The following is a 115,343-nucleotide window of genomic DNA, read 5'->3' on the forward strand; positions in this document are numbered from 1 at the left end:
TTCCTCAAGGCTATGCCATAACCATAAATTACGAATGGTTTGATCAGTCATGAGTTCGTTGACATCTTTCATCATTTCTACCACAAGTACAGCGGTATAATGTTCTAAGCCCACTGTAACCAATAAATTCCATTTTTTGGGAAAGGTTCGTTCAATCGCTTTCAGGATAATCCCTGTGGTTTTTTCTAATGATTCAGGATCTAAACCATACTGCTGTGCACTACGATGAAATGCATGATGTTCTTTGGAATGCATGGCTTCCTGACCAATGAATGCTCCAATATCACGATCTAACTGTTCATTATTTTTGATTCGATCTCGTAAGGCACGAACTGATCGCACAAAATAAGACTCTCCTTCTGGAAACAGTGTAGACAAGCCCGTGAAATAATGGGTAAACGCTGGCTCATTATTACACCAATACTTCGGCATATCCTGAAACTCATAATCCATACGACGTACTGGGAATGATGCAGTTATTTTTTGCTTTGATTTTTCTTTCAACACTGACATAGACATAACTCACCTCAAGAATTCATCTTAAAATAGTAAGTTCTAAAAAGGAACTTATGCAAACAAAATAACTATGCTAAAATAGCTTGTCAATAAAGCAGATGTGATGGTGGCTAAAGTTGTCCTAAAATGACAGCTTACTTCCTCTAAAGACAAACCGATGGTGTAAGCAATGAAATGGCATGAACTCGGCGAAATGAACTGTCCAATTGCAAGGACATTATCCATTTTTGGTGATCGTTGGACCTTGTTAATTATTCGTAATGCATTTATGGCAACACGACGTTTTGATGACTTCCAAAAACAGTTAGGTATCACGCGCCACTTGCTTACTGAGCGTATTAACCGCTTGGTTGAAAACAAGATTTTTGAAAAAGTGCTTTATCACGAAGCTCCCAAACGCTATGAATACAAACTGACAGAAAAAGGGTTAGCACTTTATCCCATCATTGTCTCGATGAGTGTTTGGGGGAATTTATGGCAAAATGAAGATAAACAGTTTCCAGAACTTCGCTACTTACACAAAAGCTGTGGCAATATCATTCAACCAACGCTGAGCTGTAATTGTTGCGGTCAAAAATTAGATGCACGTTTGATGTCACCTGTTTATTTCACTGAAAATATTTCATAGTCTATATTCAAGTTTTAGCTGTTTATTTAAGTGTCCATACTGCTTAATTTAAAAGCTCTCAATCCAATACGATTAAAAAGAATTGCAGTATTCACAAGAACTTTACAACAGAAAAACTATATTTAAATTTTTAAGCGTGAAAGCTTATGCGCTACGGTTTAATTTTAGGTGATCAACTCTCGGAAGAGATCGCCACATTAAAAACACTTGATAAACATGAAGATGTGATTTTAATGGCAGAACTGGTTGAAGAAACAACCTACGTAAAACATCATCCTCAGAAAATTGCACTTATTTTTAGTGCAATGCGGCATTTTGCCAAATATCTTAAACAACAAGGATGGACTGTTCGTTATCAAGTTTTTGACCGTTCAAAAATAACAAATAATTTTCTTCAATTTCTTAAATCTCAATTAGATAAACAAGATGCAAAAGGTTTAGTCATAACCGAATGTGGAGAATACCGCTTACAATATCAAATCGAAAATAGTTGGGAAAAAGAACTTAACATCCCCATACAAATCCTTATAGACGATCGTTTTTTCTCTTCGATCCAAGCTTTTAAACAATGGAGTTCAACTGCCAAAGTCCTACGGATGGAGTTTTTCTACCGAAAGTTAAGACAGCAAACAGGCTATTTGATGCAGGCGGATAAACCAATTGAAGGAAAATGGAATTTTGACAGTGATAATCGTCAAAGGTGGAATGGAAGCCCCTCTATCCCTCCTGCTTTAGATTTTACTCGTGACCAGATTGATTTAGATGTGATCGCTTTAGTTAAAGTAGATTTTCAAGATCATATTGGTCAAATTGATCATTTCAACTGGGCAACTACACGTCAACAGGCTCTTCAAGCCCTTGACCATTTTATCCAACATCAACTAGTCCATTTTGGTCAATATCAAGATGCTATGGTCAACCAACAAGATTATATGTTCCATAGCCTCCTTTCTCCCTACCTAAACTGTGGATTGCTGTCACCCAAAGAAGTTTGTGATGCTGCGGAATCAGCTTATTACAATAACCAAATTCCGTTGAACGCTGCTGAGGGTTTTATTCGACAAATACTAGGTTGGCGTGAATTTATTCGCGGCGTTTATTGGCTGTGCATGCCGAATTATCGTGATCTCAATAAATTAAATGCTAAAAGAGACTTGCCCAGCTATTTTTGGACTGCTGAAACAAAAATGCAATGTATGCATGAATCTTTAAGAAACTCTTTGGAAAATGCTTATGCTCACCATATTCAACGCTTAATGGTGATTGGTAATTTCACATTACTGAATGGCATTTCACCCAAGCAAGTCAATGAATGGTATTTAAGTATTTATGCTGATGCATTTGAATGGGTACAACTTCCGAATACTCATGGAATGGTTTTATTTGCAGATGCTGGTCTTGTTGCAAGTAAACCTTATGCAGCATCAGGTAATTACATTCATAAAATGTCTAATTACTGTCAATACTGCCATTACAATGTAAAAACCAAAACTGAGCCTGACAGTTGCCCATTCAACAGTTTATATTGGGACTTTCTACATCGAAATCGAGTCTTTTTTAGTTCAAATCCGCGGATGACAATGATGTATAAGCAATGGGATAAACTAGAATTATCTGAACAAAACCGTATTTTAAAACGTGCCTCCCATCTTCAAAATCAGATCGAAGAACTCTAAGAATGCATAAAAAAATACATTTACCCGAGAAAGTTTGTCTAAATTGCCACCTCACATTTTCTTGGCGTAAAAAATGGGAACGATGTTGGAATGAAGTTCAATATTGCTCTAAAAAATGTAAGTCACAAGCTAAAACTAATAGTAAAAATCAGGCATCCAACTGAGATACCTGATTAAATGTCAAAAGCCTATGGTGTCCGATGAGGAGTTTTGATGAGCTTAGATAAGTCGTAACCTTGTTGTTTAGCTGTTTCAAGATATGAATTATAGGTAGCGTCATCAATTGTTGGTGTCTTAGAAAGAAGCCATAAATATTTCGTCGATGGCCCGCCTACCAATGCAACTTTATATTCAGGGTCTACTCGTAAAACCCAATAATCGCCTTTCGTAAATGGCAGCCAACGTAAACCTTTAGGTAAGAAACTAACTTTCAATTTACTATTCCCACTATTAGCAGGATAAGCCACACCTTCTGAACTATCCATTTGCCCTGTTTTAGTTCTACAGCTATTTAAGACCCCAATGGTTTTATCAGGATTAAGCGCATACACAGCAGTCGTATCACTTAGACAGTGTCGTTGAAAGTACATTGGCAAATGAGCGATCTCATACCATTTTCCAGCATATTGATTCACATCAATTTTATCGAGAGCAGAGGGTTTTTCAGCATTTGCTTGCATTGGTATTACAACAGCAGTCATTGCAGCAGACAATATTGTCATGCCAAATAAAGTTTTAGCTTTCATTTTATCCTCTTGATTTTATCAAAATTAACTAAACAATTTATAAAGATAAAATCGTGAATAAAATGTGAGATTTACTCTTTATTACATTTAAAAACAATTATTTAACAACATCAATATTCAGTAAAAATACAGATATTTAACTGTCTAATATGCATCGATTGCGCTGAGATAAAAATTCATATTATTTCATTTAAACAGTCTGAGACATTTCTTGGTAGGTTTTTGGTAGGTAGGAAAAATTTTTAAGCCTTGCATACTGAGCCTACAGTGATGAGATCACTGAATAACAAACAATGGAATATGGAAGAAGGAATCGCTCCATGGCTTTTAAAAATATTGCAGATCAAACTAACGGTTTTTACATCCCTTGTGTATCTCTCTTCGGACCAGGCTGTGCAAAAGAAATTGGCACAAAGGCACAAAATCTCGGTGCAAAAAAAGCGCTGATTGTAACTGACCAAGGCTTATTCAAATTTGGCGTTGCAGACACCATTGCACAATATTTAAAAGATGCAGGCGTTGAAAGCCACATCTTCCCTGGTGCGGAACCAAACCCAACTGACATCAATGTACATAACGGCGTACAAGCCTACAATGACAATGACTGTGACTTTATTGTCTCTTTAGGTGGTGGCTCATCACACGATTGCGCAAAAGGGATTGGACTCGTCACGGCTGGCGGTGGTCATATCCGTGACTATGAAGGTATTGATAAAAGTACAGTACCAATGACCCCACTTATTGCGATTAATACGACTGCGGGTACTGCATCAGAAATGACCCGTTTCTGTATTATTACCAATACCGATACCCACGTAAAAATGGCAATTGTTGACTGGCGCTGCACACCATTGATTGCAATCGATGACCCTAAACTCATGGTTGCAAAACCAGCAGGTTTAACCGCTGCAACGGGAATGGATGCACTTACACATGCTGTTGAAGCTTATGTATCGACTGCAGCAAACCCAATCACCGATGCCTGTGCAGAAAAAGCCATTACCATGATTAGCCAATGGTTACGCCCTGCGGTTGCAAATGGTGAAAATATTGAAGCACGTGATGCAATGAGCTATGCACAATACCTCGCAGGTATGGCATTCAATAATGCATCTCTAGGATATGTCCATGCCATGGCTCATCAATTAGGCGGATTCTATAATCTCCCTCATGGTGTATGTAATGCGGTATTGCTCCCTCATGTATGTGAGTTCAATCTAATTTCTTGCCAAGACCGTTATGCAAAAATTGCTGAACTTATGGGTGTAAATACTGAAGGGCTTACAGAAACTGAAGCTGCTTACGCCGCAATTGATGCAATTCGTGAACTGTCATCGTCTATCGATATTCCATCAGGTTTAACTGAACTTGGCGTAAAAAAAGAAGATCTTGCAATCATGGCTGAAAATGCTCAAAAAGATGCTTGTATGCTGACTAACCCTCGTAAAGCAACGCATGCCCAAGTTGTTGAAATTTTTAAAGCAGCATTGTAATCGACGCTTTTCCCGAGAAGTAAGCTGAATCTCTCCGACCGTTAGCTTACTTAATTTTAGGAATACCCCTCAAAAGGTATTCCCTTTTTTTATTTTATTCAGCTTCTCAATATCCATAATCGAAGCAAATTTCAGCGATCTTGTGAATCATTTTTTTCTAAATTAACCGCGTCTTTGATAAGGTCAAACGCTGCTATATATTTAAAAGATATGAACTAAATTAAGTCAACCTTATTGTTTTTCAATTTGATTAAATGATATGCCTTTAGACAAATTTTTCTAATGCCAGCTAAGTGACATCCCAAAAGATATCATCCATTGTTATTGAATAATAAAACAAAATTTTATTTTTTAGATCCGCTGTAGTTATGACATATCTCTGAATTTGCTCAGCGATTGATGTGCAGGATGATCTAAGGGTAATAATTCAATTAATCTTTCAACGGCATCAATTGCTTCAGGAAAATGAGCAACATGCTTCAGTAATACATCAATTTCTTTGGTTTTAAAAATCATATCGCTGAGACGTGATTCAAGACAATCTCGCCATGCGCATAGAAAAGGACTTTCTGTTTTTGATAAGAAGATACCCTTATACAATTGTAATGCTGAGGCGATATAACCCGAATCAAGTGCTTGTTCCACATACAAAAAATCAGCTTCTACATTTGCAAGTAAGCGATAAGGTCTTGAGCCTAACATTCCGCCCAAAATATCACGTAACTGTGACATCTCAGCCTTTAACGTTCCAACACTGACTTTACGCTCACCATAAAGCGCTTGATGTAAATTTTCTAAATTTAAACCATTCGGGCAGAGCGCTAAAATTGCCAAAATTTCAATTTGACGTGGCGTTAAAACCAAAGATTTATTATTAAACATTACTTGCGGTGAAGCAAAAGCACGGATATATAAACGCTGACGTTGCTGTTCAATGAGAGCAGTTTGAATAATAGATGCACAACGCTCAGCAGCCAATACACCTAGTGTATTGTGATTTTTCCAAGTTGTAGATAAATCCACGACACCTAATACTTGTTTGGAGTAGGGATCAATCACTGGCGCTGCATAACAAACCCAGTCATGCACTGACTCCATATAATGCTCATTTGAAAACACGCAACTAGATTGTTGAGTCTTTAAAGACAGCGCTAAGGCATTCGTGCCGACCTCTTCTTCTGCCCACTGACCGCCTGCAATAAAATGTACCTTTTCAGCCGCGCTTTGCATCTGCGTGCTCGATGCAGTCCAAATAATTGTACTCCCAACATCTCCAACGGCGATGACCATAGATGACTGTGCTGCAATATGACTGAGATCATTTGAGCACGCTTCTAATGCTAAATCTAAAGTCGTTTTTGCTTTCTTATGCTGTGCCAATAAAGGTGCAGCCAAGCGCTCTTTTGGAATAGCAGAAGATGCTGAGCGTTGCCAAGAACTGGCAATACTTTGTCCTAGCATTTCGGCACTTTGCGGCGACAAACTATTGTGTCGTTTAAGTTGATCAATTGATGTTCGTTGTTGTAATAGGTCTCGTTTTGTAAACATTTGTGTATCCCTTACTAATGACCACGGTTTCCAACCTTTCTCCAACCTTCCCAGCTATATCCTAATCAAATAGCGTACAAAAGTACCTTATACCAAAGCTGTAGATGCTTAATAGATCAATTATAAGCAAAGGAATATATATATGCGTTATGTCGATCCTAATCAACCTGATTCAAAGGTTCAATTCAAAGCTCAATACGAGAACTTTATTGGCGGTCAATGGGTAGCACCTATTAAAGGAGAATACTTCGATAATGTCTCACCTGTCGATGGCAAAGTATTTACAAAAATACCGCGTTCGTCAGCTGAAGATATTGAACTCGCATTAGATGCAGCACACAAAGCCAAAGCTGAGTGGAACAAAAGCTCTCCGACAGTGCGTTCAAATATTTTACTTAAAATCGCCGATAGACTAGAACAAAATCTAGAATATCTTGCCATTGCAGAAACTTGGGATAATGGTAAGCCTGTTCGAGAAACACTTGCTGCCGATATTCCATTAGCAATTGACCACTTCCGCTATTTTGCTGGTTGTATCCGTGCACAAGAAGGTGGTATTTCAGAAATCGATGAAGATACGATTGCTTACCATTTCCACGAACCTTTAGGTGTCGTTGGACAAATTATTCCATGGAACTTCCCAATTCTCATGGCTGCATGGAAACTTGCTCCTGCACTAGCAGCAGGTAACTGTGTCGTATTAAAACCAGCAGAACAAACACCTGTAGGCATTCTACTCGTTTTAGAGTTGATCCAAGATATTCTACCTGCTGGTGTATTAAACGTAGTGAATGGCTATGGTGCCGAAGTAGGTCGTCCACTTGCCACTAGTCCTCGTATTGCCAAAATTGCATTTACAGGTTCAACCCAAGTTGGACAGTTGATCATGCAATATGCAACTGAGAATATTATTCCAGTCACTTTAGAACTCGGTGGAAAATCTCCAAATATCTTCTTTGAAGATGTTATGGATCAAGAAGATGATTTTCTTGATAAAGCACTTGAAGGCTTTGCAATGTTCGCACTCAATCAAGGCGAAGTTTGTACTTGTCCCTCTCGCGCATTAGTTCAAGAAAGTATTGCAGATAAGTTCTTAGAAAAAGCCATTGAGCGTGTGAAACGTATTAAAGTAGGTCACCCACTTGATACTGAAACAATGGTTGGTGCTCAAGCTTCACTAGAACAACAGGAAAAAATCTTACGTTGTATTAACACTGGTCGAGAAGAAGGTGCTGAACTTCTTACGGGTGGTGGTGCTAGACAAGAAGTGGGTGAAGGTTTCTATATCGAACCAACTGTCTTCAAAGGACACAATGCCATGCAGATCTTCCAAGAAGAAATTTTTGGGCCAGTTCTATCTGTAACAACGTTCAAAGATTTTGATGAAGCCATCAAAATCGCAAATGACACCATCTATGGTTTAGGTGCTGGCGTTTGGGCTCGTTCTGCACATACTTCATACCGCGCTGGTCGAGCAGTTGAAGCAGGACGTGTTTGGACAAACTGTTACCACATCTATCCTGCTCATGCTGCTTTTGGTGGTTATAAAAAATCAGGCGTTGGCCGTGAAAATCACAGAATGATGTTAGATCACTATCAACAAACCAAGAATTTATTGGTGAGTTATTCAACTAAACCTGCTGGTTTCTTCTAAAACATGAAGAGCAATATTGACCTATAAGTCAATATCCAAAATCAAATGAAAAGAGCAAGTGCTACGGTACTTGCTCTTTTTTTTTTACCATCTCTATTTGAAGTTTTTTTTAAATTATATAAACAGCCAAATGATCATTTCCTAAAATAAAAAAGACGAATCGCAACTCAAAAATTCTGAGTATAGATTCGTCTTTATGAAAGATTAGCTTATACAGTTAAGCTTTGTTTTTATAAAAGATATTGTAGCTTGCATAGCATGCGATGATAAATAGAACACAGCAGACAAAACCAACTTGCATTGAAGGATCTGCCACCATACTAATACAGGTAATGACACAGAATGCCCCACCTAAAATTGGTGTCAACGGAAACAACGGTGCAGCAAATTTAAGATCTTTTACCGTTTTTCCAGACTTGATCCATTGTCTACGGAAATTAAATTGGCTCACACAAATTGAGATCCAAACCACAACCATGGTAAAAGCGGCAACACCCAATAAATTTTTGAAAATAGTTTCAGGCGCAAATTGTTCAGATAATAAACCAGGAATTGCACCAAACATGGTGACAATAATGGCAATAATTGGCGTGCCTGAACGTGTCAATTTAGCAAAAACTTTAGGGAGTTGATTCTGCGTTGACAATGACCACATCATTCGAGAAGCAGCAAATAAACCAGAGTTGGCAGCCGATAATAGTGCAGTGATAATCACGAAACGAATAATATCTTCCGCATATGGAATACCGATGTAATTAAATACAGTTACAAACGGACTATTACTTACGCCACTCGCGTTAAGTCCAGCCATTTCATAAGGTAAAAGTGCACAAATCACCACGATCGTACCCACAAAGAAAATCAACAACCGCCAAATCGCAGCATTGATTGCTTTCGGTACCGTTTTCGCAGGTTCTTCAGCTTCACCAGCGGCAACCCCAATCAATTCTGTACCAGAGAATGCAAAATTCACAATCAACATAGTCGCAAAAATTGGGTAAATACCATTTGGAAACCAACCATGTTCGGTCAATTTACTAAACAGCGGTGCTGATTCATGTCCATGGTAAGGAATGAAACCGAAAATTGCAGCTAAACCCAATGCAATAAAACAGATAATGGTGAGCACTTTAACCAAAGACAGCCAAAATTCCGACTCAGCAAATAACCGAGTGGAACTCACATTCAGCGTAAAGACCAGTGCCGCAAACAATAAAGTCCATGTCCACATGGATATGGAAGGAAACCACTCCTGCATGAGTAAAGCTGCAGCTGTGAATTCAGTACCTAATGTTGCTGTCCAGGTCAACCAATACAACCAAGTGATCATATAGCCTGTACCTGGTCCAATATAGGTTCGGGCATATTCACCAAATGAACCTGAAACAGGCATCTGTACTGCTAGTTCGCCTAAACACAGCATCACCATGTAGGCAATCACACCGCCTAAAAAATAAGAGAGAATTGCACCTATGGGGCCTGCCTGAGAAATGACATCACCTGAGCCTAAAAATAGCCCCGTACCAATTGCACCGCCCAATGAAATCATCACCAAATGACGTTTCGTCATAGCACGTTTCAAGGGCTTACCCACTTCTCCTGATAATGACATACTTGATTGGCTGGATGTGTCTTGCTGGGGCACATATTGCTCACTCAGGCATTCCCCGGATAGAAATGACTTTTCATTATTGTTACTCATACACGATCACTCCAACTATCTTTTTATGACAATCTGTCCTTGCTTTCCACTTCATAAAAATGAATATCCAATGGATATTTTTTCCGATCTTTTGTTTTCTACTGAACATCCATATTCAAACTCCGTTTCAGTTCATTCCTTGTTTACATCTCATATAACCGTTCGATGTATCCTATTTAATTTCCTTTAAAATCAATCCTGCCCGAAGTCCTGTTTTTACATTGGGGTTCGGAAATAAGATCCAGACTTGCTGATCCTTTGCAACATAATTGCTCACTTGCTGAGTTGCGATCACTTCACCTTTCTGAAAAGTAGAGAAATTCGGTGCATCGGCATTGAGTTGCAGTTGAAAATCATCACTCTGTTTTAATATTGAATCGATGACCTTAAATTGGCGAATCGCGTGCTTCGCTCGAACAGGCAATATCTGTTCTGCAAGAACCGCACGCAACATTTGGTCTGTACTCGCAAATTCAGATAAATCATTTTGACCAAAAGGCTTAGCTTTGCCTAACTCCAAGGTACTACTCGCCGCCTGAAAACGTTCAGCAGTAAAATGAGTAAAGGTTTTTCCAACCGCATTGTGATAGACCAAAGCATCGAGATCCGCAGCATTTAAGCTTTGAATCAGGAAGTCATCATAGGGTTGTGTTTGATAGGGAAATAATGCAAATACAGGCAGTAATGATGCACGAATTGCAGTATGCAGATCATAATGATAGCGCTGTGCTTCCGGCTGACTTTGCTGAAAAAACTCTGAAGTATACTGTTCTAATTGTGCTGCTCGATGCGTTTCATCATCTTGTGCTAACTGCTGATATGCACCACAAAACATTCGGTTCATATCATTTTCGAGATAACGAACACCTTGTCGAATTGCCTTAGGATTACCTAAAACAAAGAGTACACGCACCGCTAATTTTAAATGCTCAGCAAATAGGTCATTAATGATGTGAGACAATAATTCAATCGGTGCTGTTTCATTGCCATGAATTCCAGCAGAAAGCACCATGGTTTTTCTATACGCTGTTTTAGGTGTACATTGCAGTAACCCTTCACCTAGCCATTGCCATGTAAACTCAACTGTTTCACCCTGCATTTGCTCGGGTGTCTGTTGCGCTAAAGTCAACGCGAGTAGATCAACCATGTACTTTCATCCTTAAAAGCCGTTCTTTGCTGTTTTATCTTTGGAAGTGATAAACCGAGCCTAAATTTAAAATCTTAGTGAGTTCATCTAGCGCAGTACGGCTCTCAATCAATAAACTTGGATCAGCCAAATCATCCTGCGTTAACTCATCACGGTAATGCTGATCCACCCACTGATTCAGTGTTTTGAACAAAGCATCATTCATGAACAAGTTTGGATTGACTGCATTTAGCTCAGCTTCATTTACAGCAACACGTAATCTTAAACACGCAGGTCCGCCGCCATTCCGCATACTTTCACGCAGATCAAATACTTTAATGTCGTCAATTGGTGTTCCCATTTGAATCATGTCATTCAAGTAACTCCAAATGGCTGAGTTCTGACGAGATTCTTCTGGTACAACAATGCTCATGCCACCATCAGCACGGGTCAAAATTTGACTGTTGAATAAATAAGTTGAAACAGCATCTTCAACCTTCACTCGACTTTCAGGCACTTCGATCGAAATAAAATCTTGCTCAATTTCGGCCATCTTGTGACGAATTTCATCTAAAGCTTTAGATTGATTTAAAAATGCATGTTGGTGATGGAATAACACCTGTTGGTTACTGACGGCGATCACATCATTATGAAATACGCCTTGATCAATCACGTCAGGATTTTGCTGAATAAATACAGTACGCTTTGCATCTAAACGATGTAAACGCGCAATCGCTTCACTCGCCTCACGTGTTTGACGTGCAGGGAATTTTTGCGGTGCAACTGTACCACCAAGTTGTTGTTGACCGTAAACAAAAACTTGCACGCCAGCCTGATCATAAGCACCGCCTAGACGATTATGATTGGCTGCACCTTCATCGCCAAATAAAGCAGCTTCTGGCAATGCTTCATGATGCGCGAAATATACATCATTCTTGAACATCGCTTGAAGAATACGAGTCGTTGTATGATGCTCAATTGATCGATGGAACTTATTATTTAGGTTTGCAGCAGTAAAATGCATTCGCCCATCAGCACTGTCAGCTGATGGTGATACCGTGCACGAGTTCGCGGTCCACATCGATGACGCTGAACTCAATGATGATAATAAAGCAGGTGCAGTACGCATGGCTTGAGCAATTACATCAATATCACTACCCGTAAAGCCTAAACGACGCAATGTTGGTACATGCGGACGCTCTTGTGGTGCAAACACGCCTTGTTTGAGTCCTAAGTCTGCAAGGGCTTTCATTTTCTTCAAGCCTTGTTTTGCCGCAAGCTTAGGATTTGATGCGTTATTACGGTTTTTAGTTGAAGCCACATTACCAAATGATAAGCCTGCATAATGATGCGTAGGACCAACTAAACCATCAAAATTGATTTCATAACCAGACATTTTATTCTCCATGTGTCCCGATGCGATCCGTCTTAGAGCACAATGCCCGGTGATAATTTTGCAGGAAGCGTCACGTTATCACTTTCCAATGATGCCATTGGCCAAGCACTATAATCTGCTGCATAAAAGGCACTCGCTCGGTGATTACCAGAAGCACCTACTCCACCAAACGGTGCCGCACTTGAAGCACCAGTCAATGGTTTATTCCAATTCACAATACCCGCACGTGCTTCAATCAACACACGATCAAATAAATCTCGGTCAGGTGAAACCAAACCAACTGCCAAACCAAATCGAGTGTTATTGGCGATGCTTAATGCTTCATCAAATGTGTTGTAGCGATAAATCGTCGTCAATGGACCGAAGTATTCATCATCAGGAATACCATCGACCTGTGTTAAATCTAAAATACCTGCGGTCAACAATGAACTGTCTGCTTGTGGACGTGTCATTTCTAATAATGGTTTTGCGCCTAAAGTAATCAGTTTAGTTTGTGCTACTAACATTTGTTCAGCCGCACGAAAAGAAATCACGCCACCCATAAATGGTTGTGGTTCAGCATTCCACTCACCAACAACTAGATTCTTCGCGACTTCCACAAAACGTTGAATGAAGGTATCACCATTTGCACCCTGCTTAACAATGATTCGGCGTGCACAAGTACAACGTTGTCCTGCCGAAACAAAAGCCGATTGAATAGCTAAATTCACGACAGCATCAATATCAGTTGCTTCGTCAATGATGAGAGCATTATTGCCACCCATTTCTAAAGCAAGGATTTTTTCAGGCGCGCCCGCCATTTGCTTATGCAAGTGATAGCCTGTATTGGCACTGCCTGTAAACAACAAACCGTCAATTTGTTCAGCCGCAGCAAGTGCCTCACCTGTACTACGCCCACCTTGTACGATATTCAATACGCCATTCGGCAAACCAGCTTGCTGCCATAACTTTGCCGTTTCTTCCGCAGTCCAAGGGGTGAGTTCACTTGGTTTAAACACTACGGTATTGCCTGCAATCAATGCAGGAACAATATGACCATTTGGCAAATGACCTGGGAAGTTATATGGACCAAATACAGCCAAAACACCATGTGGACGATGACGTAGTGAAGCAATACCATCTGGCATTCTAGTTTCACTGAAACCCGTACGTTGATCATAAGCACGAATTGAAATCGCGACTTTGCCAACCATTGATTGCACTTCAGTCAATGTTTCCCAAAGTGGTTTACTGGTTTCTTGGCTAATCACTTGAGCCAATTCATTTTTATTCTGCTCAAGTAGACCTGCAAAACGTTCAATAATTGCAATACGATCTTCTAACGGCATACGTGCCCAAGCAGGAAATGCCTGACGAGCAGCAAGACATGCCTGCTCAACATCAGCTTGGCTGGCTTCATGACCTGCCCAAATTTGCTGATTGTTAACAGGGTTGGTTTTACTGAATGCAGTTCCTTGTCCTTGGATCCAAGCACCATCAATTAATAATGCACCTTGTGACATTAGTTCTTCTCCATTTTTTCTAATGCTAAAACACGTACTTGATCGTGTTCAGCAATATTCAGTGCTTGTGCTTGTGCTGCTGTCATCTGCAAAGTGTCACTTTCAGTGATTTTGTTATTGATCAACAACACGCAATAATCTTGGTATTGGTCATTCGCAACCAAAAAATGAGTTTCTGTCGTTTCAACTTGCTCAGTGATTTTAACGTTGAGCAAACGACTCTCTTTGACTGCACGTAGTTCAGCGGTATTGGCTTCCAGTGTTGGCCCTGCATCAAAAATATCCACATAACCCTGATATTTAAGCCCTTCTGACATCAGCACTTTTGCCGCAGGCAATGTGTGTGGATGTACTTCAGCAATCACAGCACGTGCTTCTGAGGTCAGCAAATCAACGTAGACTGGAAATCTCGGCATAAGTTCTGCGATAAACGCTTTTTGTCCTACACCACTTAAATAATCCGCAGCTGCAAAATCCATATTGAAAAATAGATAACCGAGCGAATCCCAAAATGGCGAATGTCCATTTTGATCTGAAAAACCACGCATCTCAGCAATCAATCTTTCTTCAAAGAAAGAACGAAACGCTGCAATAAACAGAAAACGTACTTTTGATAAAAACTTACCGTTTTGGTTTTTGCGGTATTCAGGATCAAGGAACAAAGTGCAAAGTTCACTGCAACCAGTATGATCATTACTTAAAAAAAGAGTATCTAAAGTCTTATACACATTTAAGGCTTTAGAGGCATGCACCTGTTTTGCTACACGGAAGTTGTAAAATGGTTCTTTTAACCCCACTGCAACTTCAATCGCACTCACACCCACAATTTTGTGAATACTGGTATCTTCTAAAACAAACAAATAACTTGCCTCACACTTTTCGGTTAAGCCCGCTAAAGTGTGAGTCGTACGTGTAATACGTTCAGCTAAGATTTCTTTGTTTTCTGGTAAGGAGGTCAAACCAATGCCTGACTCTCCTGCTCTTTGCGCTAAACGATAAATATCATCTAAGTCCCGATGCGCTGCATGTCTAACAATCATCATGGTTAGATGCTCACAACAAGATTTAGAGGCGTGCTAAGGCACGAGCAAAACGATTTAAACCTTCGTCAATATCTTCCATTGGAATAATTAGTGAAGGGGTAAAACGTACGACATCAGTACCCGCAACCAACGCCAACAAGCCTTCTTCACCCGCTAAAGTCACGATATTTTTTGCTTTGCCTGCATATTCATCTTTCAGTACGCAACCAATTAATAGACCTTGACCGCGGATTTCTTTGAATAAACTATATTCAGCATTGATTTTATTCAAAGCATCGATGAAATATTGATGACGTTCTTTAACGCCGTCTAAAACTTCTGGTGTATTAATAAATTCAAACACCGCACCAGCCACTGCACAAGCCAATGGGTTACCACCATAAGTCGTACCATGATCACCCACCGCATACATGTTGGCATAATGATCTGTAGTAATCATTGCACCAATTGGGAAACCACCACCTAAGGCTTTTGCTGTCGTTAAAATATCTGGAGTTACGCCAGTATTCATATAGGCATAAAGTGAACCTGTACGGCCAACGCCTGTTTGTACTTCATCAAAAATCAGCACAGCGCCTTTTTCATCGCACAACGCACGTAAGCCTTTCAAAAATTCGATGTCGGCTGGTAACACACCACCTTCGCCTTGGATCGGTTCTACGATCACCGCACAGGTATTTTCAGTAATAATAGCTTTAGCAGCATCTAAATCATTAAATGCCGTATGCTCAATTCCACCAGGTAAAGGTGCAAAATCTTGAGAATATTTAGGTTGCCCACCTGCTGTTACGGTAAACAAAGTTCGACCGTGGAATGCATTTTTAAATGCAACAATATGATTTTTATTTGGATTGCCACTGAGTAAACCGACTTTACGTGCCAGTTTTAATGCTGCTTCGTTCGCTTCTGCACCAGAGTTACAGAAAAATACTTTGTCAGCGAATGTACTTTCAACCAATTGTTTTGCAAGGCGTAATACTGGCTCATTGGTATAACCATTACCAATATGCCAAAGTTTTTGAGCTTGTTCTGTTAAAGCATTTACCGCAACTGGATGGGCATGACCTAAAGCATTAACCGCAATACCACCTGCAAAATCGATATATTCTTTATCGTTTTGATCCCAAATACGAGAACCTTCGCCACGAACCAAAATGAAATTTGCTGGAGCAAAAACAGGCACCATCCAATCATTAAAATTGCTACGTGTAATTGCGACTTCGCTCATTTTATTTACTCACTTCCTGTTTTGATATGCAGGCTCATTGAATATTCAATGAGCCGTTTGCTTTAACTTTATGGATGGTTTATCCCGGGAAAATACCGCGTTCTTTACGAGCTTTGAGGATACGTTCACATGCTAAAATATAAGCTGCTGTACGCAAGCTACATTCCTTTTGTGCTGCGGTATTCCACACATCACTCATGGCCTGAATCATCAGCTTGTCGAGACGTTCATTAATTTCGTCTTCGCTCCAGAAATAACTCGCCATATCTTGAACCCATTCAAAATAACTAACGGTTACACCACCCGCATTACAAATTACGTCAGGGACTACAGTAATGTTACGGCTAACGAATACATCATCTGCTTCTGGATAAGTTGGTCCGTTTGCACCTTCAAGCACAATTTTCGCTTTGAGTTTTTGTGCACGTTCAACCGTAATCTGACCTTCCAATGCTGCTGGAATCAGAATATCCATATCGACATCCCAGAACTCTTCATCCGAGATCACAGTAGCTTCAGCAAAACCTTTCACGCCACCCTGTTCAGCAACATGCTTTTGTAATGCTTTTACGTTAAAACCTTCAGCATTAAAAATTGTGCCTGTGTGATCTTGCACAGCAACAATTTTTGCACCTGCATGACTAAACAAATAAGCAGCTTCATTACCAACGTTACCAAAGCCTTGAACCGCAACTTTGCTGCCTTCGATAGGTAATTTGATACGCTCTGCAACTTGCATACCTGTAACAAATACGCCACGACCTGTTGCACGAACACGGCCGAGTGAACCACCTAAATGCACAGGTTTTCCAGTCACAACACCCGTAACCGTATGACCTTTAATACTTGAATAAGTATCCATCATCCAACCCATGATATTGGCATTAGTACCAACATCAGGTGCAGGAATATCAATTTGTGGGCCGATAATTGGGCTAATTTCACTGGTAAAACGACGAGTTAAACGCTCTAATTCACGTGTTGAAAGTTCTTTAGGGTTAACACGAATACCACCTTTTGCGCCGCCAAATGGGAGATTAAGCACCGCAGTTTTAATGGTCATCCATGCTGATAACGCCATGACCTCATTCAATTCAACATCTTGGTGATAACGAATACCACCTTTACCAGGACCACGAGAGAGATTGTGCTGTACACGATAGCCTTCAAAATGACGAATTGTGCCGTCATCCATCACGATTGGCACATCAACAATTAGCGTACGTTTTGGTGTTTTCAGTGTGTTGACAAAGTTGCTGAGGTCGGCATCCAAATAAGGTGCTACACGATCTACTTGAGTGAGAAAGGTTTGCCAAGCACTACCATTTTGAGCCGCATATGATAAAGACATCATCTTTTCCTTAATTAATCAATTGTCCCTGTTATCTACAGATTCCCTTACTGCAAAGGTTTCCGCTTACCCCATCGTTCCGTGTCAACATAGATCTCTTGATTCATTCGAAAAAAATGTTTGGGGCTTCGTATATTGATTATTATTAAGAATCAAATTGATTCACAAAATTCTTTATAATGATTAAAATGAATTAATTTTTATCAATTTGCTAATAGTAAGTATCAAAATGAACAATATTGATCATATTATCTTAGGTTTACTCAAAGATAATGCCCGGATCTCAATTACAGATCTGGCCGCAAAAACACGTGTATCAAGAGCAACGGTACAAAAGCGAATTGAATATATGGAATCGACGGGCATCATCACAGGATATACTGTACGCTTCCGCCCAAATGTAGAGAAAAATATTATTCGTGCTTGGATGAATATCATGGTGGAAGGAACCAAAGCGCAAGCGGTTATTCGTGAATTACGCCTAGAATCAGCCGTTGAACGCCTGCATACTACAAACGGGAAATGGGATATTTTGGTTGAATTACAGTCCGATAGTTTAGAAAACTTTGACAAAGCACTCGAACGAATTCGAAATATTTCAGGTATTTATAATAGTGAAACTAGCATTTTACTTTCTACATATAAAACATAACGATAGACGATGATTCACATTAAAATGAATCCACTAGGATGCTCACACAAATTAAATGAGCATCCTTAGATTGAAGAATATTTTAACTTTTTTTCAAAGTTTTTTTGGTTAAAAAATCTAATGCTTGAGAATAATGAGTTGGTGTAATCCGCTGAATCAAATCTAAAATTTTGGCATCATTCCCAATCAATACCCGAGCTTTGTCATGTTTGACCGCCTCTAAAATGATTTTTGCAGCTTCTTCTGGTGGGGTTTTCAGGACTTTATTAAATGATCGACTAGCCTTTGCTGGATTCATACCCAAAGAACGGATACTGTCACTCATACGAGCACTATTAGCGATATTGGTTCGTATACCACCTGGATGTACACAAGTCGCACTGACACCATTATTTTGCATATTTAATTCTTGACGTAATGATTCGGTAAAACCACGCACAGCAAACTTTGTTGCGTTATAAGCACTTTGAGAAGGTTGAGCAGTGAGTCCAAATAAACTAGAAATATTAATGATATGCCCTTCACCACTTTGCTTTAAATAAGGCAAAAACTCTTTTGTGCCGTAGACAACACCCCAAAAATTAATATTAAAAATCCATTCCATTTCTTCATAGCTCATACCTTCTACGGTGCTTGCTAATGCAACGCCGGCATTGTTAAAAATCAAATTGATTTTGCCGTGATCTTTGAAACTATTTTCCGCCCATTCACGTACAGCTTGCTGATGAGAAACATCTAGTTTGGTTAAAGTGACTTTCACAGGATATTGTTTTACTAGAGATAATGTTTCAGCTAAACCTCGATCATTCACATCGCTCAAAGCTAAATCAGCCCCTTGCTGTGCTAATAAAATTGCAAGCTGTTGACCGATTCCAGAACCTGCACCCGTAATTGCAGCAACTTTTTGATTAAAACTTTTCATATGATGACTCTAATTTAATTGATAAAAATTGGCAGCGTTTTGTCTAAAAATGGAATACATCGCTTGATCACCATAAGGTGTGATCATTTCAATATAAGCTTGGATCAAATCGCTTAGCGTTGCATTTGCTTTATCCATAGGAAAATTTGAAGCAAAAATGATTCGATCTGGACCAAATACCTGTATTGCATGTTGAATCAATGGTGTTAATAAATTCACCATTTCATATACGGTTGCAGTACGGTATTGTTGATAAAATCGGTGTCCTAACACTGGCATCATCAGTCCAGAAATCTTGGCATAGACATTTTTCTGCTCAGCCAAAACTGCCAAATCGTGCTGCCATTGCTGGAAAATGGCAGCACGTTGTGACGGTGTTTGACCCGTTTTTTTGCCAATAGGGCCAAAAAGTCCTGCGGGTGTTGCCAAATGATCAACGACTGTAGGTGTTTGAGGAAATTGTTTCGCTAATTTTGTAATTTCTGAAATTTGTGTTGAATAAGCCCACGCATCAAAAGATAAATCCATTTTGGCAAGTTGTTCAAAGCCTTTAAGGAATTTTTTAGACTGATATAAATGTGCTTGATCACACCAACGATAAATACCAGAATCCTCATGCCAAGAAGCCATTTTACGAATACCTCTAAATAGAGGGCTGGCATCTTGATGCGCTTTTAAAATCTGTTTAAATTTTCGATCTCGCGGGTCGGCAGTGGCAATAATTGCACCTAGCTTTAAATTTTGGTCTTTAAAATTTAATTGTTGAATCCATTTGGTTTCTTCGACAACACCAAAGCCTTTATGATGATGCCAATTTGCTTCGACATGTACTACGCTTTCAATCGTATGATGTCCTATATCTTCATGATAATTATGAGGGAGATAAGGGCTCAACGCATATTTAGTTAATCCTAGTGTGTCTAAAAGTGGTTTCGGTTTAACGAATCGCACAACTTTATCCATCACACGGGGATAATTACCCAAAGCTTTAACCAACAAGGCAGCAGAATGTGGAGTATGGTATGGATCCCATTGATGGATATGCGGATCTATAATTGCAAAATCGAGTTTTTTCATTCCGACACTCTTTATTATTTCAAAAGATGAAGATGTGATGATCATCGTCCCAAATCATCATTTATTTAATTTTTAAAATACGGCTTATTTTTAGAGTACAGAACAAAAATCTATGAATAAAATGATTTATTCTAATGAAGAGCTATGAATATTATTCATTATTTTGAATGGCTGGATGAATATAACCCAAGCAGCATCCAGTAGATGTTGATCATTGTAGCGAAACAGATTCGCAAGCTTAAATTTGCTGTATTAAATCAATAGCTGAACAGTCCTATAAATCAGGCTTGAAGCTGATTTTAAAGAAAATATTCCCAAATAATATAGCCTAAACCAAAACCGATAAAAGCATAGAGTGTGATAATAAAAAACACAAAACTCGCATTATTTTTCTTTTTTAAAAAACTCATATTTAGCCCATTCATATCAACTTCGTTATACTTTGAATGAATACAGATGATAAAGGTAGATACAGATTTTATAAAAAAAATATAACAGATAGTTTTATGAGAATAATAAGCTAAAAACCTGAAAGATCATTCAAGATCAGTCAGGTTTTGTTCTGTTCTAGATTACTGAATTACATTTCATCAATCAGACTAGATCTGGCTCAATTAAAAAGTAACTCGGCGATAATTTCGATATTCAGGTGTCCAAAAATTATCTTCAATCACATTTTTCAGCACATCATTGCTCATGGGTACTGCTAATCCATCTGCCATAGCAGCTTTTGCAACTTTAAAAGCAATGAATTTGGAGACTTGATGAATGTCATTAATATTTGGCAATAGATCTGCAGCTGGATTTTTTAAACGCGGTGAGCAATCTGCCAATGCTGTGCTTGCAGCCATCAACATTGCATCACTAATATGATTTGCACCACATGCAATCACACCCAAGCCTATTCCTGGGAAAATATAAGAATTATTACACTGAGCAATCGTATAAGTTTTACCTTGGAAATATACTGGTGCAAAAGGACTACCTGTCGCAACGATTGCAGCACCTTGCGTCCATTCAATAATATCTTTTGGCTGAGCTTCTACTTGAGAAGTCGGGTTAGATAATGGCAAAACAATCGGATGCTTATAATATTTAGCCAAAGTTTTAATCACTTCTTCACTAAATAAACCTGCTTGCCCTGATACACCAATCAGAATACTTGGTTTAGCATTTTTTACGACATCAAGTAGCGCAATCTCTTGTCCTGCATATTCCCATTCTGAAATTGCATTCACAGGTGTTGCGAGTTTTTGTTGAAAGTCGAGTAAATTGGGCTGTTGATCAGTCATTAAACCGAAGCGATCAACCATGAAAATACGTGAACGGGCTTCATGATCGCTCAACCCTTCATCCATCATTTGTCTAACGATATGCTCAGCAATACCACATCCTGCTGAACCAGCACCAACAAAAGTAATGGTTTGATCTTTAAGTTGTTTACCAAGTGCTCTAGATGCAGCAATTAAACTAGCAACTGTAACTGCTGCAGTTCCTTGAATATCATCATTAAAGCAGCAAATTTTATCTCGATATTGAGTCAACAATGGCATCGCATTAATTTGGGCAAAATCTTCAAACTGTATCAACACATTAGGCCAACGTTCACGCACAGCAGAAATAATCTGTTCGACAAATTGGTAATATTGCTCCCCTCTGATTCGAGGTTGCTTCAATCCCATGTAAATTGGATCGTTGAGTAATTCTTGATTATTCGTACCAACATCTATTGTAATCGGTAACGTATAAGCAGGACTGATACCTCCACATGCGGTATATAGAGATAATTTCCCAATTGGAATTCCCATACCACCAATACCCTGATCACCTAAACCAAGGATGCGCTCACCATCGGTAATGACAATCACTTTGACATTTTTCTTATTCACATTATGAATAATTTGATCGATGTATTGACGTTCAGCGTATGAGATGAAAATCCCACGATGACGACGATAAATATCAGAAAAACGCTGGCAAGCTTCGCCGACAGTTGGTGTATAAATGATGGGTAGCATTTCATCTAAATGCTGACTCAATAAATTATAAAAAAGTGTTTCATTTGTGTCTTGAATATTTCTTAAATAAATATGCTTATTCAAGTTATTGTCAAATGACAAGTACTGCTGATAAGAGCGTTGCGTTTGTTCTTCGATGTTTTCGATATTGTTAGGTATCAGTCCATGCAAGTTAAACTGCTCACGCTCTTCAGTCGAAAAAGCTGAACCTTTATTCAAGAGTGGAAGTTCTAAAAGAGCGTTCCCAGCATAGGGAATATATAAAGGTTTTTGGGTTTTACTAGGATTTTCGGGCATACCTTACTCTTTCGATGATCTATCAAATATCAAATTTTCTTTGCTCAAGATGGAATTAAAATCACCTTAAACGAAGTGCATAATTTACACCAATAGACACCTAAAGCTGCATATATCTCAGTATATAAAAGGTGATTGGTTATTTAGAAAATAAATACTCTGTTTAAATTATATCCATCCTGACCGAAACAATCGTAACAATTGGTATGTCACTTTAAGAGCGAAGAGCCAAAATGAAATCACTTAAGCAAACATTACCAACATGCTGTGTAATGTTTGCTCAATCGTTTAATTAGTGATTTTCTTTTTCATATTCCTGAATCGCTTCTTTAGCAATTCGGAAACTATCTACGGCTGCCGGTACACCACAATAAATTGCGACTTGTAGCAGCACCTCACGAATTTTTTCTTTAGGTACACCATTACGCAAAGCACCTTTGACATGAAGCTTCAACTCATGTGGACGATTCAGCGCAGAAATCATGGCAAGATTGATTAAGCTTCGCTCAGGTTTGCTCAGTTCCTCTCGCCCCCAAACTGCACCCCAGCAATACTCTGTAACTAACTCTTGTAAAGGTAAGTTAAAATCATCAGCATTGTTGATCGAATTATTGACATAAGCTTCACCCAACACTTGTTTACGAATGGCTAAGCCTTTTTCAAATTTTTCATTACTCATGCATTCAATCCCCCAAATAAGGTGTATTTGATTTCAAGATAATCTTCGATCCCGTATTTTGAACCTTCACGACCTAAGCCCGACTGTTTGATTCCACCAAATGGTGCAACTTCATTGGAAATTAAGCCCTTGTTGATTCCAACCATACCGTATTCAAGCTGCTCACTCATCCGCCAAGCGCGTCCTAAATCTTTGGTATAACAATAGGCCGCTAAGCCAAATTCCGTCGCATTTGCCATTTCAATGGCTTGTTGTTCAGTTTCAAACTTGAATACAGCAGCCAATGGACCAAATGTTTCTTGAGTCGCCACATCCATCTCAGCGGTGACATCAGCAATAATGGTAGGTTCATAGAATAACTCACCTGCACTATGACGTTTACCACCAGCAACCAAACGACCTGCTTTAGCTAAGGCATCAGCGACGTGAGCTTCAACCTTTTTCACTGCATTAGCATTAATTAATGGACCAATTTCACTCCCAATATCCAAACCATTGCCAATTGCAAAAGCATTGACCTTTTCACTTAATGCAGCAATGAATTTTTCGTAAATTCCTTCTTGAACAAGAAAGCGATTCACACAAACACAGGTTTGCCCTGCATTGCGATATTTAGCAATTAATGCCCCTTCGATTGCAGCATCCAAATCTGCATCATCAAAGACAATAAAAGGTGCATTACCGCCCAATTCTAATGAAACTTTTTTCAGCGTTTGTGCTGAACGTTGATACAGTAATTTTCCAACGGGTGTTGAACCTGTAAAGGTAAATTTCCGTACATCATCACTTTCAAAGATTGCATCCCCAATCGTGACTGCATCACCTGTAATGACACTGAAAATCTCAGCAGGTACACCCGCTTTAATCGCTAAATCGACCAAAGCCAATGCCGTAAATGGGGTTTCTGGCGCTGGTTTAACGATACAAGGACAACCCGCAGCCAAAGCAGGTGCAACTTTACGAGTAATCATTGCTGCAGGGAAATTCCACGGCGTGATTGCTGCAACAACACCAATCGATTGCTTGCTCACGATAATCCGTGCATCTGGATAAGGGCTGGGAACAATATCACCATAAACACGTTTTGCTTCTTCAGCAAACCATTCAACAAAGCTAGCAGCATATAAAATTTCACCTCTCGCTTCTGCTAAAGGTTTTCCTTGTTCACTCGTCAAAATAAATGCAAGTTGATCTGCATTTTCAACCATCAAATCGAACCATTTTTTTAAAATCGTTGAACGATCTTTGGCTGTTTTATTTTTCCATGCAGCCCAACCTGCAACTGCTACATGAATTGCGCGTTCGGCTTCTGCCTTGCCCATATTCGGTACAGTACCAATCACTTCTTGTGTTGCAGGATTATAAATATCAGAAGTTTGTTGATTATCGGCATCACACCATTGTCCAGCAACAAAAGCTTGTTGATGAAATAATGGCAATTGATTAAGTTGCATACTGATTATCCTATTTAGACTTCGGCATTAATACACAGAACATTTTACAAAACAGTATCAATGTTCTGGTATTAACTAAACCTGTATTATGGCATACCAAATAAATCTTGAAAAAATTTTCGGTTGCCCGAATGTTATAGCTGATTTTAGAAGTAATAGAATAGCGTTAAGTTGAGTAACTTATTCCATTTACCATCATCCCCAACCGCCAGTGATTTTTCAGTACCACCAATGAAGGGATCATTTTGACTCATAATGTATTCTGCGACCAAAGAAATCTGTTTATGGTCGATTGAAACACCAAGGATATTACGGATTGAATCTTGAGAACCAGTCAAATCCTTATTATATCGACTGTGCATAAAATACGGCGTGATATTGCCAATTTGCTTAACATCTTTAAAAGTGTAGCCAAGATCAGCTGTATAGTAAGTCGCTTTGTTTGCAACATAATATTCGCTGTCATATGAACCCATCAAAGATGAAGTTGCATCAACGACGTCTTTATTACTGACATCATTTTTACCGCCTGTTAAGGTCAGACCTAGATTGCCATAATTGATTTTGCTAAATAATGCCCACGCATTACGTCGACCCGTTTGAGATGTGGTTTTATTGTCAATCTCTGAAGTCCAATATGAAGCACCGACCTGTGTAGTTAAACCTTTTACACCCAGATTAATATCTTGGGTAATACGTCCAACCCACATGTTTTTCTCTTCGATATCACTTTTGGTAATGTCATCAGAACTTACATAGTTCGCACTATAGCGACCAGAGTCCTTGGTAGTACCTTCATAGTGACCCGCATCTGCCGCAAAATAACCGACATCAAATTTGGTCGCACTTGGCAATTCAAAATGATAGTTCAAACCTAAATTATGAACATCTTCTAAACCTGCTGTAGTATTGATACTACCGTACAAACTATTGCCCCAGAAACGTCCTGGTCCAAATGGAATAGCTTGCATTCCTGCCACAACCTGATCAGTTTCATTTAAATGATAACCTGCATACGCATCGATCAAGGTTGAGAAATCACACAGCGTATCGTATTGATAACAACGATATTCAGCATGTCCAAATAGTTTGCCGCGTTCATAATCAAGTTTTAGTTGTGCAGCATCAAAACGGATCTTATGTTCTGAAGCAGGTTCACCGTAATCTTTGTCTTGATAATTGGCACGTACATAACCAGAAACCGTTAACTTGCCTGAGTTGGCATTGCTGGCGCCGAAACTAATTCCTGCATAACTTGGTGCAATCATACTGGTTAATGCAGTTGCCAATGTGAGTTGTAAATAACTTTTCTTCATGTTATCGATTCCATTCTAAGCATGTTTAATGTTGTGCTTTTACATTGAGTGCTGGGCTGCTGCATTTAATCTTTTCGAGATTAAAGACGTAGTACACAACGAAACTCACCACCAATCCGATTACCCAAGAAATATCCACATCCTGAATGACGTTTGCGAATGGACCTGTAAAAAATGCATTGGTAAGAAAAGGGATTTGAACCACAATTCCAATGAAATATGCAGTTAAAGCTTTGCCATTAAATTTGCCGTAGATGCCACCATCTTGTGCGAAGATCGACTGAATATCATAAGATTTCTTATTGATCACATAGAAATCCAATAGGTTAATCGATACCCAAGGCACTAAAATAAATAGTAAGGCAAAAATGACGTTCAGAAAGAAGCTAATAAAGTTGCTTGATGCCCAAAGTGCTGTAAACGTAGCGAGGATTAAGACCATAATCGACAAAATAATACGGACATTCTTACTTGGCATCCATTGACCTGCAAAGGTTTGGATCGAAGTAATACACGATAAAACCGCACCATATAAATTCATAGCATTGTGACCGATGATATTACAAAGGAATAAAATCATCAGAATCGAGCCGAAAATACCTGTACCCGATTTCACCGCTTCCATCGCATCGGTACCAGAACCAATACTCACCGCCACTGTACCAAATGCCATCGCAAAGATTGTTCCAAGCGAAGCGCCTAAGTAAGTGAAGATAAATGGTTTAAAAATCCCAATCGACTTCGGTAAATAACGTGAATAGTCTGAGGTATAAGGTGAAAAACTAATTTGCCAGACTGCACATAGACCAAACATTGCAAACCAACCTTTTAGGTTAAATGAGCCTTTGGCAAGTACTTCAGCATTAATTTGTGGCAACATAATCAACAAGCCGATCAGCAATGAGCCGCCCATTAACCATGTCCCAATTTTATTAAAATTATGAATTAAATGATAACCTACCACCCCAATGGTGGTTGCTGCAATTGCACCAATCACCGTCGCAGTTGGAACAGGGATTGTGGGAACGACGGTATGTAAGGTTTTACCTGACAAAATAATGTTGGAAATAAAGAAACCGAGATAAATCAGTGTTGTAAATAATACGACTAATAATGCACCATAACGCCCAAACTGTGCTCGGCTTTGAATCATCTGGGGAATGCCGACTTGAGGTCCTTGAGCAGAAGTTAAAGCTAAAATTGCTGCACCAAAGAAATGACCACAACAAATCGCCACTAGCGCACTGATCAAACTCAGGTTAAACGTTAGCATCGACATTGCACCAGTAATTACAGCTAAGGGTGCAATATTGGTACAAAACCAGAGCGTGAATAGATCACGTACTTTTCCGTGACGTTGAGATGGATCAACATAATCAATTGAATTGCTTTCAATGGCGAAAGCACTATTTTCATTTTGGCTCATATCCTTAATCTCTCTTTGAGGACTTCATTTTCCTCAATATCAAATATTTGTGAGAGTAAACTTAGGTTTCACAACCTGCCTGATCAGCGCCATATCCAGATGACCTGACCTTTATTTCTCTTGTTTTACAGACGAATCACATCAACTTTGGTTAAAGAAATGGCAAAAAAAGATAAAGGAAACCTTGTTGAGGCTCTTGAAGCTCAACGAATATTATCTTACGTATGCCTTGATCAGATTTATGTGATTTTGAAATTCAACTGCGTCATCTTTTCATCCCTGAAATTTAAATCCTAATGACTGTTGTGATGTATTAACGCATCACAAAAGGGTCATCAATCGGTTGATCTGAGGTACGCAACCACACAGTTTTAGTGGTGGTATAGTCCAACACCGCATCTGAGCCAGCTTCACGACCATGTCCTGATAGACCATGCCCACCAAAAGGTGCAAGTGGAGAAACAGCACGATAGGTATTCAGCCAAACAATCCCTGAACGAATTGCTTTGGTCATACGATGCGCACGGCTTAAATTGTTGGTAAACACACCAGCTGCCAATCCATAAGGCGTACTGTTGGCTTTTTGAATCGCATCTGCTTCAGTGTTAAAACTTACTACAGACAAGACAGGACCAAATAACTCGGTCATGACGCAATCGGCTTGTGGTACATCACTACAGTCTAAAATTGTGGGTGGATAGTAATAACCTGCTCTTTCAAGCGTTTTCCCACCTGCCAATAATTTCGCCCCTTGCTGAATAGAGCGAGCAACGACTTGCTCAATTTTTTCACGTTGGCGCAAGGTGCACAGAGGGCCATATTCCGTTGCCATATCATCAGGCAAACCAATCTTGATACTTTGCACACGCTCAACCAAACGTTGAACAAATTCATCTTTGATACTGTCTTCAACCAGCAACCGTGAACCAGCAACACAGCTTTGCCCTGTTGCTGCAAAAATCGCTGCGACTTGTGCATTCACAGCACTTTGTAAATCAGCATCTGCAAATACAATAAAAGGAGATTTTCCACCTAACTCTAACGATACTTTGGCAAGGTTCTCAGCAGAGTTGCGCACAATATGGCGTGCTGTTTCTGGACCACCAGTAAATGCCACATGAGCAACATCTGGATGACTACTTAAAACTGCACCACATTCAGGGCCAAAACCTGTAATAACATTCACCACACCTGCTGGAAATCCTGCTTCATGCACCAAACGCGCGAAAGCAAGTAAAGGCGCTGGCCCCTCTTCAGAGGCTTTCAGAACAATACTGCAACCTGCCGCCAATGCTGGACCAACTTTAACCGCAGACAAAAATAATTGGCTATTCCACGGAACAATTGCAGCAATGACACCCACAGGCTCACGAATGGTCCATGCTTGCATATCTGGTTTATCAATCGGTAAATAGCTACCTTCGAGCTTGTCTGCAATTCCTGCATAGTAACGATAATATTCAGCTACATAAGCAATTTGGCTCGACGTCTCACGAATGATCTTGCCTGTATCACTGGTTTCATATTGAGCCAGTTGCGGTGCAGCTTTTTCGATTAAATCAGCAAGTTTATATAACAATTTTCCACGCTGTGAGGCAGTTAAACCTGCCCAAGCCGCATCTTGCAGAGCCTGAGATGCCGCAGCAACTGCACGATTGACTTCATCTGTACGTGCTTCAGGCATTTTCGCCCAAACTTGCCCTGTCGCTGGATTGATACTGTCAAATTGTGCAGCACCATCCTCAAATTGACCATTGATATACAACTGGAATTGAGAAGTCATGTCTTCTCTCCTATGCAAATGCAGGCATCACTTCGTTGATCATACGTTGTAACGATGCTTTTTTACGCTCAAAGCTCATTCCTGTATCAATCCAGAATGAATATTCGTTATAACCCATTGCTTCATAAGCTTTTAAGCGATCAATCACTTCTTGCGCCTGACCAATCACATTATTTTTACGCATGGCTTCTGGCGTATAAAATGGATGAGCTGCAATTTCTTCATCACTCAATGGTGCGATTAGACCTTGCGTAATTTCACGCTCATTTTTAAACCATGCGCCAAAATAGTTATAGAATGTGTTGATTTCATCAGCTGCTAACTGAGCATCTTCTTCACTATCAGCGACATAGGTATGACGCAATAACATAATTTCAGGGCGAGGAATGTCAGTGAACTTTTCACATGCGGTATTGAAATGTCCCATGAGCTTTTCAACTTCATCATCACCAAAATGTAATGGTGTGACTTGTACATTGCAGCCGTTTTGCACCGCAAATTCGTGGCTATTTGGATCACGTGCCGCTACCCAAATCGGTGGATACGGTTGTTGTAACGGTTGGGGTGCAGAAGTGGTTTTTGGGAACTGCCAAAACTCACCATTATGCTCATAATCACCTTTCCACAGGTTTTTAATCGCGGGGATCATTTCACGTAAACGCTGACCTGCACTCCAGGCATCCATACCAGGTACCATACGCTCATATTCAAATGAGTAAGCACCACGCGCAATCCCAATATCTAAACGACCATTGGTGATAATATCCGTCATAGCAGCTTCACCTGCCAATTTAATTGGATGCCAAAATGGCGCAACCACTGTACCCGTGCCCAAACGTACATTTTGGGTTTTATTCGCAATATCAACTAAGTTAATGAATGGATTAGGTGCAATCGTAAAATTCATTGCATGATGTTCACCTGTCCAAATCGCATGCATACCACCTTGATCGGCAATCTGGCAAAGTTCAATCATCTCATCATAGAGCTGCTTCTGCGTTTGTTGATCAGAAACACGTTCCATGTGTACAAATAATGAAAAACGCATAGTTAAACTTCCTCTTTAACAATTTGACGAACCGTACCGCTAATTTGATTACCGTAATAAACACCATAGGTTTTAAGGTGGTTTTCTTTACGATAACGCATCAACATACTTTCTAAAGCGCTATCCACAAAAGTCAGTTGTTCTAAATCATTTAAATCAACAAATTGACCTTTGGTTGCATGTGCGATCGGGGTATTACATAAAAATGCAATATATTGCTGCTGGGTGGTCACATCATCATAGACAGAATAGATAAAGCTTGGTGAGGCTTCTGGCTGATAAGCTGCAAAGATTTTTTCCAGTGCTTTTTCTGCACCATCTTTTTCAACCATCAAATGTGGCAATGTCCACTTTTGATCCTGTGTCTGTTCAAGCAAGATCTGATTTTCATGTCCAATCAATGCCATCATCATGACTTTCATACTCGAAATCACATCCGTAGATGATTTGGCAGGTGTGAAATAAGCTCCACGGTAATACCCTAAACCAGCAAAGCCTGCTGAGCCAAAATCTTCAACTTTACCAATTAAAATCGCATGATCACCTGCATCTACAACTTGATACGTCGTGCAATCAAACCAAGCACTGACTTGATCTATGACAGGGTTATGAGATGCGCTCTTTGTCCATGCTAAATTTGCAAATCGATCATCACTTGGGCGAGCAAAAGTATTCGAAATATCCTTTTGTTCTTCTGCCAAAATATTAATTGCAAAATGTGAAGCATTGGCAAAGTTATTATAATTGCTTGATGTCTTGGCAATGCTGACCAGCAGCAAAGCTGGGTCCAAAGACACCGAAGCAAAAGAGTTCGCAGTAAAGCCTAATGGTGTTCCATCATCTTTACAGGTGGTTACGACGGTTACGCCAGTCATAAAAGAGCCAAAGGCATCACGTAGTTCGCGTATTTTATTAACACTATCCATTTCACTCATTGTCATATTCCTTCATCAATGTGTGGCAATTTAGACTTGGGTTTCTAACCACGCCTGCATTGCAATATTTACTTGGTCTGGTGCAGTCAAATTCACCATATGACGCTCATTTTCAATCACAATAGCGGTGCCATTTCTCGCTTGGCTTGCCATTTGTACTGCCATTTCTGCTGTTGAATTTGGATCATCAGTTCCAGTTAAAACCAGTGCAGGACACTGAATTTTGCTCCAGTCATCTGCGTAAATTTGATCGCCATGTGCAAATGCCTCATACGCTGTGGTATATCCAGACAAGTCCACATTTTCCAACCAAGACTTGACTTTTCCAGCAGCAATTTGTTCTGCTTCACTGTTACCAAACCAGCGTTGCAATGGTGTTTCAACATCAATATGACCTGTTTTTAACTCTTCTGCACGATTCACAACAGCATCACGAGCTTGGCTTGTCCGCTTGTATACACCGTTCAACACCGCCATTCGTTTGACTAAATCAGGACGAGTTGCGCTTACTCCTGTCGTAATCAATGAACCCATCGAATGACCTGCCAAATTCACCGCACCTAAATTCAATGCTGTAATAAATTCGATTGCCCAATCAACAAATGCTTTTAAAGGTGCACCATCCGCAAGTTTTGTACTTTTCCCATGACCCGGCATATCCACCGAAATCACACGATAATGTTTCGAGAAATATTCGATTTGTGGATACCAAGCGGCTGCTTGCATACCTACACCATGGATGAGAACCAAAGGCTCTCCTTCTCCTTGCTCAAAATAATGAGCAATCCGATTATTTGACAGCTGCAGGGTTTTTGAGATCATGACCTAACTCTTCCAAATCTTGATAACGATCGCCAATACGATGATGTGGACGTCCACCTGTCGCTGCACCAATTACAATCACAATTTCATCGGCAGCAGGTGCATCTGGAATTGCAAATTGAAGAGTCAAATAATGAGAACGGCGGCCTTCATCATTTTTATCCATCATTGGAACAAGAATCGAAGCATTCGCTGGACCACGCGTGTTATTAAAAGCGAGATAAGACTTAGCCCCGACCGCATTACGATATGTATTTCCAAAATGTAAGGTATGAATGAGGGCTGATGCATGCTCTAGCTCGCCATTCAAACCTACGACCGCACTTTTACCAAATGCTTCTACCGCTTCACCTGAACCGACTTCATCAAGAATCAGTTGAGTTAAATGCTCACTTAGAATCGGAGCAATACGGCGAATCTCAGGTGTTAAGTTTTCGACATAACCCTGACCAGCCCATGGATTTTTGATCACAGCAGCAGCAGCCACCATTTTTAACGGTTTTGTTGCTTCTTTATCGCCATCGACATAAGTCGTTTCAACATGAAGAACTGTCTTACGGATTAGATTCATGGCATTTCCTTGCGAGTGAATTTATTTTTGCATTCGTATTATGGTATACCATAATACATAATGAAAAAAAAGCAAGAGTTTGGTATGCTAATTTTCAGCTAGAAACATGTAACAAAATTTTGACTTATTAAAATCAGGAAAGATTAATCATCTATGAATCTTAAAATTGAAAACCCACCTGTGACTTTACGTGAGCTTTGTTTGAATAAAGTACGTAACGCGATCATTACAGGCTATTTCCCTTCTGGAAAAAGATTAGTCGAAAGAAGCTTGTGCGAAGAATTAGGAGTAAGTCGCTCTGTTGTCCGTGAAGTCATTCGTTATTTAGAAGCAGAAGGTTTAGTTGAAATTCTGCCAAATAAAGGTCCAATTGTTTCATTATTGGATTGGGAAATTGCATCGCAAATTTATGAAATTCGACTATTACTCGAACAAAGTGCCGTTGCAGATTGCACCCAAAACCTAACTGCTCAAACAACAGAAACGCTGAAAGTATTATTGATTGAACTTGAGCAAGCCTTTGCAGCAGATGATATTAATTTAATTATTTCTACCTCTTCAAAACTTTACGAAACTATTTTTACAACCGCAAAACATCATATTGCTTGGGAAGTGGTACAACGTTTGAATGGTCGGATTAGTCGTCTTCGTGCAATGACCATGAAATCGACGAAGCGAGAAATTTCTGGCTATCAACGTATTAAAAATATGTGCGAAGCAATTTATCTGCACCAAGATCCTGAAAAAGCAAAACAAGCCGTGGCTGAACATATTGCTGAAGCTGCTGCGGTTGCAAAAAATATTTTGAATGCTTAATGCCTCAATCTGTAACTAAAATGGTTTTTTTTAATTTAGAAATAAAAGGATAAGGAAATGTCTGCTTACTGGATTGCACATGTCACCATTCACGATATGGAACAGTACAAAGAATATATGGCATTAGCTCCCTTAGCATTTGAAAAATATGGTGCTAAATTCCTTGCTAGAGGGGGAAAATCAATCTGTATGGAAGGTATACAGTTTCAACGCCATGTGATTATTGAATTCTCTGATTTGGCAACTGCACAAGCTTGTTATGATTCTGAAGAATATACTAAAGCAAGGCTCGCACGTGAAAATTGTGCTGAAGTCATGATTAGTATTGTTGAAAGTCTAGATTGATCAAAGAAGAGAGATCGCCTCTCTTCTTTTTCTTATTCAATGATACATTTTAAATAATGAATTTATTGAAATAAAAACTATTGCATCACCGTAAAAATCAGGTTTATTTCTGTTTTCTACCATTGTAAGTGCACGATCAATCCACCTGTTTCATGGTTATTTAGAACTAAGCGCATACCATGTAATTGAGCAATTTTAGATACTATTGCCAATCCTAATCCTGAAACTCCAACATCACTTCCACCAACTTGCGTAAACCGATTGGTAACCTCACCTAAAAACTTTGGATCAATCCCCGTTCCAGCATCAACCACTTCAAAAATTATCATTTGAGCTTGCTTAAATAACTTTACTGAAATGACAGCATTATTTGGCGAATGCCTTAGGGCATTATCAAATAAATTACGTAGCAATGAGAGTAAAAGCGCCGAATCTCCATTGATAGTCACCTCCTCAACATCTAAGTGAAATTCAATATTTCTCTTAAATGCCAATGGCATGAGTTGAGCAATTGCCTCTCGAATTAAAGCTGAAAAAATAACAGTTGTGGTATGTACAGACATTTGCCCCGCTTCTAAACGGGCCAACAAAAGCATTTGTTCGACCACTTGCTGATTACGCTCTACACTTTCAGATAAACGCTGTAAAATCGTTTCTCTTGCATCAGGTTGGATAAGTGCTTGCTCAACTTGCAATTTAATCACAGTAAGTGGCGTTCTTAGTTCGTGCGCTGCATCAGCTAAAAAACGTTTTTCTCTTTCTAATGAAGAATCTACTCGATGGAATAGATCATTTAACTCCGTTATCACAGGTTTCAACTCGTCAGGCGAATGAGGTAAATGTAACGCACTTAAATCATTAAAATCGCGTTGAGAAATTTTCTCACCTAATTCTACTAATGGTGCAAATGCTTTTTTAAGTTGAAGTTTTAATAAACATAAGGCTAAAAAAAGTGCAAAAATCAAACTGAGTAATAAACTGGCTTCGATATTGGTTGATAGCTCCTTTCGAATATCTAATCGCTCTGCAACAGCAAGCCAGCTGTTTTTGTTAGGCAGCCAAACGGTATAAACCATCCAATCATATTCCCCACCTTGAAATTGTGTTAATCCCTCTTTTAATGGTGCTAAAGCATGATTTGGGGCACTGGCCGAACGAAGGACTAAATCGCCCTCTTTACTCCAAACCTGAATTGCGATCTTCTTTTCATACGCATGACCATTGAAGCGTTGATCGCCTGAACTGATATGTTCAAGTAATGTTTCATCAAGGCTTTTTTGCAAATCTATCCAATTTTGATGGGTCTGTTCTGAATCAATTAAACCCTTAATAATTCTGGTATTATCAATTAGAGTTGCGTCAAACAACTCATTTACTTCATGTTTTGTCGCAAGATAGCCTAAAATACTACTCAACACTAATGCGAGAATAAGCGCATATAAACTTGTTCTAACCACTTGTTGTTTTATCGATAATATTTTCTGCATTACAGTTCTACTTGAACTAAATATCCAACACCGCGAATGGTTCGAATAAACTCAGGAAATAGCTTTTTACGTAAATGATGGATATGCACCTCTAGCGCATTACTTTCTAATTCATCTTTATCTAATAATGCCGTTTCTAAACGATCACGGGTGATCACCTGTCCAATATGCTCCATCAGCAACTTCAGCAATCGATACTCTTGACGCGATAAGCTAATTTTTTGATTTAAATAAAAAACTTGATGTGAACTTGGATCTAAACAAACCTCACCAATTTTAATTTTGGTCTGCGCACGGCCACAACGTCGTCTTATTAAAACACGAACTCTTGCCAGTAATTCAGATAAGTCAAAAGGTTTTAAAACATAGTCATCTGCACCAAGATCAAGACCATATACACGATCTTGAATCATATCTCGTGCCGATAAAATCAGAACAGGCAAGTCTTGTTGCATTTCTCGTAATTGGGCAAGTAATTCAAAACCTGAAATTTTAGGTAAACCAATATCCAAAATCATCAAGTCATAGCTTGACGTTTGCAAGCAACCCATAACCCGTTCAGCATTCTTATGCCAATTTACCTCTGCACCTTGAGCTTGCAAGATTTCGGACAAAGACTCACCTAGCATAAGATCATCTTCAACTAAAAAAATACGTTGTCCACTTAGTCGATAATCCATGCTTGCCCCTCTGATTGTTCTGCTAAGAACTGTTTTGCACCTGCACCTTCCAACATCGCTAAGGTCGCTAACATGCCAGCTTGAATACAGGTTTGAGCATAAACAGTAATTGAACGCGGTGCATCTTTTACAGATGACCCAGTTAATGGGTTTAATATATGACTATAACGAACACCATCTTTGAACAAATACCTTTTGCTATCACCACTGGTCGCCATAGCCCCTGTATTTAAATCAAAATAGGCTTGCGCTTGATTGTTTTGTTCAGGTGTCTCTAAACCGATTCGCCATGCCAAACCTGATTTTCTTGGCCCTCTCGCTCTGAGATCCCCACCAAAATTGACTAAATAAGCTTGCTGACCTAATTGTTCAATAATGTCTGCACAACGATCCACTGCGTATTCTTTACCAATTCCACCAAAATCGAGCGACATTCCTTGAGGTAAGTAAATTTTTTTCTGAGATTGATTCCATTTTACTTTGTCCCAACCAATATGAGGCAAAAGCTGATTAATTTGCTCAATAGTTGGAACTTGCTCTGAACCATCAAAATGCCAAATTTTTCCAAGTACACCAGAGCTAATATCAAATTTCTTTTCGGACAATTGATATAAAATTTCAGAAAAATCAAATAATTTTGCTGTTTCCTCATCCACATCAAACCAACAATCGGTATTGCGATGCAAGGCAGCTAAAAAACTATCATTACGATAGCGGCTATATTTCTGTTCAATGCGTAAACATTCTGCATAAACAGCTTGTGCGATATGTGCTGCACTCGTCCAATCGGTGTGATCTAATAAAATTTGGCAAGAGCTTGCCATCGCAGTAAAGCTAATTTGATGAAGCGCATCATTTTCTTGTATTAATTCTAATCTATGAGACATCATACTCAGGCTTAATTTAAATCAGTATAAATTATGAAACCTACCACTCGAAAGTAATAGGTTTTAACAGCTTAGGTTAAATTATTACCATTTAAAACTATAACCAAGTTGAACAAAGGTTGCCGATAAATCTGGTTGCAAAATTTGTCCTGCTAAATTCCCGCCAATCGGTTTTAAATCTTTGGCTTTCTGATCATATTGTTCGACGCGGAAACTCAGCTCACGGTCATTTGCAAGATTCATCCCAACCTTAACGCCGTAGGTCGTTGCATCAAACGCACCCAAGCGGCTATCCGCCGATGCATATTGTACGGTCGGTACAGGTTCACCTTGAGCATCAAGTTCAATACCATCACCCACTTTTAAGTAGCTATGATAGAAATCAGCAGCTGTTTGGGTATAGTAACGAACATGGGGTTCTACAAAATATTTCTCATTAACCGCATAACGATATTTTGCATCCAATGTGTGTGATTTAACGCCCCAGTCATCTGTGGTAAAACGATATGAGACATCGGCAACATCACCACGATCAAACCCATATTTGTATTCACCAAAGAAGCTATGACGTGTTCTTTTGTCTGGACGATTTTCAAACAGGTAGAAATTACTGCCTGCCGCAAAGTCCTGATCAGCAATTAAATTGCCGTTAGCATCGACTAGCGTCAAAATTTTATATGGGTCGTTTTGGTACCCATTACTCATCGATAATGAATAGTTGAGTTGTACCAATGAGTGACGATCAATTACTTGCGTTAAACCAAGTAAAACATCAGAAACATTCTTGCTCTTTGTACCTTGTTGTTTCTGTCCATCCAATTGTGGCGTTAAAGGTACAGGCGCACCACCAACCGCATCAATACTGTCATACTCAAATGCGCCACCCAATGACACAGTGGTATTTTTGTCATTAAAGTCTTTCGCAATGCTCGCATTTGCTCCGATTGATCTGAAATCGTATTCATTTGAGACATTTCCACCCACATTCAGCTTCATATCAGGTGCAATCGGTTGTTGCCAATTTGCGGATGCTGCAACACGGGTATCATGAAATTCATCATCTAATGGTAATTGGTTTGCTGGCGTTGGTTTCGCAGCATTACCTGATGGGCCTGTAAAAGTTTGTGGCACATTGGCTGATGTCGCACCGTTCGGTGAAGCACCTGTGAGTGAATCAACAACAACCTTTCCAGATAAAATATGTTGGTCGCCAAAGTCTTTTTCAAAACGAACACTCGGTTCGATAGCTTGAACACGACTATCCGCCTCTTTATACATCAGCACTGCAGTATCAACTTTCCAACCTGGCTCTACGATTTTAGATAAACTAAAAGGTGAAGTTGTGCTTTCTTTGCTAGATGTCGTTGTCGTTTCAGCATGTGCAACGTGACTACTTAATAAAACTGTTGAAGCCTGAGTCAAAGCAAGCGCAATATGGCGTGCCGATTTTTTTGTTAATTGCATCCGCAACCTCCACCACCAAAACCACGACCGCCACTGGCTGCTTCTTTACTAAAATAAATATGTTCATCATAAGCTGCATCTAATGGTGCAGCATCTAATTGCATCGCTGGACGAGCCAAAATATCACGCTCCCAAGGCTTAACCCCTAAAGTTTGCATCTTCGTTGGCATATGACTACATGCTGATAACAACAGACTAGGCAATAAGATGCCTATACTGATTAATATCTTTAAACTAAGTTTCAAATTTCACCTCTGCTTATGTATTTTTATTGGAGAGTAAGCGCACAATCTCAGCCTCATACTCGGCTTCTTTGGCCTTGAAAAAACCTTGATGTTTTGCTGCTGGCTGACCATCTCGCCCAAGAATGAATGTGGAAGGCATTCCTGGTACCTTAAATTGGCTGGCTAACTTTCCTTGTTGGTCTGATCTAATTTCAAAATTAGGCTGATATTGCTGAATAAACTTGAGCGCTAATGCAGGATCTTTATCTACATTGATTCCTACGAAGACCAATCCATCTTTTCCGTACTTGGCTTGCATTTGTTTCATCCACGGAAAAGATTCTCGACAAGGGCCACACCAACTGGCCCAGAAGTCAATCACAACCACCTTCCCTGCATATTTCGACCAATTAATATCGCTCGCTGGCAACATTTTATTGTTCACAGAAACTGCTGATGGTTCTGCTGCCTGAGTTGTGCTGACACTCAAAGCACCACCACAACTCAGTAATGCTAAAACTGCAATTCGCCATTTTATTTTTGCTAACGTTTGTTTTTCCCAAGCCATCGACTGACTCCACATTTTCCTCAGCTCATAGACTAATGAAATGCAATCGGTCAAACATTAACACTTGCTTAAGACAATCCAGCAATGGCTTAAGCAAGTGTTAAGGCAAGTTGTGATTAACTTCAGTACGCTTCATCCATCAAAAAATGTACGTCCGTATAAATGAAATTAGGGGATGTCTGGATGAGAGCGTTCTTCAATCCGATTCAAGATGTTTATAGATCTACACTGCATATTTTTATTGTTTTAATTTTAGGTTTTTTATCGCTGCAAATCGTGAATGCAGCTACACCTGATTTCTCGAAAGTTGTGGATACAACTCAAGATAGCTTTTTGCCTGTAGAACAAGCATTTTCATTAAAAGTACAACCAGATCAAAATCAAGCTGCACTAAATTTGAAATGGACGATTGCACCCAATTACAGTTTGTATCGAGATCGAATCCATGTAGAAGTCTTCACACCAAAAGATGTGACGATAGATACAAGCGAACTTGCTGGTCATATGGTATGGAAACAAGATCCTAATTTTGGACGTGTGGCTGTATTTCATGATGCTGCAACAATGAAAGTTGGTATTACCCATTTAGGTAGTAGCCAACCAGAAACAGTCCAAATCAAATTGCGTTACCAAGGTTGTGCTGATAGTGGCTTATGCTTTCCACCTGTAGATGAAGTGCTCACCATTCATCCCAAAGGATTAAAATTGGTTTCAGCGACAGGTATTAAAAAGCCCAATACCTCTCTAGAAACCATAAGTCCTGTAAAAAATAAAGATGAGAATTACGATCTGAATAACGCCTCGAGTCTTGCTGCATTTTTAAATCATGCGAGTGTGCCACTCATTTTATTAACACTTTTAGTCTTAGGTGCAGGTCTTGCATTTACACCTTGTGTATTTCCGATGATGCCAATTCTTTCAGGTTTGATTGCAGGTGAAAAAAGTGAGCGATTGACAGGATGGAGGGGTTTTAAACTGTCCCTTGCTTATGTACTGGGTATGGCCGTGTGTTATGCCATCATGGGAACGCTCATGGGGTATTTCGGTGCGAAAGCAAATCTTCAGCTATGGCTACAATCACCAGCGGTACTTATCAGCTTTGCCATTTTGTTTATTGTTTTAGCTTTCGGCATGTTTGGTGTGTACACCTTACAACTCCCGCATTTTGTTCAAAACAAATTAGATCGCTTTTCTCAACAACAAAAAGGGGGGCGCATTGGTTCGGTTGCACTGATGGGCGCACTTTCAGCACTTGTTGTTTCACCCTGTGTTTCTGCGCCTTTAGCGGGTGTATTGGTCTATATCAGTGCCACTGGTGATGCTTTACTTGGTGGAATGGCATTATTTAGTTTAGGACTAGGTATGGGAATTCCATTGATTATTCTAGGTACGACAAGTGCTAAATTATTGCCACGCTCTGGAAGCTGGATGGAGCAAATCAAGAGTATTTTTGGTGTTGGATTAATCGCTGTCGCAATTTGGCTACTATCTCGCGTTTGGACAGGAAGTGTAACGCTATGGATGTGGGGTGCCTTACTTGGAGGCTATGGGGTTTGGTTAGGTGCTTTTGAACAAGCAAAAAACCATAAAGATCTCTTAGTCAAAGCATTTGGTCTTGGGCTTAGCGTATTGGCGCTATTTTTATGGATCGGCGCTGCAACAGGCCAAGATGATCCATTACACCCACTTGCTGCTTTAAGCCATACGGCAGTATCCCCCGATACCACTAAACCTGTGAATGTCGTCTTTGAAACAGTGAGTCAACCACAAGCTTTACAAGCCTTATTAGATCAAGCCAAACAAAATAAACAGACTGTTGTAATCGATGTATCTGCTGATTGGTGTGCTGCTTGCCAAGTCATGGAACGTTCAACGTTTCGCGATAGCCGTGTGATTGAAGCATTTTCGAAATATAAAAGAATTCGTTTTGATATGAGCGAAAGTAGTCAAGTACAAAAAGAATGGCTACAAGCCATGCATTTGTATGGCCCACCTGCACTCATTTTTATCGACAATAATGGCAATGAATTAAAAAGTTTACGCGTTCAAGGGGAAATAGAAGCTGATAAACTGATTGCACATCTTAAATAAATCATCCAAATCTAGGCATCTTGAATATCATTTATTCTAGATGCCTTTGCATTTTCAATTCCTCACTATATTGGATCAATATGAGTGACCACATCAATGACATTATGATTTTTAAGGACTTCATTTCTCGCCTCTACTGCAATTCTATGTCCTTCTTTGACACTTTGTTCGCCACTGACTTCCAAATGAACATCGACAATAATCATGTCACCCATTTTACGTGTTCTGAGTTGATGCAGACCCAATATCCCATCTTTCTTCAACAAAGTTGCTTTGATCGCAGCGATTTCATCTTCGTTTGCTGACTTATCCATTAAATCATGTAAGCCCGTCCAGCTAAACTCAAACCCCATTTTGGCAATCATTAAACCGACAATTAAGGCTGCGATTGGGTCAAGAATTGGATATCCAACGAGATTACCTAAAATCCCTAAGGCAACAACAAAAGAAGATGCCGCATCTGAACGTGCATGCCAAGCATTTGCAATCAATAAACTTGATTTTACTTTTTTGGCAATAGCAAGCATATAGCGGAACAAAAGTTCTTTACAGATCAAGGCTGTTATCGCAACCCAAAGCGCCATACTATGTACTTTAGGAATTTGTTCAGGATGAAGAGTATTATGCATCGCCGTCCATAACATGCCGATACCAACAATGAATAAGATCAGACCAAGTATAAAAGATGCTGCATTTTCAAAACGAAGATAACCATATGGATGTGCATCGTCAGGTGCTTTTTGGCTATGACGGTTCGCCATCAATACAATAAAATCCGCAACTAAATCACTTAAAGTATGAATACCATCTGCAACTAGACCTTGTGATTTTGAAAAAATACCAATCAATATCTGTCCAATCGACAAAAAGATATTAACAACAACACTTATCCATGTTGATTTGGAAGCAGCTTTTGCTCTCGCCTCAAGATCAATATTTGATTCAATCATAATCTTTTAAGCTCTTGGTTCATTTTTTAAAATAAAGCAAACTTTTCAGAACATTATCTTTAAATACATAATGATGAATTAAGGCAGCTAATGCATGTAAACCTATAAGCACCATGAAAAAATTTCCAAGAAATTCATGCGTTTCACCAATTATTTCAACGTCCCATGAGTTACTTATTAAAGGTAAATTTATTCCAAACAACTGATAACTTTCGGTTAATCCAGATAAAGTAAACCAACCTAATACAGGAATTAAAAATAACAATGAATAAAGCGTATGTTTCACCATTAAAAATAAAGTTTTCTGATATTTACTCATCGGCTTATTGTGTGGGAGATCTTTTCTATAAATAGAAATCATTATAATTCTGATAAAAAATAAGAGAAATACAGAGACTCCAGCAAAAACATGCAGTTCCCCACTTTTTATATGCACTGTTGGATCCCCACCAGTGATATAAGCAAGTACGACAAGAAGAAGCGTTAACCAATGCACTACCATTACAGGAAAAGGATATTTATTTTTCATACCAGCCCGAGATTAAAATTCATATTTCAAAATATATAAAAACATTCTATTACATTATAAAATTGATCTTAAATTTAAATTAATTTTTAAAAAATAGTTTAAATATCAAAAACTAAAAATAAATATCATTTAATACTAAATAAAAGCAATCATTCTCAATTTCATTCATTATAAATTCATGAGAAAATACAACTCTAATTATTTCCATGTTTAATCGAAAAGTATTTTATGTAAAAAATCAGCATAAAATACTTGAATATCTGAATTATAAAATTGGCTCAATCCACCCAAATAATGCTATTAAATGAATCAATACAAGATTACAACCATTCACTCGTATCATCGGCGACTGCTGTACCATGAATGATATGCATGATCATGGCATAGGCGATGCTGCCTTTAAATGGGATTTCTGGAAGTTGATCAAATTTAAAAAATTGAGCATCACTAAGCTCATCTTGCTGTAATTCAATTTCACCCGCGTGATAATCTGCTTTAAATGCAACCATCAAATTGCTTGGAAATGGCCAAGGCTGACTTGCCAAATATTTTATATTTTTAATGTGTAGGCCTACTTCCTCAAGTGTCTCACGTCGAACGGCATCTTCTAATGTTTCCCCTACCTCAACAAAACCCGCGATCAAACTATACATTTTCGTTTTATTTCGTGCATTTTTTGCGAGTAGAATTTCATCATCACCACGTGTAATAATCGTAATGACACATGGATTCACTTTTGGATATTGTGTATAGCCACAACTTGAGCAAACCATCGCAAACTGCTCAATGCTCTGGATAGTTTTAGTTCCGCATCGACCACAAAACTGATGATTACGTCGCCATTCAAGTAATTGAACAGCTCGACTTGCTTGCTCAAATTGCGTCTTATTCCAAAACTGTACTAATTGACGAATCGGTACAAAATCGAATCCTTCAGGAATGGTTTCATTTTCACATAAATCTCGAGCAATCACTTTATGATCACTTGATAACGCCAGATCGTTATGCAATCTTTCGACTTGAGGAAGTTGGAAATCTTGATCCACTAAAAGCTGCTGTTGTTGAAAAATATAAGCAATTGATAAATTAGACATTACTTTACCTTAGTGATATACAATTGATCTATATAAATAAAATCTATGCCGTAGAATTGGTTATGAATGAAAGCTTATAATTTGTCACTGAACTTATTCAATGATGTTTATATTGGCGTGAGCAGTAACCACGAGACACTTCAGGCGAACGCAATTGCAAATGTTTTGTCTTCCTTCCACTTACTCTCTTCCGCCAAAGCTTAAAGCTATTGGTTTGTAAATGAAGCCGCATAAGTCGGATTACAGCTGATTCATTCAAACCATATTCACAAGAGATCGCTTCAAATGGGGTTCTGTCTTCCCAAGCCATTTCAATAATTCTAGATATATCACCATCAAGATATTGAGCTGTCTGAATCACTAAATCATCCTTACTTTTAGAATTAAACTCAAAAATTCATGCAATAGATGACTATCAATCATCTGTTATTAGAATTTAAATATTTGGATGATATTAAAATGTTATAGATGAAAAATTTGTGATTTTTTAAGATGAAGTAGTATAAGCAAATGATCTAAAAAAGGGAGAAGTTAGATCTCCCTTATAACGATAAGTAATTGACCTACAACTTATATAATTCGTTTTACACAGCGATGGTCTTTTTATGATGTAGTCTTGCCTCAGCAACATCTAAATCCGGTACTTCAACAGATGGTAGTATGGAGTCTTGTTCAACTTGTTTATTGATACTTAAATCTTGATTGGCCTTTTCTGATTTCTCCTTAACCTTTTGCTCACGTAAACCTTTAGCTGGTGCCCATTGCAAAATTGGTAAAGCTCGAGCAACAGCAAGCAAGATACGGTCATTCAATGCTTCACTTTTGACTGTATATTCAGGAGTAAAGTCTCGATCTGTTGCATAAACACCTATAGGTAAAGTCTGTGCTTGGAAAAAGCTGAACAAAGGACGAAGTTGATGCTCAAGTACCAAAGCGTGGCGATCACTCCCACCAGATGCAGCAAGTAATACTGGAACATCCACTAAAGCGGTCTGCTCAACAAAATCAAATAAGTGTTTAAACAACCCCGTAAAAGAAGCACGATAAACTGGCGTACCAACAATCAAGGCATCAGCCGCTTCAATAGCAGCCAAATCATCTTGTACTTGTTTGGGTAACTGACTCCGATAAATTGCACCACCCAATAAAGGACCAATCTCACTGAGTTTTACAAATCTCACATTTATTTTTATTGCTTGCGCTAATTCATCCAAGATAGTTTGAATCAAACTTTCAGTTTTTGATGGGCTATTAAGACCACCTGAAACTGCGACAATATTGAGTGGTTTATCATTTGAATATGACATGACTTGGCCTTTAGAAAAATTAATACTTTGACTTATATGGAAAAACCAAGACTTCTAGTTAAAGTCTTGGTTGAATAGGATTGAGAACGATTCTAGGCAATACGATACTTTGATTCTTCTGGTATACGCTGTAATTCCTGACGTTGTTTTTTAAAATGTGGCAGAACATGTTCACCTAAACGATAAGCTTCTTCTAAATGCGGATAACCGGCAAGGAAGAACAAGTCGATTCCAATACTGTTATATTCCCTAATGCGTTCAACAATTTGTTGGTAGCTACCCACCAAAGCAACACCTGGAGGGATGCCAATGTAGCCAAAGCCAGACCAAACATTGGGATGAATGAAGAAATCATTCACATTTTTGCTGCCATCTTTATCCGCATATTCTTTTTCAAAACTGAGTACTCGCGCTGATCTGAGTCCTGCATGAGCAGCTGAAGCATGCAAACGTTGCTTCTCTGCTGCTTCATCTAAATAACGTTGCGCCTCTGCCAAAGCTTCCTGTTCTGTACGGCGAGCAATTGTATCAATGGATAAACCAAACTTAATATTGTCACGACCATACTTCGCAGCACGTTTACGTACATCTGCAATCAATGCAGCAATCTCAATTGGTTTTTCAGCACGCATTAAATAATAATCTGCGTGCTTTGCGCCAAACTCACGTGCGGCTTCAGAAGAGCCAGCTGTACAAATGATGGGTAACTCAGCTTTATTGAGTGGATACTTTAATCCGCCTCCCTCAGCAGAATAATATTTGCCTTGGTAATGGAATGATTCGTTATACCAATAACCTTTTACAACATCGAGAAACTCAGTTGCGCGAATATAACGGTCATCATGAGGCGTGGCATCTCCAACCTGACGTTGAATCACCTCGGATCCACCATTAATAATATTCCACACCAAGCGATTGCCTGTTGCACGTTGGTAGGTTGCAGCACTTTGTACCGCATTGTATGGACTAAAGTGATAAGGCTGGAATGCCGTCACAAAATTCAGTCGCTTGGTTTCTCTGGCTAATAGGGAACAAACCGTCCAAGGTTCCTCTCCTGTTGGTGCATTGACCATCAAAGCACCTGCGAAGCCATTGATTTCAGCTGCACGCGCCACCTGTGCTAAATAGTCGATATACGTAAAGTCATCCCCCACTTGATAGTTGGATGTTGCTCCCGTATTTTCTACGCCAGATACGCGCGCCCAATCACCACGATTACGAGGATCGCCTGCTAAAAATTCAGCTTCACCATGCAAAGGTAAACGAGTAAAAAATTCAATTCCCATGATGTTCTCCGTATAACAGTTAGAATTTGGCTGTGAGAGAAACACCAACTTGGCGTGGGTTTCCGTAGGTTAAAACATATTGTCCTGCTGGGCCATTTGGACGACCATGTACTTGATATTCTTCATTCAGCAAATTCTTAACATAGGTATTGACCTGATATTTATTATTTGCGCTGTGATAACCAATATTGGCATTCCACAAGGTATAAGATTTTTGGCTTAAGATTGGATCAACCGAATAGTCTTGACGATTCACCAAGAAATATTCACGATCACGATAGCTTGCGTCAGTACCCAAAACGATACGAGCGCCATCATTTAAATTGAAGGTATATTCACCACCAACACCGATGGTATATTTGGGTGAGCGGACTAAACTGTTCCCGGTATTGTCGGCATTGACAACATTGGTTACTGGATTCTTGTCAACGAAATCAGTATATTCACTATCTAAATAAGCCCCTGCAAAACGTAACCGTAGATTTTCAGTGGCTAAATAATCCAACTCTAACTCTGCACCTTTTACTTCTGCTTTTGGCCCATTGGCTAAAACTGAAGTAACACCACCCCCTTGCCCCTCTGTTGCAACTAATAAATTGGTCTGGATATCTTTATAGTCATAATAGAAAATATTGGCATTTGCGACTAAATCCCCACCCAGTAAGCTAGATTTCAAACCGAGCTCGTAACTGTTCAAATATTCAGGGTTAACATCCGCAAGTTGGGTTAGACTACTGGATAAACCTGTATTAAAACCACCAGAACGAAATCCACGTGCAAATCTAAAATAAGTATTTAGATCAGGGGTAATTTCATATTCTGGTGTAATGTCATAGGTCAACTCATTCCATGTTTTCTTACGGCTTGTTGAACCGTTCGCATTTGCAGTTGGGTTATAGACAGCATTGCTATACCCATATTTTTTCCACCAACTCCCTTTGGTGTAGTCGCCTGTTGTAATCTGAGTCAGGTCGAGATCAATATCTTTTTCTTCACTGGTCCAGCGTAATCCACCCGTCACCTTAAATTTATCTGTAAACTTATAAGTACTATTTCCAAATACGGCAAAACTTTGTGTGGCTTGATTATAAGTAATGTCTCTAAATGCAGGAGTAGATGCCGTCTGTGCAGGCGCACCATTTGGCAAAGTTTTCTTGACCCGTGCACTCACACCCGTAGAATCTAATTCTTCGTTAAAATAATGTAATCCTGCAATCCAGCTTAAACGTTTGTTTGCATCGGATGAAACTCGAAACTCTTGGCTATATTGACGCCATTCATTATCGCTATAACTTCGCGCAACGTCATAAGGGGTGTAATCACCATCTGAAATCGACTTCTGTGTGGTCTTGTCAAAAGCCGTGATTGAAGTAAAGCTATGGCCTCCTCCTAAATCTCCATTTAAAGTCAGTGAAGCACCATCATGCTGAATTTTATTCTTTTCATCTAAATCTAAATTGGTATTACGTCCCTCTGGTCTTTCATAGACCCCCCAATATTTGCCTATACTTAAGGAACCATTATTTCCTAAGCCATTGTAGGTCTGGCTATGTAAATTAACTAGTGCATTCCATTGGTCATTCACTTTACCTAAAATCTGGAAACGGAAAGATTTCTTATCAACATCACCATAATCTTCGCCATTCGCTAAATTTTTTGCATAACCATCACGATCTTCAGAATAAAAAGCGCCCCGTACCGCAATATTGTCTGAAACTTTTCCATTCGCTGTACCTTCAAAGGTACGTAGGTTATGATCACCGACACCTATTGTTGCATAGCCATTTGGTTTTTCTGAGAAAGTTGGTCTTTTGGAAATATAATTGACTGCACCTGCTGTGGTATTTTTACCATAAAGCGTTCCCTGTGGACCACGTAGAACCTCGATCCGCTCCAGATCAAATAAATCTCCTGCACCTGCAACGGGTGCATTCAAATACACACCATCAGCATAAATGCCCACTGGAAATACAGTTGATGCCGCAACATCGCCCGTGCCTAGACCACGAATATACCAGCGCGGTCGACTATCTCCATCTGGGTTTTCCGCAGCAGCATTCGGGGTATAGGTTAAAACATCACCAATAAAGGTTGAGCCCTTGGCAGCCAAATCTTTACCAGAAACAGCGGTAATCGCGGTTGGAACTTTTTGAATATTTTGTGCTCGATATTGTGCTGTTACAATCACATCACTTAACTTTTTGACATCTTTTGCATTGACCACCTGCGCCTGTTGCTCAGCTGTGATGCCTGTATCGATCTCTTCATTTGCCAAAGCCAATGTCGAAACACTCGCTGTTACTCCCCACATAGCAGTTAAAATACTCTGCCTAATTTTTGTGACCTTAAACATGGTGACTCCATTTAAATAAATCTATTATTATATTGGCAACTTCTATGCCATCATTTTTATTTAAATATTTTCAATAACTTAAAATAAAATACTAAAATAAATTCCTGCAAATCTGCTGATCGTTAGACATTTCCACCCCTAATATTGTTGTTATTCCAACATTAGGCATTTCACCCTTTATTAATGAAAAAATATAAATAAAAAAGCCATACAACAGTATGGCTTTAGATGGTTAATGTTCTTGCTTATTTAAAACTTATAACTAAATTGACCCTGCACCGTGAGTGGACGCATTGGTTGTAAAAACTCGCTATTTGAACCTGCTAAACCATTGACGAAATTACGTTCATTCGTCAAATTCAGAATATTCAAACCCACAGTCCATTGCGGTTGTCGATAGTAAACTCCCAAATCCAGATTATAGTTATTCGGTACTTTAACCGTCTGGCTTAAATTGGTATACCAGTCACTTGTCCACCACCCTGAGAGATTTACACCAAAACCTGACTGATGTTGATAATCCACATAAGCACTTGCAGAATATTTCGGAATGCCCGCCGCATCATAACGACCTGCTTTACGCTGGTTTAATCCATTACTATCTCCCCAAACGGTTGCATTGTCTGCATGGAAACCAAATGGTGAAAAGCCTGCTGGAATAATTGAGCTAAATTCAGCATTTAAATAGGTTAAGTTCCCTCCTAAAGCAAGGTTGTTTTGTAGCTGCCAACGTAGTGAAGATTCAAGGCCTTTTACTTCAAAACGCGCCATATTGCCATTGGTATCAGGCGATAAATCACGTTTTTGCTCAAATCCACTCAAGGTCAGGAAAAGTTGATCAGTGATCGGTTCATATTTCACCCCCACTTCTTTTAATTCACTTTGACTATCAAAAGCGAGTGGATTGAGCTGGTTACCTGCGCCCCAAATTAAAAATGGTCCAAATACACCAGTATTCAGCGAGGTACTTTTGTCATAGGTGAAATACAGGGTACTTTTTTCTGTCGGCTTGATAAATGTACTGGCTTGATAACTCAACAAACTATATTTATTAGTGTCGGAACGGACATCAGTTGGGACGAGAACCAGTGGATTTTCAAGTTTGGCTTTGATGGAACTGTGATTAATCCCAAGATTAATGCCAAAGACATTATTAAAGGTGAAATTTTGCTGAGTGAATACACTCCATGTATCCCAGAAACCTTTTCCTGTATAGACAGCACCACCACCATTGGGAGGGAAACCGCCTTTTTCAGCGTATAATCCATCATTTGCAGGGTACATTCTTGGCAGATTTAAATAACCAAAGTACTGAGAATATTGAGGAACACCAGCCTGTCCAATCCAACCTCCTGTTGAACTGCTATTATTGACCAAGCCTAGTAAATCCCCAGGATTTTTTTGAGAAGGATCATTGGTCAGATCATAAGGGTTAATATTAAAACTATTATTTGCCGCTAAAGAAGTAAATTCCTCACGGCGAAATGCTCCTCCAGTACTGCCTTTATTATTCACCTTAAGCCCAAACAACTCGAAATCATAATCTGCGAGGAATTCTAGGCGATTATCAAATAACTCATGTTCCAGATCAGTAAAGAAACTTCCAACCGAATCACCTAAATCCTTGCTGTTTTGATAAAGCGTACTATTAGAAACAGACCAATGCGTATTCAAATCTTTAACTAATTTTAATTGGGTGCTAAATCGTTTGGCACTATTTTTATCTTCACTTCGACCAGAAATATTATCGTCTAATTTGACCAATCCATTCCCGGGTATAGATGGATCATAGACCCAACCTCGAATCGTTCCAGCCTGATTTGCTGTTGCATTCGGTAATGGTGTTGTTTGAATTGGGCCTACAGCAATATATTGGTTTTTGTCATTCTTTTGTCGATTCTGCCAACCAATCACTTTGGAATTTGCAGCTCCAGATTCAAATACTGGCGACCAAAAGGTCGTACCATTTTGAATAATTGGCGTTGCCCTGCCTTTATAATACTGACGGTTATCAACAGATTGTTGTGTTGCCCTATTCCAACCATGTGTCACGTTAAAATCATAATAATCGTCATAACTTATATTCCAGTCGACACGTAGACTATCATCTGGACGCCAAGCCAATGCACCATAGAATGCATTAAAATTATTTTTCACATTGTCATAATAATCATCAGTTTTTTGAGCTGTTGCACTGACACGAAATGCAAGTTCTTTAGAGATCGGGGCGGTATGATCAATACTGACAGAAAAATTAGGTTCTGTACCTTTTCCTGCATAAATTGAACCAACTGAACCAGAAATCGTTGTTTCTGCTTTATTAAAATTAGGTTTTTTAGTGAGATAATTAATATATCCACCTGAACCCGAAGTAGGCGCAAAAATTACTCCCGTCGGCCCTGCAACAATATCAGCCGCTTCATAGGCATTTAAATTGGTCGGATGACGGGTACTATAAATTCGTTGGCTATCTTGAAAGACTTCTGAATTTTGCCCCCGTATCTGTGGTGCAAAATTGGCATTTTGTCCACCGCCTCGGGTAATACTCGGCGCATATTTAACAAGATCATCTGCACTACGAATCACATCTTCACGAAATTGTTGTTCCGATACTTGGGACACCACACGAGGTGTGTCTAATACAGAGCTATCCGTTCCATAGATTGAAGTCACTTTACGTTTGGGAACAACAGTTTGTTTTTTATTTGCACCAGTCACCACGACATCTGCCAAAGTAATCACATCACTTTCAGTATTTGCCGATGTATTTTGGGTTTCTTCGGCAAACACATGTATGGGTAAAGATGCCCCCGAAAAGGCTAAGGCAATCACTAAAGGTTTTAATTGAAAAGGCTGCTTCATATCATACTCAGTAAAGTAAATTTACAGTACGTTACGCAAGGCCTATGCCAATCATTAAACAGCCTCAAAATGACACCCAAGATATTGATTTAATAGTTTTTAATTTTTATATATTTAGATATCAGCTTTATAAATGTTTATTTTTTCAACAGATTTGTTGAAATAAAGACAGTAAACAAAAACCACAATTAAATAAAATACTGATAAATATAAATAAATTATTGGCATTTATTCTGCAAGTCCATAAAGATGACTATCCAATATGAGTATTTATAATGACAAGTCGATCAATTCTATTGTCACGTCGAAAGTTTTTAGCACAAAGTCTTAGCGCAGTAGGTGGCGTTTCTTTAATGTGGAGCTTGTCTGGCTGCGATCAATCACCACAAACGGGTACTGAAGTACAGAGCCCATCTTCACTCACTCCCAAACATGGTGGAACGATTCGATTGGGTCTAATTGGTGGACAACAGGCAGGCAGTTTAGATCCACATCTGTCTACTTCCAGCGCAGGAATTACCCGAGGTTTTGCCATATATAACAAGCTATGGGAATGGGATGAAAATATGCTGCCACGTCTTGCCTTGGCTGAATTTTCTGAACCCAATCATAATGCGAGTGAATGGACCATTCGTCTACGTAAAGGTCTAGAATTTCATCACGGTAAAACAATTACTGCTGATGATGTGATTTTCTCAGTAAAGCGTTTAACTGACCCAAAGCTTGCGTCACCGTTTCGAAGTCTGGTGCAATGGATTGATCGGGATCGCATTCAAAAATTAGATGAATATACCGTTCGTATTCCTTTTATCAATTCAATTTCTGGTTTCGTTGCACTACCTGAAACTTGGGTGAATTTTGGTGGAATCGTACCTACCGACTTTGATCCAATCCACAATCCAGTCGGTGCTGGGCCTTATAAAGTCAAACAGTTTATCCCTGGTCAACGTTCTGTCTTCACCCGTTTTGAAAACTATTTTAAAGCGGATCAACCTTATGCAGACAGTTTTGAGGTGATTGATTTTAAAGATCAAGTCTCGCGTTTAAATGCCTTATTAGCAGGACAAATTGATATCGCCAATGCCATTTCACCTGAATACATTAAAATTCTGGAGCAGGCGAAACATATTCAAACCATTCGTTCTGAAACGAATACCCATAATGGTTTTGACTTTAATACGCAACAAGCCCCTTTTAATGATCCTAAAGTCCGTCAGGCATTTCGTTTAATTGCCAATCGAGAGGAGCTTGTACAACGTGGGTTAAATGGTCAGGGACGTATTGCCAATGATCTCTACTCACCACAGGACCCTGCTTTTCTTAACCTCCCCCAACGTCAGCAAAATATAGAGGAAGCAAAAAAATTATTGGCACAAGCTGGTTTTAAAGATGGTTTAAATGTTGAACTTGTTGCGCCTGCTGGCAGCGCCCAACCTGCACTGATCTTTGCAGAACAAGCAAAACTTGCCAATGTGAATATACGAGTCAAACAAGTCGATGCCGCAACATTTAATGGACCAGACCGTAATAAATGGCAATTGTCGAGTAACTCAACCAATGTCGGTACACCCTATTTATCTACTGCTGTTGTCAATGATGCACCGATTTCAACAACCAATAAAATCAATTTTAAAGATCCTGAATATAGTGAGTTGTTTTATAAGGCGCTTGCCGAACCAGATTTAGCAAAGCGAAAAGTGTATTTGACCCAAGCACAGAAAATTCAACATGAACGTGGTGGAATGCTGATCTGGGGATTTAGCCATACCATTGATGCAGCCACAAAAAATATTGGAGGCTTAGCCCCAGAACATACTATTTTTCCAACGTGGCGTTTTGAGAAATTATGGAAGGCTTAAGCACATCCGTTTATCTTTGCTTCCCCTCTTGATGAGGGGATTTTTATTCTGCTGACAGAATAAATTAAAAAAGCTGCCGAAGCAGCTATTTAAGATGTGGCTGGGATTATTGAGGAACAGTGATCACCGATAATTTATCTACGCCAACTCGTTCAATACTTGCCAATAATTTTGCCACTGTCCCATAAGGAACTGTTTCATCCGCATTCAGGTTCAAAGCCAGCTTCGGGTTGCTATTCTTGCGTGACTGAATTTCTTGTTCAAAACTTGCAAGAGACACTTTGTCCTTATCCAAAAATATCTCACCCTGTGGATTAACACTAATCACGACAGCTTTATTCTGATCAGTGGATTGAGTCGGTGCGGCCTTAGGTAAATTGACTTTCACCGTATTGGTCAGCAAAGGTGCTGTGACGATAAAGACAATCAGCAAAACCAACATCACATCCACCAGCGGTGTAATGTTGATTTCACTCACCACATCATCGTCTTGAGAGGTAGAAATTGCCATTATGCGAATACTCCTTTCTCTTTCACTTCTTTTGTTGAAGCATCATTCAGAATCGTACTCTCTGCTGTATTTTTGGTTTTAGCAGTCGGCAATTGAAAACCGGCCTTTTGATTTAAACTGACAAAATCTGTTGCAAAATCATCTAAGTCTGCACCAATCGCTTTAACTTTACGTACAAAGTAGTTATAGGCAAGCACAGCAGGTACAGCAACAGCGATACCAATTCCTGTTGCAATCAATGCCTCTCCAATCGGTCCAGCAACGACATCCATACTTGCATTACCAGAATGGGCAATAGCCTGTAATGCATGAATGATTCCGAATACAGTGCCAAACAAACCAATAAAGGGTGCATTGTTACCAATAGACGCCAATAGCGCTGAACCTTTCTCCAATTGACGACGTTCAGTTAGAATTTGTTTGCGTAAGTGACGTTCCAATAGGTCCTGACGGCTCCAACTGTTTTGCAAGTCATGGTGTGTTTTTTCATCTGCTTCTATCAGTGTTTTAAACCCTGCATTTGCAACACGTGCTGCTGGTCCTTGACCCGATTCAGATTTAGTCACGGCCTCAGATAAATTTTTTGCTTTCCAAAACTCCTCTACGAAACGTTTATCTTGTTTTGATGCTCTTTGGGTCTGAACGATTTTGATTACAACCAGTGCCCAAGTCACAATAGAGAAAGCAACCAATAACCAGATAGTGCCGTCATGGATCAATGAATTAATGTCAGTCATGTGAATATCCTCTTAATCTATAAAATTAAATTTATTTCGGTAATTGATAATGAATTGGAACATCGACCCAACCTTCTACAGGTGTTTTACCTTTTAAAGCGGGTGAAAATTTCCATTGCTTTACTGTTCTTACAGCAGCGCTATCTAAAAGTTTTTTGCCACTACTTTGCTTGACACTGACCGTATCAGGGCTACCATTTGCTAATACTTTGACCCTTAAAATTACAGAACCCTCCCAACCGCGTTCGAGTGCCTGTTCTGGATATTCGGGTGCAGGATTACTCAGATAGCCGGCATATCCTTTCGCTTCCGTCACAGGTAAGTTGTCATCGACCGACTTCACAGGTTCAACCACTTTCTGAACAGGTGCAGGAGCCACCTCTTTAGTCACGACAGCCTCTTCAACTTTTTGTGGCGTAGGCTGAGTGACTGCTTTAGGTTGCTCTACCGCTTTCTGTACAGGTTTGGGTTGTTCAACCTGTTTAACTATTGGTTTTGGCTTTTCCACAACCGGTGGAATTTTCGGTTTCTCTGTTACAGGAGGAATTTTAGGTTCAATAACTTTCGGTGGTTCTTCAGGTTTTACAATTTCAATCACCACGGGTTCTGGCTTATGAATGTCCAAAGTAGGTGTAGGCAAGTGTTTTGCGATATACCAAATTCCTAAATGCGCAGAAGCAACTGCAATAATCGCAATCAACACTTTATTCAAGCGTGGTGGAGATGGTTGCGTAAGCTCCAAGGAATGCCGTGTAAACGGATCTGCTATGTTGTTTGAACTAGCTTCAGGTGCATATTGTTCAAATAGCAACGCCCGTTTATGCGAGTTAAATAGTAGTTCACTCATAGGGTTTTAAACGAAAAATTAAATATTGAATAAAAAATTGCACAAGTCATGCCAAAAGAACAAATATTTGATTTTTATACTTTTAATAAGTATTTTTTAATTAATCGATATTCCATATGTTGGTTTTCAGACAGTGTTATGCTGTTCAAACAACAAGATCCCTTTGATATCTCAAAGGGATCTAAATTTATTATTTTAATTTATATCCAACCAGTGGTAAGACCTCTTCTGCTACCCGATAGGCTTCTTCCAAATGAGGGTTACTGGCTAAAATGAAATGACCAACACCAATATCAATATATTCTTGCAAACGCTCTGCAACCTGTTCATAGCTACCCACTAAAATACAGTTAGGTCCGCCACGTACATTAGACATACCCGCCCAAACGTTCGGACTTACAAATAAGTCTTCGAAACGATTGCCCTGCGCCAAAGCCTGCTGACGTTTTGCACCAACCGACTCAGTATCTTTTCGTTCAAATGCATGACCATCAACAGCAATGGTTTCATACATCTGTTTAAGCTCCTGAAAAGCTTGCTCTTGTGTAGGCCGTGCCAATATATCAATACGCATACCAAATTTGACTTTGCGATCAGGCGAGTTTTGTTCAAAAAACGCTCGCGCCTGTTCAATGACTTTTTTCTGCTGCTGAACAGGTTCACCCCAAGTTAAGTGAATATCAGCATGGCGTCCTGCGACTTGTAAGGCAGCATCACTCGCACCAGCCAACCATAACCGAGGTACATCATATTGATTCATTGGGTATCTCAACCCACCCTGCTCAACATGAAAAAACTTGCCATCATAGTCAAATGGAGCACGATGTGAATAACCTTTTACAAACTCCAAAAACTCATTGGTCCGTGCATATCGCTGGTCATGTTCAATAAAATCACCGTAAGCACGTTGCTGCGCACCGCCTCCACCTGAAATGACATTCCACTCAACTCGCCCCTGACTTAAACGCTGTAAACTGGCAGCCATTTGACTGGCATAGGCTGGATGAATAAACCACGGCTGAATCGCAATCAACAGTCGAAGTCGTTTAGTTTCCCTTGCCAATGCTGAAGCCAATACCCAAGGCTCTTCAGTATGAGGAAAAGCGGGAATCAATGCGCCATGGAAGCCAACAATATCAGCCGCTTTTGCCACTTGTTGTACATAATCATAGTAGGAAAATAAATCATCTTCATGTCGCGGAGCCACGCGTTGTGGAGATCGAATTGCTGGATTTAACTGATTCCATTCACCACGGGTATGTAACTGATGTGCTCGACGACCATCCCCATGAACAGGAATTCTCCATAAAAACTCAACTGACATAATACTTCTCAATAAATTAAACGTTTGACGACATCTCGTTCGTTAGCTATGTCATGAGCAGAAATCATGCCGCTTTTTATCCAAAGAATTTATAAGCTATGTTATTGTTTTAATTAAACCTTACAAAAACAGGAAAAAACACAGTGTTGAAATTTCAACACTTCCATAACTCCAAATGTCTGTTTCACAGCATACTTTCTTGCTTCAATCGCAACCGTGATTACAAAAACAATTAATCCATTGATTTATATATAGTAATTATTTTGGCTTGGTTCTTGCTCTATTCCTCTATATTTTTTAATTCTTATGATGATATGCGTATTCTTCCTAGCTTATTTTTAAGTTTTAGTCTTTTAGGACTCGTCGCTTGCGATGCAAAACAAAACGAACAAGCATCTGAGAGTAAACCATCTCAGCAACAGTTGCGTATTGCTGTCGTAGCAAATGGAACATCAGGTAGTCTGGACTTTATTGGCGTACCACAACTCATCTCTCAAGACCCTATTTTTCTCAAGGCCTTAAAGCAACAACATATTGAGTTGAAATGGGAGCCAGTAACAACTGCTGCTGTAGCGACTTTAGTGAATGAAAGTTTCCTGAACAATAAAATTGATTTTGCTTTTTATGGCAACCTACCAGCTGTCGTACTAAATGCAACTGGGGTAAAAACACAAATTGTTGTGCCTGGGGGGGTTGGTAATAATGTCTATCTGATTGTGCCACCTGATTCACAGGTAAAAAGTATTGAGGACTTAAAAGGTAAAAAAATTGCTTTACATCGTGGCCGTCCTTGGGAAATCAATTTTGGTCAACTTATACAAAGCAAAGGTTTAAACCTCAAAGACTTTCAAATTATTAACCTCAACCCTCAAGCAGGTGCAGCAGCTTTATCTGCCAAAAGTGTGGATGCATTTTTTACTTTAAGTGATGCGCTGACTTTACAAGACCGCCATCTGGGTAAAATTATATGGTCATCTCAATCCTTGCCTGCTGATTGGAAAATGCGTGCGGAATTATGGGGACGTAAAAACTATATTGAACAATATCCAGAGACCACTCAGTTACTTGCTGACGCAACAGTTAGGGCAATGAACTGGATATCCCAACACCAAAATGAATTTCAGCAGAGTCAAACCAAGTTTGGACAACCTTTGTCTGTGATTCAACGTGAAAGCCAAAATAGTGCAAGTACATGGCAACAGGATTGGTCACCTGAATACAAAGTTGATTTCTTTAAACAACACTATGCCAAAGTCATTGATCATGCTGTGAAAAACCAGTTGATTCAAACGCCTTTAAAAGCAGATGAGCTGTTAAATCCAAAATTTGCCGAGCAAGCAATTCAAAATTTACATGTAAACGATCAGCAGAAGAAACAGGGAGACTAAGCGATGAAAACGCTCGTAAATCCTCCCCTTGAAAAGAATATCGTTGTGGTTAGACCTCCGCTATGGAGGAGGATTTCTGCTGAGCAGTTGTATGGGCTGCTCTCGCTGATTTCCCCTATATTGGCTTTACTTACTTGGCAATTTATTTGCTCTTTACAAATTTTTCCAACTCAAATTCTGGTGCCACCCGCAACGGTCTGGAATACATTTATTAGTTTATTGCAAAGTGGTGAACTACAACTGCACTTAAAGGATAGTCTTGCTCGATTATTTTTTGGATTTTCTATTGCAGCACTCAGTGCCATTGCTTTTGGAATTGCCTATGGTTCAATCACCACATTCCGTAATTACACTTATATCTTATTTAATCTGCTTTACCAGATTCCGATCTTTGTTCTTATTCCTATTTTTATTCTCGTTTTTGGGATTGGCGAACTGTTTAAAATTTTACTCATTATCAAAGCCTGTTTTTTCCCAATTGCTTTGGCAACAGCAGATGCAGTGAAAAATATTCCTAAACAATACATTGAACTCGGTCAAATCTACAAACTTAAAACGCGAGCGTGGCTGAGGTACATCGTCATCCCCTCAACATTACCACCCTTGATCAGTGGACTGCGAATTGCATTAGGCCGAGCATGGTTGATTTTAGTTGCAGTTGAATTACTTGCAGCTGGTACTGGCATTGGTCAGATGATGGAGCTTGGACGGCAAATGCTTCGTCTAGATGTGGTGATGGTCGGGGTATTTATCACAGGTATGATTGGTTTTAGCCTCGATAAAGTTTTACGTTTGGTCGAACAACGCTTTATATCACCTGCTCTCAGTTCAAGGGGGAAATAATGTCGTCACTATCACTTACTTTGAAAGGTGCATTACAACAGCCTGTGGTCCTATTACAAGGCCTCGTACTTCCAGCAATATTACTAGCATTATGGCAATACAACTCAGGACTAGGTTCTAGTCATGCCTATGCCTTTGTCCCTTTACAGAATATTTATTCTGCTGCTCTTCAACTACTAGAAACAGGTGAGTTGTGGGTAAATACATGGGGTAGTCTGAAGAAAGCGGGATTAGGCTTTTTATTTGGTTCAACGGCTGGATTAATTTTAGGCGCATTACTCGCCTATTCGAAAATCTTAAATGCCTTGGTATCTCCGCTGTTTAACAGTATTCGACAAGTTCCACTCCTCGGTTTAACCCCATTAATTGCCTTATGGTTTGGCAATGGTGAAGAAGCCAAGATCTTTATTATTGCACTGGCTTCTTTTTTCCCCTTGGTCATTAATACCTTTCAAGGACTTAGCCACTATGATGAAAAATACAGTGAAGTCGCACGAATGTATCAGTTTTCATTTTGGCGTGAACTTAAAAGAATCCGCTTGCCACAAGCCTTGCCACATATTTTAACGGGGTTAAATTTAGCAGTCCCTTTTACTTGGATCACCACCACAGCAAGTGAGTTGCTATTCAATGCAGGCGCAGGCTTGGGCAATCTCATGATGAAAGCTGAAATTAATGCCGAAATGGACATCCTCTTGGTGTGCGCAATGACCGTTACGATGAGCGGTATTTTGATGACCACATCTATCCACTTCATTTCAAAACGTCTGCTGCAATGGCGAGCTTAGTAGCCTCTAATTTAAAAATACAATCAGGATTTCTATATGTCTTTTCCTTTACTCTCGATTAAAAAACTCAATAAATCATTTCAACGTGATCAGAACAACTTAACGGTCTTAGACGGTATTCATCTCGACATTGAGCAAGGTGAATTTATCTCCATTGTCGGCAGCAGTGGTTGTGGAAAATCGACACTACTTCGTCTAATTGCAGGACTAGACCCAGACTATCAAGGTGAAATTTTACTCAATAAAATTCCTATCCAAGGGACAGATTTAAAACGAGGCTTAATTTTTCAGGAGCATCGCTTACTGCCTTGGCTCACCGTTTCCGAAAACATCCATTTGGCGCTGGAAGAAACGGGGTTAAGCCGTTCAGAAAAAAATGCACGTGTGAAAGAGCATATCGAAATTGTTGGACTTACTGGATTCGAGAATGCCTACCCTCATGAATTGTCTGGCGGTATGGCGCAGCGGGTTGCCATTGCACGTGGGTTGGTCAATAAACCTGATATTTTACTTTTAGATGAACCGTTTGGCGCTTTGGATGCCATGACCCGTAGTCATTTACAGGCTGAACTGCAACGTATCTGGCAACATGAAAAAATCACCATGATTCTTGTGACGCACGATATTGAAGAAGCAGTATATCTTGGAGATCGTGTGATTGTAATGTCAGCTCGACCAGGGAAAATCAAGGAAATTATACCTATTCCTTTAGCCCATCCAAGACATAAAGACAGTGAAAGCTTATTCAATTTTCGTAATCAAGCACTTCATCTACTGGATCATACCGCATAATTAAATCGAATATTGATCGATATTAATATGATTTAGAAAATAGATGATGTCGTGATATTAATAGTCTTTGTTATTTATTATTTAGGAGTTTTAGCATGGGTTTATCAATTTGGCATATTCTATTATTTGCCATTATCGTTATTTTACTATTTGGCACTTCAAAGCTAAAAAACCTAGGAAAAGACTTGGGTGGTGCAATTAAAGACTTTAAAGACTCTGTTAATCCTGATGATCCAAAATTAATACAGAATCAACAATACAAAGATATTAGTCCACTGGAATCAAATAGCGAGAAGCAGACCAAGTTATAAGTGATATATTGCCATGTTTAATATTAGCTTTGGAGAGTTATTTGCTTTTGGCATTATTGCGCTTATTATTTTAGGACCTGAAAAGCTTCCTCACACATTAAGAACAGTCCTCCTCAAATACAGAGCAGTTAAAAACCAAATTAGTAAAATTCAAAATGATATTGAAAACGAACTTGACCTAATCGAACTTAAGAGAGTCATGCAAGAAGAGCTGCAAAAAATAAAACAAAATGAAGAGCAGCTCAAACAACAACTCGCGCTCATGCAACAAGAAATTGAAAATGTACAAACCGCTGTTTCTATGGAACAAAAAACCAAAGCACGCCGCATCAATGACTATATCTATACCCGTTCACAAGAGGAGTTAAAGACACCATTTTTAGCTCATTTTAAAACAGCCAATAAATTCAATGAGGATCAAGCCGCATGACTGAACATCTCGTCAGTGAAAACCTCACTGAAATGAAATATAGCGAACACCTGAAAGAGTTAAGAAAGCGTTTGATCTATAGCATTGGTGCGGTTGTTACCATTTTTTTAGTGCTTCTCCCGCTTGCCCAACAGAACTACCATGTTCTTGCTCAACCTTTAATCTCATTATTACCTATTCACTCAACCATGATTGCAACGGATGTGATGGGTACATTTTTAGCACCGTTCAAACTCAATATTTATCTGGCAATTCTAGTGAGTATTCCCTTTATCCTGTATCAGTTTTGGCAATTTGTTGCACCTGCACTCTACCAAAACGAGAAAAGATTTGGTGTCGTTCTAGCCCTTTCCAGTATTTTTTTATTTTATCTCGGTCTCTTGTTTGCTTATGGCCTGATCTTACCCTTAGCCTTAAAATTCTTTGTATTGGCTTCTCCTGAAAATGTATTACCGATGACGGATATCAATAGCTATCTAGATTTTTGCTTAAAGCTTTTTCTTGCCTTTGGTCTGGCATTTCAAATTCCAGTATTAACTTATATTCTTATTTTTGTTGGAATTTTATCTATTCAACAACTAGAAGAACATCGCAAACACATCATTGTGTTCTTCTTTTTTATTGCAATGTTCATTACCCCTCCAGATGTGTTCAGTATGCTTGCTCTTGCTGTCCCTATGTGGCTGTTATTTGAATTGGGCTTATGGATCACTAAATTAACAGCCATAAAAAAAGAACATCCATAGGTCAAAGATGGATGTTCTTAAAACCAAATATTCTGTCTTTTTCTATGCGATTTCATTTTCATTCTTATTGGGTAATAAATTATACCGAGACAAAAGGTTACGCAAAACATTGCGCGAAAGACCCAACATTTTTGCAGTCTTCACCTGATTATTCCAGCAACTTGAAAATGCTGTATTCACAATCTTATCTTCAATAATATGCCATACTTCTCCATCATACTCTTGAAATAGGCGCTTTAGAATATTTTCAAACTCTTGGATTAGATCATTATCTGGTAATACAGTTGAGCTGCCCTCTTCAGAAAATCTTAAATGTTCAATATCAATTGTTTTCCCACCACTGATAAGCAGCGCATAGTGAATATTGTTTTCTAGCTCACGGATATTACCCGGCCAGCCATAATTTAATAATGCGTTCCTTGCTCGGTCACTAATATTAGGCTTTGTTGTAATCAACTTCTGTGAGTACGAATTTAAGAAGAAATCAACCAAAGGTAAAATATCCCCTTTACGTTCACGCAAGGGTAAAATATTTAGAACCACAACATTCAAACGATAATACAAGTCTAAACGGAACTTATTTTCTGTAACAGCTTTACGTAAATCTACATGTGTACCCGATAAAATACGGACATTAATTGGAATCGGTTTACGTCCACCGACACGAACCACTTCTTTTTCTTGCAGTACTCGTAAGAGTTTAACTTGTAAAGAGAGTGGCAACTCACCCACCTCATCCAAGAATAAAGTACCACCATCTGCAGTTTCAAAAATTCCTGCCCGAGTTTTATTTGCCCCAGTGAATGCTCCTGCCTCGTATCCAAATAGTTCAGACTCTGCCAGTGTTTCTACCAAAGCACCACAGTTCACAGCGAGAAATGGCTTGTTTCTCCGATCACTTTTCAAATGAATTTCGCGTGCAATCAATTCTTTACCAGTACCAGATTCACCTTGAATGATGACACTTGCAGAACTTGGGGCAATGGTTTCAACTTGGTTTAATAACTTACGGGAGTTTTGATCAGAAAAAATAATTGCTTTTGCTCTTATGGGTTTTACAGGAACACCATTATCAGGCAAAGTAATTACTTTATAATCATTATCTAAAAAAGATTTCATAATTACCCCTAAAGCTTATGATATAAGCATCTTAAAACACCATCTTACATTTCAGTTCTTTTTTTAATAAATAACAAATTAATATATTTAATCCAAAATTCACATTTCATCTTAAGTTTCGAATTTACTTATAAATTAAGATTAAATATATTTCTATTTTTATGATATGTTGTTTTTAAAACATTATGCTTTAATATTGATCAAATACAAACACCTTTTAAATAATAAAATTTGAAAACCCATCATTTATAAAGCCTCAGCAATTGGCATTTATTTTGCTCTTTTATATTAAATATACAAAGTAGGTTGAGTAAAATGAGTATCGAATTTGTTGGTATGGTTTTTCCAAATCAATGGTCAGAAACCAAAGGTACACGTATTGGTCATAAAATAGACCTCGACTATCTACGTTATCATGCACGGGCACATGAATATGCGGGTTTTGATAAAGTTTTAATTGCCAGCGGACCAAGTAGCCCTGACAGTGCACAAATCGCAGCTTATCTGGCACAGCATACTGAGCGACTCGGGTTTATGATTGCCCATCGTCCTGCACTTGTAACACCAAATCTGGCTGCACGTTCTTTTGCGACACTTGACCATACTACAGGTGGTGGAAGAATCCGTTTACATGCAATTACGGGAATTACAGCTGAGCCTCAAGAAGGTGATTATATTGTCGATAAAATTCAACGTTACGAACGAACTGGTGAATATCTAGATATTATTCAGAAGCTCTGGAAAAGCGATCAACCTATTAGTTATGAAGGTAAGTACTTTAAGCTAGAAAACGCTTTTTGCCCGTTAAAGCCAGTCAACGGGACAATCCCGATTTCATTCGGTGGCTCATCCGATATTGCTTATGATATTGCAGTCCGCCATGCAGACCTGTATTCACTTTGGGGGGAACCACTGGCTGGTGTAAAAGATCAAATTACTAAATTAAAGCTCGCAGCAGAACACGCCAATAAACCGCAGCCACCTGTTAGCTTATCCGTACGCCTTATTATTGGCCCAACCGAAGAACTTGCTTGGCAGCGTGCAGAACAGATACTTGCTGATATTCAGAACAATCCAACTTTTCAAAATAACGGTACATTGTCAGGGCACAAAATCAAAGGCATCGGTTCACAGCGTTTATTAGCAGCAGCCCAGCAAGGTGATCGACATGACCGTGCCTTATGGATGCCCACAGCAACTGCTGTAGGCGCTTATGGTGATACCACTGCCTTGGTTGGTACACCAGATACCATTATTGCAGCATTACTCGATTATGTAGATTTAGGCGTTACCACCTTTTTAAATCGTGGCTACGATCCGATCTATGATACGGTCGATTATGGTCGCTATATCATCCCTGCTGTACGTGAAGAGGCTGCAAAAAGATTAAAGCGCATCGCTTAAACATTTAAAGCATAAAGCCGCTCTGCAATATCTTTGAAGAGCGGCTTTTTAAAATAAAGATTTTCTTCAGTAAGAAAATCTTTATGTCATCTTTTATTGTAAGTCAGGCTTACAAATAGCCTGAATTTTCTCTCCTGCAATCACCTTTTTAGCAAATGGAATCGAATCTTGTAATGACGCATTAACGGTCTCGCTATGCCCTAAGCCATGATACAAATGGCCTTCGACTACGGTACCCGCTTTACACGCATCGGCCACCAGCTTCATTTGAGATCGAGCATCAGGTGTTCGGTCGTTTGCCCCTGTTCCGATAAATAGTGGGTGACTGATTTTTAATGTCTGATAATAACCATAATCATTCGATTGTTTCTCTTGCAGCTTTTTATAGTTTGCAGGTGGATTAGGTTTATACGCTTGCGCTGGCGAAAGACCCGCAGTTTGAATATCCCCCATAAAGCTTGTTAAGCAGGCATTTCTTGCTTGTTCAACTAAAGGTACTGCTTCAGGTGTGAAAATATCTTCTGTTTTTATCTCTGGATATAAACTTTGCGTCACTAAAAAACTATAGATGCCATAAGCAAGCGACGGACTGACTTCATAAGGATTTAACTTTAGCTGATTCTTTTCAGGCGTCGCTTCAGGATCTTGATAAATCACGCCTGTACCAATTGAACCTTTAATATTTAAGTCAGGTGCATACGTAGCCGAATAGGAAGAAGCCGAAACAGCCCCAGCGCCTCCTTGTGATTGGCCAACAATCACAAACTTATTGGCAAGTGGTAACTTGGTTTTTAAAGCAGCTCTACCACTATCTAAAATACTATAAGCCAGCATTGGGTTATTAATTAACAAGTGTGGTCCTGCAACACCTAACCCTTCGTAATCTGTGGCAACGACAGCAAAACCTTCTTTAAGCCAACGATTTAGATATTGTACATCTCGGTATGATCGTCCACTCCAAGACGGCGCACAAGCATCGGCCAAACCGACCGTACCATGTGCCCATAACACCACTGGCCAACCCTCTTTAGGCGGCGTTCCTTTTGGTAAGTGAATACTTCCTGAAACCACAATAGGTGTTTTGCTATCTTTGCCACTGGTCGAACTGTAGAGAATCCGAATAGCCTGACTGTCATTTGCTAAACGAATATAAGGATTATGAATCGCTTCTGTTTTTAATAATTTTCCTGCCTGTTCAGGAATAGCCGATTTCCATGTATAAAACTCGGAAACTCGGCCATCTCCATATTTATCTTCTGGCGCTGGAGCTTTTTGAGCAGTCGCAAAACAACTTGAAGTTAACATCGTTGTGATTAAAGAAAACTTGCATAAAGTTGATAAAAAAGTATGTTGCATTGTTATTTACCTTAAAAACTGTCTCATCATTTTTGATTTAAAATTCGTAACTTACGCGGCCATATAAATACGTTCCAAATGCTCCTTCAGGCGCATTAAAACTATATTTGACAATGTTGCCGACCGAAGAATCTTTTGCTTGATCAGGATGGCTATTAAATAAGTTGATCGCCCCTAAATTGAATTTCAGACCTTTCACAAAAGCATCCGCTTTGTAGCCAATATCCAAATCTGCAATCCATTGAGGGTCAAAAGTTTGGTCTAGTGCAGTATTGGTATTATTTAAAGTGGTCCATTTATCGTAGCGACGGACAGCCGTATTCACGCTCCATGCTTGATTTGACCAAAGTGCGCCAAGCGTTAGCTTTGTTTTCGGTGCAGCAGACTCAATGAGGCTTTGTGTATTTCGTCCTGCAATACTTGAAACAGGAATTCGTTCACCTTTTGCGGTAATAGAATCTCTAGTTTCGGTAATTTCATTTTTGTTATATGCCAGACCGAGATTCAGATTTAACTTGCCATATTGTTCAAGGTTTAAATCATGTTTAAGTGCGAGCTCTAAGCCTTGAGTACGTGTATCTAGTAAATTATTAAAGAATGCCACATTGGCAATATTTGAATACGGTGTATTGGCAAAAGCATTGGTAATTACACTTCCAGTAATATTGTCTGAAAGTAAAATACGATTTTTAATATCGATTTGATAAAGGTCTAAAGTTGCCGATGTATTAACAAAAGGTTTCCAAACAAAACCTAAAGAATAATTCGTTGATTTCTCAGGTTTAAGAGAAGTTCCGCCAATGAGTAATGCCGCCTCACTTCCTGCAACTAAAGTTCTTTGTTGAACATCTTGCCAACCTGAAGGGGTCTGCACTGTTTGTACGCTATAAGCCGAATAGCCCTGCTGTGCCAATGACGGCGCTCTATAGCCTGTATTTACTGAACCACGTACCGTAAATTTAGGTGATACATCATATTTAGCAAATATTTTTCCGTTTGTGGTCGAGCCAAAGTCTGAATATTTTTCACTTCGAACAGCGGCACCCACATTCAAGTCTTTAATAATATCTGCTTCTAAATCTAGATAGATACCATAAACATCGCGGCTGATTTTTCGTTCATCTTGATCTGTAATTCCGGCATATATTCCCGGAACACCAACCCCCAAAGTTGTGCTTGGATTAAAATATGGGCCGCGGGTATAGGCAATTGGATCACCTGCATTTTGCTTATATTGCTCCCAACGATATAAAACCCCTGTAGACAACGTGAGTGGGCTTGCTAACCAGTCAATTGCAATATCACGGCTATAATCTAGCCCTGTATTTAATTGCGAAAAAATATTTTCACCCAAGTCATAGTTTGAAGGAGAATTTGGCCCGTAGCTTGGGTTAATGCCATTGCCTTGTTCTGTGCTGACTTTATTTTGTCCATAGGTCGCATAAAGATCATATTTACCTGACTTCTGCTCTCCTTTTTTAACTCCAACTGTCGTTGCAAAATCATCTACAGTGACCAAGCTCAATGGCGAGCGTCCATCTGGATAGCGTTCTTTAAAATAGCTGGATTGATTCAGTACTGTTTTGGTTGTTGGTGGTTCATAAAAGTTTTCACCTATCGTTTTACGATGTCCATAGCTACTAAAACCATAAAGTGCAAGGTCATCAGTCAACGGTAAATCTAGATTGGCAGTCACATTGACTTGATCTTTTTGTTCGGGTGAACCAAATTTCCATGTTCGATACGGTGTATTTTGTTCTGTATATTGAGCTTTGGTTGAACCATCATAAAAAGTTCGCGTATCAGGTGCCGTGTTACTTGCAGCTTCACGTTTGCCTAAATCTAAGGCAACCGTCAATGCACCATCGTTAGGCAGTGTAAAACCTTTCCAAAGATTAACTTTATGTTGTTCACCATCTCCTTGAGTATAGCCACCCGTTTGATAACTTACGCCGCCTCCATGATCACGTGATTTCAAGATAATATTAACGACACCAGCGATTGCATCCGACCCATATTGTGCCGCAGCACCATCCCGCAAAATTTCTATGCGTTCAATTGCACTCACTGGAATTAAACTTAGGTCAGTTACTGCTGCTCCTCTTCCACCAGCATATGCTTGGCGGGTGAAATAAGCCGATGTATGTCGACGTTTTCCATTAATTAAAATTAGAGTTTGATCCGCAGATAATCCTCTGAGCGCAATACTTGGTGGAACTGATGCACCAAACCCTCCTGCTGGAGAAGTCGGTAAACTCACAGAAGGAGACAACCGTGTTAACGCCGCAGCAAGATCAGTTGCACCAGTCTCTTGTAACTCTTTAGCAGTTAAAATATCAACAGGCGCAGGCGCATCGAGAGAACTATGAATTGCCCGTCTAGAGCCTGTAACAACCACAGATTGTAATGTGATGGCATCCTCTTTCCCTGACAAATTCTTTTGATCATTTGCCAAAGCAATTGAGGCAGTGAGTGTACTCAGTGCAAAAAGTGAGGAGTGAAGAATGAATTGAGAAAAATATGTACGCATATAAGCTTCCTTAACGATCTAGACCGATATAGCAAAGCCAATGCCAAATATTTTATTTATTATAATCAAGGTATTGAGTGAAAAAACAAAAAGAACCATTGTTTAAATTTAAACAATGATTCAAAAAAATGTTTATAAAGCTACAATTTTAAAAGATCTGATCAATTTAAAGCATTTGATTCTGTAAATAAGATTGATATAAATGAAAATACGCTGTTTCTGTTTGCATCAATTGTTGATGCGAACCCTGTTCAACGACAGTACCATTCTCAATCACAACGATTTTATCTGCTTCTTGAATAGTACTCAGCCGATGAGCAATCACAATACAAGTTCTATTTTGACATAAGCGCCTTAGTGCATATTGGATTTTCTGTTCAGTATAGATATCAATCGCTGAAGTCGCTTCGTCCAAAATTAGAACTTTGGGATCAACAAGATACGCACGTACTAAACACACCAATTGTCTTTGACCATGACTAAGATTTTTTCCAAGTGTTCCCACTTCAGTAAAATATCCTTGTGGAAGTTGTTGCAAAATCTCATCTGCTCCTAAATCCTCAATTGCGTGGCAAAGTTCTTGGTCTGAGATATTCGGCCGAACTAAACGTAAGTTGTCTAAAATTGTTCCGCTAAATAAAACATTATCTTGCAAAACAATACTGACGTGTTTTCTTAAACTGTTGAGATGAATGTCCTGTAATGGATAGCGATCTAAAAAGATGCTTCCTTGTTGCGGTTCATAAAACCGTGTTAATAACTGAACAATCGTACTTTTTCCATGTCCTGTTGGCCCGACTATCGCTACAACAGCCCCTGCTTCAATATCCAAATCAAAGTTCTGCAAAACAGGTTTATGTGTATATGCAAAATCGACTGCTTGAAATCGAATATGTCCATTAAGCTGCTCAAGTTTCACTGCATTTGATTGCTCTTGAATAGCAGATTGGGTATCTAAAAGTAAGAAAATACGTTCCGCACAAGCTGCACCATTGGCATAACGTTCAAATAAATTAGTAAGCTCTTGCAAAGGCGCTAAAAATAAAAAAACATAAAAAATACTTTCAGCAAACTGTCCAATACTGATTATGCCGTCACTATAAGCATAACTACCAATCACAATAAAACCCGCAGTTGCAATAGTCGAAAGCAATCCTGTAAACGGTGCAAACCAACTGGTTCGTTTACTGCCATAAATAATAGAATCATTAAAGTCTTTTAGTAAATCTTGATAACGAGATTGATTGGTTGCTGTGTAATTTAACTGCTGAATGATTTTCGCACCATTGACTGTTTCAACTAAATGAGCAGTAAATCGGCTACGTTCCTCTGCAACCTTACCCCAATGCTTTTGTGATGATTTCTTAAAAATGGCTGTCATCCCAAATAAAATGGGTAAAGTCGCAAATAGACACCAGAAAAAAGGTGGATAGATATGCCAGAGTAATACTGAAGCGAGTCCACATCTCAAAATTGCTGAAAGCAACTCAGGTGGTCCTTGTATCAACACAGGTTCTAAGGTTTCAACATCACGATCTGCTCTTGAGATAATCCTTCCAGCTTTAGTTCGGTCAAAATAGCCGATATTCAAACTTTGAATATGCTGAAATAAACGACGTCGCAAATCATTAATGACACGTAAAGCCGCGCGTCCTGAAAGATATTTTGATACGCCTGCCAAAGCAAAGCGACAAATCCAACTCACAGCTAAAATACAAAGTGCTGTCAATATAATGGATTGGTGTAATACCATGTTCCCAGCAACTTTCTGAAAACCATGATCTAAAATGTATTTTACAGCCCACGGTCTAACAAAAATGCTCAGCACTTGTAAAATTTCGACCGCAATTAAGGCCAAAATCAAATAACGGATTGGATAAATTAACGGAATCAGTCTACTCAACATTCCCCGATGAATTGAGGTCTTTGCTAAATTTTCTTCGATTTGTAGATCAGCTGATTTTGCGAAAGGATGGAAATTTTTAACACTGGTATTCATGCATTAATCTCCTGTTGTTGTAACTTAAATCCCATTAACTCTCGATAAAATGCACAACTTTCTACCAACTCAAGATGTGTACCTTGAGCAACAATTTGCCCCTGATCAAGTACAATAATTCGATCAGACAATGCGATGGTGGTTTGTTTATTAGAATTAATAATAATAGTTTTCTTAATCTGATTTTCATGCTCAGAGAGATCGGATAATCGCTGTAATACTTGTTTTTCTGTCGTTGAATCCAATGCACTGGTTGAATCATCTAAGGCTAATATTGGCGAATTTTTTAAAATAGAACGTGCTAACGCAATTCGCTGTTTTTGCCCGCCTGACAAAGTTACACCTTTATCTCCAATAACAGTTTCCAATCCATCATCTAGTCGCTGTAATAATTCAGATGCTGATGCCAAATATAAAGCTTCCTGCATCTGTTGTTCTGTTGCATCTCTTTTGGCAATTCGTAGATTATCTGCCAATGTTCCCGAGAAAAAGAAATTCTCTTGAGGAATGATTTGTACAAAGTTACGCAACTCACATAAGCTTAAATCTCGGACATTCTGCCAACCTTGTTGCTCAGACCCAATCATCACTTGTCCTTCAGTTGGATCAATGAAACGATTCAGTAAATTCATCAAGGTACTTTTGCCAGCACCCGTTTTTCCAACGATCGTTACGATTTCACCTGCCCGAAACTCAATTTGGCATTGTTTTAAAATGTACTTCTGCGTTGTTTTATCTTGAAAACTGACATTATCCAATCGAATATTGAGGCCATTATCATATTGCAACGTTAACGGATTTGTTCGATCTCGAATTGCTGATTCCTGATCCAGCATTTGCCAAATTCTGCTTGCTGAAGAACGTGCATCCGCAAAAATATGTAAGACTTGCCCAATACTTTCGATACGAAAAACCAGTAAATTTGCCATTAGTACTGCTGCGACAAATTGCCCCACTTGTAATTGATTTTGACCAATTAAATAAGCCCCAAAACCAATCACCCACAAATATGAACATGCGATAATGATTTGTGGAATAGGTAAACGTTTTGCACTGGTACTAATCGTCTGAATAGAATGATGAATAAAATCATCAACCACATTGTTAAAATGACCTAACAGTTTATCTTCTAATTGAAATGCTTTAATAACGCGAACGCCATTCACACTTTCAGCTAAAGTATCACTGACTTTTTCATAAGCATGTGCAACTTGATGATCTAATCCAATCAATTGATTGGTCAGTCTAAAAAGTATCCAAAGACCCAAGAAAATAAAACATAACGGTATTATGCCAAGCCACGGATCATACCAACACAATAATCCAATCGTTACCGCCACAACGAGACTAGACTCAAAGACTTGTCGCCAAAAATTAATGAGTGCTTCTTTTAATTTATCTGAATCTCGTGTCGTTCTGGATAGCACCTCCCCTAAACCATGTTTCCAATGCCAAGACACATCTAAATGCTGCACTTGGCTAAAAATTCTCTCTCTTAGAATACTGAGTAGTTGCTGCCCAATAGTCAAAGCACTCAGACCAGCCAAATACTGAATTACAGCCCGTAGCAGCGCAATACTTACCAACAAGATAAACCAAAACCAAGGGTTTAAAGGATTTGTTAATGTGTATTGAAATAAGGTATTCGGTTGGCTGTGTTTAAGCGTATCAATAGCATGCCCGATTGAATACTGTTGAAGTGCTAAACCAATATTTGCAATAACAAATAAAGTTGCTGTCAGTACAAAACGAAATGGCATAAAGCGATATAACGCTAAACTTCGCAATAAAGGATAATTTTTAAACATAAAACATAACAAAAACTTAAGATTTCGAGTTATTGCGAGATTTATGCCAACCTTTTTCATTAAAAAAATATTTTAATCTATTGTTTTATATTATTTTTTATAAACATCTAATTATACAAGTGTTGAATTTAAAGCAACACCGCTAATGATCTGCTGTTATCGCAACAAAATTTGATATATCAACATCATAAAAATAGATATTAAAAATAATCAATAAATATCAATAATTTTTAACCAATGGCATCAATATTGCTTTAAAGCATTAAAATCACAAAAGGATGTTCTAATGACAACACTTCATACTCAGCCATTAAATACACTTTGGTATACACGCTGCCCTGTGCCTACAGGTTTAGGTATTGCAATTCAAAAGGGTTGGCTAAAAGAAAAATTTCATGAACAACAAATTGAAATTAAATCCATTCGAGAATCTAACTCCAAAGATGTTCGAAACTCTCATTTCAACCATACACTTGCCAATTCAGTTCGGCATGGCGGCAGTATTCCTGCAATCTGGGCATATGCTTCTGGTCAAAAAACCAAAGTGATTGGCTTATCTTGGGCGGATGAAGTTCAATTGCTACTCACACGTTATGATTCCAACATTAAAACTGTTACGGATTTAAAAGGTAAACGTTTTGGCTTACCTCTTAATCAAGATGCCATTATTGATTTTTCACGCGCTCAGGCAATTCGTGGTTTAGAAAACTCATTAAAAACGGTCAACTTAAGCGTAAGCGATTTAGAATTAATTGATTGCTTACGAGCAGATATTATAGCGGCACAACAACAGCAACCAGAAGAAAATGATTCTAGTTTCTACGGAGATCGCAACAAACTTAATGCAAGTGCTGAGATTGTCGCTTTGATTAAAGGTGATGTTGATGCGATTTTCTTAAAAGGTGCTCATGCAGCACAAATTGCACATGATTTCGCTTTACACACAATTATTGATATTGGCTCACATCCTGATCCTATTCTACGTTCAAATAACGGTACGCCTCGTACACTGACTGTGGATGAAGATTTCCTCTCACACTATCCTCAACAAGCGCAATCAATTGTAGATGCAGTATTGGAAGCTGAACAATGGGCACATATTCATGCAGATGAAACTCATCGTTATTTAGCAAAAGAATGTAATAGTAGTGAACAATGGGTATATGCGGCTTATGGCGCTGATGCACATCTTAAATTGAAAACCAATTTTGATGAGACCTCTGTCCTTGCATTACAAGATTTGAGTGACTTTTTATATCGCTGGAAGTTTATTCCTCAGCAAATCGATGTCAAACAATGGTTAGCGCCTGAAAGTTATCAATCTTTGCTTTAATCTTTAGTTTACTCTTTGCTGATAATCAAACAGAACTTAGGCATCAAAAGTTCTGTTTGATGAAAGACTTTCAGCGATATTACAAATTAAATGTTTTCTCCAAATACGACATTCACTTCACTGGAAAATAAATTCGTTTTCCAATTTGATAGACAATTTCCAGCATAGTCTCATTTTATAAGTCTCTCTTCATTTAAAATTCTATTGCAGCATTTTTTATATTCCTTTAAATGCTTATTTTTCTGCTATTTATCAAAACTAGATATATAAATAGATATTCCTTATTTTCCTGTAAAAACAAACAAGCGTAGCATCACTCTTATGAATTCCAAATAGTATGAAATAGGAATAAAGAATATGAATGCCCAAGTTAACGTAGGCTCTGCCTCATTTGAAAACATCTTATCTGAAGCTCAACAATATGCTACGGAACATGAATTAGATTTTACGGGTAGTTTAAAACCGACTGACGCTTGGCTTTTAGTTGAACAAGGTCACGCAATTTTGGTCGATGTACGTACCAACGAAGAACGAAAATTTGTAGGTTATGTTCCTGAGAGTATTCATATTGCATGGGCGACAGGCACAGCTTTTAATCGTAACCCTCGTTTTTTAAAAGAATTAGATAGTAAAGTTGGTAAAGACAAAATTATCTTATTACTCTGTCGTAGTGGTAAGCGCTCAGCTTTAGCAGCAGCGGCTGCATTTAGTGCAGGTTTTGCTCAAGTTTATAATGTACTTGAGGGCTTTGAAGGCGATTTGAATACGCATAAGCAACGTAATTCAACAAATGGCTGGAGACTTCATCAACTGCCTTGGTTGCAAGATTGATGTTCTTATTTACCCCTCCGTATTTCAAGATGAAGGAATATTTGTGACACATTGGAATCTCAAACCTGTCATCCAAGGTTTACAACAAGCTCGGCATGAATGGCGAGAACAACAGCACCGCCTAAAAGAAATAGGTGGTCGTGAATTGCCATCTAAAAATGCTTTAAAAACGATTTTAGATGACCTATGCGGTATCTTATTTCCAATGCGCTTAGGGCCAGCAGAACTGCGTCAAGAAGCAGAAGATTATTACATTGCCTATACTTTGGATCGAGCACTCAGTGATTTATACCAGCAAGTACAGCTTACGTTGAATTATCAAAATAAACGCCAAGCCAAACTTATAGACTTAAACTCAGATGCAGATACAGCAAACGAAAAAATATTCGATCCTGCCCGTGAAATTGTTCAAGCACTTGCAAATGCACTTCCCAATATTCGTCGTGCATTAGATGCAGATGTTTGTGCAGCCTATGATGGTGATCCTGCTGCTCACAGCGTGGATGAAATTTTACTCTGCTATCCGGGCATTTTTGCGATTATGTATCATAGAATTGCGCATCAGTTATATGCTCATGTCCCTTTACTATCTAGAATCATTTCTGAACTTGCTCATTCAGCTACAGGCATTGATATCCATCCTGGCGCACAAATTGGTCCCGGCTTTTTTATTGATCACGGCACAGGCGTCGTCATTGGTGAAACCTGTATCATCGGTGAACGTGTCCGCATTTACCAAGCTGTGACCTTAGGAGCAAAACGTTTTGAAATCACGGAAAATGGTGGCTTGAAAAAAGATTATGCGCGCCACCCAATTGTAGAAGATGAGGTCGTTATTTATGCAGGTGCAACGATTCTTGGTCGCATTACGATTGGAAAAAATTCAGTGGTAGGGGGCAATGTTTGGCTCACTCACTCTATCCCTGCAAACAGTCAAGTCTTCCAACAAAACAATGAACTCGCTTTAAAACTATCCTCTTAAGATCACTTTTCATTCATCTCCCTACTAGGCTGACCTAGTAGGTTTTTTGCTGTAGCAACCAATTATTTAATTTATAAATAATTTAAATATATAAAAATGATATATAACAATCCTTCATGATCAATTCACTTCTTAATATTTTTAAAATCATTCACTTACTTTTAGTCTGTTGAAATACCAACAACCGCCAACTTGAAGGAAAAATTCACAAATGGCACATACAACAGACAAAGTCCAATTGGCTCTCGGAGACCATGCTGCAAGGCAATTGGCAAATGCCACCAAAACAGTTCCACAACTTTCGACTATTACCCCTCGTTGGCTCACTCATTTGTTGCAATGGTTGCCTGTCGAAGCAGGTATTTATCGTGTTAACCGTGTAAACAATACAGATGATATTCAAGTTGCCTGTACACAACGTGATGAAGCCACGCTCCCACAGACTTTTGTGGATTATGATCCGCAAGCACGTGAATATTTCTTGAATGGTGTTTCGACCGTTTTGGATATTCATACTCGTGTTGCTGATCTCTACAGCAGTCCACATGATCAGATTAAAGAACAATTACGCTTAACCATTGAAACCATTAAAGAACGCCAAGAAAGCGAGCTAATCAATAACCCTGAATATGGTTTATTGGCGAGCGTGGCAGATGAACAGCGTATCTCTACCTTAAATGGTCCACCGACACCCGATGACTTTGATGATTTACTCCGTAAAGTTTGGAAAGAACCGGGCTTCTTTTTGGCGCATCCAGATGCAATTGCTGCATTCGGCCGTGAGTGTACTCGTCGTGGTGTTCCACCACCAACCGTCAGTTTATTCGGTTCGCAGTTCATCACATGGCGTGGTGTCCCATTGATTCCATCAAATAAGATTCCAGTGGAAGATGGTAAAACCAAAATCCTGCTACTGCGTGTAGGTGAGAAACGCCAAGGTGTTGTGGGCTTGTTCCAACCCGGCTTGGCTGGCGAGCAGTCCCCAGGGCTTTCCGTACGCTTTATGGGCATCAATCGCAATGCCATTGCTTCTTATCTGATCTCACTGTACTGCTCATTAGCGGTATTGACTGATGATGCGTTGGCTGTGCTCGAAGATGTGGAGGTGGACAAGTATCATGACTACCCAGCTAACTACAAGTAAGCTATCTTCTACAGGTACTGGGCAAGGTGGTCCAACGGGTTCTGAAGTGGTCGGTGTTAGCCCACCGTCCAACTTCCCAGATGAAGCAACACTTTCACGACTTGCCTCTGAATTTTTTGCTGCCCTGCCAAATTCTGGTAGTGGTCATTCCTCTGGTTTGAATTTGGACTTGCCTAATGTGGGTACGCCACCTCATCAACCCCAGCCTGCTGAACCTTTAGCAGCGTTAAGTGGACGTGCGCCCAATATTGCCTATGAAAAAAGTTTGAATCCTGAATATCCTGAGCATATTCCAAACTATCCTGATTATCCTGAACGTCGTGCGATCGCCTCGGCGCCGGTCGTGGGGGGTGCCAATTTACCACGTCCACCGATTGAACCTAATTTTCCACAGGCAATTCATAGTGCACCGAATGTGCCTTTGGTTGAACCTTCTCGTCCATCTGCAAGCGAGGCATCACGCTTTTATTTTTTAAATGATTTTGCAGCACCCAGTACATCCAGTTCTGAATTTGATGCTGCCAATTTTGCCGCGGCGCGATCTTTTCAATTACCCCATGGTGATGCACTGAAAAGCTTGTTGAAGCAAGATTCTCAAGCTTCAACTCAAGCAAAAAATAACGCCTCTTCAGGCTTTTATTTCTTGGATCTGCCGCAACACAATGCGGGTTACGGCAATTATCAACCTTCACAGCCACAGTTTGTTGCCAATGCCGCTCAGCCCTTGGATATTCAAGCGATCCGTCGTGACTTCCCCATTCTGCAAGAACGCGTCAATGGTCGCCCTTTGGTCTGGTTTGACAATGCTGCAACGACACAGAAACCACAAAGCGTGATTGATCGTATTGCCTATTTTTATCAGCACGAAAATTCCAATATTCATCGTGCTGCACATGAACTGGCAGCACGAGCAACCGATGCCTATGAACACGCTCGTAATGTGGTGGCACATTTTATTGGGGCAAAATCATCAAAAGAAATTATTTTTGTTCGTGGCACCACCGAAGGCATTAACCTGATTGCCAAGACATGGGGTGAACAGAATATTGGTGAGGGCGATGAGATTATTGTTTCGCATCTTGAACATCACGCCAATATCGTACCGTGGTTCCAGTTGACCAAAAAAATCGGTGCCAAACTGCGTGTCATTCCTGTGGATGATACGGGGCAAATCATTTTGGAAGAACTGCCAAAACTGATTAATGAGCGCACCAAACTGATTTCGATTACCCAAGTGTCCAATGCCCTTGGTACGGTCACCCCTGTGGCAGAAGTGATCAAGATTGCCCATGCCAAAGGTGTCCGTGTCTTGGTCGATGGTGCTCAATCTGTTTCGCATATGCCAACTGATGTCCAAGCGATTGATGCTGACTTCTTTGTGTTCTCAGGGCATAAAGTCTTTGGACCGACAGGCATTGGTGCAGTTTATGCCAAACCTGAAATTCTGGAGACCATGCCCGTTTGGGAAGGCGGCGGCAATATGATTCAGGATGTGACCTTTGAACAAGTCATTTACCAACCGGCCCCAAATAAGTTTGAAGCAGGAACAGGTAATATTGCTGATGCGGTGGGTTTAGGTGCTGCTTTGGAATATGTTGAGCGCCTTGGTATTCATAATATTGCACGTTATGAACATGACTTACTTGAGTATGGTCAGCATGCTTTAAGCAGCGTCACAGGTTTGAGACCGATTGGTACAGCCAGAAATAAAGCCAGTGTAATGTCATTTACTCTTGAAGGTTATTCGACCGAGCAAGTCGGCAAAGCACTCAATCAACATGGCATTGCAGTTCGTTCAGGACATCACTGCGCACAACCGATCCTACGTCGTTTTGGTGTAGAACAGACTGTACGTCCATCTTTAGCTTTTTATAATACCACTGAAGAAATTGATTTGTTGGTATCAGTCTTACATCAACTTTCAAGAAATAAGTGAAGTAGTTAAATCTACTCCAATAAAAAAGACTGCCTCAGTGCAGTCTTTTTTATTCCTAATATCATGAATGTGATGAGTTAAACTTAGTCACATTTTCCGCCTGCTTCTTTAGAAGTACGGAGTTGTATTCTCCTGGTGGAATATTATTTAAATAATAATTTCCAACATGATATAGCCTCCAGCGAATTGGATCATGCGTGGTGTGAGTTCGTGCATTTCGCCAGAAGCGGTCTAGGTTCCATTTCGATAAAGTTGAACTTGCCCCAAGTAATCCAAAAATTTCACTCGAAATTTTTAAAGATGCATGATCAGACTGACTACGGGTAGCAGCAACCGATAAAATCAGTTCAGTTTGTAAATCTTCATCCTCTACATTTGCCAAATGCTGTTCAAAAATCTGTGCTGAACGATCCAATAACGCCTCAGCTGAACGAACTAAAACAGCGAATTCACCAATCTGTTTGATGATATGAGGTTCATGCGTAGGCGAATCGATACCACTTTCTACCCAAGGTCGAGCATGATGTTGTAAATAATCAATCCCGCCTTGTAGAGCTCCTTTGGCAATTCCTGTGTCCATTGCAGCGTGTAAAATCTGAGGCCAAGTGAGCCCCGTACGTAAAACAGTGCCTAAACCACCCGTATTTCGCTTAGCAACATAACGTTCATCAACAATCACATCTTTAAAATTAACAGTGCCACTGACACTATTATTTTGTCCCATCGCATCCCAGTCATCGAGCAACTCCACTCCCTGCGTATCACGATGAATTAAAATCGACACAGGTCCATCATCACTACCAGCAAATAAGGAAATCCACTCTGCGAGTAAAGAGCCCGTAGAATAGAATTTACTGCCATTTAAAATTAATTGTCCTTCTGAATTTCGCTCTACACGCGTCTTATGCTGAAATTTATCTTTACCACCCACTTCTGCAAGTGCATTACCCAAACGCTTTCCGCCTAAGATATCCCCCAGTAACTGATCACGAATTTCATCATCATAGCCCGTTAAAACGCCTCGGAACATGGTGAAGTGAATCTGTAATAACTGCCCCACACCACCATCTGCGGATGAAATAATTTTCACCACATTGACCAAGGTTGAAATACTGGCGCCTAAGCCCCCAAATTGCTTGGGTACAATAATCGCAGTTAAACCAGCTTCTGAAATTAAGCGAGCTTGTTCATAAGGTACGGTTTTGTTATAACTAGGGTCTCGAGCAAATTGATTCAGTTGATCCGCCACCTCTTTTGCAATATCAAGTGCTTCTTGCTCACTTTGAATATGCCTGATACTACCTAATTCTAAAAAATTACGTTGGTTAATGTCGTTCATTGTTAACTCCGGAAAATCTGTTCTTTTTATGCGCAAACTTCAAATCCCTTGTTTTTAAACAAGCTTGGCGCATGGGTAAGCAAAGTTTTGGTATATGCATGTTGAGGGTGACTCAGCACTTGATCTGTTTCGCCATATTCAACAATATGTCCATTTTTTAATACGGCGACTCGATCTGCGATTGCACGAACAACCCCTAGGTTATGGGTCACAAATAGTAAGGTCACACCTTGCTGCTGAAGGTCTTGTAACAGTTTTAAAATAGATGCCTGAACTGAAACATCCAAAGCAGAGGTAATCTCATCACAAATCAAAACATCAGGTTGGCACAGCAAAGCTCGCGCGATAGCCACACGTTGTCGCTCTCCACCAGATAAATCTCTAGGATAGAGTTCTTGAACTTGTATAGGCAGAGAGACTTGTTTAAGTACCTGTGTGACTTTTTCTATGGCTTCTTGTCGAGATGCTCCAAAGAAATGTTGCACGACCTTAATTAATGTCTGACCAATCGTATGTGCTGGATTCAAGGCTTTATAAGGGTTTTGAAAGATATATTGCAGTTTATGTCGCTGCCGTAAATGACGCTGTTGCCCACACAATGACAAGACCTCATCTGCTAAGGTAATTTGTCCATCTGCATTTTCATTCAGGCCTGCAATGACACGTGATAAAGTCGTCTTACCTGAACCCGATTCACCAACTAATGCTAAACATTCACCTTTTTTGAGTTGAAATGAGATATCAAAAAGAGCCTGTTGCTGCCCATACCATGCATTAATTTGCTCAACTTTTAGCAGTGCTTCTCGATCAGTTTCTCTTTCAATAACCTGAGGATTAATCTCTTTAAAATTAATCACACCAACATGATACGAATGGTGACAAGCAACAAAATGCGGGTCAAATTCATCTTTTAATTGAGTTAATTCAGGTTGTTTTTGACGACATATATCTGTGGCGAAAACACAACGTGCCGCAAAAGCACATCCCACTGGACGCTCATTGGGCGAAGGAGCATGTCCTTCAATTGGAGATAAATATTTACGAATGGCCACATCGGGAATGGCGTTCAGTAAACCTTGCGTATAAGGGTGCTTAGGAGTTTCAAATAGTTGGGTTAATACTGCATCTTCAGCAATTCGACCCGAATATAGAACAATCACCCGATCTGCAATATCTTTTACCACCGTTAAGTCATGCGATACATAGATAGCAGCGACGTTATATTCCCGACATAGTTTACGAATGATATTCAACACCAATGTCTGTGTCGTCACATCTAAGGCAGTGGTTGGCTCATCCAAAACGATCAAACGTGGCTGTAGCAAGAATGCCAAGGCCAATAAAATTCGTTGTTGTTGCCCACCCGAAAGTTGATGAGGATAACGCTTTAGAAATAGCTCATCATGCGGTAATCCCACTCCATTTAAAATTTTGGCAACCTTTTGGTATTTTTCAGAGCTCGATAACTGTGCCTGATGGACATCCAATAATTCAAATAAATGTTGTCCAATACTTAATGCTGGATTGAGTGCTGTTCCAGGATCTTGGGCGACATGACTCATTTTATAACCACAAACCTGACGCAAAGCATGATCATCTAAACTGAGAATATCTTCATCATCTAGTTCAATTGTGCCTTTAATAATCTTGGCTCCATATCGTGCATAGCCCAATAAGGCACTGGATAATGTCGTTTTACCTGAACCACTTTCTCCTACTAATCCTAGAACTTCACCTTCTCGTAGGCTAAATGAAATATCAGAAACGATGTGATTGCCCGTGTTAACTAATGCTACGGTTAGGTCTTTTACAGTCAATACTGTATTTTTAAATAGATCTGCCATGCTTATTTTTCCTCTATCCGAGCTGCTGCACGTCCAACGCCCTCAGCCAATACATTCGTTCCGAGCGCAAACAAGGCAATTAAGATGACAGGAGCAAATACGGCCCATGGTTGAACTAATAAACCAGCGCGATTTTCATTAATCATGAGTCCCCAATCTGCTGCTGGAGGTGTCACACCATAACCCAGAAAAGCCAAACCAGATAACATACCCACTGCCCATGTCAGCATCACACCAAGATGGATGAGTAAAGGCGTCAACATGTTGGGTAAAATTTCGCGAAATAAAATATAGACTTTTGAATAACCAAGAATTCTGGCGGCTTCGATATATTCCTGTTCCACTAAATTAAGTGCAACGCTTCGTGCAAGACGCACGACTCCTGGAATAAAAGCAATTGAAACCGTTAAAACAATGAGCCAAGGCTGTCGACCTAACATCGACACAATAAGTAAGACCAAAATAAGATCTGGAAAGGCCATAAAAACATCAGTCAGCCAAGTCATGAACTGATCAATCTTATTTCGGGCAAAAGCAGCTAATATGCCTAAACTAGAACCAATCACTAATGCGACCATACTGGCAGCCAGCGTCATCCAGATAATTGAAGCCCCGCCAGCAAGTACACGTGACCAAACATCATGACCAATATAGTCATAACCTAAAAAAGATTTTCCCTCGGGCGGTCCATAAGTCATGCCAACTAATGCAGTGGGCTCAAATGGAACCAATAGCGGGCCAACCAGTGCGAAAATCAAAACTAGAGCTGTGACTACAAATCCGAAACGTACTTGTCTTTCACGAATTAAGGTTTGAAAAAAATTTCTTTGGTACCAATGAAGTGAGCTCATTTCCCACCTCCTTGCTGAATATTCTTTAAAGCATTGCGACGATCGACAGGTTTTACCGTAATTGGTCGGCCAGACTTCCATAAACGCAATGCCTGACGACGACCTGGCGAACGTGCTTTGTGTCTTTTGGCTGTTCGTATTTTGGGCGTGAGTAAGGTCGTGATTAAATCTGCAATTAAATTAACCAGCACTACACAAATGGTCAGCAATAAAACAATTGCTTGAATGGTGGGTATATCCCTCATCTCGATTGCAGCATTCAGCGCATTGCCAATGCCAGGATAACTAAATACCACTTCGATAATTAATGCCCCACTGAGCAAAACCCGTATGGTCAGTGCAGTGCCCTGCACCACGGGTACTAAGGCATTCGGTAAAACATGCTTCCAGATAATTCGACTTTCAGGGATGCCACGCAAACGTGCAGAGGTCACATAATCCGACTCTAAAGCATCAATCATAGAGCCACGGACCAAACGCATTAGATAAGGGATCAGGGATAACGCCAAGGTTAAAATGGGTAAAACCAAAAACTCTAACTGGCTAAAAGGTGACTGTCCTGGAGTCAACAACGATGCCGCGGGTAATACATGCAAGATCGACGTTGAAAAAAACATCATTAACCAAATCGCTATCACAAATCCAGGAACAGCCTTAAACAGAATAGAGCTAGAGACAATAATTCGATCTAATTTACTGTCACGGCGAAGCGATAACCACACACCAAGCACCACTGAGATCGGCACCGTAAGCACTATCACTAAGCTACTCAAAGCAACCGTATTTCCAAAATAATTTTGAATAATCTGAGAAACAGGCACATTGGAATCAATCGAACGACCAAAATTACCTTGCAGTAATTGACTGAGCCAGTTCCAGTATTGAACCAATATCGGTTGGTTTAGCCCTAATTGTTCACGTAATACCTGTACCGTTGCTTCTGGTGCCTCTGCACCTAAAATAACACGCGCTGGATCGGATGGAAGTGCCTGTGTGGCAATAAACACAATGAGACTAATAACAAAAACAACCAATACCCCTGACACTAAACGTATCAAAAACCAAGGCAACCATGCAGGAAGTTCAAATGATCTGACAATTGCTGGTTGTTGAATGGATGCTTCTATTTTGCTTGATTGAATTGTCATATCAGTTACCCTCTACGCCAGAATTCATCTGTACGCCACGCAGCGAAACCAGTGCGATCAGGCGTTACGCCACCAATTTGGCTAGAATGGGCATCCAAAACATTATTAAACCCCCAAATCAATAACCCACCTTGCTCATGTTGAATTTTCTGGGCTTCATGCACCAACACCTTACGTTTTTCCAAATCTGGTTGTTGTAATGCCGCATGTACCAGTTCAGTAAAACGCTCATTATTAAAACGAGTTTTATTGTTGGCTGCGCCTGGCCCATCAATTTGTAAGACAGTTAATAAGAAGGGTCGAGAAACATTAGAACCTGTACTGAATGCCCAATCCTGTTTGACTGCATCTGCAAAAGTAGCAGCTTCAACCTGTTTAACATTAACAATGACACCTGCCTGAGCAGCATGTTGAGCAAAAACCAATGCGGCATTGCTATCTGGGCCTGTATATAAATCGACAGTCAAACTATTATTAAAACCAGCTTCTTTGAGTAGCGCTTTTGCTTTATTTAAATCTTGCTTGCGCTGAGCAATACTGTGGTCATATACAGGATCGCTAAACGAATAAAGGTCATTTGCAACTCGTCCTTGCCCAGCTAAAGCATGTTTGACCAAATCTTCTCTATTGGCAATCAATCTAAAAGCTTGTCGTACTCGAGGATCATTGAACGGTGCTTTAGACGTATTCATATCAAATGATTGCCAAGCATCGGTTTCTGATGAAACGAGACTTAGCCGTTTATTAGATTGAATTAAAGCAATATGCTCGGCACTTACCCCAGAAGCAATATCAATTTGACCAGATTGCAAAGCAGCAAGACGCCCTGTCTGATCTTTAAAATCAATGATTTCTATTGCATCAGCATAAGGTCTATTTTCTTTCCAGTAATTTTCAAAACGGACAAAGCGTGAACGCTGACCCGGTGTAAAACTGTCAAGCTTAAAGGGACCTGCTCCTACGACATTTTTAACTGGGTCATAATCTGTAGGAACGATGCCTCCCCAACTCATCCATGCCTCAGGTAAAGCAACCAACCCTTTTCCTTGAGTAAAAGGAATCTCAACGGTGTATTCATCTCGCTTTTTAATCTCATTCCTTTGCAAAGAATAAAGATAGGCTGCAAATGGAGAAGCGAGTTTAGGGTCCGTCAAACGGCGTAAGGAGAAAATAACATCATCAGCAGTAATCGTTTTACCATGATGGAATTCGAGTCCTTTTTTTAGGCGAATAGTCCATTTCGTCCCATCATTATTCGGCTCCGCAAATTCAGCAAGTGCGAGTTTAGGCTGGATATCTCTGCCCCATTCCCATAATTTTGCATATAATGGCCAACCTCTGAATGCACTGGACATACCAATAGGTTTATGTGCGTCTAAATTACCTGCTTGATTGCCATTGATCACCCCAATTTTGATAACGCCACCTTTTTTCGGAATATCATTTTGAGTATTACTAGGATGAGCACTCTCAGAAGATGAAGAGTCAATTTTAGAACATACTATCAGGCTAATTGCAGCAACAGCTCCAACCCCCAATCCAGTCTGCTTAATCAGTTCTCGACGTGTAATTTTGTTCATGTTTTCTCCCTTAAACGACGATTTCTTGATTCAAGAGAGAATCAATGGATGAGTTTTTATTGAGCTTAGGTAGCTCAAAACCATGATCTAGCTCTAATAAAGGGAACAATAAATCAGCTACACGATAGGCTTCTCCAATTAAAGGGAAACCCGATAAGATAAAGGCTGATACACCATGGCTTTCATATTCTTTAATTCGTTCAGCAATATTTTCAGCACTACCGACCAAGGCAGTACCTGCTGCTGGGTTTAAAATATCAAAACCAAATAAAGATGGCCCAGTCCAAACATTAGGATAAATTTCAAAATCTTTAGCACGAGGTAATACGCCATGGCGAAGCAATGTAAGATTTCTTTGAACGATCGGATTTGGACTTTGATAACTCTCAAAAGTTTCATTGGGAGGAAGCTGTCGTTTAACCGCTTCGATTGCATAATTGACATCTAGCTTGTCGAGTAATGACTGAGCATACTGCCAAGCCTCTTCTTCTGTCTCCCGAACAATAATTTGTAATCGAGTACCAAACGCTAAAGTACGCCCAATTTTTGCCGCCTCAGCAGCAACTTTGCTAAACTTTTCTCCAAGCAGCGGTGGCGTATTCGCAAAACTTAAATACACATCGAGTAATTCAACAGAATGCTGAACGCCTTTGGCAGAAGTTCCAGCTCCCCATAAAGGAACACCCTGCTTTTGAGTTGGACCACGCCATTTGGACATAGGAGATCCACCTTCCAGACGTGGCGCAATTTGAATAAATTCCCCCTCAAATCCAGACCGATCACCTAGATAATTTTGCTGAAATGCTGTCCAGTATTCCTTGCTAAAGTCATAACGCTCATCATGCGTATAGTGAATACCTAAAGCTGCCAAACCCTTATCATTTCCATTGACGACATTAAATAACAAACGCCCTTTAGAAAATGCATCAAACGTTTGCGCATATTTTGCCAATACTGCTGGCTGGACTTCTCCAGGATGTTGGGCAACCAGAAACTTTAACCGTTCAGTAAATGGAATTAAACTTGCAGCAACAGCAAGTGTTTCATACTCGCTGGTACCCATAAGTGAACCGTAAAAACCAAGTCGATCCGCAGTAATCGCAATCTGTTGCAAGTGTTCATAATCGGTATCCCAACGCCCAGATTCCAACCAAGGATATGGCCCATCTGGAGAAGTGAGATACCATAAAAGTTTTACAGCCATAGTATTCTCTATATTTATATTTGAATCAGATTTCTAATGAAGTGGAAGTAATCCAAGCGACTTCGCTTTATCGGTTAAACCACTCATTCGCCACTGCTGGTGTAAAACCCCCTGTCCGTATTCACGGCTTCCCCCAGCTAATTCAGCAAGTAGCTGAATCTGTGCACCTTCCTCAAGCAACAAGATAAATTCAGCTGTTTCTTGTAATCCCTGACGTCCCCATACGGTTGCACCACCGTTGGCTTCTAAAATTGCGCGATGCTCAATATCAACTTTGAGTTGATCTAAAATGAAATCGACTTCTGCCTGACGGCGATCAATATAAATTGGTAGTTCTTTAAATAAATGAAAGCGCTGAACAGGCACATAACGAATCGGTAAGGTACGATGGGTTTGTGCCCAAGCCCCTAAATTCGGCGCGTGTACATGAGATATTGTGGTGACATCTGCATGCTCGCGAAAAAGCTTGTTATAACGCCCACCTGCATTTTTTCTACCCAATAAAACTTCACCATCAATTGTCTCCACAAGCACTTTGCTTTTTTTATCTTTAGACCACGGCCCTGCATAGTTAAAAGTGACTAAGGTGTTATCCGGCCCACGTTCAACAAAATTAACCGTTCCATTTGCCGTGATTGTTCTTGTTTCACGGAATACTTCAAAAGCAAATTCAGATTTTTCACGATTCAATTCGATAAAATCATTGAGTTCAGGAGAAAGTGGGGTTTGAATAAGTGTTGTCATGATCAATATCCTATTAAAATTGTTTATTTTGGCGGCGCTTTAAAACTTCGAGCAAAGGACGGTGATCAACCCAAGTATCAAGATCGACATCGCGCTCGAGAAAACCGTGTAACCAAAGAAAATCTTTTTGTTGTCTTAACAGCTCTAAACGCTCTTCGCTTAATGATGGATGTAAAGACTTATGAAAATTATTACGGTAGGCTGTTGCGACACTCTCTGCGCCTGCAATGGTTTCATCTTCAAGAATAACCAGCACTTCGTCTAAATGATCTTGAGCCCAATCTGCGGTATCAAACAGCTCTTCCAGAAAATCAACGACGACATCAAAGTGATCTTTTAACAAATCTTCATGTACGGTAATTGGACGAGGCGTACCATTGTTTACACGGGAGGTCACATCTTCAAATTGATCCAAATCAATCCCAACTTTTAAACCACGTTTTGTCGCAGCTTCAACAGCTGATGCTCCTTTTACATAAACAGCATCAACTTCACCGGTGATTAACGCATCTAATCCAGACCAGTAGGTACTGGCATCCCGTTGTTGTGTATTCGATTCCGCTCGTTCAGGGACTTCAATAAAATCGACATCACGGAAGGTTAAATTTGCAAGTTCCAAAGCACCGCGGATCCCTTGTAAAGACATCGCTCTAAAAATACTGCCCGCCCGTTTGTCTGCATATTCAGGTAAAGCAACTTTTACATTCTTTAAATGCTCTGGCTTGCTGATTTCAGAATCAGGGCGAACAATGATTACCTGCCATTCATCAATCCATGTCAAACCAATGAGTCGACTTGGAGCACCTTCAGAACGAGCAGCTAATGCTGGAACATTTCCACCTTCTCGAAATAATGCGGGTAGTTGATGATCAAAATGATGAACAGATAAGCCTTTGCGAGCATCTTGTAAAACAGCAACATCAATACCATGCTGTTCAAATTTTTCAATCAATGTCCCACGTTTTAGTGAGATTCCTGTTGCTGTTGGAACTGGGCATCTAGTGACCCAGATTTCAGTTAAAGTACTTTTTACAAATTCTTTAGAATTTTCTTTTTTATCGATAACAAGTGACATAGGCATTCCTTAGGATATTTCCAATTTCATATCACTGGTATTGAGCAGCTTTTATGCCAACATTAATTATTTTTATATTTCAATTACTTAAATTTTTACAAATAGAAAAATTGTTTCTTTTTCACCAACCATTTTTATTGATTGTTGTTTTACCAACAGAGAACTTACAAAATTTAATCAGGTTTACAATCAAATCTTATAACTACTGATTTAAAAAATTTTTAGCAAAATTTATATTAAAAATAACTAAATATAAAAAAGCCACATCTGGAAATGTGGCGAAAGGTGTAACTATGCTTGTACGGCTTTACCGTATTTTTAAGTTAATTGAATTAGCTTAAATCAATCTGAATTTTGAAAGTTAACTTATCTTTTTAAAATTTCTTTGCAAATAGAATAACGCCACACCACAGATTTTTTTAAACCGACAATATTATTAAATTTTATATAAAATCCTAATTATATAATTTAAAATAGCTCCTGCTATTGAAATCAATTACTTAAGATTTTATCTGGAATTATTGAGTTTTTAAGAAAGAGTTAGAGCTCTATTTTTAATAAGCTGTAAAAAATCTATACAGTCTTCTTAATCAAAACCGCCAACCAATTTGAAATGCAAAACGAGGACTCCTATCGGTATCACTTTTAGCAGCAGATGTATTACGCCAAGCTAGAGTCGTACTATAATCCCAATATTTATAGCTTCCTGCTAAACCAATTCCTGTACTTGCTAAAGATCGACTGTTCTTTTCATTTAGATAAGCATTTTTATTTTGTTGAATATGTCCAATATCATGAAATAAAAATGTATTGATAAAAGGCAAAAATTGATAATAGTAATTCATTGATGCTCCCCAGCCTTGATCCCCAAGACCTTCAGCAGCAGGATAAGCTCGCATTTGATGAAATGAAAATTTTTCGGCTGAATCTAAATTCTTAGAAGAGAATTGTCCATATAACTCTCCAGTAAACCAAGATGATTCACCCAAACGTTGTTGCCTAGAAAGCTTCCACTCATATTTATTAAAATTGCCTTGTGATTTTGCCGATAAACGATCTATATTTAGTGCGGAAGGACTTTTGATATTTAAATGACCAATCGTGCTCATAAATTCTAGCTGATTAATCCCACCTCTTGCATTTCCTATGCCCCATTCATCTAAGCACGAGAAGTTGAGCGCAATACGACTTGCACCTATCTTTTTTAAGGTTTCTGTATCTGTTGCCGCGATCTCATCAAAGAGCTTTCTTTCTTCAAATGATAATTTCAAATTAAGATTCGTTTTCTGACTTCGAATCGCTGGATAAATAAAATTTAAATTATAATTTTCAGATATCCCTTTTGCTTCAAGTAATTCGAACGATTCACCTAATTTGTATTCAGTTCTGCTATAACCTCCACTAAGGATTAAGCCATTTCCAGTGATTGGGAATTGTGCATTTATGCTTCCTGAAACCAAATCCTGATCACTACTGAGTATTTGAGCAGAAATTTTTTCTCCATATCCCATAAAACTATTACTTTCTAAATATCCTGAAAAACGATATCGTCCCGTATAGCTACTTCCCCCATTATCAATTCCAACTCTACCTGATATAGCTTTCTGACCAAGAATATCTAGTACCAAATCTGTTTGTCCTATCTGTTCCCCAGCTTGTAAATTTGCTTGAACTTGCCCAACACCAGATACATCTGAAATCAGTAATAAAGTTTTATTTGCCTGTTGTTGCTGTAATGCTTGATTGACTGGAATTTGATTTGTATAACGGTAGACAATTTTATCTTGGATGCTCGATTGATTATTTAAAATAACTTTACCTAATTGCCCCTCTAATACTCTGATAATTAATACGCCATTTTCTAATTTTTGTTTTGGTAGATATGCTTTTGCCAAGAAGTAGCCTTGTTTTTTATAAAACTGAGTGATCTCATCAGTTGTAATTTGTAAGTCAGCAAGAATATTATTTTTATTTTCTAAATGACGAACTAAATCATATAGAAGTTCAGTCTTAATTTGATGATTACCTTCAATTTTAACCTTACTCACCCAAATTGGAGTTTGATCTCGACTATAATTTTGTTGTATAGCATCAACATCAAAATACTGCTGATCAGTTTTTGCATCCTTTGGGAATGATTCTGGGCTGAGTTGCTTGGTAATTGTTCCACTATCAGGAACAACAACTTCAGCATGAACAAAAGACGAAATCCCTAAAAGAATACAAACATTTGGGATAAAAAAGAGCGTTTTTAGATAACCCTTTCCTAGTATTTTATAGAAGTAAAATTCCATTTTTCTCTAAATTTATTAAAAGCTCATATGAAAGACAAGAAGCTTTGCTTCTTGTCTGAAAAATATAAAATCTATTAAATGTTAATGATTATAGCGTAGCCACGGCGTCGTGTTATTTTCATCAATCACCCAAACTGATGTTGAGTTTGCATCTAATACATTCGCAATATCCCAATTTGCAAATGTCATCATTTGTTGAAGTTCAGCAGTCGTTTTTCCAACTCCACCCGCACTAGTGAGTTGACCTGAGGTTTCTGTATTCCAGTAACTATTGATAATCTGTGAATATTGACCTTGACTACCAACCAATCCCCCAACATAGCTACTTCCTAAACCACCACTAGAAACAGAACCCGTTGAGTAACTATTATATATCGTTGCGTTATTATGCCCCACTAAACCTGCAGAATCACCACGATCTGAATACACATTACCGGTAGCATAACTATTTGCTATCGCAGCATTTGAAGTATTACTTTGATATGAAGCAGCAACGAGACCACCTGCATTTTGTAAAGCGTATACATCACCTGTAGCATAACTATTTTGGATAGTCGTTGATTGATTTCTCGTTGATCTAGAGGTTCCAACTAAGCCACCTACTGAAGAAACATTAACGCCCCCCACATTTCCAGAAGCAAAACTGTTAGTGATATTCCCGACATTCGCTCCAACCAAACCACCAAATACCTGCCCACCTAAAGTTGGATTCACTGCCTGTATATTTCCAGAAGCACTACTGCCGAGAATATCACCAACATTTGAGCCAACCAAGCCCCCAACAATAAAAGTTCCTTCCACTATACCTGATGATGAACTATTAAAAATAACTGAGCCATTTATTTTATTGTCAAGTTGATCAATCGTTCCATTAGCTCCAATCAGTCCACCAACAGATGCTGCACCTTTAACTTGCGCAGATGAGTGAACATTTTTAATAATGCCGCCAAGTTGTACCCCAGATAATGCACCAACCATTATTGTTCCTGAGATACTTCCTCCATCTAAATTTATATCTCTAATTGTATTAGATGCTGCACCAAATAATCCTACACCTGAAAGTGTTTGATTTTCTATCGACTCTATTGCAATAGGTTGATTAATTGAAATATTTTTAATCGAATGACCCAAGCCATGAAATTGACCTTGGAAAATATTACCCGTTACAGTTGTACCATCATTTGTCATATGGGCTTCTCCGATTGGAGTAAATCCTAACCCGCCATTCCAATTCACCGTATCAGAGGCATCAATATCACTACCTAATACATAATTCCCTACAAGATTATTATTTATCCCTTGTAAAGTATTTATGTTTGCATCACCTTCTTCACCTAAATTATTGATCACAATATAGGACGTGCCATTAATTAAAAGCGTTGGCGAAGAACCACTGATATTAATTTTTGCACCATTATTTAAGTTATAATCTGACCCAACTCCATAATTCATAGCGAGTTTGGCTTTATCACCGCTTAAGTCCAAATCACTATTAAAGTTAATATCTTTACTTGCTGTTAATGTCAGTGCAGTATTGGCATTCCAACTGGTAGCATCATTGACATTAATATTACCTTGACCGTCTGCTGTACCAATTGCATTCAAAGTGACATTGCCTTTATTTAAAGCATCACCTAATGTGGTACCAGTCACAGTCCCACCATAGAAATCGATATCTATATTTTTGGCTTTTAACTCCCAACCACTCGTGGTCGGTGGCAAGCTGCTTGTACTATTACGCTGCGTTGTGATATTGGTACCATAATTGATATGTACCTCTGCCGAAGAAGTTTTAATTTGACCTCCATTACCTCCATTACCTCCATTAGGCGCTGAAGCATCTAGTGTTCCACTGACATTTAAAGTCCCACTGGTTAAATCACTACCTAATTCAATCACACCACGGACATTATTCACTGTTTGTGCTTGGATCACCCCAACGCTATTTACGACCGCATTGCTTAATTCATCAATACCTTTTGCCGTCAGTACAACTTTACCACCATCCGCCTGAATCATTCCGCCTGAGTTAATAAGAGCTTGCGCCTTACCTTGATTAATGGTGTAACCCAACAAACTACCATTATTTAAATTCAGGGTAATATCACCGCCTGCTGCCAATAAAACATTGCCTTGCGGTGCTTTGATCGTGCCTGTTTGTTTTACTGTCGGGGCAATCAAAGCCACTGTACCGCCTGTTGGCACAGTAATTTTCCCTCGGTTCTCAACAACTTTGTTGTTACTCGTATTGCTAAAATTAAATAGGTTGTTATTAAAATCACTGTTACTTAGATTTAAGGTGGATGCTACTAAACCCGCTGTATTGACCTGTGAAGTACTCCCAAATAGCACTCCATTTGGGTTGATAATAAATACCTGTCCATTGGCATTTAATTGACCATTTAGAGTTGAAGCACTGGTACCCGTAACTCGGTTTAAAGTAATCGAGCTACTATTGGGCTGCACAAAATTCACAATTTCATTGCTATTAGTCGAAAAGCTACTCCAATCAATCGCAGCTTTTGATGTTGACTGGTTAATAGTTGTAGTCGTTCCTGCAGTTGAAATACTCGCTGTGCCTGAACTCACCACCCCACCTGTTGGTCCTGCAAATGCAAGACTTGCACTCAAAACATTCACAGCAAAAAACGCTGCTAATTTTGTAGTAAAGCCTAGGGTAATTTTGGATTCTTTTTTTGTTGCAGTTTGCTCTGCGGCAATGCCCCCTTTTGCGATTTCACTCACAACTTGCCAGCAAAGATGTGTAGAATTCCATACTAATCGATAAATTTTATTCATGAATTTTCCTATTGATTTTTAATATTTTTTTCAACTTTTTGTTGAGTGTTTTTTTTACCATATTTTTTATTTTTCTTAATTAATTTTCAGACAACTAACTATGATAATAGAAACTATTTTAATTATTCCAAGATCGATTTTATAAACTCAAAAATAAAAAAATAGTTTTTTGAAATTCTATTTAAGTCTTTAAGGTCCGAGCTTCAGCAATATTATGCTGCTCGACCAAAGTTCGAAGGGTATATTCATGGTTGCTTTTCTGATCGCAGGCAAATGCACATTTTTCATCTAGCGGCAAAGCACTGCCACCTAATAATGGACAACTAGCAAATAGCTCCGCTACCCAATCGACAAAGACTCTTACTTTTTGTGATAAATGGCGACTCTGTAAATAAACTGCTGAAATTGGCATTGGTGCAGGTGTCCATTGTGGTAAAACTTCTTTTAGAGTTCCCGCTTCAAAATGATTGGTCAACATATAGCGTGGACCTTGAATCAAACCAAATCCTTGCAGCGCCAAATCGATATAAGCATCGCCATCATTGACGGAAACCTGTCCATTGACACTAACACTTTGGATTAAGTCATCGACCACAAAGTCCCAGTCAAAGTTGCGCCCTGTACGGCTGGAAAAGAAATGAATGGCTTGATGATTTTTTTGTAAATCTTCAAGTGTCTTCGGTTCACCATATTTTTCTAAATAACAGGCCGATGCTGCTGTTGCACACTGAAATGTACCAATACGGCGGGCAATCAAGCTCGAGTCCTGTAGCTCTCCCACCCGAATCGCGCAATCCACCGCCTCACCGACCAAGTCCACAGGACGATCATTCATGCCTATGACCAGATCAATATCAGGATATCGGTTATGAAATTCTCTTAATCGTGGAATTAAAATCAAACGACCAATCGAGACAGGCACATCAATCCTTAGACGCCCTCTTGGGCCTCGTTTCTCATCATGAAAGGACGCCTCAATATCTTCAACATCCGCCAGAATTCTCAGACTACGGTCATAATAGACTGCACCATCGGGGGTTAAACTGAGCTTACGTGTGGTGCGATTGAGTAAGCGAACTTGTAAATGTTTTTCTAAAGCCTGAATCGTGGTGGTGACCGATGCACGCGGTAATCCAAGGCTATCCGCTGCCAGACTAAAGCTGTTGGTTTCAACCACTTTATTGAAGACTTTCATTGCATGAAATAGATCCAGACGCCCACTCCTCATTGCTGTATTTTTCCAGTTTCACACAACAATTATTATAAAAATACGAATAGTGTTATCAAATTTAGTATATTTATTCGTAATTGACAAACTTTTATGCTCCTTTCATTCCATAAACCTGTTTCTCCCATACAGACCATAACAAAAAGTCTGAAAACAGGGATTCAAATCATCAGGAGCATCCCATGTCACTTTCCCGCAAACAGCTAACGCTGTCTGCTGTCATTATTGCCATTTTAGCAAGCAGTGGCAGTTTTATTCTCTTCCAAGAAAATGCAGATGCGAAAGCCCCCCTAACATCAAGCGCACCACCAGCCGCAACCGTAGATGTAGCTCGTGTCGTCAGCCAAACCATTACCGACTGGCAAGAATATTCGGGACGTCTCGAAGCCATCGATCAAGTTGATGTTCGTCCACAAGTCTCAGGCAAACTGATTGCCGTGCATTTTAAAGATGGCAGTTTAGTGAATAAAGGCGACCTACTGTTTACCATTGATCCTCGCCCTTTTGAAGCAGAACTGAATCGTGCCAAAGCGCAACTGGCTTCTGCTGAAGCACAAGTCACCTACACGTCAGCAAATCTAGACCGCAATCAGCGTTTAATTCAAAGTAATGCGATTGCCCATCAAGAACTTGATCAAGCACAAAATGAAGCCCGCTCAGCCAATGCCAATTTACAGGCCGCCAAAGCCGCAGTGGAAGCTGCTCGTTTAAATCTGGAATATACCCGTATTACCGCACCTGTCAGTGGACGTATTTCCCGTGCCGAAGTCACGGTGGGTAATGTGGTTTCCGCAGGCAATGGCGCACAGGTCCTCACCAGCTTGGTTTCGGTGTCACGTCTGTATGCTTCTTTCGATGTCGATGAACAGACTTATTTAAAATACATCAGCAATCAACGTAATTCAGCCCAAGTCCCCGTTTATCTTGGTCTTGCCAATGAATCTGGTTTTAGTCGTGAAGGGTTTATCAGTTCGATCGACAATAATTTAAATACCACATCAGGCACCATTCGTGTTCGTGCCACCTTCGATAATCCCAAAGGTGTGATGCTTCCTGGACTGTATGCCCGCATTCGTCTGGGTGGTGGACAACCCCGTGCAGCCATTCTGATTAGCCCGACTGCAATTGGCGTCGATCAGGACAAGCGTTTTGTGGTGGTGGTCGATGCGAAAAATCAAACTGCATACCGTGAAGTAAAACTCGGTGCGCAACAAGATGGCTTGCAAATCATCAATAGTGGCCTGCAAGTTGGTGACCAAATCGTGGTGAATGGTTTACAACGCATTCGTCCAGGTGATCCTGTGAGTCCACATCTCGTCCCAATGCCAAATCCTCAAATCATCACCGATAACACAGCACAACAACCTCAGCCTACAGAAAAAACCCCAACTTCGGCAAAAGGTTAATCCTCATGAATATTTCCAAATTTTTTATTGATCGCCCGATCTTTGCTGGGGTGCTGTCCGTCCTGATTTTACTGGCGGGCCTCCTCTCCCTTTTCCAACTGCCCATTTCTGAATATCCAGAAGTGGTACCACCCTCTGTGGTGGTGCGTGCCCAATATCCAGGTGCGAACCCTAAAGTCATTGCTGAAACTGTTGCTTCTCCGTTGGAGGAATCCATCAACGGTGTAGAGAACATGCTGTATATGCAGTCTCAGGCCAACAGCGATGGTAACCTGACCATTACCGTGAATTTCAAACTCGGGATTGATCCAGACAAAGCGCAGCAACTGGTTCAGAATCGGGTTTCTCAAGCTTTGCCACGCTTGCCAGAAGATGTACAGCGTCTCGGTGTAACCACGCTAAAAAGTTCACCGACCTTGACTATGGTGGTGCATCTCACCTCACCCGATAATCGCTATGACATGACCTACTTGCGTAACTATGCCGTGCTCAATGTCAAAGATCGTCTGGCACGTCTGCAAGGTGTGGGTGAAGTCGGTCTATTTGGTTCAGGCGATTACGCCATGCGCGTGTGGTTAGACCCACAAAAAGTGGCTCAGCGCAATCTCACCGCCACCGAAATCGTCAATGCGATTCGTGAACAGAATATTCAGGTTGCCGCAGGAACGATTGGTGCAGCGCCCAATAATTCACCTTTACAGCTCTCGGTGAATGCGCAAGGTCGTTTAAGTACCGAACAGGAATTTGCCGATATTATTTTAAAAACGGCAGCAGATGGTGCGGTAACGCGCTTGGGTGATGTTGCCCGTGTTGAACTGGCCGCTTCACAATATGGCTTACGTTCATTACTGGACAATAAACAGGCGGTGGCGATTCCAATTTTCCAAGCACCGGGTGCAAATGCCTTACAGGTCTCGGACCAAGTGCGTAGCACCATGGCGGAACTGTCCAAAGATTTTCCTGCCTCGATTAAATACGATATCGTTTACGACCCAACCCAATTCGTGCGTTCAAGTATCAAAGCGGTGATTCATACTCTGCTTGAAGCGATTGCACTGGTGGTTGTGGTGGTGATCCTGTTCTTACAAACATGGCGTGCCTCAATCATTCCTTTACTGGCAGTGCCTGTTTCAATCATTGGTACCTTCGCCTTAATGCTGGCCTTTGGTTATTCCATTAATGCCCTGTCACTGTTCGGGATGGTGCTCGCTATCGGGATCGTGGTTGATGATGCTATTGTGGTGGTGGAGAATGTCGAACGGAATATTGAAGCAGGACTCAGTCCACGAGATGCGACTTACCGTGCCATGCGTGAAGTCAGTGGACCGATTATAGCCATCGCATTGACCTTGGTTGCCGTGTTCGTCCCGCTGGCCTTTATGACAGGATTAACGGGGCAATTCTATAAACAATTTGCCATGACCATTGCCATCTCAACCGTGATTTCGGCCTTTAACTCACTCACCCTGTCACCTGCTTTGGCAGCCATGTTGCTGAAAGGTCATGATACCAAACCTGACTTCCTTACCCGCGTGATGAACCGTGTCTTCGGACGCTTCTTTGCCCTGTTTAACCGCGTATTCTCACGCGCATCGGATCAATATGGTCGTGGCGTCAGTCGGGTGATTTCACATAAAACCTCAGCGATGGGTGTCTATGCAGTACTACTCGGTCTGACCATTGGGATTTCTTATATCGTTCCGGGTGGCTTTGTCCCTGCACAAGATAAGCAATACCTGATCAGCTTTGCCCAATTGCCGAATGGTGCCTCACTAGATCGAACCGAAACCGTGATTCGTAAAATGAGTGATGCAGCACTGAAACAACCCGGCGTAGAAAGTGCGGTGGCTTTCCCTGGTTTATCGATTAATGGTTTCACCAACAGCTCCAGCGCAGGGATTGTGTTTGTCACCTTAAAACCATTTGCTGAACGTAAAGCAGCCGATCTTTCTGCCAATGCCATTGCAGGTGCTTTAAATCAGAAATACGCCGCGATCCAAGATGCTTATATTGCTGTATTCCCGCCACCACCCGTGATGGGTCTCGGCACCATGGGCGGCTTTAAACTCCAGCTCGAAGATCGCGGTGCTTTAGGCTATGCCGAGTTAAACAACGCAGCACAATCCTTTATGAAGGCGGCACAATCTGCACCTGAATTGGGGCCAATGTTCTCCAGTTATCAAATCAATGTACCGCAATTGAATGTTGATCTGGATCGGGTCAAAGCCAAGCAGCAAGGCGTTGCCGTGACCGATGTATTTAATACCATGCAGATTTACCTCGGTTCACAATATGTAAATGACTTTAATCGCTTTGGTCGTGTCTATCAGGTGCGTGCCCAAGCCGATGCACCGTTCCGTGCCAATCCTGAAGATATTTTACAGCTTAAAACCCGTAACAATGCAGGGCAAATGGTACCGTTGTCTTCACTGGTTAATGTCACTCAAACCTATGGCCCAGAAATGGTGGTGCGCTATAACGGTTATACCGCAGCCGATATTAACGGTGGACCTGCACCGGGTTATTCATCCAGCCAAGCCGAAGCTGCGGTTGAGCGCATTGCCGCTGAAACCTTACCACGTGGGGTGAAATTTGAATGGACCGATCTGACCTATCAAAAAATCTTGGCAGGTAATGCCGGATTGTGGGTGTTCCCGATCAGTGTGTTATTAGTGTTCTTGGTCTTGGCGGCGCAATATGAAAGCCTCACTTTACCATTAGCCGTGATTCTGATTGTCCCAATGGGTATCTTGGCGGCACTAACAGGGGTTTGGCTCACAGGCGGTGATGACAACATCTTTACCCAAATCGGCTTGATGGTGCTGGTCGGGCTGGCCTGTAAGAATGCCATCTTAATCGTGGAATTTGCCCGAGAACTGGAGATGCAAGGCGCGACTGCATTCAATGCTGCAGTTGAGGCCAGCCGATTACGTTTGCGTCCGATCTTGATGACCTCAATCGCCTTCATTATGGGTGTGGTTCCACTGGTCACATCAACAGGTGCGGGTGCTGAAATGCGTCATGCTATGGGTGTTGCGGTGTTCTTTGGTATGATCGGGGTGACCTTCTTTGGTTTGTTCCTGACCCCTGCCTTCTATGTATTGATTCGTACCCTGAACAGCAAACATAAACTGCATTCGGCAGCTGTGCATGAAGCACCACTGCACAGTTCACACGATCACTAAGGAGCAGGACATGACAGGATTCAAACCCCATTGGATACTCTCCTCACTGATGGGAAGCCTGCTGCTTACAGGCTGCTCATTGGCACCAGAATATCAACCTGCTAAGGTGGTTATTCCACTGCAATTCAAGGAAGCGGGTGCTCAATTGAATGATCCCAACTGGACCATCGCACAACCTGCCGATGCGCAGTCTCGCGGTGAATGGTGGCATATTTTTAATGACCCACAACTGAATGATCTGGAACAACAAGCCATTGCGGGTAACCAGAATTTAAAGGCGGCAGCGGCCAATATTCAGGCCTCACGAGCTTTAAGGTCTGCTGCACAAGCTGAACGTTTACCCAGTATTGGTGCAGGTTTTGGGCCAACCCGTCAGAAGCCCTCACCCGCTTCTTTAGGACTTGATTCGGATGCATCCACATCTGCACGTACCTTATGGCGGGCACAAGCCAACGTCTCTTATGAACTAGACCTATTTGGACGGATTGCTAGCAGTGTCAATGCAGCAACCGCAGATGTACAGCAACAGGAAGCCTTATATCATTCTGCACTGTTAGCACTGCAAGCTGATGTGGCACAGGCTTACTTTCTGATTCGTCAATTCGATGCTGAACAAGCCCTCTATACGCAAAACATCAAGTTACTGACTGAGAATCAAAATTTGATTCAAGCACGTTATCGCAATGGTCTCGTCAGTGATCTAGATGTTTCACGTGCGCAAACGGAACTCTCGACCGCCCAAAGCAATGCACTCAGCATTACACGGAATCGCGCCAGTACCGAACATGCATTGGCAGTATTACTCGGCAGACCACCTGCCGAATTTAGCTTAGCGATTCAACCCTTGTCTGCTACTGCGATTCGCCTGCCTGCGGGTTTACCTTCGAGCTTGCTGGAACGTCGTCCCGATATCGCTGCCGCAGAACGTGCCATGGCAGCCGATAATGCACGCATCGGTATTGCCCGTGCTGCCTTTTTTCCCAAACTTGATCTCACAGGTGCATTGGGTTATGAATCAGCAAGTTTAGGAGATTTGGGTAAATGGTCGAGTCGAACTTTTTTACTTGGCCCTGTAGCGGGCACAATTTTGTCTTTACCGTTATTTGATGGTGGGCAACGTAAGGCGGGCGTTGCTCAGGCACGTGCAGGCTATGAACAAAGTGTCGCCAATTATCGACAGACCGTGCTGAATGCGTTCCGTGAAGTTGAAAATGGTTTATCCGATCAGCGTATTCTGGATCAGCAAATACAGGCACAGGGTCAAGCACTTGCGTCATCTCGACATGCCAATCAGCTCTCATATTTGCGTTATCGTGAAGGCAGCATTAGTTATCTGGATGTGATTGATTCGAATCGGAGTATCTTGCAGCAAGAGCAACTCGCTGCACAGCTTCATGGCAGTCGAATGATTGCCAGTGTAGATCTTATTCGGGCTTTAGGTGGTGGATGGCATTAACCTAAGCTGCCGAGTCATATGCTATTGTTTTAATGAAGGGATATAAATGTATATTCCTTCTTTGAAGTTCCAATTTAACTAAACGTTAAAAAGCCAATTCTTAAAGATATGCTATTAATTTATGATTTCAATTAGATTGGTTTTTAACCACAAACCTCAAAGCCTGTAAATTTAGATTTAAATTTTCAATATTTATGCTATGATGCTCGTTCATATATGGGGGTGTTATTGGCTTCGACGCTGGTGATGAAGCTCATAGATGCATGCCGAGAGCGCATTTTCTCTCGTAAATAAAATTTGCATTTTAATAGTCGCAAACGACGAAACTTACGCTCTAGCTGCCTAAGGGCAGCTTGTCCGCTTCACTGAATACTTGTGGTCAGTGAACCCGACCGAAGCGCACGCACACAAGTCCGTATAAAGTCAAGCCTCGGGGCTTTATACCAAACTTAGAGGATCGCGCCTTGTACCCTGTTCGTCGGGTCGCTTGGTGTTAAAACAATAGACGATATCTAAGCATGTAGTATTCTCGAGTGTAGTGCTGGCGGACGCGGGTTCAACTCCCGCCACCTCCACCAAATATCTAAATTTGTATGCTGTCACATGATGATATACAAAATTAAAAAGGCTTAAACTGTAATGGTTTAAGCCTTTTTTATTGCAAACGAATAAGCATTTACTGCATTTGAATTAAGCTCTGTGAATAGCTGATTAGATTAACTAGTTACTACGACAAAAGATGACGTATATTTAAAATTCATATTCTGATGTATAACTCAGTATAATTTATAATCATTTTGTTAAGTTTAGATTAGCTCCCGAAAGTCGGACACCCAATCGGATTGGCTTAGCATTATTTTGGGTATGCTTGGGAGGCATGGATTGAAGCGTATTAGCGATAAGGGGAAAATACCTGAGTTTTTCAATAATAAAAGATATGACGAATATTATAAAAATTGTGGTGTGGTGAAATTAGCTCACGAAATCCAAGAACGACAAAATATCTCATGGCAAATCAACCAGATATTTGAGGATGATTACATTACTCCTATTACAGACGATGACCTTAAAGATGAGAAATTTATAACAATAAAACGCTTTAAAATTATTGATGGCAAACGCATTGAATATACCCCACCCCCAAGGACTATTGAGCAAATAATTGAAGATGACAAAAAGTTTTATTTGAGATTGATTGAGGGCTTTGCAGAGCAGACTTATGTTGAGTATCCAAAACTAGGGAAGATACCCAACAAAAAAAAACCTATGGAGATATTTCCGCGATTTTTATTTGATTGTAGACCATATATACAGCCACTAAAGGAAGCCACAGACGATAGAGAAATTCGTGCTAAATATGCATTAAGGGAGAATGTGGATGATTATGATGAATACCCAGCTATTAGTATTAATTTAGATTTTTCCGATGATGCAATTATAGCGGACGTAAAAAAGCATTTAATACAATTGAGAAAGCAGCTAAAGCACAAGCCAAAACTTCTACCACCTAAAGAATATCTAAGAAAATTAAAAAATTTTAGAGCCTTGCAAGTGATTGATATTTTGCTTTGGCAGAAGCTAACAGATCATCATATCGAATATGAAACTTTGGCAGAGTTTTTATTTCCTCAAGGACAATTTACTGGAAAGCAACTAAGAGAAACTATTATTCCATTTACAAAAAAACTTTTAGATTCAAAAAGTAATGAATCTGCATACATGTTTTATCTAGCAGATAAAAAGTAGTGAAAAGTAATCTAAATTCGTTTTCACAACTCTAATAATTATTAAAAAACATACTGCACCTACACAATATTTTGTCATGTAGGTGCATAAATGACTATCAAACCAATCCGTATTCAATTTAAAACAGCTTGTGAACTACTGGACATAAAACAAGAAGCGTATGAAGAATTAAATCTTTTGCACTTACAAGCAAAAACTCAGAAAGAAATTGGATCATTTCACGGTAAAGGCTTAAATGAGCATAAATCTACAATGAAATATTTAAATCAAAAAATATCAAGATATGAAGAAGATCTACAGCTAAAACTTTGGGAACATAACAATGAGCTAGATAGTAAAAACCAAAGACGAAATAAACATTCATATCAGATTGAAATAAAAAACTCGGATGAATAAATCCGAGTTTTTTAAAGAAAAATTATTATCTATCAAAATTAATGTGGTGCAGGTCCACCCGTAATTGCTTTAGGTTTTGGACTCATCCAAATTAATGCACTCGCAAAAATAAATACAATTGCTAATAACATAAATACATGATTAGCCGAAATCGTAATCGCTTCTTTATCAACTAAATTTGCAATCGTGGCGAGTGTTGCATCAGGTGAAAAACCATTTTGCAACAAGGTATTTTGGACTTCTTGTGGGTGCAAATTATTCACCATTTCACTACGAGCTACCTTCGTGTGGTCATCCCAAATCGTCACTGCAATTGAAGCACCAATCGCCCCTGCCATTGTTCTCAAGAAATTCATTAAACCTGCGGCAGAAGCCATTTCTTGAGGTAAAACAGAGCCCATTGCAATATTTGACAGTGGAATAAAGAAAAATGGTACTGCAAAACCTTGCAAAATTTGTGGCCATGCTAATGACATAAAGTCTGCATCTGTAACCCAAAAAGCTCGCATGACCGTAACCACACCCAACAATGCTAGCCCAAAACTAGCCAATGCTCTTGGGTCATATTTAGTTGATAACTTGGCAACGATTGGCGACATCGTCAAACTACCAAAACCCATAGTTGCAGTCAGATACCCTGCCCACGTGGCGGTATAACCCAAGTTAATTTGTAGCCATTGAGGAATAAGGACAATACTGCCAAAGAACGAACCAAAACCGAAAGCGAGTGCAAGCACAGAAACTGCAAATCCACGGTGTCGGAACACATACAGGTTAACCACAGGATGCTTTTCTGTGAGTTCCCAAATCATGAAAATAATGAACCCCACAACTGCCGTTAATGCCAATACAATAATACTGGTACTGTTAAACCAATCTCGCTCATGCCCAAGGTCTAGCATCAATTGTAAAGCACCAATCCAAAGGATTAACAAACCTAAACCGACTGCATCAATTCGTAATTTTTCAGTTTTAGTTTCTGCCACAGACAGCAAGCGAATGGCTGCCAATACACATAAAATACCAACAGGGATATTAATAAAGAAAATCCAATGCCATGACAGATTATCACTAATAAGTCCGCCCAAAATTGGTCCTAAGATCGGTCCAATGACGGTTGTCATCGCCCAAAGTCCCATTGCCTGTGCATGTTTTTCTGGTGGGAAAATTCGCATTAACAAGGTTTGACTGAGTGGCATGAGTGGACCACCACAAAGCCCTTGACCAATACGGAAAAATACCAACATTTCTAATGAAGTTGCTAAACCACATAAAAATGAAAAGATAGTAAAGCCGATTAACCCGAAGACAAAAACTCTGACTGTCCCAAAACGTCCAGCTAGCCAACCTGTAAGTGGAACACAGATCGCTTCAGCAACGGCATAAGAGGTAATCACCCACGTCCCTTGTGAACTAGAAACAGCTAAGTTCCCTGTAATATGGGGGACTGAAACGTTGGCAATCGTGGTATCAAGCACCACCATAAAGTTGGAAAGTGCAATGACAAATGCGGCGAGTAGTAATCGCCCGCCGCTAAGTTCTGCAAAAGGATTCTGCGTTTTCATGGCTGATTACTTCGATGCGAGATCAATGTCCGCTTGCATCGACAACCCTACACGCAATGGATGTTCTGCAAGTTCTTTTGGATCAAGCGTAATACGTACAGGTAAACGCTGTACTACTTTAATCCAGTTTCCTGTCGCATTCTGTGCTGGAATCAAGGCAAATGCTGCACCTGTCCCACCAGAGAAGCCCTGAACTGTCCCGTGATAAACCACATCATCACCATACAGGTCTGAACGAAGCGTTACTTTCTGCCCTGCTTTCACTTTAGCAAGCTGACTTTCTTTATAGTTTGCGTCTACATACAGCGCAGATACAGGCACCACTGACATCATCACAGTACCTGGTGCAACACGTTGCCCAATTTGAATATTCTTGCGTGTCACCACCCCATCAACAGGCGCCCGAATAACGGTACGCTCTAAATCAAGCGTTGCTTGCTCAACATGGGCTTTTGCAACCAAAACATCAGGTGTTGATGCTTCATTTGCCCCTTGAATCAATGCTTCATTTGCAGCAAGTGTACTTTCTGCGGCTTTACGGCTTGAGGTTGCTTGGGCTAAACCCGCTTGAGCTAAATCTAAGCTTGCTTGTGCCGTCGATACCGCACTTTGCGCTTTGCTCAATTCCTCTTTAGAAATCGCTCCTGAAGCAGCAAGTTCATTACGACGCTTTAATTCTAAGTTCGCTTTATCAAAATCTGCTTGCGCTTTACTTACTTGTGCTTGTGCACTATTAATTTCATCATTGCGAACCACAACTTGAGAATTCAATGAGCTACTATTCGCTTGGCTTTGTTTGTATTGACGTTGCGCTTTTGCCAATTCGGCTTGTGCTTGTGCCAACTGGATTTTGGCATCACGCTCATCTACACGAACGAGAACATCACCCTTTTTAACTTGTTGGGTATCTTTCACCAAAACGTCAGCCACTTGTCCACTCACCATTGAGGTGATTTGTGCCGTTTCCGCACCAACATAAGCATTATCGGTACTGACAGCATGATTAAAGAACAACGCCCAAATAGCATACAAAATTGCTGCAAGGATAAGAATAAGTGCGAAAAATCCTAAAAACTTTTTACGTTTTGCTTTCATTGCATCATCTGATGCCGAATCAGCAGCAATATCTTGTTGATTAGCTTGGGCGTCAGTCATATGTTATTCCTGAAAATTAAAGGGATTTTTAACTTTTGGTTTAATCAGCAGATCAGTCTAGTTTTTTTAACTTAACCAATTGTTAAAACCTAAGATCAAAATACAAACAAAAATTTAAATCGCATTTTAACGATAAAAAATCATATGACGAGAATAAAAAAAATAACTGATGCGTTCAATTCTTATATTTTGATAATTATTTTTACTTCACTTTCATTTAAACAATAAAAAAGCGTCAAAGGACGCTTTCATATCGAATACTATACTTAGAATGCATAAGAAGCGATTGCTGTTGCAATTGGCTTAGCTTCATCATTGAGCATGGTCATACGCATGGTACAGCCTTTGCGGCCTAAGCGTAATGTTTCCGCACGTGCAGTAAAAAACTGACCACGACCCGGAGCAAGATAATCAACACGCATATCTACAGTTGCTAAACGCGATACTTTCTTAATCGTGTCAGGTAAATCCTCAGGGGTTGCACGGCGATAAAGTTGTTCCATTGCAACCACACCACCAATACTATCCAGTAATGTCGCAGCAACACCACCATGCAAAATTTGGAAGGCTACATTACCGACCAACTCAGGCTGCATCTCGATATAACCTTCAATTTGATCATCAACAACGCGCATGCTCATGCCACAATGCTTAAAAAATGGTGAAGAATTAAATGCTTTACAAAGCTGCTTTAATACCACGTCATGATCGGCTTTAGCACCTAACTGAATATTGCCTGTCCAGTTTTTCTTTACATCATTCATACGCTGTCTAAATCCAAAGGAACGATAAACATCCCATTATTTTGTACAAATCTAAAATTATGGGGCTACAATAGCGAGGATATTTAATTGAACTTAGCCGCTAAGCTCTCCCTAGCATGACTTAAATATTTCAATTATTCCTATAGTGTAATACTGAACATCGAGATTGTTATGACTTATACGTTCAATCGTCCCGCTTTTCCCGCGACTCGCATGCGCCGTATCCGTAAAAATGACCAACTTCGTGCCATGGTCAGTGAAACACAACTCACAGCTAATCATTTGATTTATCCAGTATTTGTATTACCGGGACAACAACAAACTCAAGATATTCCAAGCATGCCAAATGTGCAGCGTCTATCTGCTGATTTATTACTCAAAAAAGCAGAAACTTTGCTCGAACTCGGTGTTTCAAAGCTTGCTTTATTTCCAGTAACGCCACAAGAAGACAAAAGTTTAACGGCGGAAGCTGCATGGCATGAAGATGGTTTGGTTCAAGCTACTTGCCGCTTACTGAAAAAAGAATTACCAGAAATGGTATTGATTACCGATGGAGCACTTGATCCTTATACCACTCATGGCCAGGACGGTATTATTGATGAAACTGGCTATGTTTTAAATGACGAAACGGTAGAATGCCTAGTCAAACAAGCCCTAAGCCATGCGCAAGCAGGTGCTGATGTTGTTGCACCAAGTGACATGATGGATGGACGCATTGGTGCGATTCGCCAAGCACTTGAACAAAATGGTTTTATCTATACCAATATCATGGCGTATTCAGCAAAATATGCTTCAAGCTTCTATGGTCCTTTCCGTGATGCAGTGGGTTCAGCAAGTAATTTAAAAGGTGCAAATAAATATAATTATCAAATGGATGTCGGCAATCGTGCCGAGGCATTGCATGAAATTGCACTTGATATTCAGGAAGGTGCAGATATGGTGATTGTAAAACCGGGTATGCCTTATCTGGATATCGTCCGTGAAGTGAAAGATACTTTTGGTGTACCCACTTTTGTCTACCAAGTCAGTGGTGAATACGCCATGCTTGCAGCGGCGATTCAAAATGGTTGGCTCTCTGACAGCGTGATTTTAGAGTCATTGATGTGCTGTCGTCGTGCGGGTGCAGATGGTATTTGGACATATTTTGCCGAAGATGCTGCACATAAACTCAAAGAGATGAGATAGCAATCTCCCTTGCTGAGCTAAAACACTCCTCACCTCTTTAATATCAAAGAGGTGAATTTTTAAATTGGTTTAATTTTTTATGCATATTGCCATTATTGGTGCGGGTATTAGCGGCTTGATGTCAGCATTAGAACTTGCTGAACAAGGTTGCTCTGTTGATATTTTTGATCAACAACAAGCAGGTCAAGCTGCCTCATGGGCAGGCGGTGGAATTCTTTCCCCGATGTATCCGTGGCGTTATGCACCAGAAGTTAATCAACTTGCTCAATACGGTAAATCGCTGTATCAAATGTGGAATGAAAAACTTCTGCCTATCACGGGGATTGATTTTCAAATCCACAATACAGGCATGCTGATTTTCGATCAGGAAGACTTTGATCTAGGACTGAATTATGCCAGTAAATATCAAGAACCCATGCAACAGTGCGATTTGTTAGAACGCAAACTACTTGAACAAATTAATCCGCATATTTCAGAAAAATTTCAACAAGCCATCCATTTTCCGCAACTGTCGAATGTACGTAATCCTCGTTTATTACAATCTCTCATCAGCTATCTTAAACAGCATCCTTTCGTTCGTTTTTTTGAGCACTGCTCAATTGAGCAACTGATTGTTAAAAATAAAACGGTACACGGAATACAAACTTCAAACGGTAAAGTTTTTCATGCTGATCATGTTGTTCTAACCTCAGGCGCATGGAGTCAATATTGGGAAGAACACATACATCGACAAATTCCTGTGCATCCCATACAGGGGCAAATGCTACTGTTCAAAACATCTGAAAACTGGTTGCCTACTATGTGTATGAACCGTGTGATGTATCTCATTCCACGTCAAGATGGTCATATTGTCTGTGGTTCCAGTATGGCTGACTGTGGTTTTAGTACGGCTGTGGATGAGCAAACACAGCAAGATATTTTAAGCGCATGTTTAGATATGGTCCCTGAGTTAAAACAATTCCCCATCGTAAGCCGTTGGGCAGGTTTACGTCCTAGTTCACCTCAAGGAATTCCTTATATTGGTGAAATCCCTGATATAGCCAACTTATGGGCAAATTTCGGGCATTTCCGTAATGGTCTATGTATGGGTGCTGGTTCAGCGCAATTGTTACGCCAACTCATTTTAAAACAAGCGCCTATTGTTGACCCAAGTGCATACTCACCAAATCGTTTGAAGAAAAAAAATTTAGTGATCCAATAAAATTTCGGTTAAGGCTTGCTCTAAATTAGGATACTGAAATTTAAAACCATGAGTGAATAATGCCTGAGGCGTTACATATTGACCATTTAAAATTAATTGTGATTGTTCGCCTAATGCTAACTCAAACACGCATTTAGGCATTGTCATAAAAGGTTTACGTTTCAAAACTCGTGCGGCAACATCAGCAAAACCTTGTTGATTGATTTGTTCTGGAGCAACTAAATTGTAAACTTTTTGATCAGCCTGTAATTGAAGTAAAAAAATGATTGCTCTTAAAACATCTTGAATATGAATCCAAACAACAGGTTGTTTGCCTGAGCCAATTTTAGCAATCATATTCAATCGAATCGGTAACAACATTTGCGGCAAGATTCCGCCATCACCAAAAACCACCCCTAAGCGAATAATTTTAGTATTTTGTTGAGTAAATTTAAGTGCTGTTTGTTCCCAAGCCTGACAAAGCTCTGACATAAAGATTGCTTGTGGCGGTGTATTTTCGTCACAGATCGCCGTCCACATTTCTTGAGGATCAATCCCGTAATAACCAATAGCTGAGCCAGAAATAATACATTGGGGGAAGATGCTTTTTTGCTGTAACCACTGATAAAGTTTCTCCGTCATGGCCACTCGGCTTTGTATCAGTTGTTTTTTTCTTTGATCAGTCCAGCGTTTTTGACCAATATTTTCGCCAGCCAAATTGATCACATAATCAATTTCAATGACTTTAATTTCATCTAAATCATTCACCCATGTTAAATGTGAATCATAAGACGCTTTATTTTTTTGTCGTGTCAGTGCAATCACTTGAAAATTATTTTTCAATAGAAAAGGTAAAAGATGAGAACCAATAAACCCACTTGCACCTGTCACCAATACCGTCATTTTTTTCATGGACTGATCTATCAAAAATGAATCGTGCTAAAAGTTTTAGCAGAATATAGGTGAATTACAAGTGAACTTTATTACCCGTTAAACATCTTATTTGCCATTCGTTGTGCTTGTGCGCCATAAAACCAATACGTAATTAAAAATAACGGTGCTGCGATCATCAACCAAATTGCAACAACAGTAATTAAAAACATGGGTTGCTTGAAATATAAAATAAAATTTTGCCAAATTTCTGGATCTTTACGTGCAAAAATAAACAATCCTAAAAGTAAGCCACACGCATTGTAACCCCAAAAAATGAGGCTAAATCCAAGGCTTAATCGTTTCTTTTCCGAGAGAGTTGGTGCGCGATGTTGTTTTTTTAGAAATTTGAATAAAACAAAAATCATTGCAATTAAATAAGGAATGGCTGTAAGCACTCCTCCAATGCTATTAGGTAATATTGCAGCAATGACTCCAGCGATTAGGCTAGAAATCAAGCACACAATAAAAAACCAAAGGTAATACAAACGCAATGAAATCATGTAAATAAACCAAATCTAATCTACTTCAAAAATAATTATAAATTTTTTTCACTTTTTTTTCATTTTTATGTCAACCAATCCACACCTAGCAGCGTTATATAGGGTACAAGGTCGCAGCAACCGAATGTTGATTGCACGGCATCCGCAATATTTTTCGGTGACCTTTCATTATGACTCTCCATCTTTAACAATGGCTTTGTTAGCAGCCAAAGCCGTTGAAAAAGATTTTGACCGACGATTTATCATCACTCGAATCGTCGGTTTTTATTTGCCTATCATTTTAGTTTCACCACATCTAAGCAAAATTTTTCGGCATGAATTCACTTTCTTGAAATAAAGAAACTGTCAAAGATTACTAAGTCCACATTTTCTAAAATTTAATTAAAAATGCACATAATTTTTTGAGTAAATTGCTTCTAATCATAGAACCATTTTTTAAGCTTAAGCTATTCCGAGATCATATACAAAATACGATTTTGCTATTGGCTCAAGGTCTGACTACTTTAAATGTGCATGATCACAGCAATCTTCTATTTTTTGTAGAAATTAAGTAGTTGATCTTGATTTAATCAAAGAAGTTTTAACTAAAGCAGCTCGCTTACATAAATCTTTATGAATCATCGGCTCGATCTATTTAGAATATTTTATAAATAAAAATGATAAGGATACTGCGATGAATACGATTACTTACTTTGAAATTCAGTCATCAAATCCGCAACGTGATGCCCATTTTTACCAATCTGTATTCGGCTGGCACTTTGAGAAAGTAGAAGGTTTAGCTATTGAATACTATCGTATCGAAACTGAAGGTATCCACGGCGGTTTACTACAACGCCCTGTTGCAACACCGCCGACTGGATGCGGAACAAATGCGTTTACTTGTACTATTGAAGTTAAAAACTTTGATGAAACTGCTAGTAAAATTTTAAGTTTGGGAGGCAAAGTCGCTATGGAAAAATTTGCTATCCCAAACCGTTGTTGGCAAGGTTACTTTCTTGATTTAGATAATAATGTCTTCGGTATATGTGAAATTGATGTGAATGCAAAGTGACAATGCTATACTAAAATTTCATAAAATTAAGCAAGTTAAGCACTATAAAAATGAAATGCCCAAACTGTCAGGTTGACGTTGTAAATGAAAATATCAATATCCAAACGGATATGGGGAAATGCCAAGTTTGCAATCATATTTTTCGTGTTTCTGAAAATTTTGATACGCCATCATATGCGTTTGATATCAATCAGCCCCCAAGCGGTACTTGGTATAAAAATAATATGCAAGAAATTAAACTAGGCGCAACGCTGAGAAGCCCGATTGCTTTCTTTCTGGTGCCTTTTATGTTGATTTGGTCTGGTGGTTCCCTAGGCGGAATCTATGGAACTCAAATCGCAAAACAGCAATTTAGCCTCTTACAAAGTCTATTTGGTATCCCATTTCTGATTGGAACCATTATTTTTGGTTCGCTTACACTGCTGATGCTATTTGGTAAAATTGAACTCACCATTAATCAACAAGGCGGACGTGTATTTACAGGAATTGGCAGAATAGGAAAATCAAAATATTTTAATTGGAATGACGTTAGTCGAATTAGAGAAAACCGTTCAACTAACTCATCCAATAAACAACAAGCCCAAATTGTCATTGAGGCAAATCAGCCTATCACATTTGGTCTTGGACTCTCTCCAGAAAGACACCACTACTTATTTCATGCATTGAAAAGAATACAATCCCAATATAAGCCTGAAAGAAGGAAAATCTAAACGGCTCCGTCGATAAGCAAAATAAACTTCAGATGAACTCAACCCAACGCTTACTCACCTTTAAATTGAGGAAGACGTCTCTCAAGCATCGCACGTACGCCCTCTTGCGCATCTTGCGATGCAAATAATGGCTTGAGGTAACTGTCCATATTCTGAAATGCAAAAACCTCTCCCTGAGTAACCGCATCAGTTGCTGAAGCCAACAATGCTTGTAATGCAAGTGGCGCAGCAATACAAATTTCTTGGGCAATCTCGATAGCCCGATTAAGCTGTGTGCCCCTAGCAACAATTTCAGAAAGCAAATTCAGTTCATTGGCTTTTTGGGTATCAAAGGTTTTACCTGTCAATAAATAAGGCATGGCTTTTTGCCAACCTGCTGCCCGTACGAAACGCACAGTTGCTCCACCAAAAGGCATAATTCCACGTAATACTTCAAGCTGACCAAAAATCGTGTCTTCGCTAGCGACGACAACATCTGCATTCAACATCAACTCTACCCCAGCGGTGTAACAAATCCCTTGTACAGCTACAACGACAGGCTTGGTTCGATGCCGTCCTCCAACACCCCAAGGGTTAATTTGTCCTTCTTCAAAACTAAAAATCCCTTGTGGAATTTTGGGCTGTAATTCAACAAGATCTAAACCCGCAGTGAAATGATCACCATGTGCAAAAATGACAGCACAACGTAGTTTAGGATTATTTTCATATTCAGTTAAAGCTAAAGATAAATCTTCAATCATATGACTATCAAAGGCATTGCGTTTTGCCACTCGGTCTAAACCAATTAACATAATATGATCCATGATTTCACGGCTTACTTTTCCTAAACTCATTCTTTTATTTCCTGTTTTTTAGTAATAATGTTGGTAACAAACTAGTTGATCATTTCCGAATGATCAAGACATATCTTGTCTATGTTATTCAACGCTGCAAGGCTCTACTTTTAGGCTGAATCCGTGCTACCTTATTCGAGTTTATTTTATGTTTAGATTCATTTATGACCGTGCGTTTTTTTCATACGTCTGACTGGCATTTGGGGCAGTTTTTTTATAATCATTCCCGCCACTACGAACATGAACAATTTCTGACATGGTTACTTGAGCAGATCAAAGCCAAACAACCGCATGCTTTACTGATCGCAGGTGATATCTTTGATGTGATCAACCCGAGCTCACAGGCACAAAAACAACTCTATCAATTCCTTGCCGATGCACATGAGCTTGCCCCACATATGCAAACCCTAATGATTGCTGGCAATCACGACTCAGGTTATCGCATTGAACAAGTCGAGCCTTTATTAGAAAAATACAATGCTAAAACGGTCGGCGTGATTCGATGGAATCAAGATAAAAGTCTCGATTTAGAACGTTTAATTTTGCCGATTTATGATGAAAAAAAGCAGATTGTAGCATGGTGTATTGCCCTGCCATTCTTACGTTCAGCTGAAATTACAGGCTTTAATGAGCACACCACCAACAGCCAAAATGCGATTGCTTATTTACATCAACAGTTAATCGAAGAAGCCAAACGTCGTAAAACCGATGATCAGGCCTTAATTCTAATGTCACATGCGCATATGCAAGGTGGGGAAACTTCGGATTCAGAACGACCGATTATTATTGGTAATGAAGAAGCCCTATCTACAGCCCTGTTCGATGACAGCATTGATTATGTAGCACTGGGGCATTTGCATAAACCACAAAAAGTTCAGCATCCACATATTCGTTATAGCGGCTCACCGATTCCACTGTCATTTAGTGAAATCAACTATAAGCATCAAGTGGTTGAGGTCAGCATTGATCCTACAAAAAGTGAAGATTCGTTTAACTTTGAAGCTTTAGCGATACCACGAAGTATTCAACTGCATAAAATTAAAGATGAACTCACTGTAGTCATGCAGCGCCTTCGTAATCTGCCAAATGAACCGATCGAAAATCTTGAGCATCGTGAATATGTTGATATCGAATATCATACCACGACGCCCCCACAGCCTAATCTACGACAACAATTTGAAGATGCCTTGCCGAAGGATCGTTATCGACTGGTGCGGATTTCCAGACAATATCTCTCCAATGAAAGTAATGCCGAGAGCAAGCAGAGCATTAGCTTAGAACCTCCGACACCCGAAAAACTATTTCAGCAAATTTGGGAGAAAAAAGGCTATCACGCCGATGATGAAGTCACTCAAGACTTTATGAGTTTGGTCGCAGAAGCACAAAAGCAACTTGAAGATGATAAGACTGTTTAAGGACCTGCCATGAAAATTTTATCAATTCGACTGAAAAATTTGGCATCTCTGGCAGATGAGCACTTTATTGATTTTGAAACTGAGCCTTTGGCCAGTGCGGGACTGATTGCCATTGTCGGAAAAACAGGTGCTGGTAAATCTACGATTTTAGATGCCATGTGTCTGGCGTTATTTAATAAGATTCCTCGCCTCAAAGAAAGTGACGGCAAGTTGTTAGATGTCGATGGTTCGGAACTACTCACCAACTCCCCTTTAACGGTTCTACGTCGTGGCACAGGACATGGTTTTGCCGAACTGTGTTTTGTGGCGCAAGACCAGAAACATTACCTCGCACGTTGGGAAATTAAACGTGCCCGTGAAAATGCCAGTGGCAAACTACAAAGTGTACAACGTTCACTCAAATGTCTGACCGATGGCGTGGTGATTGCAGATAAAACCAAAGCGGTTGAAGCCCATATTCAACAGATTACCCAACTGAGTTTTGAGCAATTTACTCGTGCGGTACTGTTGGCGCAGTCCGAAGTGACCGCATTTTTAAAGGCACGCGATAATGAACGTGGAGAATTACTTGAATATCTGACCAACTCCAGTATTTTTGCCAAAATTGGACAACTGGCTTTTGAAAAGACCCGTGAAATCAGCAACCAGCGCAAGCAACTCGAAAATGTGCTCGGTCATATTGAAATTCGTTCTGATGAAGAAATTGCCGAATTACAGACTCAATTTCAGCAGCTACAGCAACAGGTTCAGCAGTTGGAAGCCGACAAAGTTCAGCTCAATCAACAGCAACAATGGTTTGAGCAGCGACAGAAACTTCAAACTGAAATCACACTGAAACAACAACAGCATGACATTCAAATTCAAGCACATCAGGCTTTAGCAGCAGATCGCAATCGACTCAGCCAACTCGAAATCTTTTCAGGCATTCGTCCGATTGTGTTCCAACAGCAACAACTGGAAAAAGTACTGCAACAGCTTGAACCACAAATTCAACACAAGCAGCAGCACTTTACCGCTGTAAGCACCCAATTTGGGCAAGAAAAAACAGCTTATACGCAGGCTGAAACGGCCTTACAGCAATTCCAGAGTTTTGAACAAAACCATCAGCATGAACTCAGCCAAGTGCGTAAATATGTACAGGAACGTGAATACATTGCCGATGAATATAAGAAAACCAAAGTCCGCCT

97 protein-coding genes and 1 other RNA gene (2 of these 98 cut by a window edge) are annotated in these 115,343 nt (G+C 39.8%); 35 read left to right on the top strand and 63 right to left on the bottom strand.

Annotation, left to right across the window (positions count from 1 at the left end; genetic code table 11):
- On the bottom strand, window positions 1–519 hold the 5' portion of the coding sequence (locus AC0JIQ_RS11520) for a metal-dependent hydrolase (protein WP_474201730.1). It extends 348 nt beyond the left edge of the window; 519 of the gene's 867 nt are visible here — the first part of the coding sequence; it begins with the start codon at window positions 517–519; the stop codon falls past the left edge of the window.
- A 166-nt stretch (window positions 520–685) separates the two neighbouring features.
- On the opposite strand from AC0JIQ_RS11520, the gene AC0JIQ_RS11525 reads away from it, so the two are divergent.
- The 3 genes from AC0JIQ_RS11525 (at window position 686) to AC0JIQ_RS11535 (ending at window position 2,984) form a co-directional block, all read left to right on the top strand.
- Window positions 686–1,144 (top strand): winged helix-turn-helix transcriptional regulator, encoded by a 459-nt coding sequence (locus tag AC0JIQ_RS11525; protein ID WP_005215008.1) that lies wholly within the window; start codon window positions 686–688, stop codon window positions 1,142–1,144.
- A 146-nt stretch (window positions 1,145–1,290) separates the two neighbouring features.
- Window positions 1,291–2,820, top strand: coding sequence for a cryptochrome/photolyase family protein (locus AC0JIQ_RS11530; RefSeq protein WP_474201731.1), 1,530 nt, complete (start codon window positions 1,291–1,293; stop codon window positions 2,818–2,820).
- A 2-nt stretch (window positions 2,821–2,822) separates the two neighbouring features.
- Window positions 2,823–2,984, top strand: coding sequence for a DUF2256 domain-containing protein (locus AC0JIQ_RS11535; RefSeq protein WP_081407485.1), 162 nt, complete (start codon window positions 2,823–2,825; stop codon window positions 2,982–2,984).
- A gap of 24 nt (window positions 2,985–3,008) precedes the next feature.
- Here AC0JIQ_RS11535 and AC0JIQ_RS11540 read toward each other — a convergent pair whose 3' ends face one another.
- Window positions 3,009–3,566: a lipocalin family protein gene (locus AC0JIQ_RS11540; RefSeq protein WP_474201732.1), complete on the bottom strand. Its 558-nt coding sequence runs from the start codon at window positions 3,564–3,566 to the stop codon at window positions 3,009–3,011.
- A gap of 320 nt (window positions 3,567–3,886) precedes the next feature.
- On the opposite strand from AC0JIQ_RS11540, the gene mdh reads away from it, so the two are divergent.
- A complete protein-coding gene (gene mdh, locus AC0JIQ_RS11545) occupies window positions 3,887–5,059 on the top strand; it encodes an iron-dependent methanol dehydrogenase (protein WP_474201733.1) in 1,173 nt (390 codons plus the stop codon).
- A gap of 366 nt (window positions 5,060–5,425) precedes the next feature.
- Here mdh and AC0JIQ_RS11550 read toward each other — a convergent pair whose 3' ends face one another.
- Entirely contained in the window at window positions 5,426–6,607 is a 1,182-nt protein-coding gene (locus AC0JIQ_RS11550; protein ID WP_046738901.1) for a transcriptional regulator, read from the bottom strand.
- A gap of 142 nt (window positions 6,608–6,749) precedes the next feature.
- On the opposite strand from AC0JIQ_RS11550, the gene exaC reads away from it, so the two are divergent.
- Complete coding sequence (gene exaC / locus AC0JIQ_RS11555) at window positions 6,750–8,261, top strand: acetaldehyde dehydrogenase ExaC (RefSeq protein WP_474201734.1); 1,512 nt, start codon at window positions 6,750–6,752, stop codon at window positions 8,259–8,261.
- A gap of 217 nt (window positions 8,262–8,478) precedes the next feature.
- Here exaC and AC0JIQ_RS11560 read toward each other — a convergent pair whose 3' ends face one another.
- The 7 genes from AC0JIQ_RS11560 to AC0JIQ_RS11590 all read right to left on the bottom strand — a co-directional run bounded on the left by AC0JIQ_RS11560 (window position 8,479) and on the right by AC0JIQ_RS11590 (window position 17,612).
- Window positions 8,479–9,873, bottom strand: coding sequence for an amino acid permease (locus AC0JIQ_RS11560; RefSeq protein ID WP_161794026.1), 1,395 nt, complete (start codon window positions 9,871–9,873; stop codon window positions 8,479–8,481).
- A gap of 262 nt (window positions 9,874–10,135) precedes the next feature.
- Complete coding sequence (gene astE, locus AC0JIQ_RS11565; protein WP_474201735.1) at window positions 10,136–11,110, bottom strand: succinylglutamate desuccinylase; 975 nt, start codon at window positions 11,108–11,110, stop codon at window positions 10,136–10,138.
- Window positions 11,111–11,144: 34 nt separating this feature from the next.
- Window positions 11,145–12,485: an N-succinylarginine dihydrolase gene (gene astB / locus AC0JIQ_RS11570; protein WP_474201736.1), complete on the bottom strand. Its 1,341-nt coding sequence runs from the start codon at window positions 12,483–12,485 to the stop codon at window positions 11,145–11,147.
- 32 nt (window positions 12,486–12,517) lie between these two features.
- A complete protein-coding gene (gene astD / locus AC0JIQ_RS11575) occupies window positions 12,518–13,987 on the bottom strand; it encodes a succinylglutamate-semialdehyde dehydrogenase (protein WP_474201737.1) in 1,470 nt (489 codons plus the stop codon).
- Entirely contained in the window at window positions 13,987–15,030 is a 1,044-nt protein-coding gene (astA, locus tag AC0JIQ_RS11580; RefSeq protein WP_336937424.1) for an arginine N-succinyltransferase, read from the bottom strand. The genes astD and astA overlap by 1 nt, the downstream gene beginning before the upstream one ends.
- Window positions 15,031–15,052: 22 nt before the next feature.
- Window positions 15,053–16,258: a bifunctional succinylornithine transaminase/acetylornithine transaminase gene (locus AC0JIQ_RS11585; protein ID WP_474201738.1), complete on the bottom strand. Its 1,206-nt coding sequence runs from the start codon at window positions 16,256–16,258 to the stop codon at window positions 15,053–15,055.
- Between the two features lie 79 nt (window positions 16,259–16,337).
- A complete protein-coding gene (locus tag AC0JIQ_RS11590) occupies window positions 16,338–17,612 on the bottom strand; it encodes a Glu/Leu/Phe/Val family dehydrogenase (RefSeq protein WP_152630142.1) in 1,275 nt (424 codons plus the stop codon).
- A gap of 226 nt (window positions 17,613–17,838) precedes the next feature.
- On the opposite strand from AC0JIQ_RS11590, the gene AC0JIQ_RS11595 reads away from it, so the two are divergent.
- Entirely contained in the window at window positions 17,839–18,261 is a 423-nt protein-coding gene (locus AC0JIQ_RS11595) for an Lrp/AsnC family transcriptional regulator (protein ID WP_004660976.1), read from the top strand.
- Window positions 18,262–18,343: 82 nt separating this feature from the next.
- Here the strand turns inward: AC0JIQ_RS11595 and AC0JIQ_RS11600 are convergent, their stop codons facing one another.
- The 13 genes from AC0JIQ_RS11600 to AC0JIQ_RS11660 form a co-directional block, all read right to left on the bottom strand.
- Window positions 18,344–19,183, bottom strand: a complete 840-nt coding sequence (locus AC0JIQ_RS11600) for an SDR family NAD(P)-dependent oxidoreductase (RefSeq protein ID WP_474201739.1) — start codon at window positions 19,181–19,183, stop codon at window positions 18,344–18,346.
- 9 nt (window positions 19,184–19,192) lie between these two features.
- Window positions 19,193–20,260, bottom strand: coding sequence for an amidohydrolase family protein (locus AC0JIQ_RS11605; RefSeq protein WP_474201740.1), 1,068 nt, complete (start codon window positions 20,258–20,260; stop codon window positions 19,193–19,195).
- A gap of 299 nt (window positions 20,261–20,559) precedes the next feature.
- On the bottom strand, window positions 20,560–20,670 hold the full coding sequence (locus AC0JIQ_RS11610) for a hypothetical protein (RefSeq protein ID WP_087543379.1): 111 nt from the start codon (window positions 20,668–20,670) through the stop codon (window positions 20,560–20,562).
- A gap of 204 nt (window positions 20,671–20,874) precedes the next feature.
- Window positions 20,875–22,575 (bottom strand): NAD-dependent malic enzyme, encoded by a 1,701-nt coding sequence (locus AC0JIQ_RS11615; protein WP_474201741.1) that lies wholly within the window; start codon window positions 22,573–22,575, stop codon window positions 20,875–20,877.
- Between the two features lie 292 nt (window positions 22,576–22,867).
- Window positions 22,868–23,254, bottom strand: a complete 387-nt coding sequence (locus AC0JIQ_RS11620; protein WP_474201742.1) for a carboxymuconolactone decarboxylase family protein — start codon at window positions 23,252–23,254, stop codon at window positions 22,868–22,870.
- Window positions 23,251–24,708: an NAD-dependent succinate-semialdehyde dehydrogenase gene (locus AC0JIQ_RS11625; protein WP_474201743.1), complete on the bottom strand. Its 1,458-nt coding sequence runs from the start codon at window positions 24,706–24,708 to the stop codon at window positions 23,251–23,253. The genes AC0JIQ_RS11620 and AC0JIQ_RS11625 overlap by 4 nt, the downstream gene beginning before the upstream one ends.
- Before the next feature lie 146 nt (window positions 24,709–24,854).
- A complete protein-coding gene (locus AC0JIQ_RS11630; protein ID WP_474201744.1) occupies window positions 24,855–26,024 on the bottom strand; it encodes a hypothetical protein in 1,170 nt (389 codons plus the stop codon).
- A gap of 25 nt (window positions 26,025–26,049) precedes the next feature.
- Window positions 26,050–27,450 carry a purine-cytosine permease family protein gene (locus AC0JIQ_RS11635; protein ID WP_474201745.1) on the bottom strand — a complete coding sequence of 467 codons (1,401 nt, stop codon included), beginning with the start codon at window positions 27,448–27,450 and terminating at the stop codon, window positions 26,050–26,052.
- A 313-nt stretch (window positions 27,451–27,763) separates the two neighbouring features.
- Entirely contained in the window at window positions 27,764–29,233 is a 1,470-nt protein-coding gene (gene tgnC / locus AC0JIQ_RS11640) for a (Z)-2-((N-methylformamido)methylene)-5-hydroxybutyrolactone dehydrogenase (RefSeq protein WP_046738912.1), read from the bottom strand.
- Window positions 29,234–29,243: 10 nt separating this feature from the next.
- Complete coding sequence (gene tgnB / locus AC0JIQ_RS11645; protein WP_474201746.1) at window positions 29,244–30,281, bottom strand: flavin-dependent trigonelline monooxygenase oxygenase component; 1,038 nt, start codon at window positions 30,279–30,281, stop codon at window positions 29,244–29,246.
- A 2-nt stretch (window positions 30,282–30,283) separates the two neighbouring features.
- A complete protein-coding gene (gene tgnA / locus AC0JIQ_RS11650) occupies window positions 30,284–31,216 on the bottom strand; it encodes a flavin-dependent trigonelline monooxygenase reductase component (protein ID WP_225530754.1) in 933 nt (310 codons plus the stop codon).
- Between the two features lie 30 nt (window positions 31,217–31,246).
- Window positions 31,247–32,038: an alpha/beta fold hydrolase gene (locus AC0JIQ_RS11655; RefSeq protein WP_474201747.1), complete on the bottom strand. Its 792-nt coding sequence runs from the start codon at window positions 32,036–32,038 to the stop codon at window positions 31,247–31,249.
- Window positions 32,007–32,609 carry an amino acid synthesis family protein gene (locus AC0JIQ_RS11660; protein ID WP_004660959.1) on the bottom strand — a complete coding sequence of 201 codons (603 nt, stop codon included), beginning with the start codon at window positions 32,607–32,609 and terminating at the stop codon, window positions 32,007–32,009. The genes AC0JIQ_RS11655 and AC0JIQ_RS11660 overlap by 32 nt, the downstream gene beginning before the upstream one ends.
- Before the next feature lie 153 nt (window positions 32,610–32,762).
- Here AC0JIQ_RS11660 and AC0JIQ_RS11665 point away from each other — a divergent pair, with 153 nt between their 5' ends.
- Window positions 32,763–33,425, top strand: coding sequence for a GntR family transcriptional regulator (locus AC0JIQ_RS11665; protein ID WP_004660958.1), 663 nt, complete (start codon window positions 32,763–32,765; stop codon window positions 33,423–33,425).
- Window positions 33,426–33,482: 57 nt separating this feature from the next.
- A complete protein-coding gene (locus tag AC0JIQ_RS11670; RefSeq protein ID WP_050041607.1) occupies window positions 33,483–33,770 on the top strand; it encodes a DUF1330 domain-containing protein in 288 nt (95 codons plus the stop codon).
- 116 nt (window positions 33,771–33,886) lie between these two features.
- Here the strand turns inward: AC0JIQ_RS11670 and AC0JIQ_RS11675 are convergent, their stop codons facing one another.
- The 6 genes from AC0JIQ_RS11675 to AC0JIQ_RS11700 form a co-directional block, all read right to left on the bottom strand.
- The gene (locus tag AC0JIQ_RS11675; RefSeq protein ID WP_474201748.1) at window positions 33,887–35,257 is read right to left on the bottom strand and encodes an ATP-binding protein; all 1,371 of its coding nucleotides are present in this window, start codon (window positions 35,255–35,257) and stop codon (window positions 33,887–33,889) included.
- Window positions 35,257–35,937 carry a response regulator gene (locus tag AC0JIQ_RS11680; protein WP_017394844.1) on the bottom strand — a complete coding sequence of 227 codons (681 nt, stop codon included), beginning with the start codon at window positions 35,935–35,937 and terminating at the stop codon, window positions 35,257–35,259. The genes AC0JIQ_RS11675 and AC0JIQ_RS11680 overlap by 1 nt, the downstream gene beginning before the upstream one ends.
- A complete protein-coding gene (locus AC0JIQ_RS11685) occupies window positions 35,922–36,827 on the bottom strand; it encodes an FAD:protein FMN transferase (protein WP_474201749.1) in 906 nt (301 codons plus the stop codon). The genes AC0JIQ_RS11680 and AC0JIQ_RS11685 overlap by 16 nt, the downstream gene beginning before the upstream one ends.
- 81 nt (window positions 36,828–36,908) lie before the next feature.
- Window positions 36,909–38,288: a DUF3570 domain-containing protein gene (locus tag AC0JIQ_RS11690; protein ID WP_474201750.1), complete on the bottom strand. Its 1,380-nt coding sequence runs from the start codon at window positions 38,286–38,288 to the stop codon at window positions 36,909–36,911.
- Window positions 38,279–38,458, bottom strand: coding sequence for a DUF4266 domain-containing protein (locus AC0JIQ_RS11695; protein ID WP_017394841.1), 180 nt, complete (start codon window positions 38,456–38,458; stop codon window positions 38,279–38,281). Before AC0JIQ_RS11695 ends, AC0JIQ_RS11690 begins: the two co-directional genes overlap by 10 nt.
- Before the next feature lie 88 nt (window positions 38,459–38,546).
- A complete protein-coding gene (locus AC0JIQ_RS11700) occupies window positions 38,547–39,095 on the bottom strand; it encodes a TlpA family protein disulfide reductase (RefSeq protein WP_474201751.1) in 549 nt (182 codons plus the stop codon).
- 168 nt (window positions 39,096–39,263) lie between these two features.
- Between AC0JIQ_RS11700 and dsbD the strand changes: the two genes are divergently transcribed.
- Window positions 39,264–41,171 (top strand): protein-disulfide reductase DsbD, encoded by a 1,908-nt coding sequence (gene dsbD / locus AC0JIQ_RS11705; RefSeq protein WP_474201752.1) that lies wholly within the window; start codon window positions 39,264–39,266, stop codon window positions 41,169–41,171.
- A 65-nt stretch (window positions 41,172–41,236) separates the two neighbouring features.
- Here the strand turns inward: dsbD and AC0JIQ_RS11710 are convergent, their stop codons facing one another.
- The 8 genes from AC0JIQ_RS11710 to AC0JIQ_RS11745 form a co-directional block, all read right to left on the bottom strand.
- On the bottom strand, window positions 41,237–42,121 hold the full coding sequence (locus tag AC0JIQ_RS11710; protein ID WP_474201753.1) for a cation diffusion facilitator family transporter: 885 nt from the start codon (window positions 42,119–42,121) through the stop codon (window positions 41,237–41,239).
- 19 nt (window positions 42,122–42,140) lie between these two features.
- Window positions 42,141–42,650 carry a cytochrome b gene (locus tag AC0JIQ_RS11715; protein WP_474201754.1) on the bottom strand — a complete coding sequence of 170 codons (510 nt, stop codon included), beginning with the start codon at window positions 42,648–42,650 and terminating at the stop codon, window positions 42,141–42,143.
- Between the two features lie 320 nt (window positions 42,651–42,970).
- On the bottom strand, window positions 42,971–43,744 hold the full coding sequence (gene nudC, locus AC0JIQ_RS11720) for an NAD(+) diphosphatase (protein ID WP_474201755.1): 774 nt from the start codon (window positions 43,742–43,744) through the stop codon (window positions 42,971–42,973).
- A 97-nt stretch (window positions 43,745–43,841) separates the two neighbouring features.
- A complete protein-coding gene (locus tag AC0JIQ_RS11725; protein WP_474203263.1) occupies window positions 43,842–44,054 on the bottom strand; it encodes a TIGR03643 family protein in 213 nt (70 codons plus the stop codon).
- Window positions 44,055–44,328: 274 nt separating this feature from the next.
- Window positions 44,329–45,051: an FMN reductase gene (gene msuE, locus AC0JIQ_RS11730; protein ID WP_474201756.1), complete on the bottom strand. Its 723-nt coding sequence runs from the start codon at window positions 45,049–45,051 to the stop codon at window positions 44,329–44,331.
- A gap of 92 nt (window positions 45,052–45,143) precedes the next feature.
- Window positions 45,144–46,337, bottom strand: coding sequence for an LLM class flavin-dependent oxidoreductase (locus AC0JIQ_RS11735; protein ID WP_474201757.1), 1,194 nt, complete (start codon window positions 46,335–46,337; stop codon window positions 45,144–45,146).
- 19 nt (window positions 46,338–46,356) lie between these two features.
- The gene (locus tag AC0JIQ_RS11740; protein ID WP_474201758.1) at window positions 46,357–48,690 is read right to left on the bottom strand and encodes a TonB-dependent receptor; all 2,334 of its coding nucleotides are present in this window, start codon (window positions 48,688–48,690) and stop codon (window positions 46,357–46,359) included.
- A gap of 249 nt (window positions 48,691–48,939) precedes the next feature.
- A complete protein-coding gene (locus AC0JIQ_RS11745) occupies window positions 48,940–51,552 on the bottom strand; it encodes a TonB-dependent receptor (protein WP_474201759.1) in 2,613 nt (870 codons plus the stop codon).
- A gap of 275 nt (window positions 51,553–51,827) precedes the next feature.
- Between AC0JIQ_RS11745 and AC0JIQ_RS11750 the strand changes: the two genes are divergently transcribed.
- On the top strand, window positions 51,828–53,411 hold the full coding sequence (locus AC0JIQ_RS11750; RefSeq protein WP_474201760.1) for an ABC transporter substrate-binding protein: 1,584 nt from the start codon (window positions 51,828–51,830) through the stop codon (window positions 53,409–53,411).
- Between the two features lie 106 nt (window positions 53,412–53,517).
- Here the strand turns inward: AC0JIQ_RS11750 and AC0JIQ_RS11755 are convergent, their stop codons facing one another.
- From AC0JIQ_RS11755 to AC0JIQ_RS11770, 4 genes are all read right to left on the bottom strand, one after another.
- The gene (locus AC0JIQ_RS11755) at window positions 53,518–53,922 is read right to left on the bottom strand and encodes an ExbD/TolR family protein (protein ID WP_004655022.1); all 405 of its coding nucleotides are present in this window, start codon (window positions 53,920–53,922) and stop codon (window positions 53,518–53,520) included.
- Window positions 53,922–54,659, bottom strand: a complete 738-nt coding sequence (locus AC0JIQ_RS11760; protein ID WP_474201761.1) for a MotA/TolQ/ExbB proton channel family protein — start codon at window positions 54,657–54,659, stop codon at window positions 53,922–53,924. Before AC0JIQ_RS11760 ends, AC0JIQ_RS11755 begins: the two co-directional genes overlap by 1 nt.
- 31 nt (window positions 54,660–54,690) lie before the next feature.
- Window positions 54,691–55,506: an energy transducer TonB gene (locus tag AC0JIQ_RS11765; RefSeq protein WP_044434488.1), complete on the bottom strand. Its 816-nt coding sequence runs from the start codon at window positions 55,504–55,506 to the stop codon at window positions 54,691–54,693.
- A 190-nt stretch (window positions 55,507–55,696) separates the two neighbouring features.
- The gene (locus tag AC0JIQ_RS11770; RefSeq protein ID WP_474201762.1) at window positions 55,697–56,830 is read right to left on the bottom strand and encodes an LLM class flavin-dependent oxidoreductase; all 1,134 of its coding nucleotides are present in this window, start codon (window positions 56,828–56,830) and stop codon (window positions 55,697–55,699) included.
- A 314-nt stretch (window positions 56,831–57,144) separates the two neighbouring features.
- Between AC0JIQ_RS11770 and AC0JIQ_RS11775 the strand changes: the two genes are divergently transcribed.
- The 7 genes from AC0JIQ_RS11775 to tatC all read left to right on the top strand — a co-directional run bounded on the left by AC0JIQ_RS11775 (window position 57,145) and on the right by tatC (window position 62,128).
- The gene (locus AC0JIQ_RS11775) at window positions 57,145–58,218 is read left to right on the top strand and encodes an ABC transporter substrate-binding protein (protein WP_474201763.1); all 1,074 of its coding nucleotides are present in this window, start codon (window positions 57,145–57,147) and stop codon (window positions 58,216–58,218) included.
- 3 nt (window positions 58,219–58,221) lie between these two features.
- Window positions 58,222–59,061 carry an ABC transporter permease gene (locus AC0JIQ_RS11780; RefSeq protein ID WP_474201764.1) on the top strand — a complete coding sequence of 280 codons (840 nt, stop codon included), beginning with the start codon at window positions 58,222–58,224 and terminating at the stop codon, window positions 59,059–59,061.
- Window positions 59,061–59,849 (top strand): ABC transporter permease, encoded by a 789-nt coding sequence (locus tag AC0JIQ_RS11785; protein WP_474201765.1) that lies wholly within the window; start codon window positions 59,061–59,063, stop codon window positions 59,847–59,849. Before AC0JIQ_RS11780 ends, AC0JIQ_RS11785 begins: the two co-directional genes overlap by 1 nt.
- A gap of 36 nt (window positions 59,850–59,885) precedes the next feature.
- Complete coding sequence (locus tag AC0JIQ_RS11790; RefSeq protein ID WP_005211133.1) at window positions 59,886–60,641, top strand: ABC transporter ATP-binding protein; 756 nt, start codon at window positions 59,886–59,888, stop codon at window positions 60,639–60,641.
- 95 nt (window positions 60,642–60,736) lie between these two features.
- Window positions 60,737–60,952: a Sec-independent protein translocase subunit TatA gene (locus AC0JIQ_RS11795; protein ID WP_474201766.1), complete on the top strand. Its 216-nt coding sequence runs from the start codon at window positions 60,737–60,739 to the stop codon at window positions 60,950–60,952.
- A 13-nt stretch (window positions 60,953–60,965) separates the two neighbouring features.
- Complete coding sequence (tatB, locus tag AC0JIQ_RS11800; RefSeq protein ID WP_474201767.1) at window positions 60,966–61,382, top strand: Sec-independent protein translocase protein TatB; 417 nt, start codon at window positions 60,966–60,968, stop codon at window positions 61,380–61,382.
- Window positions 61,379–62,128: a twin-arginine translocase subunit TatC gene (gene tatC, locus AC0JIQ_RS11805; protein ID WP_474201768.1), complete on the top strand. Its 750-nt coding sequence runs from the start codon at window positions 61,379–61,381 to the stop codon at window positions 62,126–62,128. Before tatB ends, tatC begins: the two co-directional genes overlap by 4 nt.
- A 42-nt stretch (window positions 62,129–62,170) precedes the next feature.
- Here the strand turns inward: tatC and AC0JIQ_RS11810 are convergent, their stop codons facing one another.
- Window positions 62,171–63,247, bottom strand: a complete 1,077-nt coding sequence (locus tag AC0JIQ_RS11810; RefSeq protein WP_474201769.1) for a sigma-54 interaction domain-containing protein — start codon at window positions 63,245–63,247, stop codon at window positions 62,171–62,173.
- Between the two features lie 315 nt (window positions 63,248–63,562).
- Between AC0JIQ_RS11810 and AC0JIQ_RS11815 the strand changes: the two genes are divergently transcribed.
- A complete protein-coding gene (locus AC0JIQ_RS11815) occupies window positions 63,563–64,651 on the top strand; it encodes an LLM class flavin-dependent oxidoreductase (protein ID WP_474201770.1) in 1,089 nt (362 codons plus the stop codon).
- A 93-nt stretch (window positions 64,652–64,744) separates the two neighbouring features.
- Here AC0JIQ_RS11815 and AC0JIQ_RS11820 read toward each other — a convergent pair whose 3' ends face one another.
- From AC0JIQ_RS11820 to AC0JIQ_RS11835, 4 genes are all read right to left on the bottom strand, one after another.
- A complete protein-coding gene (locus AC0JIQ_RS11820) occupies window positions 64,745–66,007 on the bottom strand; it encodes a lipase family protein (protein WP_474201771.1) in 1,263 nt (420 codons plus the stop codon).
- 37 nt (window positions 66,008–66,044) lie between these two features.
- Window positions 66,045–68,537: a TonB-dependent receptor plug domain-containing protein gene (locus AC0JIQ_RS11825; RefSeq protein ID WP_474201772.1), complete on the bottom strand. Its 2,493-nt coding sequence runs from the start codon at window positions 68,535–68,537 to the stop codon at window positions 66,045–66,047.
- A gap of 166 nt (window positions 68,538–68,703) precedes the next feature.
- Window positions 68,704–70,536 carry an ABC transporter ATP-binding protein gene (locus AC0JIQ_RS11830; protein WP_474201773.1) on the bottom strand — a complete coding sequence of 611 codons (1,833 nt, stop codon included), beginning with the start codon at window positions 70,534–70,536 and terminating at the stop codon, window positions 68,704–68,706.
- Window positions 70,533–72,344, bottom strand: coding sequence for an ABC transporter ATP-binding protein (locus AC0JIQ_RS11835; protein ID WP_474201774.1), 1,812 nt, complete (start codon window positions 72,342–72,344; stop codon window positions 70,533–70,535). Before AC0JIQ_RS11835 ends, AC0JIQ_RS11830 begins: the two co-directional genes overlap by 4 nt.
- 286 nt (window positions 72,345–72,630) lie before the next feature.
- Between AC0JIQ_RS11835 and AC0JIQ_RS11840 the strand changes: the two genes are divergently transcribed.
- The 5 genes from AC0JIQ_RS11840 (at window position 72,631) to AC0JIQ_RS11860 (ending at window position 78,570) form a co-directional block, all read left to right on the top strand.
- The gene (locus AC0JIQ_RS11840) at window positions 72,631–73,677 is read left to right on the top strand and encodes an ABC transporter substrate-binding protein (protein ID WP_474201775.1); all 1,047 of its coding nucleotides are present in this window, start codon (window positions 72,631–72,633) and stop codon (window positions 73,675–73,677) included.
- Window positions 73,678–74,034: 357 nt separating this feature from the next.
- Window positions 74,035–74,508, top strand: a complete 474-nt coding sequence (locus tag AC0JIQ_RS11845) for a rhodanese-like domain-containing protein (RefSeq protein WP_474201776.1) — start codon at window positions 74,035–74,037, stop codon at window positions 74,506–74,508.
- Window positions 74,509–74,551: 43 nt separating this feature from the next.
- Window positions 74,552–75,490 carry a serine O-acetyltransferase EpsC gene (gene epsC, locus AC0JIQ_RS11850; RefSeq protein WP_004660888.1) on the top strand — a complete coding sequence of 313 codons (939 nt, stop codon included), beginning with the start codon at window positions 74,552–74,554 and terminating at the stop codon, window positions 75,488–75,490.
- Window positions 75,491–75,701: 211 nt separating this feature from the next.
- A complete protein-coding gene (locus tag AC0JIQ_RS11855) occupies window positions 75,702–76,634 on the top strand; it encodes a family 2A encapsulin nanocompartment shell protein (protein WP_474201777.1) in 933 nt (310 codons plus the stop codon).
- On the top strand, window positions 76,609–78,570 hold the full coding sequence (locus AC0JIQ_RS11860) for a family 2A encapsulin nanocompartment cargo protein cysteine desulfurase (protein WP_474201778.1): 1,962 nt from the start codon (window positions 76,609–76,611) through the stop codon (window positions 78,568–78,570). The genes AC0JIQ_RS11855 and AC0JIQ_RS11860 overlap by 26 nt, the downstream gene beginning before the upstream one ends.
- 61 nt (window positions 78,571–78,631) lie before the next feature.
- On the opposite strand, the gene AC0JIQ_RS11865 is transcribed toward AC0JIQ_RS11860, so the two are convergent.
- The 11 genes from AC0JIQ_RS11865 to AC0JIQ_RS11915 form a co-directional block, all read right to left on the bottom strand.
- Entirely contained in the window at window positions 78,632–79,909 is a 1,278-nt protein-coding gene (locus AC0JIQ_RS11865; protein ID WP_474201779.1) for an acyl-CoA dehydrogenase family protein, read from the bottom strand.
- A gap of 26 nt (window positions 79,910–79,935) precedes the next feature.
- On the bottom strand, window positions 79,936–81,753 hold the full coding sequence (locus AC0JIQ_RS11870) for a dipeptide ABC transporter ATP-binding protein (protein ID WP_474201780.1): 1,818 nt from the start codon (window positions 81,751–81,753) through the stop codon (window positions 79,936–79,938).
- Between the two features lie 2 nt (window positions 81,754–81,755).
- On the bottom strand, window positions 81,756–82,604 hold the full coding sequence (locus AC0JIQ_RS11875) for an ABC transporter permease (protein WP_474201781.1): 849 nt from the start codon (window positions 82,602–82,604) through the stop codon (window positions 81,756–81,758).
- A complete protein-coding gene (locus AC0JIQ_RS11880) occupies window positions 82,601–83,752 on the bottom strand; it encodes an ABC transporter permease (RefSeq protein WP_474201782.1) in 1,152 nt (383 codons plus the stop codon). Before AC0JIQ_RS11880 ends, AC0JIQ_RS11875 begins: the two co-directional genes overlap by 4 nt.
- A gap of 5 nt (window positions 83,753–83,757) precedes the next feature.
- The gene (locus AC0JIQ_RS11885) at window positions 83,758–85,332 is read right to left on the bottom strand and encodes an ABC transporter substrate-binding protein (protein ID WP_474201783.1); all 1,575 of its coding nucleotides are present in this window, start codon (window positions 85,330–85,332) and stop codon (window positions 83,758–83,760) included.
- A 10-nt stretch (window positions 85,333–85,342) separates the two neighbouring features.
- Window positions 85,343–86,536, bottom strand: a complete 1,194-nt coding sequence (locus tag AC0JIQ_RS11890) for an LLM class flavin-dependent oxidoreductase (protein ID WP_474201784.1) — start codon at window positions 86,534–86,536, stop codon at window positions 85,343–85,345.
- A 33-nt stretch (window positions 86,537–86,569) separates the two neighbouring features.
- On the bottom strand, window positions 86,570–87,280 hold the full coding sequence (locus AC0JIQ_RS11895) for a class II aldolase/adducin family protein (protein WP_474201785.1): 711 nt from the start codon (window positions 87,278–87,280) through the stop codon (window positions 86,570–86,572).
- Window positions 87,281–87,293: 13 nt separating this feature from the next.
- Window positions 87,294–88,355 carry an ABC transporter substrate-binding protein gene (locus AC0JIQ_RS11900; protein ID WP_474201786.1) on the bottom strand — a complete coding sequence of 354 codons (1,062 nt, stop codon included), beginning with the start codon at window positions 88,353–88,355 and terminating at the stop codon, window positions 87,294–87,296.
- A gap of 590 nt (window positions 88,356–88,945) precedes the next feature.
- Entirely contained in the window at window positions 88,946–90,649 is a 1,704-nt protein-coding gene (locus AC0JIQ_RS11905; RefSeq protein WP_474201787.1) for a ShlB/FhaC/HecB family hemolysin secretion/activation protein, read from the bottom strand.
- Between the two features lie 81 nt (window positions 90,650–90,730).
- Entirely contained in the window at window positions 90,731–93,448 is a 2,718-nt protein-coding gene (locus AC0JIQ_RS11910; RefSeq protein ID WP_474201788.1) for a two-partner secretion domain-containing protein, read from the bottom strand.
- A gap of 181 nt (window positions 93,449–93,629) precedes the next feature.
- Window positions 93,630–94,661, bottom strand: coding sequence for a LysR family transcriptional regulator (locus AC0JIQ_RS11915; RefSeq protein WP_474203264.1), 1,032 nt, complete (start codon window positions 94,659–94,661; stop codon window positions 93,630–93,632).
- A gap of 197 nt (window positions 94,662–94,858) precedes the next feature.
- Here AC0JIQ_RS11915 and AC0JIQ_RS11920 point away from each other — a divergent pair, with 197 nt between their 5' ends.
- From AC0JIQ_RS11920 to AC0JIQ_RS11945, 6 genes are all read left to right on the top strand, one after another.
- On the top strand, window positions 94,859–96,082 hold the full coding sequence (locus AC0JIQ_RS11920; RefSeq protein WP_474201789.1) for an efflux RND transporter periplasmic adaptor subunit: 1,224 nt from the start codon (window positions 94,859–94,861) through the stop codon (window positions 96,080–96,082).
- A 5-nt stretch (window positions 96,083–96,087) separates the two neighbouring features.
- A complete protein-coding gene (adeG, locus tag AC0JIQ_RS11925) occupies window positions 96,088–99,267 on the top strand; it encodes a multidrug efflux RND transporter permease subunit AdeG (RefSeq protein WP_474201790.1) in 3,180 nt (1,059 codons plus the stop codon).
- A 10-nt stretch (window positions 99,268–99,277) separates the two neighbouring features.
- Window positions 99,278–100,723: an efflux transporter outer membrane subunit gene (locus AC0JIQ_RS11930; protein WP_474201791.1), complete on the top strand. Its 1,446-nt coding sequence runs from the start codon at window positions 99,278–99,280 to the stop codon at window positions 100,721–100,723.
- A gap of 218 nt (window positions 100,724–100,941) precedes the next feature.
- Window positions 100,942–101,301, top strand: a transfer-messenger RNA (tmRNA) gene (ssrA, locus tag AC0JIQ_RS11935).
- Between the two features lie 304 nt (window positions 101,302–101,605).
- Window positions 101,606–102,469, top strand: a complete 864-nt coding sequence (locus tag AC0JIQ_RS11940) for a DUF6387 family protein (protein ID WP_474201792.1) — start codon at window positions 101,606–101,608, stop codon at window positions 102,467–102,469.
- Between the two features lie 90 nt (window positions 102,470–102,559).
- Window positions 102,560–102,865, top strand: coding sequence for a hypothetical protein (locus tag AC0JIQ_RS11945; protein WP_474201793.1), 306 nt, complete (start codon window positions 102,560–102,562; stop codon window positions 102,863–102,865).
- A 38-nt stretch (window positions 102,866–102,903) separates the two neighbouring features.
- On the opposite strand, the gene AC0JIQ_RS11950 is transcribed toward AC0JIQ_RS11945, so the two are convergent.
- From AC0JIQ_RS11950 to AC0JIQ_RS11960, 3 genes are all read right to left on the bottom strand, one after another.
- Window positions 102,904–104,430 carry a DHA2 family efflux MFS transporter permease subunit gene (locus AC0JIQ_RS11950; RefSeq protein WP_474201794.1) on the bottom strand — a complete coding sequence of 509 codons (1,527 nt, stop codon included), beginning with the start codon at window positions 104,428–104,430 and terminating at the stop codon, window positions 102,904–102,906.
- 6 nt (window positions 104,431–104,436) lie between these two features.
- Entirely contained in the window at window positions 104,437–105,585 is a 1,149-nt protein-coding gene (locus AC0JIQ_RS11955) for an EmrA/EmrK family multidrug efflux transporter periplasmic adaptor subunit (protein ID WP_474201795.1), read from the bottom strand.
- A 266-nt stretch (window positions 105,586–105,851) separates the two neighbouring features.
- Window positions 105,852–106,349: a thioesterase family protein gene (locus AC0JIQ_RS11960; protein WP_004663409.1), complete on the bottom strand. Its 498-nt coding sequence runs from the start codon at window positions 106,347–106,349 to the stop codon at window positions 105,852–105,854.
- A gap of 171 nt (window positions 106,350–106,520) precedes the next feature.
- On the opposite strand from AC0JIQ_RS11960, the gene hemB reads away from it, so the two are divergent.
- Complete coding sequence (gene hemB / locus AC0JIQ_RS11965; protein ID WP_474201796.1) at window positions 106,521–107,534, top strand: porphobilinogen synthase; 1,014 nt, start codon at window positions 106,521–106,523, stop codon at window positions 107,532–107,534.
- Between the two features lie 79 nt (window positions 107,535–107,613).
- A complete protein-coding gene (gene thiO / locus AC0JIQ_RS11970; protein ID WP_474201797.1) occupies window positions 107,614–108,735 on the top strand; it encodes a glycine oxidase ThiO in 1,122 nt (373 codons plus the stop codon).
- On the opposite strand, the gene AC0JIQ_RS11975 is transcribed toward thiO, so the two are convergent.
- Window positions 108,721–109,626: a TIGR01777 family oxidoreductase gene (locus AC0JIQ_RS11975; protein ID WP_474201798.1), complete on the bottom strand. Its 906-nt coding sequence runs from the start codon at window positions 109,624–109,626 to the stop codon at window positions 108,721–108,723. The genes thiO and AC0JIQ_RS11975 overlap by 15 nt on opposite strands.
- A 71-nt stretch (window positions 109,627–109,697) precedes the next feature.
- The gene (locus AC0JIQ_RS11980) at window positions 109,698–110,147 is read right to left on the bottom strand and encodes an ABZJ_00895 family protein (protein ID WP_005158208.1); all 450 of its coding nucleotides are present in this window, start codon (window positions 110,145–110,147) and stop codon (window positions 109,698–109,700) included.
- 673 nt (window positions 110,148–110,820) lie between these two features.
- On the opposite strand from AC0JIQ_RS11980, the gene AC0JIQ_RS11985 reads away from it, so the two are divergent.
- Together AC0JIQ_RS11985 and AC0JIQ_RS11990 are read left to right on the top strand one after the other, a co-directional pair.
- Window positions 110,821–111,198 (top strand): VOC family protein, encoded by a 378-nt coding sequence (locus AC0JIQ_RS11985; protein WP_474201799.1) that lies wholly within the window; start codon window positions 110,821–110,823, stop codon window positions 111,196–111,198.
- Between the two features lie 50 nt (window positions 111,199–111,248).
- Window positions 111,249–111,908 carry a hypothetical protein gene (locus AC0JIQ_RS11990; protein WP_474201800.1) on the top strand — a complete coding sequence of 220 codons (660 nt, stop codon included), beginning with the start codon at window positions 111,249–111,251 and terminating at the stop codon, window positions 111,906–111,908.
- A 50-nt stretch (window positions 111,909–111,958) separates the two neighbouring features.
- On the opposite strand, the gene AC0JIQ_RS11995 is transcribed toward AC0JIQ_RS11990, so the two are convergent.
- Complete coding sequence (locus AC0JIQ_RS11995) at window positions 111,959–112,741, bottom strand: crotonase/enoyl-CoA hydratase family protein (protein ID WP_474201801.1); 783 nt, start codon at window positions 112,739–112,741, stop codon at window positions 111,959–111,961.
- Window positions 112,742–112,905: 164 nt separating this feature from the next.
- On the opposite strand from AC0JIQ_RS11995, the gene AC0JIQ_RS12000 reads away from it, so the two are divergent.
- Together AC0JIQ_RS12000 and AC0JIQ_RS12005 are read left to right on the top strand one after the other, a co-directional pair.
- On the top strand, window positions 112,906–114,156 hold the full coding sequence (locus tag AC0JIQ_RS12000) for an exonuclease SbcCD subunit D (protein ID WP_474201802.1): 1,251 nt from the start codon (window positions 112,906–112,908) through the stop codon (window positions 114,154–114,156).
- Between the two features lie 9 nt (window positions 114,157–114,165).
- A protein-coding gene (locus AC0JIQ_RS12005; protein WP_474201803.1) for an AAA family ATPase crosses the window boundary here: on the top strand, window positions 114,166–115,343 show its 5' end (the start). 2,419 nt of this gene lie beyond the right edge of the window; 1,178 of the gene's 3,597 nt are visible here — the first part of the coding sequence; the start codon lies at window positions 114,166–114,168; its stop codon lies beyond the right edge, outside the window.

It is taken from the genome of Acinetobacter sp. FB, assembly GCF_056033405.1.

Excerpts from the sequence above, each read along its gene's own strand:
- AC0JIQ_RS11525 (WP_005215008.1), top strand. The coding sequence starts at position 686 with ATGAAATGGCATGAACTCGGCGAAATGAACTGTCCAATTGCAAGGACA.
- AC0JIQ_RS11530 (WP_474201731.1), top strand. The coding sequence starts at position 1,291 with ATGCGCTACGGTTTAATTTTAGGTGATCAACTCTCGGAAGAGATCGCC.
- AC0JIQ_RS11535 (WP_081407485.1), top strand. The coding sequence starts at position 2,823 with ATGCATAAAAAAATACATTTACCCGAGAAAGTTTGTCTAAATTGCCAC.
- AC0JIQ_RS11540 (WP_474201732.1), bottom strand. The coding sequence starts at position 3,566 with ATGAAAGCTAAAACTTTATTTGGCATGACAATATTGTCTGCTGCAATG.
- mdh (WP_474201733.1), top strand. The coding sequence starts at position 3,887 with ATGGCTTTTAAAAATATTGCAGATCAAACTAACGGTTTTTACATCCCT.
- AC0JIQ_RS11550 (WP_046738901.1), bottom strand. The coding sequence starts at position 6,607 with ATGTTTACAAAACGAGACCTATTACAACAACGAACATCAATTGATCAA.
- exaC (WP_474201734.1), top strand. The coding sequence starts at position 6,750 with ATGCGTTATGTCGATCCTAATCAACCTGATTCAAAGGTTCAATTCAAA.
- AC0JIQ_RS11560 (WP_161794026.1), bottom strand. The coding sequence starts at position 9,873 with ATGTCATTATCAGGAGAAGTGGGTAAGCCCTTGAAACGTGCTATGACG.
- astE (WP_474201735.1), bottom strand. The coding sequence starts at position 11,110 with ATGGTTGATCTACTCGCGTTGACTTTAGCGCAACAGACACCCGAGCAA.
- astB (WP_474201736.1), bottom strand. The coding sequence starts at position 12,485 with ATGTCTGGTTATGAAATCAATTTTGATGGTTTAGTTGGTCCTACGCAT.
- astD (WP_474201737.1), bottom strand. The coding sequence starts at position 13,987 with ATGTCACAAGGTGCATTATTAATTGATGGTGCTTGGATCCAAGGACAA.
- astA (WP_336937424.1), bottom strand. The coding sequence starts at position 15,030 with ATGATGATTGTTAGACATGCAGCGCATCGGGACTTAGATGATATTTAT.
- AC0JIQ_RS11585 (WP_474201738.1), bottom strand. The coding sequence starts at position 16,258 with ATGAGCGAAGTCGCAATTACACGTAGCAATTTTAATGATTGGATGGTG.
- AC0JIQ_RS11590 (WP_152630142.1), bottom strand. The coding sequence starts at position 17,612 with ATGATGTCTTTATCATATGCGGCTCAAAATGGTAGTGCTTGGCAAACC.
- AC0JIQ_RS11595 (WP_004660976.1), top strand. The coding sequence starts at position 17,839 with ATGAACAATATTGATCATATTATCTTAGGTTTACTCAAAGATAATGCC.
- AC0JIQ_RS11600 (WP_474201739.1), bottom strand. The coding sequence starts at position 19,183 with ATGAAAAGTTTTAATCAAAAAGTTGCTGCAATTACGGGTGCAGGTTCT.
- AC0JIQ_RS11605 (WP_474201740.1), bottom strand. The coding sequence starts at position 20,260 with ATGAAAAAACTCGATTTTGCAATTATAGATCCGCATATCCATCAATGG.
- AC0JIQ_RS11610 (WP_087543379.1), bottom strand. The coding sequence starts at position 20,670 with ATGAGTTTTTTAAAAAAGAAAAATAATGCGAGTTTTGTGTTTTTTATT.
- AC0JIQ_RS11615 (WP_474201741.1), bottom strand. The coding sequence starts at position 22,575 with ATGCCCGAAAATCCTAGTAAAACCCAAAAACCTTTATATATTCCCTAT.
- AC0JIQ_RS11620 (WP_474201742.1), bottom strand. The coding sequence starts at position 23,254 with ATGAGTAATGAAAAATTTGAAAAAGGCTTAGCCATTCGTAAACAAGTG.
- AC0JIQ_RS11625 (WP_474201743.1), bottom strand. The coding sequence starts at position 24,708 with ATGCAACTTAATCAATTGCCATTATTTCATCAACAAGCTTTTGTTGCT.
- AC0JIQ_RS11630 (WP_474201744.1), bottom strand. The coding sequence starts at position 26,024 with ATGAAGAAAAGTTATTTACAACTCACATTGGCAACTGCATTAACCAGT.
- AC0JIQ_RS11635 (WP_474201745.1), bottom strand. The coding sequence starts at position 27,450 with ATGAGCCAAAATGAAAATAGTGCTTTCGCCATTGAAAGCAATTCAATT.
- tgnC (WP_046738912.1), bottom strand. The coding sequence starts at position 29,233 with ATGACTTCTCAATTCCAGTTGTATATCAATGGTCAATTTGAGGATGGT.
- tgnB (WP_474201746.1), bottom strand. The coding sequence starts at position 30,281 with ATGCGTTTTTCATTATTTGTACACATGGAACGTGTTTCTGATCAACAA.
- tgnA (WP_225530754.1), bottom strand. The coding sequence starts at position 31,216 with ATGAGTGAAATGGATAGTGTTAATAAAATACGCGAACTACGTGATGCC.
- AC0JIQ_RS11655 (WP_474201747.1), bottom strand. The coding sequence starts at position 32,038 with ATGATCTCAAAAACCCTGCAGCTGTCAAATAATCGGATTGCTCATTAT.
- AC0JIQ_RS11660 (WP_004660959.1), bottom strand. The coding sequence starts at position 32,609 with ATGAATCTAATCCGTAAGACAGTTCTTCATGTTGAAACGACTTATGTC.
- AC0JIQ_RS11665 (WP_004660958.1), top strand. The coding sequence starts at position 32,763 with ATGAATCTTAAAATTGAAAACCCACCTGTGACTTTACGTGAGCTTTGT.
- AC0JIQ_RS11670 (WP_050041607.1), top strand. The coding sequence starts at position 33,483 with ATGTCTGCTTACTGGATTGCACATGTCACCATTCACGATATGGAACAG.
- AC0JIQ_RS11675 (WP_474201748.1), bottom strand. The coding sequence starts at position 35,257 with ATGCAGAAAATATTATCGATAAAACAACAAGTGGTTAGAACAAGTTTA.
- AC0JIQ_RS11680 (WP_017394844.1), bottom strand. The coding sequence starts at position 35,937 with ATGGATTATCGACTAAGTGGACAACGTATTTTTTTAGTTGAAGATGAT.
- AC0JIQ_RS11685 (WP_474201749.1), bottom strand. The coding sequence starts at position 36,827 with ATGATGTCTCATAGATTAGAATTAATACAAGAAAATGATGCGCTTCAT.
- AC0JIQ_RS11690 (WP_474201750.1), bottom strand. The coding sequence starts at position 38,288 with ATGCAATTAACAAAAAAATCGGCACGCCATATTGCGCTTGCTTTGACT.
- AC0JIQ_RS11695 (WP_017394841.1), bottom strand. The coding sequence starts at position 38,458 with ATGCCAACGAAGATGCAAACTTTAGGGGTTAAGCCTTGGGAGCGTGAT.
- AC0JIQ_RS11700 (WP_474201751.1), bottom strand. The coding sequence starts at position 39,095 with ATGTGGAGTCAGTCGATGGCTTGGGAAAAACAAACGTTAGCAAAAATA.
- dsbD (WP_474201752.1), top strand. The coding sequence starts at position 39,264 with ATGAGAGCGTTCTTCAATCCGATTCAAGATGTTTATAGATCTACACTG.
- AC0JIQ_RS11710 (WP_474201753.1), bottom strand. The coding sequence starts at position 42,121 with ATGATTGAATCAAATATTGATCTTGAGGCGAGAGCAAAAGCTGCTTCC.
- AC0JIQ_RS11715 (WP_474201754.1), bottom strand. The coding sequence starts at position 42,650 with ATGAAAAATAAATATCCTTTTCCTGTAATGGTAGTGCATTGGTTAACG.
- nudC (WP_474201755.1), bottom strand. The coding sequence starts at position 43,744 with ATGTCTAATTTATCAATTGCTTATATTTTTCAACAACAGCAGCTTTTA.
- AC0JIQ_RS11725 (WP_474203263.1), bottom strand. The coding sequence starts at position 44,054 with ATGGCTTGGGAAGACAGAACCCCATTTGAAGCGATCTCTTGTGAATAT.
- msuE (WP_474201756.1), bottom strand. The coding sequence starts at position 45,051 with ATGTCATATTCAAATGATAAACCACTCAATATTGTCGCAGTTTCAGGT.
- AC0JIQ_RS11735 (WP_474201757.1), bottom strand. The coding sequence starts at position 46,337 with ATGGGAATTGAATTTTTTACTCGTTTACCTTTGCATGGTGAAGCTGAA.
- AC0JIQ_RS11740 (WP_474201758.1), bottom strand. The coding sequence starts at position 48,690 with ATGTTTAAGGTCACAAAAATTAGGCAGAGTATTTTAACTGCTATGTGG.
- AC0JIQ_RS11745 (WP_474201759.1), bottom strand. The coding sequence starts at position 51,552 with ATGAAGCAGCCTTTTCAATTAAAACCTTTAGTGATTGCCTTAGCCTTT.
- AC0JIQ_RS11750 (WP_474201760.1), top strand. The coding sequence starts at position 51,828 with ATGACAAGTCGATCAATTCTATTGTCACGTCGAAAGTTTTTAGCACAA.
- AC0JIQ_RS11755 (WP_004655022.1), bottom strand. The coding sequence starts at position 53,922 with ATGGCAATTTCTACCTCTCAAGACGATGATGTGGTGAGTGAAATCAAC.
- AC0JIQ_RS11760 (WP_474201761.1), bottom strand. The coding sequence starts at position 54,659 with ATGACTGACATTAATTCATTGATCCATGACGGCACTATCTGGTTATTG.
- AC0JIQ_RS11765 (WP_044434488.1), bottom strand. The coding sequence starts at position 55,506 with ATGAGTGAACTACTATTTAACTCGCATAAACGGGCGTTGCTATTTGAA.
- AC0JIQ_RS11770 (WP_474201762.1), bottom strand. The coding sequence starts at position 56,830 with ATGTCAGTTGAGTTTTTATGGAGAATTCCTGTTCATGGGGATGGTCGT.
- AC0JIQ_RS11775 (WP_474201763.1), top strand. The coding sequence starts at position 57,145 with ATGCGTATTCTTCCTAGCTTATTTTTAAGTTTTAGTCTTTTAGGACTC.
- AC0JIQ_RS11780 (WP_474201764.1), top strand. The coding sequence starts at position 58,222 with ATGAAAACGCTCGTAAATCCTCCCCTTGAAAAGAATATCGTTGTGGTT.
- AC0JIQ_RS11785 (WP_474201765.1), top strand. The coding sequence starts at position 59,061 with ATGTCGTCACTATCACTTACTTTGAAAGGTGCATTACAACAGCCTGTG.
- AC0JIQ_RS11790 (WP_005211133.1), top strand. The coding sequence starts at position 59,886 with ATGTCTTTTCCTTTACTCTCGATTAAAAAACTCAATAAATCATTTCAA.
- AC0JIQ_RS11795 (WP_474201766.1), top strand. The coding sequence starts at position 60,737 with ATGGGTTTATCAATTTGGCATATTCTATTATTTGCCATTATCGTTATT.
- tatB (WP_474201767.1), top strand. The coding sequence starts at position 60,966 with ATGTTTAATATTAGCTTTGGAGAGTTATTTGCTTTTGGCATTATTGCG.
- tatC (WP_474201768.1), top strand. The coding sequence starts at position 61,379 with ATGACTGAACATCTCGTCAGTGAAAACCTCACTGAAATGAAATATAGC.
- AC0JIQ_RS11810 (WP_474201769.1), bottom strand. The coding sequence starts at position 63,247 with ATGAAATCTTTTTTAGATAATGATTATAAAGTAATTACTTTGCCTGAT.
- AC0JIQ_RS11815 (WP_474201770.1), top strand. The coding sequence starts at position 63,563 with ATGAGTATCGAATTTGTTGGTATGGTTTTTCCAAATCAATGGTCAGAA.
- AC0JIQ_RS11820 (WP_474201771.1), bottom strand. The coding sequence starts at position 66,007 with ATGCAACATACTTTTTTATCAACTTTATGCAAGTTTTCTTTAATCACA.
- AC0JIQ_RS11825 (WP_474201772.1), bottom strand. The coding sequence starts at position 68,537 with ATGCGTACATATTTTTCTCAATTCATTCTTCACTCCTCACTTTTTGCA.
- AC0JIQ_RS11830 (WP_474201773.1), bottom strand. The coding sequence starts at position 70,536 with ATGAATACCAGTGTTAAAAATTTCCATCCTTTCGCAAAATCAGCTGAT.
- AC0JIQ_RS11835 (WP_474201774.1), bottom strand. The coding sequence starts at position 72,344 with ATGTTTAAAAATTATCCTTTATTGCGAAGTTTAGCGTTATATCGCTTT.
- AC0JIQ_RS11840 (WP_474201775.1), top strand. The coding sequence starts at position 72,631 with ATGACAACACTTCATACTCAGCCATTAAATACACTTTGGTATACACGC.
- AC0JIQ_RS11845 (WP_474201776.1), top strand. The coding sequence starts at position 74,035 with ATGAATGCCCAAGTTAACGTAGGCTCTGCCTCATTTGAAAACATCTTA.
- AC0JIQ_RS11855 (WP_474201777.1), top strand. The coding sequence starts at position 75,702 with ATGGCACATACAACAGACAAAGTCCAATTGGCTCTCGGAGACCATGCT.
- AC0JIQ_RS11860 (WP_474201778.1), top strand. The coding sequence starts at position 76,609 with ATGACTACCCAGCTAACTACAAGTAAGCTATCTTCTACAGGTACTGGG.
- AC0JIQ_RS11865 (WP_474201779.1), bottom strand. The coding sequence starts at position 79,909 with ATGAACGACATTAACCAACGTAATTTTTTAGAATTAGGTAGTATCAGG.
- AC0JIQ_RS11870 (WP_474201780.1), bottom strand. The coding sequence starts at position 81,753 with ATGGCAGATCTATTTAAAAATACAGTATTGACTGTAAAAGACCTAACC.
- AC0JIQ_RS11875 (WP_474201781.1), bottom strand. The coding sequence starts at position 82,604 with ATGAGCTCACTTCATTGGTACCAAAGAAATTTTTTTCAAACCTTAATT.
- AC0JIQ_RS11880 (WP_474201782.1), bottom strand. The coding sequence starts at position 83,752 with ATGACAATTCAATCAAGCAAAATAGAAGCATCCATTCAACAACCAGCA.
- AC0JIQ_RS11885 (WP_474201783.1), bottom strand. The coding sequence starts at position 85,332 with ATGAACAAAATTACACGTCGAGAACTGATTAAGCAGACTGGATTGGGG.
- AC0JIQ_RS11890 (WP_474201784.1), bottom strand. The coding sequence starts at position 86,536 with ATGGCTGTAAAACTTTTATGGTATCTCACTTCTCCAGATGGGCCATAT.
- AC0JIQ_RS11895 (WP_474201785.1), bottom strand. The coding sequence starts at position 87,280 with ATGACAACACTTATTCAAACCCCACTTTCTCCTGAACTCAATGATTTT.
- AC0JIQ_RS11900 (WP_474201786.1), bottom strand. The coding sequence starts at position 88,355 with ATGTCACTTGTTATCGATAAAAAAGAAAATTCTAAAGAATTTGTAAAA.
- AC0JIQ_RS11905 (WP_474201787.1), bottom strand. The coding sequence starts at position 90,649 with ATGGAATTTTACTTCTATAAAATACTAGGAAAGGGTTATCTAAAAACG.
- AC0JIQ_RS11910 (WP_474201788.1), bottom strand. The coding sequence starts at position 93,448 with ATGAATAAAATTTATCGATTAGTATGGAATTCTACACATCTTTGCTGG.
- AC0JIQ_RS11920 (WP_474201789.1), top strand. The coding sequence starts at position 94,859 with ATGTCACTTTCCCGCAAACAGCTAACGCTGTCTGCTGTCATTATTGCC.
- adeG (WP_474201790.1), top strand. The coding sequence starts at position 96,088 with ATGAATATTTCCAAATTTTTTATTGATCGCCCGATCTTTGCTGGGGTG.
- AC0JIQ_RS11930 (WP_474201791.1), top strand. The coding sequence starts at position 99,278 with ATGACAGGATTCAAACCCCATTGGATACTCTCCTCACTGATGGGAAGC.
- AC0JIQ_RS11945 (WP_474201793.1), top strand. The coding sequence starts at position 102,560 with ATGACTATCAAACCAATCCGTATTCAATTTAAAACAGCTTGTGAACTA.
- AC0JIQ_RS11950 (WP_474201794.1), bottom strand. The coding sequence starts at position 104,430 with ATGAAAACGCAGAATCCTTTTGCAGAACTTAGCGGCGGGCGATTACTA.
- AC0JIQ_RS11955 (WP_474201795.1), bottom strand. The coding sequence starts at position 105,585 with ATGACTGACGCCCAAGCTAATCAACAAGATATTGCTGCTGATTCGGCA.
- AC0JIQ_RS11960 (WP_004663409.1), bottom strand. The coding sequence starts at position 106,349 with ATGAATGATGTAAAGAAAAACTGGACAGGCAATATTCAGTTAGGTGCT.
- hemB (WP_474201796.1), top strand. The coding sequence starts at position 106,521 with ATGACTTATACGTTCAATCGTCCCGCTTTTCCCGCGACTCGCATGCGC.
- thiO (WP_474201797.1), top strand. The coding sequence starts at position 107,614 with ATGCATATTGCCATTATTGGTGCGGGTATTAGCGGCTTGATGTCAGCA.
- AC0JIQ_RS11975 (WP_474201798.1), bottom strand. The coding sequence starts at position 109,626 with ATGAAAAAAATGACGGTATTGGTGACAGGTGCAAGTGGGTTTATTGGT.
- AC0JIQ_RS11980 (WP_005158208.1), bottom strand. The coding sequence starts at position 110,147 with ATGATTTCATTGCGTTTGTATTACCTTTGGTTTTTTATTGTGTGCTTG.
- AC0JIQ_RS11985 (WP_474201799.1), top strand. The coding sequence starts at position 110,821 with ATGAATACGATTACTTACTTTGAAATTCAGTCATCAAATCCGCAACGT.
- AC0JIQ_RS11990 (WP_474201800.1), top strand. The coding sequence starts at position 111,249 with ATGAAATGCCCAAACTGTCAGGTTGACGTTGTAAATGAAAATATCAAT.
- AC0JIQ_RS11995 (WP_474201801.1), bottom strand. The coding sequence starts at position 112,741 with ATGAGTTTAGGAAAAGTAAGCCGTGAAATCATGGATCATATTATGTTA.
- AC0JIQ_RS12000 (WP_474201802.1), top strand. The coding sequence starts at position 112,906 with ATGACCGTGCGTTTTTTTCATACGTCTGACTGGCATTTGGGGCAGTTT.